The organism is Vibrio sp. Of14-4, assembly GCF_022347625.1.
Lineage (GTDB): Bacteria > Pseudomonadota > Gammaproteobacteria > Enterobacterales > Vibrionaceae > Vibrio > Vibrio pristinus.
The window spans coordinates 1-83,560 of the sequence record NZ_JAKRGI010000019.1; the positions used below are offsets into that span (position 1 = coordinate 1).

Sequence of the window (83,560 nt, forward strand, 5' to 3'; positions counted from 1 at the left end):
TTAAATTAAAGCTTTTAGGAATGGTGGCTACGACGGGATTTGAACCTGTGACCCCATCATTATGAGTGATGTGCTCTAACCAGCTGAGCTACGTAGCCACTCGTGAGCGTGACAATATAAACGTTCACGCTCCTAGTGACAAGCCCTTTTTCTAAAAGGCTCAACACTTTAAATAATTGGCAGGTCTACCTGGATTCGAACCAGGGAATGACGGGATCAAAACCCGTTGCCTTACCACTTGGCGATAGACCTACAAGAGTTAACTGAAATAGCTAACAAATATATGGTGCGGAAGGAGAGACTTGAACTCTCACACCTTGCGGCGCCAGAACCTAAATCTGGTGCGTCTACCAATTCCGCCACTTCCGCATCTATTCCTAAATACTTTAAATTAAAGCTTTTAGGAATGGTGGCTACGACGGGATTTGAACCTGTGACCCCATCATTATGAGTGATGTGCTCTAACCAGCTGAGCTACGTAGCCAGAGCCGCGTTAATGAGTAAAAAGTGATGGCAAAATGAAGAACATTTACCAAGTTTATTTATTTGATTACTCAAGTGAAAAAATAAAGCCAGCCAAGCGGCTGGCTTTTATTGTCAATAACTTGCGCGGAAATTACACATTGAAGCGGAAATGCACTACGTCACCATCTTTGACGATGTAATCTTTGCCTTCCAAACGCCATTTACCCGCATCTTTTGCACCACTTTCACCCTGGTATTGAATATAGTCCTCGTAGCCAACAACCTCAGCGCGAATAAACCCTTTTTCAAAGTCAGTATGAATTTTTCCGGCAGCTTGAGGGGCTGTGGCACCAACTGGAATAGTCCATGCTCTGACTTCTTTTACGCCAGCAGTAAAGTAAGTATGTAGAGTCAAAAGCTCATAACCTGAACGAATTACGCGGTTTAACCCAGGCTCTTCAATACCCATGTCTGCGAGAAACTCTTCTCTGTCTTCGTCTTCAAGCTCTGATAATTCAGACTCTATTGCTGCGCAAACAGGCACCACTACATTGTTTTCTTTTGCGGCAAATTCACGTACAGCATCAAGATATGGGTTATCTTCGAATCCATCTTCATTGACATTGGCAATGTACATGGTTGGTTTGAGAGTCAGAAAATTGAGGTATCCAATCGCTGCAAGTTCCTCTTTTGCAAGCTCAACAGTTCGAGCCATTCCGCCTTCTGTTAGTACGGGTAGAAGCTTTTCTAGAACGACTAATTCGAACTTGGCATCCTTATCACCGCCTTTTGCTTTTTTAGCGTTGCGTTGGATGGCTCGTTCACATGAATCTAAGTCTGCCATAGCTAATTCAAGGTTGATGACTTCAATGTCTTCAATTGGCGAAACTTTTCCTGCTACATGGACGATATTTTCATTTTCAAAACAACGCACTACGTGACCAATCGCATCGGTTTCTCTAATATTAGCAAGAAACTTATTGCCCAAACCTTCACCTCTTGAAGCGCCAGCAACCAGCCCTGCAATATCCACAAACTCCATAGTGGTCGGGATGATTTTTTGTGGGTTAACTATGTTCGCTAGAGCGTCAAGTCGCAAGTCTGGTACAGGAACGACGCCAGTATTTGGCTCGATTGTACAGAATGGAAAGTTAGCTGCTTCGATTCCAGCTTTAGTTAGTGCGTTAAACAGAGTTGATTTACCTACGTTTGGTAAACCAACGATGCCACATTTAAAACCCATGATAATAACCTTATTCTGCTTTGAACGTGTGTAGGCGGTTTTGTGCTTTTGCTAAGCCGTCCTTGAGTAGGATATCCAAGCTACGTACTGCTTCGTCAGTCGCAGCGTCAAGGAGTTCTTGCTCCTTAACTGGTGCCTTACCCAGTACAAAGCCCGCTACTTTGTCTTTGTGCCCTGGATGGCCAATACCTATCCTGAGGCGGTAAAAATCTTTGCAATTACCCAATTTACTTATGGTGTCGCGCAGGCCGTTGTGCCCGCCATGGCCGCCGCCTTTTTTAAACTTAGCGATACCTGGAGGTAAATCCAGCTCATCGTGCGCAACCATGATTTCTTCAGGTTTTATTTGGTAGAACTTGGCCAAAGCGGCAATAGATTTACCTGATAAATTCATAAATGTGGTCGGGATGAGTAAACGGAGATCTTGTCCATGGATGATTAGGCGGCCTGTCATACCAAAAAACTTGGGTTCATTTTTGAGTATGATGTTATGGGCACGCGCCAGCTCTTCAACGACCCAAGCCCCTGCGTTGTGTCGAGTTTTAGAATACTCAGGGCCAGGGTTAGCGAGTCCGACAAGAAGTTTAATTGATTGGCTCACGGTAAAGATCTCTGTTGGCATCTTAAAAGCGCGGTATGATAACACAGAAATATTCGTCTGGGCGAGGTATCCGTTTATCTGGTGTGAATATGAAAAATAAAACACCTCTATGGGAGGTGTTTTAGTACATTCTCTATTGTGTTCAACTTGACCTAATTGAACATTGCTGAGATTGATTCTTCATTGCTGATACGGCGAATCGCTTCTGCAAGCATACGAGATAGACTTAGTGTGGTGACTTTGCCAGTCGCTTGCATTTCTTTTGATAGCGTCACTGAGTCAGTAACTATGACTTGGTCTAGCACTGAATTTTTGATGTTTTGATGGGCATTACCAGAGAAAACAGCGTGAGTGGCGTAGGCGAAAACTCGTTTAGCACCGCGCTCTTTAAGCGCCTCTGCTGCTTTACACAAGGTGCCGCCTGTGTCGATCATATCGTCAACAATCACGCAGTCTCGATTTTCGACGTCACCAATCAAGTTCATAACTTCAGATACGTTTGCACGAGGACGACGCTTATCAACAATCGCGATATCAATATCGCCAAGTGCTTTCGCCGTCGCACGCGCCCTAACCACACCACCAAGGTCTGGTGATACGACAACAGGGTTCTCGAGTCCTCGTGCTTCCATGTCATCAAGAAGAACAGGTGTACCAAAGATGTTATCTACTGGAACATCAAAGAAACCTTGAATCTGCTCAGCGTGTAGGTCGATGGTAAGTACACGGTCAACACCAACGTTCGACAAAAAGTCAGCGACGACTTTGGCAGTAATAGGTACACGTGCAGAGCGAACTCGGCGGTCTTGGCGAGCATAGCCAAAATAAGGGATAACTGCTGTAATACGGCCCGCAGAAGCGCGGCGCATTGCATCAATCATCACGACCAATTCCATTAGGTTATCATTAGTTGGTGCGCAGGTAGATTGGATGATGAAAACATCACTACCACGTACATTTTCGTTGATTTGAACAGCGACTTCGCCATCAGAAAAACGAGAAACAGTTGCATCACCAAGGGAGATGTAGAGACGATCAGCAATACGTTGGGCTAGTTCAGGTGTAGCGTTACCAGCAAATAGCTTCATATCAGGCACGGTAGAAACCTCAGGGTTGCGTCCAGTATTTAGATTATATTATGTGCTAAGCAATAGTTAGCAAGTGTCTCATAAAGAGGTGAAGTGTTTTTCCCTCTAGCTACGAAAGCTGAGACATTGTCAGGCAATAATTCAAGAACCTTGTTGGCCTCATTCTGGCTTGAAAACTCAGCAAAAACGCAGGATCCGGTCCCGGTAAGTCTTGACGGCGCATATTGTAACAGCCATGAAAGTTGCTTATCAACCTCTGGGTACAGCATTCGTACAACTTTTTCGCAATCGTTTTCGTAAGGACTGCTTAGAAGCGTATCTAGATCACGTTTTGGCGAATCTCTGTGCAGCTTCGGATGGGAAAATATCTCGGCGGTGGCGATAGATACTCCTGGTCTCACTACCAGATAGTATTTTTCTTCAGGCTGAGCTTTTGCTAGTTTTTCACCGACACCTTCGGCGAAAGCAGCAAAACCCTGTGTGAAAACTGGCACATCGGCGCCAAGAGCTAAACCTATCTGTGCAAGTTCATCTTGAGATACTTTCGTCTGCCAAAGATGGTTTAGTGCAACAAGCGTGGTGGCGGCATTTGAAGACCCACCACCTATACCTCCACCCATGGGTAATTTTTTATTGAGTTTGATATGGGCGCCATAGGTGCAATTCTTCTTTGTTCTTAAGGCATCCGCTGCTCGATAAATAAGATTGTCTTTGGTCGGCACACCCGGAAGTTCAGGTTCAATGGTAATCTTGCCAGTGTTATTAACCGTTATAGTGAGTTCATCACCATAATCCAAAAATTGAAATAAGGTCTGTAAGTCGTGGTAACCATTATCTCTTTGCCCTGTAATGTACAAGAATAGATTAAGCTTTGCGGGCGATGGCCAAACGGTGGTGTTATGGATCATTGTTCAATATTCCAGTCGGAAATGATGATATTTATTTTGATATTTCCCTGCGTTAACTTGAGTTTGTGTGGCAATGGGAGTGTTTGGTGTTGATATTGTACGTCTTGATAACTTAGATAATCGAGTTGCCAAACTTTACTCTGCACTTGTTTAGTCAGCGAAGCTAAAGTATTAGTGTCGTTAAGCACAAAGTTATCGGCACCTTCAGGACTACCTAAAAACCAGCTATTGAGCTGTTCAACTGGCAAATTCAGCCCAGTGAGGCGATAAATAAGTGATTGAGCATCATGAGAGGTAAAAGTCTCATCTTGGTAAGTCTCGATAGAGGAGCCTTCAGGGGTAATTTTTAGGTTGAGTGCTGTTTGGCCAAGAAAAGTAGTTAGCCGCAGCTGTTTAAAGCTTGAGCTGTGTTTCCACTGGAAGTTGAGTGACTGGCGCTGCTCGGGTGAAATATAGCCGAGTTTTCCATTGGTTTTGTATTTATTTATTGAGGCAAGTTTTTGCTGTTGTGTTTGCCATTCAACATTCGTAGTACTTGGATCAATGGAAGCACAACCTGAGAGAAACAATCCGCTGAGTATAAAAGTGATGAAGAGACGAGAATTGACCGTCATTGTGTAATATTTGTCCATGTTGAATGGTGTCAGTGGGCCAGAGTATACCATTGAAATCACGAAGTGATGAAAACATATCCTTAATGGCCTTTAATTAAATTAGGGCATAAAGTAAAATTCTGTCCTTGTTCGCTTATTCGCTGATTCAGAGAAACTTGATTACATGTCATTGCTTGCTATCGGTATTAACCATAATTCGGCTTCCGTTGAACTACGAGAGAAAGTCGCATTTGGGCCGGAAAAATTACCACAAGCACTTAAGCAATTAGGTGATAATCCATATGTAAATGGTAGTGTTATCATTTCTACCTGTAATCGAACTGAAATCTACTGTGATGTTAAAGCATTAGGAAAAAGCAAAGTTATCGATTGGCTTGCTCAATTCCATCAAATTAGTCCTGAAGCCTTAAAGCCCAGTTTATATGTTCATGAAGAGCAGGCCGCAATTCGTCACTTGATGCGTGTCTCATGTGGGTTGGATTCTCTTGTCCTAGGTGAACCCCAAATTTTGGGACAGGTAAAGCAGGCATATTCTGATTCGCGTCAGCATCAATCGGTTGACACGGCAATGGATAAACTGTTTCAGAAAGTCTTCTCTGTAGCAAAACGCGTTCGTACAGAAACCGATATCGGTGGTAATGCTGTTTCGGTAGCGTATGCGGCTTGTACACTTGCTAAGCATATTTTTGAGTCATTACGGGAATCTACGGTTCTGCTTGTTGGTGCTGGCGAAACCATTGAGTTGGTGGCTAAACATCTCGCGAGCAATGGCTGTAGTGATATGATAGTTGCGAACCGAACTTATGAACGTGCTGAGCCTTTAGCCGAGCAATTCGGCGCACAAATTATTGGTTTGCCAGAAATACCTAATCATCTCGCTCGTGCCGATATTGTGATAAGCTCCACTGCAAGCCCTCTGCCCATTATTGGAAAGGGTATGGTCGAGACCGCACTAAAAGCTCGCCGACATCAGCCTATGTTATTGGTCGATATCGCGGTTCCCAGAGATATCGAGTCTCAGGTTGCTGAACTCGATGATGCTTATCTTTATTCAGTGGATGATTTGCAATCGATTGTTGAAAACAACATGGAGCAACGTAAGGTCGAGGCGATTCAAGCTGAAGCGATTGTGAGTGAAGAAAGTGCGACATTTATGTCATGGTTGCGTTCGTTGCAGGCAGTCGATAGTATTCGGGATTATCGCAATGCGGCCAATGATATTCGTGAAGATCTTCTTAATAAAAGCTTACAGTCTTTAGCGGCAGGCACAGATCCAGAGAAAGTACTGCTTGAGCTTAGTAATAAGTTGACCAACAAATTAATCCATGCCCCAACTCGTGCTATGCAAAGTGCCGCTGAGCAAGGTGAGCCTGCCAAGCTTGCGACAATACGACAAAGTTTGGGTCTTGAAGACTCTTAACACCCTTGGTTGGTTTCTGCCAATCAACTAAATAGAACCCTGAGTTAATAAAACTATGAAAGCCTCGATTCTAACTAAGCTAGAAACACTCGTTGAACGATATGAAGAAGTTCAGCATTTACTTGGTGACCCTGATGTCATTGGTGATCAAGACAAATTTCGTGCCCTGTCTAAAGAATATTCCCAGTTAGAGGAAGTGACTAAGTGCTTTCAAGCTTATCAGCAAGCCCAAGAAGATCTGAAAGCGGCTGAAGAAATGGCAAAAGAAGATGATGCTGAAATGCGCGAAATGGCGCAGGAAGAAATCAAAGAGTCGCGAGAGACCATCGAGCGCCTCAATGACGAGCTGCAAATTTTGCTCCTGCCAAAAGATCCAAATGATGATCGCAATTGCTTCTTAGAAATTCGCGCAGGTGCAGGGGGAGATGAAGCGGGCATTTTTGCCGGAGATTTATTCCGCATGTACAGTAAGTTTGCTGAGAAGAAAGGTTGGCGTATTGAAGTGATATCGTCCAATGAATCTGAGCAGGGCGGTTATAAAGAAATGATTGCCAAAGTCAATGGCGATGGAGCATACGGTATCTTAAAGTTTGAGTCAGGCGGACACCGTGTACAACGTGTCCCTGCAACAGAATCACAAGGTCGAGTACATACTTCTGCCTGCACAGTAGCCATTATGCCAGAAATTCCAGAAGCGGAAATTCCAGAAATCAAAGCAGCAGACTTAAAAATAGACACCTTCAGAGCTTCTGGAGCAGGGGGGCAGCACGTCAACACAACAGATTCTGCAATTCGTATTACTCACTTGCCGACAGGGACAGTGGTTGAGTGTCAAGATGAACGCTCACAGCATAAAAATAAAGCTAAAGCTATGTCAGTGCTGGCCGCGCGTATTATACAAGCAGAAGAAGCCAAGCGTGCCGCCCAAGAATCTGACACTCGCCGAAACCTACTTGGGTCTGGCGACCGAAGCGATAGAATTCGTACCTATAACTACCCACAGGGACGTGTTTCAGATCATCGTATCAACCTAACGCTTTATCGTTTGAGTGAGGTAATGGAAGGTGATCTTGTAAGCTTGATTGATCCTGTTATTCAAGAGCACCAAGCAGATCAGCTTGCTGCCTTGGCAGAGAATAATTAATGAAGCAATCATCTAGCGTTGAGGATACGCTGAAGTCTGCGACTGAAAGGTTAACAGTGAGCGGCAGTGAATCGCCTTCTCTTGATGCATCAGTATTGCTCTGTCATGTACTAGATAAACCAAGATCTTTTCTGCTGACTTGGCCTGACAAGCTATTGTCTATCGAAGACACACTGGCGTTTGAGAAAGTTTTGCAGCGTCGTATCAAAGGTGAACCTGTGGCCTACATTTTAGGTCAACGAGAGTTTTGGTCTTTGCCTTTGCAAGTCGCTCCAAGCACGCTTATTCCTCGCGCAGACACAGAACGCTTGGTGGAAATTGCATTAGAAAAAGCACCTCAAATATCAGGCGATATTCTAGATTTAGGCACAGGCACAGGAGCCATCGCTTTGGCGATAGCTTCTGAGCTACCCCAGCGTCAAGTTTGGGGTATTGATGTTAAAGAGGAAGCAAGACAGCTAGCAGAGTCAAATGCATTAAAGCTTGGCATTGAAAATGCTAACTTTCTCTGTGGTGATTGGTTTACCCCTTTGGAGGCGGGCACACAGTTTGCTTTGATTGTGTCAAACCCTCCTTATATCGAAAAAAACGATCCTCATCTTACGCAAGGTGATGTAAGGTTTGAGCCTTTGAGTGCGTTAGTCGCTCAGGATAACGGCCTTGCAGATATCAAACATATTTCTCAGCAAGCAATGGGCTTTTTGTTGCCTGGCGCGTGGCTGATGTTTGAACACGGGTATGACCAAGGAAAATCGGTGAGAGATATTTTAAGCGCTTTGGGTTATCAGAGCATTACCACTTACAAAGATTATGGGGAAAATGACCGAGTGACTGTGGGTCAATTTTCTCTATGCCAGAAAGAGAAATAATTATGTATGAAGGTTTAAAGCATTTTCATTTATTGACAGTAGTCATTAGCGTCACTTTGCTATCACTGCGTTATGGGCTGATGATGGCAAACTCTGGCCTGCTGGAAAAGAAGTTTCTCAAAGTCTTCCCCCATATCAATGACACATGTCTATTGCTTTCGGGTATTGGGCTTATTTTCATCACCAATTTCATTCCATTTACCCCAGCAGCGCCATGGCTAACTGAGAAAATTACGTGCGTTCTTGCGTATATAGCTCTTGGTGTTTTTGCGCTTAAATTAGGCAAAAACAAAATGCTGCGTACATTTGCTTTCTTTGGTGCTTTGGGCTGGATCGCAATGGCAGGCAAATTAGCCGTTACTAAAATGCCAATGTTGCTTGGTTGAGGAGAGTGTAAGAATATCCATGGTAGAGCTATTTGACGAAGATTTTGACGCGATTGAACTGGCTGAGGGTGCACTGATTTTAAATAAAGCCATCGACCCAAAAACCAATGACATATGGGCAAGAAACGAGCTTCAACGTTTGCTCAAAGAGGCCGAACTTACCCTTAGCCATGAAATCGGTGAACAACAACGATTTGATGCCTTATTGCGTCTTTTTTACCATCAATGGGGATTTTCTGGTGATCAGGAGGCTTATTATGAATCGTCGAATGCGTTCGTCGATAAAGTGTTAGAGAGCAGGAAAGGGATTCCGGTCAGCTTGGGTTCGATACTATTATATTTGGGTCGTAAACTTGGTTTACCTGTATCTGGTGTGACTTTCCCAAGCCAATTCTTAATCAAGTTAGAATGGTTTGGTGAGGCGCCAAAGTTCATCAATCCTTTTAATGGTGAATATGTTTCCAAGCAGGTACTGAGAGCTTGGTTAATTGGCCACAGCGGTCCATTAGCTAAGCTTAAACCTTCGCATCTTAAATCCGTCGACAACCCAACCGTTATTGGTCGCTGGCTAGCATTGCTAAAGAGTACTTTGCTACGTGAGGAGAAATATACACTAGCATTAAAATGTACCGATCTTGCACTGAGTTTTGTACCTGATGACCCCTATGAAATCCGTGATAGAGGATTTATCTATCAGCAATTAGATTGCCATCAAGTCGCGCTGAGTGATTACCAATACTTTATCGATCAGTGTCCTGATGACCCCGCCGCTGAGTTACTCAAAAATCAAGTTAATGCGATGAGCTTGACTCAGGTTACTGTGCATTGAGCATGGTAGTAAACAGACAGAAATAGAGACTACAAAATGGATCAAAAAATCGTTCAAGTTGGTGATATCCCAGTTGCCAATGATAAGCCGTTTACCCTATTCGCAGGTATGAACGTTCTTGAGTCTAGGGATCTGGCGATGCAGATTTGTGAGCATTACGTAAAAGTGACAGAAAAGCTGGGAATCCCTTATGTATTCAAAGCTTCTTTTGATAAAGCAAATCGCAGCTCAGTGCACTCTTATCGTGGCCCTGGACTAGAAGAAGGAATGAAAATCTTTCAAGAGATTAAGGATACTTTTGGCGTTAAAATCATTACCGATGTGCATACAGCAGAGCAAGCTCAGCCAGTAGCCGATGTGGTTGATGTGATTCAACTGCCGGCCTTTTTGGCACGCCAGACCGATTTAGTTGAAGCAATGGCTAAAACGGGGGCTGTGATTAATGTTAAGAAACCGCAGTTTATGAGCCCAAGTCAAGTGGGTAACCTAGTTGAAAAGTTTGCAGAGTGTGGCAATAAGCAGGTGATTCTTTGCGAGCGAGGTTCTTGCCATGGTTACGACAATCTAGTGGTTGACATGCTTGGCTTTGGAGTGATGAAGAAAGCATCAAATGGCAGTCCGATTATTTTTGATGTGACACATGCACTGCAAATGAGAGATCCTTCAGGTTCTGCATCTGGTGGTAGAAGAGAGCAGACGGTTGAATTAGCGAAGGCTGGTTTGGCAACAGGTATTGCAGGTCTATTTATTGAATCGCATCCTAATCCGGACAAAGCGAAATGTGATGGCCCTTCAGCTTTACCGCTCGATAAAGTAGAACCATTTTTAGCTCAAATGAAGGCTTTGGATGACTTGATAAAAGGCTTCGAGCATATTGAGATTAACTAATTAAAAAGTCATATAGGCTAACGCATGCGTTGGCCTTTTTTGTACCTGATGAAAAGTAAATAGTTAGTGTATTAGTGAGATAACATCAACTAGGTCACTTTATTAGGTATTCAATTATCAATTATGGTGATCTAAACAGCATAACTATCAAAACAAGATGCTAGCTTGAACCGCTTAAATTAAACTAGCCCGACCTTTTATTGAGCATGATCTCACAACAAGTTCGTTAATTGCTCAATGAGTCTAAAACCCCATTCATTAAACAATTCTATATGCTCAAAGGTATGATAATGAAGCAACGTTTGATTTTTAAAACCGCATTAAGTGCCGCTATTCTTACCACTCTTGCTAGTTGTGCAACGGCACCTAAGCCAGAGTGGGAAGCGGATAAAACTTACAAGCTGACCGTTCTTCACACCAACGACCACCATGGCCGTTTCTGGCAGAATAAATATGGTGAATACGGCATGGCAGCGCGTAAAACGTTAATTGACGAACTACGTGCAGATATAGAGAGTGAGGGAGGCAGCGTTCTTCTTCTCTCTGGTGGTGATATTAATACAGGTGTTCCTGAATCAGACCTTCAAGATGCTGAACCCGATTTTAAAGGTATGAGTAAAATTGGCTACGATGCTATGGCACTTGGAAATCACGAGTTTGATAACTCACTGGATGTGCTTTTTAAGCAGATAGAATGGGCCAACTTCCCAATGCTATCTGCCAACATTTATGACAAGAAAACGGGCAAACGCATGTTTCAGGCATATCAGATGTTTGAAAAGCAAGGAATAAAAATTGCCATTATTGGCCTAACAACCGAAGATACTGCCAAAATTGGTAATCCTGAGTTTATCAGTGGTATCGATTTTAGAGATCCTAAAGAAGAAGCAAAGAAGCTGATTGCTGAAATCAAAAAAACCGAACACCCTGACCTAATTTTTGCTGTGACCCATATGGGCCACTATGAAAATGGCAATCGTGGCATTAATGCCCCTGGTGATGTGGCATTAGCACGATATCTCGACGAAGGCGATTTGGACATGATTGTTGGCGGGCATTCTCAAGAGCCTGTTTGTATGGAAGGCCCGAATATTGTCAAGAAGCGCTTTAAACCTGGCGATGAGTGTAAACCCGACTTTCAAAACGGTACCTATATTGTGCAAGCGCATGAATGGGGCAAGTATGTTGGTCGTGCCGATTACGAATTTCGTAATGGAGAGCTGGAGATGGTGAGTTACAACTTGATCCCAGTGAACTTGAAGAAAAAAGTAAAAATTGATGGCAAAAAGCAGCGTGTCTTTATTCAAGATGAAATTGCAGAAAATCAAGAGATGCTCGATTTCCTTCGTCCATATCAAGAAAAAGGTAAAGCACAATTAGACGTTAAAATTGCTGAGTCCAACGGCAAATTGGAAGGCGATCGAGATGTGGTTCGTTTTCAGCAGACTAACCTTGGGCGCTTAATTGCAACTGCTCATATGGAACGAGCGCAAGCTGATTTTGGTATTATGAACTCTGGTGGTGTACGTGACTCCATCGAAGGTGGAGACATCACTTATAAAGATGTGCTTAAAGTTCAGCCGTTTGGTAATATATTGACCTACACGGATATGACGGGCAAAGAAGTACTAGATTACTTGAATGCGGTTGCAACCATGCCTGTAGACTCCGGCGCTTATGCCCAATTTTCGGGCATTTCAATGACAGTATCCAATGATAAAGTCTCGAATGTTTTCATTGGTGGCAAGCAGCTCAAACTAGATAAGACATACCGCTTTACAGTGCCAAGCTACAACGCAGCTGGTGGTGATGGTTACCCTAAAATCAGTGACCACCCTGGCTATGTGAACACTGGCTTTGTTGATGCTGAAATATTGAAAGAATACCTGAAAGAGAACAGCCCAATTGATGTTAACAAGTTCGTGTCGAATGAAGTTGTGTATAAATAATTGGACTACCTAAGATAATTGAGACGCTGGGTTTAGGATTCAGCGTCTTTTATTTTTCATAATGGAACCTCTATGACTCCCGCCATTAACCTTGCTAAGAAGAAGAAAATCCCGCATACCATTCATGAATATAAACATGACCCTCGTGCAGAAAGTTATGGATTAGAGGCTGTTAAAGCTTTGGGGCAAGACCCAAGTGATGTGTTTAAAACGTTATTATTTAGTCTTAATGGTGACTCCAAAAACTTGGCTGTCGCGGTGATTCCTGTCGACCATAAACTTAATCTAAAATTGGCTGCCAAGGCGGCGAAAGCGAAAAAAGTAGAGATGGCAAATCCTGAAGTTGCTCAAAAAATCACAGGGTATGTTGTTGGAGGAATAAGCCCTTTAGGACAAAAAAAGGCCCTGCCTACTTATATTCATCAAAGTGCCCAGAGCAAAGCAACTATCTGTGTTAGTGCTGGCAGGCGTGGAGTAGAAATCGAACTTGCACCACAAGATTTAGCCTTATTAACGAGAGGTCAGTTTGCTGAGCTTTGTTTGAATAGAGATGACTAGTACTGCGCTGATCTTATCTACGCAGAGGAAAGATAATGGGTTAGCCTTTGACTGGAGACCATAAGACTAACCCATGCAAAGCTTGGGTTGCTTAGTTTATTTCATCTTCAATTTGCGCGTTATCAACAATCTGATTTTCGCCCAAAGTTTTTGGTAGGATTAAGTTAAGCAATATAGCCACAATCCCGCATAGACTGACGCCTTGTAAGCTAAACTCGCCAATTCCAAAAGCCATGCCACCAATACCAAAAACAAGAGTGACAGCAACAATCACTAAATTACGAGATTGATGTAAGTCGACCTTATTTTTGATTAAAGTATTTAGGCCTACCGTCGCAATTGAGCCAAACAAGAGAATCATAATCCCGCCCATAACTGGCATAGGAATGGTTTGTAATACGGCGCCAAGTTTTCCGACTAGAGCAAGAATAATGGCAGTGACCGCCGCCCAAGTCATGATGACCGGATTAAATGCTTTGGTAAGTAATACGGCGCCTGTGACTTCAGAGTAGGTTGTGTTTGGCGGAGCACCGACCATGGAAGCCGCCATTGTTGCAATACCATCACCAGCTATCGTGCGATGTAGGCCCGGTTTTTTCAGATAATCTTTACCAGTCACATTAGATATCGCAAGCATATCACCAACATGTTCAACGGCTGGAGCAATAGCAACGGGAATCATGAATAAAATGGCATTAATATTAAATTCAGGCGCTGTGAATTTGGGTAGAGATAACCAAGCAGCCTGTGTTACTGGGCTAAAATCAACGATGCCGTACGCAAGACTTGTGAGATAGCCTGCCAGTATGCCACCTAGAATGGGCATTAACTTAACAAAGCCTTTCGCATACACACTGATAGCAATAGTGGTGACAAGTGATACGCAGGAAATAACCAAAGAGGCGTTCGCATCTATCAGTTGTGTTCCATCCCCTCCTTTTCCAAGCGCCATATTTACAGCCACGGGTGCTAAGCCTAAACCAATGACCATAATGACAGGTCCAACAACAACTGGAGGAAGAAGTTTATGGATAAATCCAACACCTCTGACTTTAATAAAAGCACCTAACACGACATAGACTAGGCCCGCCGCCATGAGTCCGCCCATAGTTGCTGGTATACCCCAAGTTTGAACTCCATACAAAATAGGGGCAATGAAAGCAAAGGAAGATGCGAGGAAAATGGGTACGGCTTGGCGAGTAACAAACTGAAAAAGCAGAGTGCCTAGGCCTGCGCCAAAAAGAGCGACACTTGGATCTAGACCAGTTAATAATGGTACTAATACCAGTGCACCGAATGCAACAAAGAGCATTTGTGCTCCTTGGATGGCATTTTTCATCTTACAATTTCCTCTATTAACTCAGACCAATGTGGCGGCGATATGCTAGCCACAAAACGCGCCGGATCTTATCACCTCAGCAAACGATTGCAATCTGTGTAGGATCAAATAAAAGTCAATATGACGGAGTAAACTTGCCAAGTAGACCAAAGTGTATGTGAAGATAAAAATGCGCTTTAGTTGCTCAGCGAGAGATAGTTGCTTATCATCGTAAGCTGGAAATGATTAAATGATGTTAGGATTGCTATGCGCCGTTTAGCTTCTTTGGTTTTGGTATTTGCATGCTTTCCCGTGCTTGCTCTAACCAACGTAGATTTATATCAGACTGAGATTGTACTCGACTCAGGGGTTGATAATGCTGATGCAAAGGCCCGAGTGAGTGGAATGAAAGAGATTATTGTTCGGGCATCGGGTGATTTAGATGCTACGTCTAATCCTGTTATTCAGAAAGCTTTAAAGCAAAACTCTCAGTACTTATCGCAAATTAGTCATGGTCAACTCGAAGGCCAGCAAACGTTAAGAATGGGATTTAGTGGGCCTCATATTCGCTCTCTTCTGAGTCAAGCTCAGGTGCCAGTGTGGCCAGCCGCTCGGGCTAATGTTTTAGTTTGGTTGGTCGAAGAGGCGCAGTACGATAGAAGCATCACTTGGGAACATTCTGAGTCTATGGTGCTGACGCAAATGAGAGTTGAAGCGGTCAAGCGAGGTTTACCGCTCACTGTACCTGTCGGTGATTTTGATGATATTACTGGCGTTGCTGCTTCGGATCTTTGGGGGGGATTTGCCCGCCCACTTAGCCAAGCGAGTCAGCGCTATCCTGTTGATGCAGTGTTACTGGTGAGATCAGATGGCACTTCACTTCGTTGGACCTTGTATGATCAAAAACCAGCAACTATTGGTGTAACACGTCAAGCTCCCCTATCTGGGTCCAACTCTGGAGAAGAGGGCGCTTCAAAAATGATTAACCAAATTAGCGACTACTATGCCAATAAGAGCTCAGTTGTTGTAGCTAGTGAATCATCGGAAACGGTTAAAGTTCGTTTTACTACCCTAAAAAATGCGGTCGATTTCTTCAACTTAGAAAAGAGCCTCAAGAAATTAAGCTCAGTTGCCTCCTTGGATATCCTAAAAATTCAAAGTGATCAGGTTACTTTTAACGTGCATCTATTAGCGTCTCAAGCTCAGTTTGAACAAGAGCTTGGTCGTATGGACAAGGTTATTCCGCTTAATAGTGCATTGGATTCCATTCCCTCTAATCTTCAAGAGAGCGAAAGTGAGTTTTCAGAGACTGTATTGGATCCTGAGCTGAACTCTTGGGATGAGAATAGTGTTGACCTTATTCCTTCTGAGCAAGTTCTTATGTTTGAATGGAAAGGTACACCTATTGTTGCAGCGACTGAAGAGCCACAAGAAGTGGATCCCACGATAGAGTCTGATGAAACTGTGATTGAATACTAAAAAGGTCTGGCTTTTGCCAGACCTTTTCATTTTCAGCCATAAACCACTTTAAGTCGGAGAGGTATTATTCAAACCTTTGTTTTTCTTCTTTTTCGACTTTTGATAGCCGTTTCAATTTTAGCCCTAGCTCTTGCCCACGAAATCGTGCAAATAAAATATTACTGACAAAAGCAAGGCTTGTTAGTGCGAGTTCTATAGTAGCAAGCCAACGCTCTCCGTCGTCAATATACAAGATGGTGAAGGCATGCAGAAAATACAGCATAAGGAAGAAGTTTGCCCATGCATGGGTATAGGGTTTACCCATTAATATTCCCGGTAAGGGTAAAATTAGTGGGACACTCCATGCTATGGCCAGTGCAATATGGTTGATATGAGGGTGAGGAGATAAGTAAAATTGCCATGCAAAAATCCAAGTAAGTAATCCTAAATTTCCACACAAAGCTAGGATGCGGACGAGCTTGGTGCGTGAGTGCATTTCCTGCATTCTAACTTCCTCTCAGTGTTAGTGCTGTTGCAGCAAGGCGTTTACCTAGGTTCTGCGCAAGCTCAATTTCTTCTTTTGTGAGATTATTGCTGCCATGGCTAACAGTCGTCGCTCCATAGGGAGTTCCGCCAGATTGAGTGGTATGTAGTTTTGGCTCTGAATAAGGTATACCCATAATAAGCATGCCATGGTGAAGAAGCGGCAACATCATGGTTTGCAATGTCGTTTCCTGCCCTCCATGCAAACTAGAAGAAGAGCTAAACACACAAGCAGGCTTATCGATTAAATCGCCTGATATCCATAGGCTAGAAGTTTGGTCCCAAAAGTGTTTCAAAGAGGCGGACATATTGCCGAACCAAACCGGGCTGCCCATCGCTAATCCATCACATGACATGAGCTCGTCTAACGTGATTATTGGATCTTGAGCGTCACCTTCTGACTCAATATCATCGACTGTTCGGATCCAAGCTTCACAATTAGGAGTGGATTCGATACCACGGGCAATTTGCCTTGCTAAGTTACGAGTAGAGCCGTGACGGCTATGATAAAGGACCAGAAGCTGACATGTCATATTATAAAATCTCAAGTACCTGTTCAGGTGGACGACCATGTTTCGCTTGACCACCTTTGACGACAATAGGGCGTTCAATCAGTTTGGGATTGTTAGACATAGCTTCAAACAGCTTTTGATCGGATGCACTGGCAAGACTAAGCTCTTTGTATATGTCTTCTTTGGTGCGCATCATATCACGGACTTCTTTCAAGCCTAGCTGAGAGTACAAAGTCTTCAGTTCCGCCACAGTTGGTGGTGTTTCTAAGTACTTAATAATTTCAGGTTGGATGTTTTTTTCTTCCAACAGCGCGAGTGTTTGGCGGCTTTTAGAGCAACGTGGATTGTGATAAATCACGACTGACATAATGTGAATCTCCGAACAGTGCGTGAGTCAACGAGTTTAAAACTGATTGACTCTTTTAAAATATGATAAATCAAAAGTATATCTAAAACAGAACCTTTCGACATGCTTTGTGGTTTAAGAATTGTTTACTGCAGCGCCATAAATCGGTCTCGCGCGGCGATCAATTGATCTATTCTAGCGTCATATCGAGCTTGCTTTAGGCTGCCTAACTCGGCAATTTGTCCCGCTTGAGTATAGTACTGGATGGCTTTGTTCCAGTTAGCTTTGAGCGCGAGTATTTCTGCCCTTGAAGCGAGATCTTCATCTCTACGACCAAGGTGAATGTTTGCTTCAGAAAGAAGGTGCCATCCATTGATATCATCAGGGGTATCGTGAGTGTAGCGCTGGAGAACACGCACAGCATCTTCGTTTTTGTCTTGTTTCATCAATACATTGGCATAATTGATTGTCAGCACAGAATTGTTTGGTTTTGACTTCAAAGCATTGTTTAACATGACTTCAGCTTTAGGTGCTTGCCCCTTGGCTAGATAAAGGTCTGTCATGGCATCTAAATAGAAGTTATTATCTGGTTGTTGCTTGAGTAATGCTTGCAGAAGCTCTGCCGCTTTATCGAGCTGATTGTTATCCAAATAAACGAGCGCACGGCCATACTGAAAAGAAGGCTTGATATCGCTCGGTGCTTTTTTTTCTGTCCTAGCAAACCAATCTAGGGCAGACTCTGAGTTGATATCTGCATATCTTGCAACAATTCTCGCTCGAGCTAGATTGTAATCAATAGAAGGAACGACTTTTCTCTCAGGGTAGCTACGAGCTCTAGCTCGGCTATCGGTAATCCTATCTTCAGGAAGAGGGTGAGTGAGCAGCATTGGCGGTGGAGTACTAGCGTAGCGGTATTCATCAGCAAGTCGAGAAAAGAATCTTGGCATCGCATTCACATCAAAGCCTGCCTTAGCGAGTGTCTCTATACCGAACCGATCGGCTTCTTTTTCATTACTTCTTGTATAGTTTATTTGACCTTGAATATTGCCCGCCGTCGTTGCCGTTATCGCTGCAATACCAGCTTCTGGTGCTGCTATTGCGAGTAATAGTGAACCCGCTAAGGCTGCTAAAGTTGCAGGAGAGCGTCGTGCTTGGTCTTCCATACTTCTGGCTAGGTGGCGCTGAGTGACGTGCGAAATCTCATGGGCCATGACGGATGCTAGCTCACTTTCTGTCTTTGCATGAAGAAATAAGCCGCTATGTAAAGCGACATAGCCGCCGAAAAAGGCAAACGCATTGATGTTGCGATCGCGAATCATAAAAAACGTGAAGGGAGTTTTGACATCATTAGCATTAGCAACCAGTTGATGACCAAGGCTGTCAATATACTCATTGATAACAGGATCGCTGATGATTGGATGGCTACTGCGCAGCATACGCATATAGGCATCACCATATTGAAGTTCCTGATCTATGGTTAGTGTACTGCTAGCAGTAGTGCCTATATCAGGTAAATCGATATTATTTGCGTAGATAGGGAGTTGCATGCCTAGAGAGGCCGCTACACATAAGCAGACGAGTGAGCGTGTACGTTTAAACATATATTAATGAATATACTCCATAATCGTAGGGCATTTTGCTGAGCCTACTATCTATAATAACAGGGTTGAGTATGGGATATCGAGTTCGACTCTCTTTTTGTGATAAGGTTTCACTTGCTTATGCACACTGTCCACCTTCACACAATGAATTTTAGGGTAATTCTTACGTTGACAGTCAGTATAATGTGAAACTTGCATTGTTGAGGGAATTTGCCCTGACGTTGAAAACAAAACACTATACAATATTCGACTCAATGTTACACATTAGGCTAAATAATGGAACAGAATGTGTTGGACTTACGTGATGAACGTTGTCCAATGGCTTTATTGCTAGTGAAACGTCGAGTCAAAGATATGGCCATGGGCCAAGAGGCGATCATATACGTGGCAGACCAGCAGTCTTTCTTTGATATAAAACGCTTTTTGCTCAAGCAATCTTTTCGTGTGTTCTGTGATGAGTCTGATGGTTATTATCGCGTAAAGCTAATTAAAGGAACCCTACCGAATGTTTGAAATGGTGAGTCGCTGGTATAAACGACGCTTTTCCGATCCGCATGCCGTAAGCTTGGTCGCGATCCTATTGGTTGGCTTTGTCACGATTTATTTTTTTGGTGATTTAATTGCGCCGCTTTTGGTTGCGATTGTTTTGGCCTATTTATTAGAGTGGCCAGTGACACAGCTTTCTCGCTTTCACATTCCAAGAAACCTCGCTGTCATATTGGTGATTGTGGGTTTTACCAGCCTAATGCTCCTTGCTGTATTTGGGCTTGTTCCGACGATTTGGAAACAGGTCGGAAATTTGATTAACGATATCCCAACCATGTATCAGGGAGTGCAGAAAGCGATTGCAGAGTTGCCACAGCGATACCCGGAATTAGACAATTTTCAGATTGTCGAATCGGTCGTAACTAACGCGAAAAATCAAATTATTGTAATGGGAGAGACAGTGGTAAAAGGGTCTCTTGCATCCTTGGTAAGTATTGCTACTTTGGCTGTCTATCTGATTTTGGTCCCTTTACTGGTCTTTTTTCTGCTTAAAGACAAGCAGGAGATGATTTCTCTTGCAAGTGGGGTTCTGCCGAGAAATCGTAAGCTCGCGACTAAAGTATGGCATGAAATGAATGAGCAAATCTCAAACTATATTCGTGGAAAAGTCATGGAGATCTTTATTGTCGGTAGCGTGAGTTACGTGACGTTTGCTCTGTTGGATCTGCGCTACTCCGTATTGCTTGCTGTGGCTGTTGGTCTCTCGGTACTGATTCCGTATATAGGAGCGGCTGCTGTGACGGTTCCAGTGGCAATTGTGGGTTTGTTTCAATGGGGCTTTACTCCAGAGTTTTACTGGTTACTTTTGGCATATGGCATCATACAGGCGCTTGATGGTAATGTGTTGGTCCCCATTCTCTTTTCAGAGGCCGTAAATTTACATCCGGTGGCGATCATTGTTGCTGTATTAGTCTTTGGTGGTTTATGGGGGTTCTGGGGGGTGTTTTTTGCCATTCCTTTGGCCACTCTCGTCAAAGCAGTATGGAATGCACTGCCCAGTCACGATGAAGAAGATGCTTATAGCCACCCAGGTTAATGATAGTTTTCATATGTTTACAAGAAAAAGCTCGAATGCATATGCATTTGAGCTTTTTTATTGCGTAGAAGGTATATACTTTCTAAAAGAGTGTTTTACAAAACATTAGTTTTGTAGGAAATTTCTTAAGTCTGCGTTGGTTAGGACGATAATAACAAATGACAAGATAACAACTACAAACGAATTACTCTTTGAGGGACACTATGAGATTCAGTCAAAAGATCGTTGCGGCATCTTCATTGCTGTTGTTGATCACCGTTGTGTTACTGTCTATGCAGCAGCTTAGCACCGTAAAAAAAGAAGTAGAAGACTTGGTGGATACGAGTCTTACGGAGATGGTGAAAGGGGTAAAAAACACTGTCGTATCTGAAATGGCGAGTAAGAAGTCTCTCGCAATGTCGACAACCGAAGTACTTGAACTAGACCCGCAAAACAAAACGCGTGTTAAGGATGTACTTGAAAAGCCCAACCTTAAGGGGACTTTTTTAGCGGTTGGTTATGCCTATGAAGCTGATGGTTTTGTAGTTGAAAATGACGATGGTTGGGAAGCAGGTCCTGACTATGATCCAAGAGTTCGCCCTTGGTATAAGGCGGCGAAAGCACAGGGTAAGTTAGTCGTTACAGCACCTTATGTCGATGTCTCCTCAAAAAAGGTCATTATATCAATCGGTACTCCAGTGAAAGATAGTGGCCAGTTTACCGCTGCTATGTTCTATGACTTGGAATTAACTGGTTTGGCTGACTTGGTCAATAGCGCCAACCTTCTAGATGCGGGTTACCTATTTATTGTGTCATCTGATGGAACCACGATAGCCCACCCTGAAGCGGAGAACAACGGCCAAAAGTTTTCGACTTATCTTCCCGATATTACTCTTAAAGAAGGTGAGCAAAGGTTTGAAAAGGATGGACATTCTTATTTGGTTCACTTTACATCAGTACCGAGTGAAAATTGGTACATAGGTGCGATAGTCGATGAGGATATCGCCTTTGCTGCCGTTGCTGATATGCGTAATAGTTCTGTCATATATACCATTATTAGTGTTGTTCTCAGTGTACTTGTGCTCAGTTTCTTAATTAAAGTACTGATGCGCCCACTTGGTACCCTTAACGAAGCCATTAAAGATGTTGCTTCAGGTCAAGGCGACCTAACAAAGCGTTTAGATACCAATACTGATAAAGAGTTTGCTGAACTTGCTGAAGGCTTTAACACCTTTACAGAGACACTACAAAAACAGATCCAGCAATCTAAGGCAATCGGCGCTGAAATCTTACGTGGCACAGAAATGACAGTTCAGGGCTCAGAAGAGTCTGCTGAAGCAATGCGCAGTCAGCTTCATGAGCTAGAGCAGTTAGCAACAGCGATGAACGAGATGGCCGTTACAGCGACAGAAGTTGCAAACAACGCTCAAGGCGCGGCGGGAGCCGCGAAAGAAGCGGACGAGGCGACGCAAATGGGTTCTTCTGTGGTGAGTGATACCACAGCATCAATAGATGCGCTATCGGCTAGAATCGATCAAGCCGTGGAAGAGGTGCAAGGGCTTGAATCGGCAACGGCAAACATCGAAACCATTTTGAAAGTGATTAACGATATTGCCGATCAAACCAACTTACTTGCATTGAATGCTGCAATTGAAGCTGCAAGGGCTGGTGAATCTGGTCGAGGCTTTGCGGTAGTTGCCGATGAAGTGAGAACCTTGGCTCAGAGAACTCAGGAATCAACAACTGAAATTCGCAGTATGATTGAGCAGCTTCAATCTGGTGCGAGTTCAGTATCCGCTGCGATGCGTGAGAGTAAAACGACGGCAGTCGATGCGGTGGAAAAAGCGCAGGCTGCTGATGAGTCTTTACAGCGCATTCGTGAGTCAATTCAGAGTATCACGGACATGAATATGCAGATTGCTTCAGCGGCAGAGGAGCAAAGCTTAGTGGCAGAGGAAATCAATGCGAACACAGTGAAGATTAAAGACCTGTCCACTCAAGTTGCCGATGCTGCAGAAGACGCAAATGTTGCTATGCAAGTTCAAACCGAAAATGTGCGTGAGCAAGATTCTATCTTAAATAAATTTATTGTTTAGTGGCCTATCAATTAAAGCGCCAGCGTCATCGCTGGCGTTTTTGTTTTCACTACCTTCCGTCACTCACTTTGTTGACAGTCGCGTTTAGCGACTCACGGCTTCTGGTTCTTCAAGCTGATTGCGCTTGAGTTGACTTTGATAGAAGCTTGCATACGGAGGTCGGGTAATGTATTGACCATCGCCTGGTGCTGATTTCAGCTCTCCTTTATCCCAAGCAACCTTACCATTGCAGATGGTTGTGACGGGTTTACCTTGAACCTGCATACCTTCAAAGATATTGAAGTCGATCTTAGACATCTGTTCGCTAACCGTGAAGGTTTTCTCTTGCTTGGTATCCCATATAACGATATCGGCATCTGAACCAACAGCGATCACACCTTTACGAGGGTATAAATTGAAGATTTTTGCAGCATTAGTCGATGTCATTGCAACGAACTCATTAGGTGTGATTTTGCCTTGATTAACGCCTTTATCCCACATCACCATCATGCGCTCTTCCACTCCTGATGTGCCATTTGGGATCATGGTGAAATTGTCTTTGCCCATGGCTTTTTGCGAGGTGCAGAAAGCGCAATGATCAGTGGCTGTGGTCTGAATAGCATCACTTTGTAATCCTTTCCACAAAGCATCTTGATGCTTTTTAGGTCGGAAAGGGGGGCTCATTACGTGCGCGGCAGAATAGTTCCAATCGGAATTCTGATAAACGCTATCATCAATGACTAAGTGGCCAGCAAGGCACTCACCAAATACGATTTGTCCATTGTCTTTGGCGTATTTTATCGCATCGACGGCTTCTTCCGTTGAAACATGCACTAGGTAAATAGGTGCTCCTAAAGTACCTGCGATATTGATGGCACGGTTAGCGGCTTCACCTTCAACTGCTGGTGGGCGAGATAGAGGGTGTCCTTCTGGCCCCGTGATCCCTTTTTCTAACAGCTTTTGTTGCAGATGATGAACCAGCTCACCATTTTCTGCGTGTACAGTCGGTATTGCTCCTAATTCAAGGCAGGTACTAAAGCTTGATACCAAAATATCGTCGGTAGCCATGATGGCATTTTTGTAGGCCATAAAGTGCTTAAAGCTGTTCACACCATGGTCTGCAACCAAGGTTTTCATTTCATTTTTTACCGACTCATCCCACCATGTAATCGCAACGTGAAAGCTGTAGTTACATTGAGATAGCGACGCCCAATCTTGCCATTGGTGATAGGCTTCGATTAATGACTGTTTAGGAGAGGGAATAACAAAGTCAATAATGGTTGTTGTACCACCAGCAAGGGCTGCTGCTGTTCCAGAGGAAAAGTCGTCGGAAGCCACAGTGCCCATAAAAGGCAATTGCATGTGAGTGTGTGGGTCGATTCCGCCAGGCATGACCAGTTTGCCATGGGCATCAACTGTTTCAGTGTCTTTAGGAATATCAAGATTTTGACCGATCTGACTTATTTTACCATCTACGCACAGTATATCGGCTGAGTAGGTTTGTTCATGGGTGACGATATTGCCCCCTCTGATTAAAAGATTCATCATAACTCCTTGTTTAATATGACCACTAGCGCTAGGCACTAGTGGCCGTTCTTGTTCAGGCTTTTTCCGGTTGAGCATTGATTGCTGTATGTGTACTGGCCGAGGCGATTAGGTAGTACAACATTGCCCCAGAAAAGGCGCCAGTAAACCATCCGTAGTTGTAAAACCAAATTAAGACATCAAAAGTGAGAGCAATAATGGTTAGGGTTACTGGGATGAAGAAGGCAATGAAGCCTGCATAGTTAATCGATGGGCTTCGTTCTTGGTCAGAGTAGAGTGCGGGAATATCTAAGTGTTGTTTCTTGATCAGAAAATAGTCGACAATCATGATCCCTGCTATTGGCCCTAGAAGGCTAGAATATCCAAGTAGCCAATTAGAATACATAGCTTCGACGCTGACATCAGATTCTATCCAGTTGAGTTTTTTTAGAAGCTCCCAACTCATCAGTCCCAAACCAACCAGTCCTGTGAGCATGACTCCGCGAGTATGGTTGATTTGTTTGGGAGCGATATTTTGAAAGTCATTGGTCGGCGATACCACATTGGCTGCCGTATTGGTCGATAGCGTCGCAATGATAATCAAAACCATGGAAATAACCACCCAAAATGGGCTTTCAATTTTACTGATCAGAGTGATGGGATCAGATATGGTTTCGCCGAACAGTGTGTATGAGGCAGAGGTAAGCACAACACCTAATGCAGCAAAAAAGAACATGGTCAGAGGCAGGCCAATGATTTGCCCGACAATTTGATCCTTTTGCGATTTTGCGTAGCGACTAAAGTCTGGAATATTGAGCGATAGTGTTGCCCAAAAGCCGACCATAGCTGTGAGTCCTGCAAAGAAGTAACTGGCTAGTCCCGCCTCTTCAGGGCGATTGGCTGGGGCCATAATGATTTCTGTATAAGAGACTTTATCACTTGCCCAAAATATCAGACCAAATCCTACAGCCAGTAGCAGAGGTGCTGAGAGGGTTTCGAGCCATTTTATAGACTCAGAACCTTTGAGCACTATACCGATATTGAGCACCCAAAAGATAAAGAACCCAAGTACTTCTCCGACACCTGCAAGGTTGGCCCAGCTTGTCGAAAGCTCTGACAAAAGTAGGTGAATGGCTAATCCACCGAACATGGTTTGGATACCAAACCAGCCACAAGCGACTAAGCCTCGGATTAGACATGGAACATTAGAGCCGAGAGTACCAAATGACGAACGCAGAAGAATAGGAAAAGGTATGCCGTATTTGGTACCAGCAAAGGCATTGAGAGTGAGGGGAATTAATACAATGATATTAGCAAGTAAAATGGTAAACAAGGCCTCAAGTACTGACAGGCCAAAGTAGGCCGTGAGTATGCTTCCCAGTGTATAAGTTGGCACACAGATGGCCATACCAACCCACAATGCGGCAATGTTTACTTTACTCCAAGTACGCTCCGAGACTTTGGTGGGGGCGAGGTCTTGATTAAAGTATTTACTATCGATTAAATCTTTGGCGACCTCTAGCTCGTAGAAGTCGCCAATTTTTTTCATGCTTGATTGCTTCATTAACTTCTCATCCAGTTGAGAATTGATTTCGAGCAGAGGCTTACTCTGCGGTGTCGTATTCAACTGAGCCAACAGATTCTTTTGCAATCCGTTCGCTCGCTTCGAGCATGGTATGGAGAAGAACGTTAGCTCCTGCCTCACACTCCTGAGGAGACGTATTTTCAATTTCGTTGTGACTAATGCCATTTTCACAAGGGGTAAAGATCATGCCAGTAGGAACTAGGTCAGCCATATAGCAAGCATCGTGTCCTGCGCCTGCGTAGATATCCATATTCGAATAGCCAAGCTTTTCTGCAGCAGATTTAACATCGTCAGAGGCATTAAATTCAACAGGGGCAAAATACCAGAAGGGATCAATATCGATTTGTATCTCGCGCTCTTTTGCTACCGATTCGCAGTACTTGGTAAACACGCTGTCCATCTCAGCCAGTGTATCGGCGTTGGGGTTGCGTAAGTCGACACTAAAGGTAATTTCACCTGGGATCACATTGCGAGAATTTGGGAAAACTTGCATAAAGCCGACTGTACCAAGTCCATTTTCGTAGCGGTGAGCTATTTGCTCTACCTCTGTAATAATTTTGGCACTTGCTACCATGGCGTCGTTACGCAAATACATAGGTGTGGTGCCTGAATGAGACTCACGACCTTTAATTGTCACGTTATACCAGCGAATACCTTGCCCCAGTCGTACAATACCTATGGTTTTTCCTTGATCTTCCAAGATTGGACCTTGCTCTATATGGGTTTCAAAAAAGGCGCCAATATTGCGGCTTCCGGGCTCATCCTTACCTAAATAGCCGATTTTCTCTAGTTCGTCTTTTAATCGAATGCCATCGACATCTGTTTTGTTTAACTCTGTTTCTAAATTGAACCGACCAACATAAACCCCAGAGCCTTGCATGGCTGGCTGAAATCGAGAGCCTTCTTCGTTGGTCCACACCGTAAACTCCATTGGTGTTTCGGTCACAATATTGTTGTCATGCAAGGTGCGCAGTACTTCAACTCCTGCCAACACGCCAAACACGCCGTCAAATTTACCGCCAGTTGGTTGAGTATCTAAGTGACTGCCCGTTGCAACGGCTGGCAGTGAATTGTTTTTGCCTTCACGGCGGGCGAAAATATTACCCATTTTGTCGACACTGACAGTGCAGCCGCAGGCTTTACACCAGTCGACAAACAAATCTCTGGCTTTCCCATCTAATTCGGTTGCGGCTAAGCGAGCACATCCCCCTTTCTCCGTTAATCCAAATTGAGCCATCTCCATAAGGCTTTGCCATAGTCGATCGCCGTTGACGCGTAAGTCTTGCATACAAACTCCTTTTTACTTGTTTTTAGGCCATGCTCAGGCCGTTAACTCTTGGCCGTCATTCATTGGAATAACAGAGCTTGAGTGTTCAAATAGACAATAAATGGATACTTTAAATCTGACATTGGCCTGCGGATTGTTCAGCCGCAGGCCAATGTTAGGCTTGATAATTTGGTATTGTTACAGGTTACAAACTTGGGAAGGAAAACAAGGTTCCATCTTTTGCTTCGCCTGATGGCCACCTTTGACTGATGGCTTTACGTCTAGTGTAAAAGCGAACCGAATCAGGACCATAAGCATGCAAGTCACCAAACAAGGAGCGCTTCCAGCCGCCAAAACTATGGTAAGAAACGGGGACTGGCAGAGGGACATTGATCCCGACCATACCAACCATAACTTGATCTGAGAAATAACGGCTTGCTTCCCCATCTCGGGTAAATATGCAAGTGCCGTTGCCATAATCGTGTTGGTTAATAAGTGAGACTGCTTCTTCTAAAGAGCTGACTCTTACCACCACAAGCACAGGACCAAATACCTCTTGTTGATAGATGTCCATGTCGGGGGTTACTTTGTCAAACAGTGTACCGCCAAAGAAGAAACCTGACTCATAGCCTGGAACAACAAGGTTTCTGCCGTCAACAATAAGCTCGGCTCCCTGCTCAACGGCTTGAGTCACATAGTTGGTGACCTTGTCCTTTTGCGCTGAAGTGATAAGTGGTCCCATCTCGTTGCTGTCATCACTGCCAGGACCAACTTTAAGCGCTTCTACTTGATTCTTGAGTTTGTCTACGAGAGCATCGGCAACCATATCACCAACAGCAACTGCTACTGAGATAGCCATACAGCGCTGACCGCAAGAGCCGTAGGCCGCTCCCATTAAAGCGCTGGTTACATTGTCAAGATCAGCATCTGGCATAATGACCGCATGGTTTTTTGCCCCGCCCAGAGCTTGGCAGCGTTTCCCTTTCTCTGATGCGCGTTGATAAATGGTTTCTGCAATTGGGGTTGAGCCGACAAAGCTAATAGCTTGAATTGTGTCATCATCAATCAGTTGATTGACCGCATCAGCACCGCCGTTAACCACGTTAAGTACCCCTTTGGGTAGACCTGCTTGTTCAGCGAGCTGAGCAATGTATAGCACACAGGAAGGGTCGCGCTCAGATGGCTTGAGCACAAAAGTATTGCCGCACATTACTGCACTTGGCCACATCCAAAGTGGGACCATGGCTGGAAAGTTAAAGGGGGTAATACCGGCCACAACACCTAAAGGTTGTAGCTCGCTCCAGGCATCAATATCGCGTCCAACATTGCGGCTATGCTCCCCTTTGAGTAGCTCTGGGATCCCACAAGCAAACTCGACATTTTCTATACCACGAGCCAACTCGCCTTTTGCGTCGCTAAGTACCTTGCCATGTTCTCGTGAGACTAATTCACAAATGGTATCTTGATTTTCTTCTAGTAGTTGTTTAAAGCGATACATAACTTGCGCTCGAACCGCTGGTGGAGTATTTCGCCAAGCAGGATAAGCTTGCTTAGCCGCGCTAATTGCCATAGCGACGGTTTGTTCTGATGCTATACATACTTGCGCACATGGCTCGCCTGTTGCTGGGTTATATACAGCTTGCGCTTGTGTTTCTTCTGAGTGGATCTCGCCGTTAATCAGATGACCAATATTTTCTAACATGTTTACTTCCTTATTGGGTTTAAGCTGTTTGCTCTATGGCATCGCCCATTGCATTGATTAGGCGGTCTATTTCATGTTCTTGAGTGATAAAGGGCAGGCCGAGTTGAATGGTGTCTCCTCCATAGCGCACATAGAAACCCTGCTGCCATAAAGTGGTGGCGATTTCGACGGGGCGAATGGTTGGGTCTCCATCACGTGGTGCTATGGTAAGGCCTGCTGCAAATCCAAAATTACGAATGTCTAAGATGTGTTTGGTGCCTTTAAGACTGTGGATAGACTTTTCAAACACAGGAGAAAGCTCAGCAACTTGCGGTATAAGCTGTTCTTTTTCCAATATATCTAAGGTAGCCAGTGCACAAGCGCAGGCGACAGGATGCCCAGAGTATGTGTAACCGTGAGGTAATTCGATATTATGCTCAGCTCCTCCAGCATGCATGAAAGTGTCATAAATGCCTTGTTTAGCCAACACGGCTCCGAGAGGAATGGCGCCATTGGTGATTTGTTTAGCAATACAAATCATGTCAGGAGTGACGCCAAAAGTTTGCGCGCCGAAGTAGTCGCCAGTTCGGCCAAAGCCTGTGATCACCTCATCGAAGATAAGCAGAATGTCATGTTGATCACAAATAGCTCGCAAGCGCTGTAAGTATCCTTCGGGGGGCACGATAACGCCAGCCGAGCCAGAAAAAGGTTCGATAATGACCGCAGCAATGTTGGAGGCATCATGCAATGTGATAAGTTCAAGTAACTCGTCAGCCATCTCTGAACCTGTGGGCGCCATACCTCTGGTAAACGCCATGTTAGGCTGTAGCGTGTGAGCGAGGTGGTCTGCTTCCATTGCTTGACCCCACATCTTGCGATTGCCGTTGATGCCACCCCAGCTTATGCCTCCCCAACTCGCACCATGGTAGCCCTTGATACGGCCGATAATGCGAGTTTTAGTGGGCTTTCCTCTCTGGCGCCAGTAAGCGCGAGCAATTTTGGTTGCGGTATCCGAGGCCTCAGAGCCTGAGTTAACAAAAAAGACTTTATTGATATCTTCTGGTGCTAAAGCTGCTAAACGTTCGGCTAGTTCAAAGGCTTTGGGGTGGCCATATTGGAAAGCGGGTGCATAGTCGAGTTCGAGGAGTTGCTTCTCTACTGCATTGGCGATTTCTGTTCGATTGTGACCAGCGCCACATGTCCATAAACCGGAAAGACCATCAAATATCTTTCGCCCTTTATCGTCTATGTAGTAAGCGCCCTGAGCGCCAGTGATGATACGGGGATCGGCTTTGAATTTTCTATTTGCGGTGTACGGCATCCAATAGGCCTGCATTCCGTATTCACTCTGTTGAGTGTCCATATACTGTGACTCTCCCTTATTAATTTTCCATTTTCTTTGTAAAAAACATGGACTTGGCTTTTACTTTATGCACGAGATTTGGTTTGATAAATCACAAATAATCGAACTAAAGATGCGGGTTTATGAAACAATGAAGGCGTTATTGGGACAGTTATCCGATATGGATATTCGCTTGCTGCGAGTGTTTATGGCAGTGGTTGACAGCGGTGGCTTAAGCGCGGCAGAGATGGAGCTTAACATTGGACGCTCTACTATTAGCCGCCATCTTAAAGACTTAGAACAACGTTTGGGGTTAGTACTTTGTCTGCGAGGACGTTCGGGGTTCTCTCTCACCAGTGAAGGGCTTCACATTTATGAATCAGCGCAGCGTTTGGTGCTTTCTATGGATGAGTTTCGCCATGAGGTAAACGGTTTACATCACAGCTTAAAAGGGCACCTTATTATTGCCATGTTTGATACTACGGTGACCAATTCCATGTGTCAGGTGGACAAAGCGATTGCAGACTATGCTTCGAGAGCGCCAGATGTCGCAATCGATATCCATGTCTTGCCTGTTAATGAAATTGAGAAAGGGGTGTTGGAAGGCAAATATCATATTGGAATTATCCCACCTCATCGCCGCTCGGCCAGTCTTGAGTACTTGCCTTTATTTGGTGAGCAGATGTATATGTACTGCGGAAAAGGCCATCCATTGTTTGATGTTCAACGATTAGTCAGTGATGACGAAGTTATGGCGCAGAAATATGCAGGATTAAGTTTTAGTAGCCCAAATATGGAGATTGGGCGAGCTCTTAACTTAGATAAGAGTGCAACGGCAACCAATCAAGAAGGGATCGCGACACTGATTCGATCTGGACAATATATTGGATTTTTACCCGAACATTTTGCCGCCATTATGGTAGTGCAAGATAAAATCATTAGAGTAAATAATCCAAATTTCTCGTATTATTGCCAATTTACTGCGATTCATCGAAAATCACCCAAACCGACTCGAATAGTACAAGAGTTTCTCGATTCGCTAATGCGCTCAAAAACCTTGGTTGATGAGGAGCAGCAACAATACACCTAAGGTGAGTGATTATGGCTATTATCTCTTCTCCGTTGTTGGCACCAAAAAGACAAGACTCCAAATCTTCGTCTACCCGTTTGGCACTGGAAGCCAAGATACAAAAAGCAGCAGAAAGCGTGTTTGCTGAGTTTGGTTACAAGGGTGCAACCATGGAACGAATTGCTCAGCAAAGCGGTATTTCTAAGCAGAATTTGCTGTATTATTTTTCATCCAAAGAGGTTTTGTATAGAAAAGTCTTACAGAATATTGTCGATCTTTGGTTAGAAAGGATGGTATTTGCCGAGCAGAAAAATGCCACACCAGAGCAGCTGATAGAGGCATACATTCGAGGTAAGTTACAACTTTCACACGACAACCCAGATGCCTCCAAAGTCTTTGCTCAGGAAATCATAGCTGGCGCTCCTATGCTGCGTGATTACCTGAGAACCCATCTAAAGCCACTTTTTGATAGTAATATCCATTTGGTACAAAGCTGGATGGATCATGGTCAGATGAAGAATATTGAACCCGAGCACCTGTTCATTTCAATATGGGCGATGACGCAAACTTATGCTGATTTTGCTACCCAAATAGAGTTAGTGCTTGATAAGAAAAAACTCGAACAGCCTGATTTTGATCGGGCAGCTAAATTTCTCACCCATATGGTTTTACATGGTGTTTTAGCGCATAAATAAAGCCCTTTAGTATTAAGGGGCTAATGCCCCTTTCTGAGCAGTCGCTTATCCAAGAAAACCATGCCTTATTAACCTTTTTAACAAAATAGTATAAATTTAAATATCACTAAGCTGTTGTAAATAAAAGACTTTTGTCAACAGTACCTTTATTTAGACTGCGCTTACATAACAAGAATTCTTCCATCTATTTTTTTTGCCATTTGGTAAAAAGAGTGTTAGTTCTACCTGCGAATAAGAAATGTGCAGTTTTTTAGGGTCTTATCCAAGCATCATTCTAGGGCTAGGTGAGAGGACTCATCTATGGAGAAAAATATGCTGAGCAAGGATAAAGCGCTGCAGTTAGGTAATGCCACAAGTGAGCAGCTAGGTAGCCTCTGTCAACAAGCGAGCGATCTGCGTGACAGACACTGGGGGAAAAAGGTGTCCTACTCGCGTAAGGTATTTATTCCATTAACCAATATGTGCCGTGATACTTGCCGCTATTGCACTTTTGTTAAAACACCCGAATCTGGTCAAGCTGAGTTGATGACGCCCGAGCAGGTTCTCACTACGGCGCTTCAAGGCCAGAGAATGGGATGCAAGGAAGCGTTATTTAGTTTAGGTGAGCAGCCTGAAAAGCGGCATAAATTGGCTAGACATCTTCTTGCTGAGCAAGGGCATAAGACGACAGTTGGTTATCTTAAAGCAATGTCTGAACTTGTGTTGCAGAAAAGTTTGCTTGTCCCTCACATCAATGCTGGGGCACTTTCTTATCAGGAGTTAGAAACACTCAAACCTGTCGCTGGCTCCATGGGAATGATGTTAGAGAGTTTAAGCCCAGCCTTAACTAAAAAAGGCGGGGCGCACTATGGCTGTCCAGATAAAACGCCTCAACGTCGTATTGATACCTTAGAGGCGGCTGGCGAACTTGCTATTCCTTTTACCACGGGGTTGCTGATTGGGATTGGTGAATCATGGCAAGACAGAATCGAAAGCTTGTGTGAGATTGAGCGTTTGCATGCCAAGTATGGTCATATCCAAGAGGTTATTATTCAGAATTTTCGTGCCAAAGCCGGAACGGCAATGGCGGATGCGCCAGAACCTTCGAAAGTTGATATGCTGCGCACTTTGGCTGCGGCTCGTTTGATCCTATCTCCCTCAATCAGTTTGCAGGCACCGCCTAACCTAGAGCAGGACTACCAAGACTATTTGCGCGCAGGTATTAATGACTGGGGCGGAATTTCGCCACTGACCAAAGACTTTATCAATCCCGAGCGCGCTTGGCCGCAGATAGAGCGTTTGGCACAGCACTGCCAATCGGCAGGTTATGAATTAATAGAGCGTTTAACCGTTTACCCAGAACATCAGCCACCTATCGAAACAATGACTGATAGTTTGGTCCACTCAAGAATCCGTTCACAGGCGTCAGTTGATGGCTTTGCCATGATACAAAGCCATACCCATTAAGTTGTATAGTCAAGGAGAAGATGATGTTGTCACGGAGCGACCAGCCTACAGCTACTCATATACCATTTAGCCAGCTGAATCCCGAGATTAGAGATACTCTTAGACGAGCATTGGATGGCAAGGAAATATCACCAAAACAAGCAATAAGCCTCTTCAATGCAGAGGGGCGTGATCAACAGGCATTGCTTGATGTGGCCGATCAGGTTCGTCAAAATTTGTGTGGTGATAGAGGCAGTTTTATCATCACCCGAAACATCAATTTTACCAATGTGTGTTACATGGGATGCAAGTTTTGCAACTTTGCCAAGCCAATAAAACACAAAGAAGCGGAGCTTCTTTCTTTAGATGAGATAGCAGAGCGCGCGCAGCAGGCTTGGGATCGCGGTGCGACTGAGGTGTGTATTCAAGGCGGGTTGCATCCACAGATAGGTGCTGATTTTTATCGCAATATTGTTTTGGCTATCAAATCACGCCTACCCAAGATGCATATCCATGCCTTTTCCCCGTTTGAGATTTGGTATGGCGCGCGTCGTGCCAAAATGGGCTACAAAGAGTTTTTGCACGATCTCAAATTATGCGGTCTGGATACCATGCCAGGTACAGCGGCTGAGATTTTGGATGTCGAGATTCGCCAGCAATTAACTAAAGACAAGCTCAGTACTCAAGACTGGGTCGCCATTATTAAAGCGGCGCATGAAGTAGGTATTAAGACCACATCAACCATAATGTATGGTCATATCGACCAGCCTTACCATTGGGCAAATCACCTTGAATTACTGCGTAATACCCAAAAAGAAACGGGTGGTTTTACCGAGTTTGTCCCCCTTGGATTTGTGCACTATAAAACCAAGCTCTACAACGAGAACCCAGGAAAAGTAAGGCCCGGCCCGACACGCAGTGAGCACTTTAAAATGCATGCTGTAGCGCGACTTATGCTGCAAGGTCATATCAATAATATTCAGGCTTCTTGGGTCAAGATGGGTTCTGATGTCGCAATACAAATGTTGCGCTCTGGAGCCAATGATCTTGGCGGTACCCTGATGAATGAGAGCATATCTCGAGCAGCAGGCGGTGAACATGGCCAAGAAATTCAACCACAAGATATGGTGAGCTTTATCCATCAAGCGGGGTTAGATGCTTTTCAGCGCTCTACCTCCTATCAGGTGTTAGAGGAATACCCGTTGCAAGCGCAGTGCAAGAAAAAAAGTCAGTTGGTTTTGCCCTCTCAAGAGATTGCCCGTTTTGAGGCCGTATTATGACAAGTCTTAATATCACGCTACTTGCGGGCGGTGTTGGCGGGGCGAAAGCGGCGGAAGGTTTGGCTAAAAGTACTTATGCCGATGGCCTAAAGATTATTGGTAATATCGGCGATGACCAAGCTTTTCATGGTTTGTGGGTCTCACCGGATATCGACACCCTTATCTACACTTTGGCCGAGCGGATAGAACGCAATCAAGGTTGGGGACTCGCGGGCGATCAGCAAAATGTTTTAAATGGTCTCAAACAACTCGGTGTCGATACATGGATGCAATTAGGAGACATGGATTTTGCGACACATATCTTTCGTACAGAGCAGCGCCACCAAGGTATTCGCGCACAAAAAATCACCGAGCAAATTGCCGCTGCAAATGGCGTAAATGTGCCGATATTACTGCCTACTGATGATGTAGTACAAACCAAGCTGAAATCAAATGGGCAATGGCTGAGCTTTCAAGACTATTTTGTTCGTCTTCGATGCCAAGCTGCCGTGGAAGAGATTTGTTATTTCGATTGCGAGAAGGCGTCAGCAACACCCGAATCTCTTGAGGCGCTACGCGGTGCCGATTTGGTATTGATTGCCCCGAGTAATCCGCTTCTTAGTATTGGGGCTATCTTGTCGGTTGGCGATATTGGTCGTCAATTACAAGCACTTTCAAAGCCTATTGTTGCCATCTCTCCGCTCATTGGCAACCAAGCGATTAAAGGACCAGCAGTCGAGCTAATGCAATCACTCGGTTACCGCCCAAATGTTGTCGGAGTAGCGACTTATTATCGTGAGCTGGTCGATGTATTAGTTATTGACTCAACCGACGCACATCACGCGCCGGAAATTGAAGCAATGGGGATTCAGGTCATCATCCAGAACATCTGGATGCGTGATGAAGCCGAGAAGGTTGATGTTATGACCAGTATTGTTGATGAAGTACTGAAGTGGCAGTTGGAAAGGGCAAGTTGATGTTAGATAAGCTCAATATTGTGATTCCAATGAAGGCGCCGAGCCGAGCTAAGCAGCGACTTATGGGCGTACTTAATATCTCCCAGCGCGAGGCTCTTGCTCTAAGCCTTTATCGTCAAACACTGCGGTTTTTTGCCCAGCGCTACCCACAGGTCAACTGCCTTGTGGTGACAAACTCCCTTAAGATTGCCGATATTGCATCAAGTTTTGGTGCCTCTCCCCTAATCGAAAGACAAGCAAAAGGCTTAAATGCAGCTATTGAATTAGCAACTCATTGGAGCCTTAAATTGGGGTATCAATTTCAAATGGTTGTGCCTGCTGATATCGCCAAGCTTAATTGCTGTGAGATAGATGCTTTGTTTCAAGCTGTGCAAGCGGGCAATCAGGTAGTGATAGCAAGAGCTAAGGACTTAGGGACCAATGCGCTTATCACCACACCACCCAATGCAATTGAGTTTCAATATGGTAGTCAGTCTGCGCTTGCTCATGTTCAACAAGCGCACATCAATGGGCTCAAGGTTGAGGTATTAGACCTTCGGGATTTGAGCCAAGATATCGATTTACCAAAGGATTTGATCAAAGCCTTTCCCGATTATCCAAATAAGGAATATTGCTATGAATAACTGCGCAATGACAAAACCTAGGGTTGTGCCAGAGGTCAATTCTATGCAGATGTTTCGTGTGTCGGGTCTACCAGATTTTAAGCCTGATATGGATTTAGCTCAGCATGTGATTCAGGCATTAACTGCAGAAGGCCAATCACTGCAACATGGCGATATCTTAGTCGTGGCGCATAAAGTGGTGTCGAAAACAGAAGGTGCTGTGGTGGATATTGAGACGGTATCTGCGAGCGCTCAAGCGATTGAACTTGCTCGGCAAGTCAACAAAGACCCGCGTAAAGTTCAAGTCATACTCGACCAATCAACTCGTATTGTGCGCAGTATTAAACGTGCAGAGCAAAATGAGGGCCTTTTAATCGCCGAGCACAAACTGGGCTTTATTTGTGCCAATGCAGCCGTTGATGAGTCAAATGCGGATTTCGAAGGTCAGTTGATCACGCTACCAGAAAATCCTGATCGCAGTGCCATGCAATTGTGCGAGCGTTTGGAAGCGCATTTTGATTGTCAATTAGGTGTGGTTGTGAGCGATACCTTTGGCAGACCTTGGCGACTTGGTCAAACCAATGTAGCGATTGGATTAGCGCGTGTGCCTGCCATCCAAGAAATGTATGGTGATGATGATGCATGGGGACGTGAGCTTAAAGTGACTGCCCCCGCTTTTGCTGATGAACTAGCAGGCGCATCTGGGCTTTTAATGGGCAAAAGTGATAAATGCCCAGTGATTATTTTTCGTGGATTGAACTGGCAAGCATGCAACAGCTCAGCCAAGCAAATCCTAAGACCGATCAAGGAGGATTTATTCCGATGAATGAAAATAACAAGATAGCAATTTTGGGCGGCACAGGCCCGCAAGGAAAGGGATTGGCTAAGCGCTTTGCTATGGCCGGAGTGTCTGTTGTTATTGGTTCGCGTGACAGCGTTCGCGCCGCTGAGGTTGCTGCTGAATTGAACGCAACATTACCGCAAGGAAGTGCAAATATAGAGGGAATGGAAAATTTAGAAGCGACAAAAATGGCTAACGAGATGGTTATTTTGTCTGTGCCTTATTCAGCACATGATGCGACCCTGGCTGATATCAAACCGTTACTGAGCGGCAAAATATTAGTCGATATTGTTGTGCCACTTGCGCCTAAAAATCCAAAAGCTGTGGTAATGCCACCAGAAGGCTCAGCAACAGAAGCGGCTCAGGCACTATTGGGCGATGAGATTTCAGTAGTCGGTGCTTTGCACAATGTATCCGCGGTGACGCTAAATAATACCGATAAGCCTATAAACTGTGACGTTCTCGTCTGTGGCAATCAGCTTGAAGCCAAAAAATCAGTTATGGCGCTTATCGAAAAGTTAGGGGTTAAAGCCTACAACGCAGGCCTTGCGGAAAGTGCTCGCTGTATCGAGGCACTGACTCCGATCTTAATCAGGCTAAATATCTCAAAAGACGTGCCTTTTACCCATGCTGGCGTCACCATTGCGCCGCCTGTTCACTAACCTTATTGCGAAAGGAAATAAGAGATGGAATTTGGAATTACCTTCAAAGGCTTTGTAAGCCCAAATCGTGCAAGAAACTTAGTACGTCAAGCGGAAGAAGCGGGTTTTAGCTACTGCTGGTTCTATGATTCACACATATTATGGCGTGAGTCTTTTGTGGCGATGGCGATGTGTATGGAGCACACTAAAACCATGCGCTTTGGTCCATGCGTGACGAACCCTAATATCCGAGACTGGTCACTTGCAGCAAGTTTATACGGAAGCTTGGCATTGCAAAGTGAAGGGCGTTTTGATCTCGGTGTTGGACGGGGCGACTCATCGATGCGCGTTATGGGCAAAAAACCGGCCCCTCTGGCTCGTTTGGCTGAGTTTACTCATAAAGTCAAAGCCATGGTGAAAGGTGAAGAGCCAGTGAATTACGATGACTGCGCGTCAGAGGTGAAATTCCCATGGGCCGTGGGTTATGATCTTCCTGTGTGGATAGCGGCATACGGACCCAAAGCACTTGCGACAGCGGGCGAACATGGCGATGGTTTGATTCTTCAGCTTGCTGAGCCAAGTTTGGTGAAATGGTTTACTGACCAAACATTAGAAGCAGGAAAAAATGCTGGCAAGGACATGAGTAATTTTAAAGTGCAGGCAGCGGCTCCAGCTTACTTTGGTGACAAGCAAGAGTGTTTGGATAAAACCCGCTGGTTCCCTGCCATGGTAGGCAATCATGTCGCTGATATTGTTGAAAAATATGGCAGTGACTCAGGCTTAGTTCCCAAGAGCCTGACAGATTATATCGAAAAGCGCAAAGGTTATGATTACTCTAAGCACGGCCAAAGCGATAACCCTTATCTAGAGTTTATCTCTGATGATATCATCGAAAGCTTCTCTGTTCTGGGCAGTCCAGATGACCATATCGCTAAAATCAAGCAGCTTGAAGAAGTCGGTGTCACTCAGTTTAATATCTACTTAGATAACGGTGACGAAGAGAACATCATTGCCCAATATGGCCAACATATTATTCCAGAATTTAGTCAGTGATTACTGGACTTTTAGGCCTTTATTTATGATACAAAACAGCCAGTGATAGTGACTGGCTGTTTTAGCAAGGTGGGTATTATTTGCTGTTTAGGTAATCCAACACTACCTCATGGTGATCTTTGGTTTTAAACTTGTTAAATACATGCTCAATCACACCTTCTTCGTTAATGAGAAAGCTGATGCGGTGCAGACCATCAAATGTTTTACCCATGAATTTCTTCTCACCCCACACACCGAACTGTTCAGCGACAGCGTGATCTTCATCAGAAAGCAAAGTGAAGTTGAGATTATCACGTTCAATAAATTTACCCAGACGTTTAACGGGATCGATACTCACACCCAATACAACGATATTGTGTTTGTCTAATTCTGCTTTTACATCGCGCAGGCCTTGCGCTTGAACTGTACATCCCGGCGTCATGGCTTTGGGGTAGAAATAAAACAGTACTTTTTTACCCGTGAAATCACCGAGTGAAACCGTATTATCATTCTGATCTTGAAGCGAAAAAGCTGGGGCCTTAGCGCCCGCGGTTAGCGTGTTCATTGGTTGTCCTTTTTATTGACTGTTTTTGATAAAATGGAGTGAGCCTTGTACTTTAAGGTTGGTACATAAAGCGTCAAATTCTTCGTTAAGTTGCATCAGATTAAAGTGGGCATCAACCTTAGCGGTAATAGCAATATGAAATTGCTTTTTTTTAGATAGAGTTTTGTCTTTGTGGATTGTTTGTGCACTCAGCGACGAAAGACCTATACTCTTATCTGCAAAAAATTGAGTAAACTTCTCGGTGATACCTGCTTGATCTTCTGACTCTATGAATACCTCAACGTGATAGGAATCATCAGTTTGCTCATGCTCAGACGTACGTTTCATCATGGTAATTAGATCAAGTTCTTGAGCTAGCAACGGCAGTCTTGTTTCGACACGAGTAATATTGGCATTTGTACCTGAAAGTAACATGATTAGGGTGAACTCATTGCCAAAAAGAGCAATTCGGCTATCAAGAATGTTACAGCCAGATTTTGTCACCAGTTGTACAATATGGTTACAGACTCCTGGTCGGTCTGCTCCTACCGTTGTTATCACCAAATGTTGAGTCATAGTATCACTATCGAATCATAGTTATGGGTGTTAACCAAACAGCTTAGCATAGTTAGTCTGGGGTCAATAGACCTAGGTAAAAAGTACGATTTATGACCTTGTCATGACACCTATTGCTGGCTTAATTTGGCAAAGTTCTAACATCTGGTAAATATTCATTCAAATAGGTGATTTAAGCGGCTTTAATCGCTTGTGTTTGTTAATCGCCTTACAGTAACATGCAATCAGTATCTATATTAGGGAGAAAGACATGTTTTCGGGAAGCATTGTAGCGCTAATTACCCCCTTTACCCATGATGGCGAAGTTGACTACGTTAGCCTGAAGAAATTGGTCGATTTTCACGTTCAAGCAGGCTCAACTGGCATAGTTGCTGTCGGTACAACGGGAGAGTCGGCAACGTTAACCGTTGAAGAGCATGTCAAAGTTGTGACTAAGACAGTAGAGTTCGCTGATGGGCGCATTCCAGTTATTGCCGGAACAGGTGCGAATGCGACGCATGAGTCAGTTACTTTCAGCAGACTACTCAACAATTCTGGTATTTCAGGCTGCCTAAGCGTCACACCATATTATAACAAGCCAACTCAAGAAGGTTTGTATCAGCACTATAAGGCCATCGCTGAAGAAAGTGATGTTCCGCAAATTCTCTATAACGTACCTGGCCGAACTGCGGTTGACTTGCTGCCTGAAACGGTTGCCCGTCTTTCAGAGATTGACAATATTGTCGCACTTAAAGATGCAACGGGTGATTTAAGTCGAATTGAAATTCATCGTGAACTTTGTGGCAAAGATTTTATCTTACTAAGTGGTGATGATTCGACAGGCCTAGAGTTTGTTAAACAAGGTGGGCAGGGTGTTATCTCTGTAACTAATAATATTGCTGCAGCTGATATGGCAACCATGATGAAACTTGCCCTTGCAGGCAATTTCGATGAAGCTGAAGCGATCAATCAGCGCCTAATGACACTGCATAAAAATTTGTTTATTGAGTCGAGCCCGATCCCTGTCAAATGGGCAGCGCATAAAATGGGTTTGATAGAGTGCGGTGACTTGCGATTACCGTTAACCGAGTTATCGGAGTCTGCTCGTCCAATTGTGATACAAGCAATGGCAGACGCCCGTATCGACTAAATTTAATATAAATTGCCGAAGATAACTTCGGCATTTACTTATCAGGAGTTTCAATGAAATTGTCTCATCAGCTAGTCGTGAGTTCGCTAGCTGTTTTTGTTTTGAGCGCATGCTCTGGTGGGCCTACTCAGCGTCGCCAAGCCAAAGATGACTTTGAGTATCTCGATGCTAAGCCACTAACAGAGTGGAAAGATGTTGCAGGAGCTGAAACTCAAGTTTATCCCAACTACCAAATCCCATCTGGAAACTTTTCTGGAGGAGTTGGGAAAGATGTCGATATTCGTCCTCCTCAGCAAGTGCTTGAGCTTATCCCAGGTGCTCGTGCTGAACGTCATGGTGGAGAGGTAGTACTATGGCTGCTGAAGAAAGATGAACTAGATAAGGTTTGGCAAACCGTACAAACCATGCTTGCAGAACGCAAGGTTTCTATTCGTGAGGAAACTGATGATCGTATCGAAACTGACTGGGTAACTTGGGTTTCAGAAGACGAAGATGGGGAGATCGGTTCCCGTTACGAAATCACCAAAATGGAAGCAAACAGTCGTTACGGTTTTAAAATTTCCTTAATTGACTGGCGTGAAGCTGGGAAAACCAAGTCCGTCTCTTCGACAAACAAAGAACGCTACAACGTACTAATGACTAACTTAGTGACGGCTCGTTATGATCTAGAAGCTCGTCAAGAAGCTGCTCGTCGAGCAGAACAACTGGTTAAGAATATCCCAATTACTATGGGTACGGATCGCAGTGGCTTCCCTGTGATTATTGCACGTTCTCCATATAATACACTTTGGTCTCGTTTACCTAAACTGTTGCCAGAAATGGGCTTTACCATTGAAGATCGTAACCAGTCTCAAGGAACCGTTAAGGCAAAATACGCAGAGCCTAACGATGAATTCTGGACTAAGGTTGGCGTCAAGCCGTTCAATTTGCCATCGGGTAAATATACTTTCCTATTTGGTGACTTAGGTAACCGTACTTCAATTAATGTGACTGACTCGTCCGGAAAACCAGTCGAAGAGAAGTTATTAAAAGATATGGTGCCTGTATTATCAGCAGTTGCTGATAAGCACACTGACTAGCGAGTTTGGATACTTGAAAAGAAAAAAGCTGACTATTTATAGTCAGCTTTTTTAATGCGAGATAACTGGATTACAGAACCATGGCGGCTACCCAGCCAAATAGAATTAAAGGGATGTTGTAGTGGATAAAGGTTGGTACCACAGTTTCCCATATGTGTTCATGTTGACCATCAGCGTTGAGACCTGAAGTTGGGCCCAAAGTCGAATCAGAGGCGGGTGAACCTGCATCTCCTAATGCGGCTGCAGTACCCACTAGTGCTATAGTTGCCATTGGTGAAAACCCAAACGCCGCGGCTAGAGGAACATAAATGGTTGCAATGATAGGAATCGTTGAAAAAGATGAACCTATACCCATTGTCACAAGTAAGCCAACAATCAGCATCAGAAGTGCAGCCAGAGGCTTGTTATTACCTATGCTTGTTGAAAGCGCTTCGACTAGAGACTCAACGCCACCTGTTTGCTTCATTACCGCAGCAAAACCTGCTGCTGCAATCATGATAAAGCCTATCATAGCCATCATATGTACCCCTTTGGTGAACACATCATGGGTTTCTTTCCAAGCGATGACACCACCAAAGGTAAAGACCATAAACCCAGCTAAAGCGCCAATGATCATTGACCCAGTAGTTAGCTGAACTGATAGGGCTGCTAAAATACCCGCTGCTGCAATCATAATATTTTTCTTGTTGATTGACGCGGTATTTTCTTCTACGTGAGTGAGTTCAGTTTCTTGGTATTGGCGAGGGCGACGGTAACTAAAGAAAATCGCAACTAAAAGACCAAAGATCATACCAGCCGCAGGCAGCAACATAGCGACAGGAACCTGACTTGCAGTCACGGATTCTAGACCGTTATCATGAAGGCTTTTGAGCAAAATGTTGTTTAGAAAGATGCCACCAAATCCTACCGGAAGTACCATATAAGGTGTGACCAAACCAAATGTTAGAACACAGGCGATCATTCGACGGTCAAGGTTGAGCTTGGCAAATACCCCAAGTAATGGTGGGATCAGGATTGGGATAAATGCAATATGTACGGGAATGACATTTTGTGAGGACATGGTGACTAGCACTAATGCAATGATGACTGCATATTTTAGCCCTGTGGATGCGGCGCCGTTCTCTTTGCCATGGATACGTTTGATGACGCTATTGGCTAACAAATCGGTGATACCGGATTTGGAAATAGCTACGGCAAAGGTACCTAACATAGCGTAGCTCAGAGCTATAGTTGCCCCTCCACCTAGCCCGCTTTCAAAGGCTGCGACTGTGTCATTTAATCCCATGCCTGCGACTAGTCCACCTATGATGGCACTGAATGTCAGGGCGACCACGACATTCACGCGCATCAGTGCTAGCAGCAGCATGATACATACAGAAATTACTACAGGATTCATAGTTTACTCATCAGTTGTGTTTACTTTTATTTATTATTCTCGGCATCTAGGTCAACAATAGGCCAGCCGCCTAGCGCTTTCCATTTGTTAACGATGCCGCAAAATAGATCTGCTGTTTTTTGTGTATCGTATAGTGCAGAGTGGGCTTCTCGGTTGTCAAAATCCATCCCGGCGACTTTACATGCTCTCGCCAATACGGTCTGACCATAGGCAAGTCCGCTCAGCGTTGCTGTATCGAAAGTGGCAAAGGGATGAAAAGGGACGCGTTTAAGCTTGCTACGCTCACTGGCCGCCATCACAAAGTTATGATCAAAAGTGGCGTTATGGGCGACAATGATAGCACGGCTGCAATCAGCCGCTTTTTGTTCCTTGCGTACAAGCTTATAAATTTCTTTGAGTGCTTCAGACTCTGTCACCGCACCTCGCAGAGGGCTATATGGGTCGTGAATGCCATTAAAGTCGAGCGCTTCTTTTTCTATATTTGCCCCTTCAAATGGCTCAACGTGGAAATGCATGGTTGAAGCCGGTTTTAGATCGCCATTAGAATCCATGGCTAGAGTGACAGCGCAGATCTCCAAAAGAGCATCAGTCTTGGCATTAAATCCTGCTGTTTCGACATCTATTACCACGGGGAAATATCCGCGAAAGCGTTTTTTAAGCGTTAAAGCTTCGTTCTCTGCACTCATGTTGGCCTAATATTATGTGACAAAGCCTGCATTATTGCAGATTCTTGGGATAAGAAAAACCTCCTAATCACTTATGAGCAAGTTCGATTCTATTAAATATGGCAGCGTGTGTTCTGGCGAGGATTTTGCATTGTTTCTGCTGTAGTAGTACTGACGGCAACAATAAGCCGCATTTGTAAGAGAGTCTCCAAACGATGAAGAAACGGTTAGCCACCCATTTAGCGACCATGGTTATTAGCTCTATTGCCACTCCTATTATGGCAATGGATGTGCATTATGGTGCTAAGCCAGAGCAGTCAAAGTGGCAAATGATTACCAATACTCCTCTGGAGTGTCGTATGGTTCATCCAATACCTAATTACGGAGATGCAGTTTTTTCTTCTCATGCGAGTAAGAAAATTAACCTCGATTTCGAGCTTAAAATGAAACGCCCGATGGGCAAAACAAGAGACGTTTATTTGGTGTCTCAACCCCCAGCTTGGCGGCCGGGTGACAGGGGTGAACGTATTACTAATATTCAGTTTTTCCAACAGTTTGATGGATATGTTGGTGGGCAAACTGCTTGGAGTTTGCTGACGGAATTGGAAAAAGGGCGTTATCCCACCTTTAGCTATCAAGAATGGCAGAGCCGAGATCAGCGTATTGAGGTCGCCTTGTCTTCGGTGTTATTTCAAAACTCATACAACGTGTTTAGCGATTGCATTGCTAACCTATTGCCTTACAGCTTCGAAGATATAGCCTTTACTATTTTGCATTATGACCGTTCAAGTGTAGAGCTCAGCAAAGCTTCACAAAAACGCTTGGCCCAGATAGCTGAATACATAAAACACAATCAGGATATAGATTTGGTCTTGGTATCTACCTATACAGGTAATGAAGATCCTAAGAGTATGAGCCAAAATTTATCTGAGCAGCGAGCAGAGGTACTGCAAACGTATTTTCAGTCTTTAGGTCTGCCTGAGGATAGGATTCAAGTGCAGGGGTACGGTCGACGTCGGCCGGTAGCCGATAATAACTCACCGCTAGGAAAAGATAAAAACCGCAGAGTGGTGATATCTTTGGGTAGGACTCAGGTCTAGTCGTGAATCTTTAGAGGAAGCAAAGGCAGCGATGGCTGCCTTTTTCAATAGTGCTAGTTATCCAGCCAAGCCAGCAGAGGCTTGTTTGTTTTGGATAAGTTCCAACATGTATCCGTCAGGATCTTTGACAAAGGCAATATGTGTTGAGCCACCTTTGACTGGCCCTGGTTCACGAGTGACATTGCCTCCAGCAGCTTTGATAGCATCGCAAGTGGTATAGATATCATCAACACCAATAGCAATGTGACCAAACGCTGTACCAAGGTCATACTCAGTTTTTCCCCAGTTGTATGTCAGTTCAATCACGGCACCTTCTGACTCATCACCAAAACCTAGGAATGCTAGCGTGTATTCGTATTGCTTGTTTTCGTTGGTGCGTAGGAGTTTCATTCCCATGACTTTCGTATAAAACTCGATTGATTTATCTAAGTCACCAACGCGCAGCATGGTGTGTAAAATACGTCCATTTGACATTGCTATTTTCTCCTAATTCTCAGGGTAAACCTTATCTTTAAACTCACATAAGTCTTCTATAATGCAGCTCCCACAGCGGGGTTTTCTTGCCACGCATGTGTATCTGCCATGAAGAATTAACCAGTGGTGTACGTCGAGTTTGAATTCTTTAGGTACAACTTTAAGTAGCTTTTCTTCTACTTGGTCAACGTTTTTCCCCATGGCAAACTTGGTACGGTTTGAGACGCGAAAAATATGAGTATCGACAGCGATGGTTGGCCAACCAAAGGCTGTGTTCAATACAACATTAGCGGTCTTACGTCCGACACCGGGCAGAGCTTCAAGAGCCGCGCGGTCTTCAGGGACTTGTCCATCGTGCTTATCGAGCAGGATGCGACATGTTTTGATTACGTTTTCAGCTTTTGAATTAAACAAACCTATGGTTTTGATGTATTCCTTTACGCCGTCAACGCCCAAGTCAAAAAGACCTTGCGGAGTATTGGCGACTGGGTACAGTTTATCGGTTGCCTTATTAACACTCACATCCGTCGCTTGGGCTGAGAGAAGTACCGCGATGAGAAGCTCAAATGGTGTGCTCCAATTTAATTCAGTCTGCGGGTTAGGGTTGTTTTCCCGCAAGCGTTCCAGTATTTGGACTCGTTTTTCTTTGTTCATTTTTGTGCTGTTTTCCAGTGTCTCAACCAGATCTTACTGGTTGGTAACGCGAGCTCGTTCGATTGTTGGCTTTTGTACTTTTGGCTGACGAGCTTTTTGTTGTGCATCGATGACGTTTTTTAACGCGATAAGTAATCCCACCCCAATAAAGGCGCCGGGTGGCAGTAGGGCAAGTAAGAAACTGCTTTCAAAATGAAATATCTCAATTTTTAGTGCGGTCGCCCAGCTGCCAAGTAGCAAGTCTGCGCCATCGAATAATGTTCCGTTGCCGATTATCTCGCGCATGGCGCCTAATACAACCAGCACGCTAGTCATGCCTAGCCCCATCCAAAAACCATCTTGGGCCGCAGGAAGGACATCATTTTTCGATGCGAAAGCTTCAGCTCGGCCAATAATAATGCAGTTGGTCACAATCAAAGGAATGAAAATACCAAGAGAGAGGTAGAGTCCATAAGCGTAGGCATTCATCAGTAACTGCACGCAAGTCACTAGCGCGGCAATAATCATAACAAAGATAGGAATACGGACTTCGTTTGGCACGTGAGAGCGTACCAAAGAGACGATCACATTTGAGCCGACTAACACTAGCAAGGTGGCAATCCCAAGGCCAAGTGCATTAGTCACGGTCGAGGATACAGCAAGTAGAGGACATAGACCAAGCAACTGAACCAATGCTGGGTTGTTATCCCACATACCATTTTTGATTAATGTTTTATGATCGCTCATTCTAGTCTCCACAATTTCGTGGCTGGTTTTGAATCTCATCACTATGGGCGTTAACAAACTGAACGGCTTTTTTCACCGCTTTGACTACAGCTCTTGGCGTTATAGTTGCGCCTGTGAATTGATCAAATTGTCCGCCATCTTTGCGCACTTTCCATTGGCCTTGATTGTCTTCGGTAACACTTTTACCGCTAAAGCTTAGGATCCAGTCTGTAATGCGTAAATCAATCTTGTCTCCAAGCCCCGGCGTTTCCTGATGGTTTAACACCCGAGTACCTAAAATAGTACCGTTTTGGTCAATACCAACGATAATTTTGATCGCGCCGCTGTAGCCGTCGGGAGCAATAGCTTCAATGGCAACCGCGGTTGTTTGCCCATCCTTAGTTGCTACATAAACAGGCATATCCGTGTCTGTGCCAAGGTCTGGATGATTAACTAAGGTACAGGATTGATACAGGCTGTTATCATGCATGTCCTCAGGGATGACTTGGTTGAGCACAGACAGTAGCTGAGCCTGTTCTTGCTTGCTTATCTGATCTTTAGTCAAATAGTGGGTGAGGGCGACAACCCCAGTTGAAGCACAAGCAAAAAGAGCGAGTACGACTCCATTTTTACGAATAGCGTTTAACATCTTGCTCCTCAGTGTCCGTATGTTCTTGGCTTGGTGTAGTAGTCGATAAGCGGGACACACATATTGCCAAGCAATACCGCGAAGGCTACGCCGTCAGGAAAACCACCCCAAGTCCGTATGATAAAGACCATGGCACCGATAAAGGCGCCGAAAATAAGACGACCTTTGACCGTGGTTGAAGCAGAGACAGGGTCGGTAGCGATAAAAAATGCACCTAACATGGTCGCGCCAGACAATATATGAATGCTTGGCGATGCGGTTTCGCCCGGAGTAAATAAGCTAAACAAGGTACTAATAATCAATAAGCTGGTTATAAAGCTTACTGGTATGTGCCAATTAATGACTCTCAGCTTTATCAGCAATAAACCGCCTGCTAGATAAGCGAAGTTAACCCACTCCCAGCCCAAACCGGCTAAGCCACTAAACTGTGGCTGAGATAGAGCTTCTGCGGCAGTATTGCCTGAATGCAATGCGGTTTTAAACGCATCTAGCGGGGTAGCCATGGTTAGGCCATCTATACCTGTACGTACTTGTTGAAGCGAGAGTCCATCCAGATTGAAACCGGTAAAAATAAGCGATACAGCATCACTAAATGGGATGGTTGAGGGTTGCAACTCGGTTGGCGCAATCCAACTGGTCATTTGTACTGGAAAGGAGATCAGCAAAACTACATAGGCAACCATTGCTGGGTTGAATAAGTTCTGTCCAATCCCCCCATAAAGGTGTTTAGCTACCACGATCGCGAAGACAAGACCTATGGCGACAATCCACCAAGGTGAGAGTGGTGGAATTGCAATAGCAAGTAACCACGCTGTCACAATTGCGCTGTTATCACGCAGCGCTGACATAGGTGGACGCTTGCGCATCTTCATCACACCAGCTTCAAGTGCCAAGCCTAACAAGATAGCAAAAACGAGTTGTATTAGGGTGCCCCAACCAAAGAAGTAGGTTTGAGCAAACAAGCCGGGCAAGGCGCACAGGGCAACCCATTTCATAAGATCGGGTGTGCTCCTACGGCTATGAGCATGGGGTGAGCTGGCAATAAAAAAGGCCACTACTCGTCCTCCTCAAGTCTGTTGTTCTGTTGGTTTTGTGCCTTGCGCGCTTTGGCTCTGGCAATGGCTGCCGCTACAGCTGCTTTTTTCGGATCGTCTTCAGAAGATGCAGGTTCTGAGTCAGATGGCTCTGCGTCTTTTGCTTGCTCGGCTTTGCGCGCTTTGGCTCTGGCAATGGCGGCAGCGACGGCGGCTTTTTTCGGATCGTCTTCAGAAGGTGCAGGCTGTGAGTCAGATGGCTCTGCGTCTTGTGCTTGCTCCGCTTTGCGTGCTTTGGCTCTGGCAATGGCGGCAGCGACGGCGGCCTTTTTCGGATCGTCTTCAGAAGATGCAGGCTCTGATTCAGATGGCTCTGCGTCTTTTGCTTGCTCGGCTTTGCGCGCTTTGGCTCTGGCAATGGCGGCAGCGACGGCCGCTTTTTTCGGATCGTCTTCAGAAGATGCAGGCTCTGATTCAGATGGCTGAGCGTCTTGTGCTTGCTCGGCTTTGCGCGCTTTAGCTCTGGCAATGGCGGCAGCGACGGCGGCTTTTTTCGGATCGTCTTCAGAAGATGCAGGCTCTGAGTCAGATGGCTCAGCGTCTTTTGTTTGCTCGGCTTTGCGCGCTTTAGCTCTGGCAATGGCGGCAGCGACGGCGGCTTTTTTCGGATCGTCTTCAGAAGATGCAGGCTCTGATTCAGATGGCTCTGCATCTTTTACTTGCTCCGCCTTGCGCGCTTTGGCTCTGCCAATGGCGGCAGCGACGGCCGCTTTTTTCGGATCACTCTCATCAGATTCGGAATTGACTTCTGTTTCTGCTGACTTACTGGCTTTCTTTTCACGGGCCAAACGCTTACGCTCTTCACGAAGTTTACTCATTTCAGAGTTGTCAGGCTCAGCAAGTCCAGCTTCCTTTGCGGCTGCCTGTTTTGCTTTCGCTTTGGCAATCGCCGCTGCTACAGCCGGTTTTACTTTTGGTTCATCAGATGATGAATCTGACTTTTGCGCTTTGACGCGAGCAATGGCGGCAGCGATCGCATCTTCACCATCAGGGGTTTTAACCTCTTTACGCCTGTTCTCTGCCGCTTTCTTAAAGCGGTTCTCTCGTTCAATCTTATCGCGCTCTAAACGGCTCTTTCTTTCTTCAAAGCGAACTTTCGCCCGTTCGGCGGCTTGGGCCTCTTCTTTACGAGTGCGGATTTCGGCTTTGGATTGTCGATAATATTGCACCAGTGGAATTTCACTTGGGCAGACAAAAGCACAAGCACCACATTCAATACAATCTTTAAGGTTTAGCTCTTCACACTTTTCGTACTCTTCGGCTTTAGAGTGCCAGTAAAGCTGTTGAGGTAATAAGGATGCGGGGCAAGCATCAGCACATTGACCACATCGAATGCATGACATTTCATGTTGGTTTGGAGAAATCTCTTTCACCGTAGGGGCCAGAATGCAGTTCGCCGTTTTGGTTATCGGTACATTCGCATGGGGAAGAGTAAAGCCCATCATAGGCCCCCCCATGATAAGGCGAGGTAGTTTTTTGTCTGCTTTATACCCAAACTCATCCAGTAGAGCTTGGACAGGAGTACCAATAAGCGCCTTAACATTTTTTGGCTGCTTGAAAGTATTGCCCGTCAGGGTGACAATACGCTCAACCAAGGGTTCACCGTCACAGACTGCTCGTTTAATGGCTTGAAGCGACCCAACATTTTGTACTAACAAGCCAATGTCGGCAGGAATACCATTAGCGGGTACTTCTTTATTGGTTAGCAGTTTGATCAGCTGTTTTTCACCACCCGAAGGGTATTTGGTCGGCACAACGCGTATAACGATGTCTTTATGCTGGGCGGCTTTTTCAAGAGCTCTAATCGCGGCTGGCTTGTTATCCTCAATTCCTATGATAGTGAGCTTAGGCTTGAGAATATGTTCAACGATATCTATGCCCTTGATGACTTCATCAGCGTGAGTTTGCATTAGCATGTCATCGGCTGTGATATAAGGCTCACATTCGGCGGCATTGACGATAAGTATCTCTGTTCTGGCAAGCCCAGACTGAATTTTTTTCGCGGTTGGGAAACCCGCTCCGCCCATGCCTGAAATACCCGCTTGGCGGATTACTTCAATCAATTCATCGGGCGTGCAATCAGTAAAATCGTTGGTTTTCTTTCGTTCGATCCAGCGGTCTTCACCATCAGGTTTAATCACGATGCATATTTCTGATAACCCTGAGGGATGAGCTATAGTACGTGGTTCGATTGCTGAGATAATACCTGATGTTGGCGCGTGGACTGGCAACATAAAGCTGGTGTCATATTTGGTGAGAGCTTGCCCTTTAAGGACTTTGTCCCCTTGACTGACGATCAGGTGGCCTGGCTTACCAATATGTTGCTTAATCGGTAAAATGATTTCCCTTGGAATACTTGCTGGCGCAATAGGCTCTTTCATCGATTGGGTTTTGTTTTCTGGCGGGTGTATCCCCCCCGGAAAGTCCCATAGTGCGCCCGATTTAATTTGTTCGATTAGTGACAACATACCAGCCCTTAATTCACACTATTCTGCGTGCCAGCAGAATCAGTAATATCGACAACAGGAATGGCGTTGAGTTGCCACTTCCAATTCGCTGTAGTGGTTTCTACAGGAATCATTTCAATACAATCTGTAGGGCAGGGCGCCACACAAAGATCACACCCAGTACACTCGTCTTTTATGACGGTATGCAGGGCTTTCGTTCCTCCAACGATGGCATCAACAGGGCAAGCTTGAATGCACTTAGTGCAGCCAATACACATGTCTTCGTGGATAAAGGCGACCGTCTTAACATTGTTTTCTAAATCATGGGCAGAATCTGTTGCTTCGACTCCCATCAAATCCGCCAACTTTTCAATCGTAGCCTGTCCTCCCGGTGGACATTTGTTAATCGCATCGCCGCCTGCAATGGCTTCAGCGTATGGACGACAACCCGGGTAGCCGCACTGACCACATTGAGTTTGAGGCAGTATCTCATCGATTTGATCAACAATAGGGTCAGCATCCACTTTAAAGCGGATGGAAGCAAAGCCCAATATAGCGCCAAAAACTGCGGCGAGTGCTGCAAGTACTAACACAGCAATCATAATAGCACTCATTATAGTTTCACCAATCCAGTGAAGCCCATAAAGGCAAGGGACATAAGGCCTGCGGTGATCATGGCAATAGACGCACCTTTAAACGGCACTGGAACGTCAGCCGCCGTAATACGTTCACGCATAGAGGCAAACAGTATCAGGACCAATGAAAAGCCAACTGCAGCACCAAATCCATAGATAATGGACTCGATGAAATTATGATTTTCGTTGATGTTGAGAAGGGCAACACCCAGTACAGCACAGTTGGTGGTAATGAGTGGCAGGAAAATGCCAAGCAAGCGATAGAGTGTCGGACTGGTTTTGTGCACTACCATTTCGGTAAATTGCACCACAACCGCGATGACTAAAATAAAGCTCATAGTACGAAGGTACTCAATACCTAACGGCATAAGAATATAGCTTTCAACGAGATACGAACACACCGAGGCCAAGGTTAAGACAAAGGTTGTCGCTAACCCCATTCCTATTGCAGTTTCCAGTTTCTTTGAGACGCCCATAAAAGGACATAGCCCCAAAAACTTTACCAGTACAAAATTGTTAACCAGCACAGTGCCGACCAACAACAAAACATATTCGGTCATAATTATATTTTAAGAGATTCCGATCCCGATATTATCCTGCTTTGCTGAGTTAATAACAACCAAGTAAAGCTAGGGTTTTGTATTGTTGAATAAAAATTATACGGGATCTTACTGGTTTTGGTGGCAAATTCTAGGTCAATGGCTTCTACTTGGAGCGAATCTCTTTTTTGAAAGAACCAAAGGATCTCAAAACTCTATATTTATAGCTGTAAAGAATATAAAAAAGCCACTGTGATGAGGCTAGTAAAGCCTAGAGTTTCACCAGTGGTGGAAGAGGGGTAAGGTCAATCAAAGGTAAAGTGCTTTGGTGGCCAAACAAATAAAAGCGCTTAGAGTTTTGCAATAACTTTTCCGTAGATATGAGCTTTTGCAGTGCATAAAATCGATGGACATAGCGACGGGTTTCCTCGGGTAACCTAAGTTTGGAGAATTCTCTACTCTTAGCCTTGCTAATCGCCCTTGCGACACGTCCTTCTCCTGAATTATAGGCTGCCAGTGTAAGGGCTAAATCATTAAATTTAAGATAAAGAAATTGCAGGTAAGAAATCGCAGCGTTTGTACTCGCCTCGACATCAAATCTCTGATCGTTTGAATCGCTGACGTGAAGTCCAAAGCGCTCTGCCGTTTGAGGCATCAGTTGCCAAAGTCCCGCTGCCTTAGCATGAGACACTGCCGATGGATCGTAGGAAGACTCAAGCATTGGAATGAGTATAAACTCTGTGGGGAGTGACCTTTTTACCAACTTTTTAGCAATGCGATGTATTAGATCTTGATTGCTTTTGAGACGCACCTCTATTTGAGTTTTATAGGGCAATAATACCTGCGACTGAGCCGCAATGTCTGATGTCAATGATGAGGCCTTGGTGTGAGTCGGAGTAAAGCAACTTATCACCAGCAATATAGCAAGCAATGCATTACTGACTCTGCTCATGTATGAGCTACCTTATTGGTTGTTCGGTATAAGTGTGCTGCTGGGGCCTTGTCAAAGATGCTATCAGCTCGTGGAAACTGGCACTGGTTTGACCATTTTCTTGGTTGAGTACTTGGCAATGTTTGATTAATGTTTCGAGCTGATGCCAAAGAGATTCGATTTTTTCTGCCGGAGTAGGAGGAAGCGCAGAGAAAAATCGTTCTACTCCTTGTTTGTCCATTTTAAGCTGGAAAGTGGCCATGATTTGGCTGCGCTGATGGGCATTCTGGCGCAGCAGGACGAGTAAAGGCTGTTGCTGAGCAATATTAGATTCAAGCTGGTCTGCATCAAAGTGAAGGTATAAAGCCTTTTGTTGTCTGAGCAGTATTTCGAGTTTTTGGTACGACTTAATATCTTGGACTAATGTATTGAAAAAGCTTTGGATTAAGTGCGAAGTTTTTGATGACATTGTCCTTTCCTCAATCGTTGTTAATCGTGGCCCGTATGGAACTGAAGTACGGCTTTAGAAAGAGCCTGAGTGTCTAGGATTAACTCTCCCTTTGCCAGTGCATCACGCACTTTTTCGACTTTGACCATATCTACGTCGGCCAGTGACTGCATTTCTGCCTGCGCTTGTTCAATGGCTGTTGCGTTGATGTCTAATTGAGGTTGAGCATTTGTCTTGGCTTTGTTTGACTCAAGCGCTTTTTTTGGCGCTTGATCTAAGCGGCTTTGGGTGACGTGTCCCCCGGAAACTTTGTCAATTTTCATCAATTGAATCCTTATTTGTCGTGGTTACAGGTACACTGCGACCATAGTGCGCTGACAATTAAGCCTGATTGGTACTTTTTATAACTACCTAAATCAAGACATTTGGCGATAAGAAAACTTAAAAAATGATAAGCCCAGTCCAAAATTAAAACTGAGTTTCTACTTGGTTAAGCCCAACGACTACCGCTTTAATCACCTTTCCTGAAGAGATATTTTTGACTTCAATTTGCTGTCCTAGGGCACCTTCCTCCTTTGCCAGTCCTTTTGTTGTTGCCATAAAGCCGTCTTTGGCAGCACTAATGATCACCTGATTGCCTTTTTCGACCAATGGCGGGGATTTTAATTGCCGAGAATCTAACACTTGTCCAGAGCGGATGCGCCGGAGCGTCATCTTACCTGACGCTTGTGCTATCTGAGTTAAAAAGTCTTGTTCTTTGGTCAGTGTTCGCCATTCAAGCTTTACATCGTTCGCCGCGAGGGTTTGCTTGCGACCAATTCCTGTCTTGGTCACTACCACATAGAGGCCGAGTTCTGATTTGATGGTGACATTGATTCGCCAGTCAGCCGAATTTGATTGACAACTCACCGAACGTTTTAGAGTGCCTACAGGGAGCGTTTTGCTGTCTGAACCTTCAATAATGAGTGGCTCAGGGCATAGCGGTAAGTGATCCGCTGAGGCCGGTATGCGAATTTGATAGTTAACAGTGTGTTTACCCCACTGGCGAGTGCGGGCTTGATTATTCACTTGGGTTTTGAAGTTCGCTTCAATTGCTTGATAAATGGCTTGGTAATTTAAGCTGTTTTCAGTCGCAGAAGCGGTATTAGAAAACAGTGATAAACCTAGCCAAACAATTAATGACAGAGGGGAAACAATCCTATTTCCTCTGCTTTTTAACCCTTCCGTAATCCGGAAGTAGCACTTCCCTTCTTTGTTGTAAGTCATTGTTATTACTTGCTTATTTTTATGGCATACATCTTGTTTTAGTTAAGTCTATCTGAGCCGACAGCATAAGGAAACAGACATGGCTATTTCATTTGATAACGCGTTAGGTGTTCATCCTGACGCTCTGAACTTTCGAGTTCAGCGTACCAAAGTACTGGCCAGCAACCTAGCAAATGTTGATACGCCGGGATATCTCTCTCGGGACCTTAGTTTTACGACAGTGATGGACAGCATGTCATCAACAAGTGCAAAGAATCCCAAGTTATTGGTCTCTTCCATGTACTCAATCCCTTACCAAAACAGCAAAAATGGTAACACGGTAGAGCTTGGGGTAGAGCAAGGCAAATTTGCTCAAAACAACATGGATTTTCAGACCAGCCTGACGTTTCTCAATATGAAATTCTCTGGGCTCGCAAAAGCGATAGAAGGACGCTAATTATGTCATTTACCGATATTTATTCGATTGCTGGATCGGCAATGAATGCTCAAACAGTGAGGTTGAATACGGTTGCCAGTAATCTCGCCAATGCCGATGCAGCCTCAGCGAACGCTGCGGATGCTTATAAAGCACTCAAACCTGTCTTCGCAACTGTCTATAACAAGACTCAGCTTAGTGCCAGTAAGGATGTATACCCTAATGCAGAAGTACGCATTGTCGATGTTGTTCAGAGCTCAGGGCAAGCCGAGCAGCGTTTTGAACCAACTAACCCATTAGCCAATGAGCAAGGGTATGTGTATTACCCAGATATTGATGTTGTCGCTGAAATGGCTGACATGATGTCAGCAACGCGCAGTTTCGAAACCAATGTTGAGGTTCTGACTAACGTGAAAAGTATGCAGCAAGGTCTGCTCAAACTAGGGCAGGGCAGCTGATGACAATTGCACCGAATAACGCACTCGCTTTTGATACGCCAATTGGTACATCGTCAGGCACCAATGGTATATCAGGAAATCCCAAGGACGCCAACAGTGCGGCATCACTGGAGAATGAATTTATTAGTTTGATGGTGGCGCAAATTCAAAATCAGGATCCTCTCAACCCGCTTGATGGAACGGAATATGTCGGTCAATTAGCGCAATTTTCTCAAGTTCAAAGTACTGAGAATATGGCGTCAATGATGAAAAACAACATGGTACTGCTTGATAACATGCAAGTTTTGTCTACCGCAGGCTTGGTTGGGCAAACCGTCTATGTTTCCTCCAATGAGTTTGAACTGTCTGATGGCCAGCAGAGAGGAAAAATTGAGCTGCAACACCCATCAAGTCAGGTCAATTTGGTCATTACTGATGAATTTGGCCAAGTCACTCCTCTCCCATTAGGAGCGCGCCCCGCAGGGGATGTCGATTTCTCGATAGATCCAGACAAGCTGGGGCTTAAGCCCGGCAAATACACTGTCTCAGTCCAAGTTCAAGAAGGTCAATCTCAACCTAATTTGTTGTTAGCTGGTGAGGTTGAGCAAGTGAGGATCCCCAGCTCTGGCGGTTCTGCTCAGGTCAATGTTCACGGTGTTGGCAGTGTACCTTTCTATCAAATCACTCAATTTGGTGCTTAACCAAAAAGGAAATACAGAGGTTAATTATGAGTTTTAATATTGCCCTAAGTGGCCTTGATGCGACAAATACCGAGCTGAACACCATCAGCCATAATATCGCTAACGCATCGACTTATGGATTTAAAGGAGCACGCACCGAGTTTGCCGCTGTCTACAATGGCATGCAACCCGGCGGGGTTGAAGTCGCAGCTATTTCGCAGAATTTTGATACAAATGGTTCGGTGACGAGTACTGGTCGAGCGATGGATTTAGCCATAAATGGTGGCGGCTTTTTTGTCACCAAAGATAGTGCTGGCCAGACGCTGTATACACGTTCAGGGGTATTCAATACTGACAAAGACAACTATGTGATGAGCAATACTGGCGCTAAGCTGCAAGGCTACAGTGTCGATGGCAACAACAACTTGCTCACAGGTGTAACAGGGGATATCAGGATCTCTACGTCATCACTGGCGGCGCAGGCGACAAACAAAATGGAGTTTGTTGCCAATTTTGATGCGACCAATGAGGCCATTGATACGAGTGCTATTGCTTTTGACTCCGAAAACACCAACTCTTTTCATTCTTCCTATACCACTAAGGTATTTGATTCTCAGGGCAAGCCACATACGGTAACTCAGTATTTTACCAAAACCAGTGATAACTCATGGGAAGTCAATACCTTGGCAGATGGCAACAAGACTCCGATATCATCGATTACCATGACATTCAACCCCGATGGTTCCTTAGTCTCACCAGTCAACGCCTACAATGTCTCTTTCCCTGCTGCGGGCGCGAACCCTATCAATATCGATATCGACTTGTCGGGTAGCACACAGTTTGGAACGGAATTTAGCGTTAGTACCAATAATCCCAATGGTTATACCTCAGGAGAGCTTGCCGGTGTGCGCGTTGAAGACAATGGCATGGTTTACGCGACCTACACCAATGGTCAATCACAGCTCCAAGGGCAATTAGTGCTGGCCGATTTTGCTAACCCGCAAGGGCTATCAAAACTCAGTGGTACGGCTTGGACTCAAAGCTTTAGCTCTGGCGCCCCTGTGATTGGTGCCCCCGGTGCTGGTACGCTGGGTGGTCTAACTTCGGGCTCGCTTGAGCAATCTAACGTTGATCTAACCAGTGAACTGGTGAATTTGATGACGGCGCAACGCAACTATCAAGCCAATGCAAAGACAATTTCGACCAATGACAAGCTAACCCAAGCGTTATTTAACGCAGTCTAACGGAGTTTAATATGGACAGTTTGTTATTTACTGCCACCTCAGGTGCGAGCCGGGTACTTAAAGCGCAACATGTTCGTTCAAACAACTTATCCAACGCGGATACGGCTGGCTTTCGCGCAGATATGGAACGTGTAGCCAGTGTTGCCCTGCAAGGCTCAGGTTTTGATGGTCGTACTTTAGCCGTAACCAACTCTGCATCGACTCGATTTGATTCAGGTGATGTGATTAAAACCGGTCGAGCATTGGATGTCGCTGTGATGGGAGAGGGTTATTTGACTGTCCAAACAACACAAGGGCAAGAAGCGTATACTCGGGCTGGCAATATTAGGGTGGATCAAGAGGGTGCATTAACCATTAACGGTTTTGCTGTGGTTGGTGATGGTGGGCCTTTACTGCTCCCCGACTATCAAAAAGTTGAGATTAGTGAGCGTGGGCGTATTTCAGTCATCCCTCCCGGAGGCGGTGCTGAGCTTGAAGTTGGGACCTTGAAACTGGTTAATCCAGATACTGCTCTACTTGAAAAGCGCAGTGATAGCCTACTTCACAGCGTCGACGGCAATCCTTTTGCTCAAGACGAGACAGTACAAATTGCCTCTGAGCATATTGAAGGGAGTAATGTATCTGCGATTGATGAGTTGCTTAATGTTATGTCATTGACACGTAACTTTGAAATGCAGGTACGTATGATGAAAACCGCTGAGACACTTGCTCAGGCTGGAAACAAATTAATATCACCGCGTTAGCGGCAAGACAAGGAGTAGACAATGCATTCAGCGTTATGGGTTAGTAAAACGGGCATGGCAGCGCAAGACACCAAAATGACCGCCATTTCAAATAACCTAGCCAATGTAAATACGGTCGGCTTTAAGCGCGATCGCGTGGTATTTGAAGACTTATTTTATAGCATTCAACGTCAACCAGGATCTCTTGTTGATCAGGTCAATCAATTGCCAACTGGGGTTCAACTTGGCAGCGGTGTCCGTGTGGTGGGAACACAAAAAGTCTTTACTCAAGGAAATACACAAAATACGAATCAAGAACTGGATCTTGCTGTGATGGGCCAAGGTTTCTTTCAGATTGAAAATACAGACGGCCAAATCATGTACTCACGTAATGGCCAGTTTCATGTCAATTCTGAAGGTTTGATGGTCAATAGCCAAGGTTTACCTCTAGAGCCTCAGATTCAGATCCCTGAAAATGCCCTATCTATTTCCGTTGGTGTCGACGGCACGGTATCGGCGACCACGACAGACAGCAATGATCCTGAAGAGCTGGGTCAAATTACCTTGGCAAAATTTATCAACCCAGCAGGCCTTGAAGCCATTGGCGGAAACTTATTCCGAGAAACCGCTGCGAGTGGTCAAGCCGATGAGTTAACTGCTGGTGAAGACGGGGTTGGCCATATTAAGCAAGGGGCATTAGAAGGCGCTAATGTGCAGGTCGTCGAAGAGATGGTGGATATGATCACCACGCAGCGCGCCTATGAAATGAACGCCAAAGTCGTTTCTGCTGCTGACGATATGCTCAAGTTTGTTGCTCAGTCTTTGTAATGGCTCATTGAAGAAAAAAAGGAACAAGGAATGCAGGTATTTTTGAGACTCTTGCCGCTTGTCATCCTACTTGCCGGATGTGCTGGTCGTCAGGAATTCACTCCTCCTAAACCCGATGAAGAGAAATATGCCCCTCCAGAGCTGGATTATTCCTTGCCTGCTGCAAGTAAGGGAAGTCTCTATCGTCATCAGTACACCATGACCTTGTTTCAAGACAGAAGGGCATATCGTGTTGGCGACATGCTCACTGTCTTACTGTTTGAAGAAACAGAATCAAGCAAGAAAGCTGATACAAAATATGGCAAGAGCTCCAGTGTTGGTTTTGCAGCCCCTACGTTTGGTACTAAGACAATTGATGAGTTAGCGGCTAGTTTAGACGCCGACCGAGGCTTTGATGGCAGCGCTTCAAGTTCTCAAGGCAATAAGCTTGAAGGTGCGATAACCGTAACCGTTCATGAAGTGTTGCCAAATGGTGTGCTGCGTATCAGTGGCGAAAAATGGATTCGTCTTAACCAAGGCGATGAGTTTATTCGCCTGACAGGGATGGTGCGTGTTGACGATATTAGCCGAAACAATCAGGTGTCTTCTGCTCGGATTGGTGATGCTCGCATTACCTATTCAGGGCGGGGAGCTTTATCAGACAGCAATGCCCCTGGATGGCTTAGCCAGTTCTTTAACAGTCCATGGATGCCGTTTTAATGAAACAAATTATGATTCGATGTATTAATCGCTTGGGTTTACTCAGCATGAGCATGACATTCTCAAGCACTCTAGTGATTGCACTTTTGGGGGTGATGATCCCTGCACATGCTGAAGTGAAGATCCCAGTGATGGATTTGGTCGATATTCAGGGCGTTCGTCAAAATCAGCTCGTTGGCTACGGTCTGGTGGTGGGGCTGGATGGTCAAGGCGATCGCAACCAAGTTAAATTCACCGCTCAATCAATCACCAATATGTTACGTCAATTTGGGGTCCAGATTGATGATAATACCAACCCAAAGCTGCGTAATGTCGCCTCTGTCAGTGTGACTGCCACTGTTGAGCCAATGGCTGGGGTTGGACAAGCGCTCAATGTCGTGGTGTCGTCGATTGGTGATGCAAAAAGCTTACGCGGCGGAACTTTGCTACTAACCCCGCTGCGCGGCATCGATGGTGAGGTTTATGCAGTGGCACAAGGCAACCTAGTAGTCGGAGGCGTGTCTGCAGAGGGAAACAGTGGCTCTAAAGTGGTAGTGAATACACCTACATCAGGACGGATACCGGGCGGTGCAATCCTTGAGCGTGAAGTGCCAAGCGACTTTTCCGATAGCGATAATGTGGTTCTCAACCTAAGAAAACCAAGCTTTACCACAGCCAAGAACATTAGCCGAGAAATTAATAATATCTTTGGCCCTAAAGTGGCGGTGGCTGAAAATAATGTTCGAGTCTCGGTCAAAGCGCCGAAAGATAGTCAACAGCGCGTGGTTATGATGTCGATGCTGGAAGAAATCAGTGTCGCGCAGGGTCGTAAGCCTGCTCGGGTGGTGTTTAATTCTCGCACTGGCACGGTCGTAATTGGCAAAAATGTCAAAGTCGGTGAAGCTGCGGTTAGTCATGGCAACTTGACCGTGACAGTTGCTGAGTCTCAGCAGGTAAGCCAGCCCAATGCCTTTGCTCAAGGAGAGACACAAGTTGTTGATAATTCGCAGCTAGACATCAAAGAAGAACGCGCGCAAATGGTCATTTGGCCCCCTGGTACAGAGCTAAATACCATAGTCAATGCCGTGAACAGCTTGGGTGCTACGCCGACCGATCTTATGTCTATCTTACAGGCATTACATGAAGCGGGTGCGTTGAACGCTGAATTAGTCGTGATTTAAGGGGGAGTGATGAAACTAGACGAATTAAACCAAAAATCATCAGTGAGCTCTGTGCTTTATCACGACAACAGTGCCCTTGATCAGATAAAGCAAAACCCCTACTCCCAGCAAGCGTTAGAAAAAGTGGCTGGCCAATTTGAAGCCATGTTTTTGCAAATGGTGCTTCGTCAGATGCGTTCGAGTAGTGATGTACTGGCTGATGAAGACAGTCCTTTTTCTAGCCAACAGCAAGGTGTGTTTCGTGATATGTATGATGGCCAATTGGCGATAGAAATGGCAAACAAACAAGGTTCTGGGATCGCAGATATGTTGGTAAAACAACTGAGTCCTTCTATGTCGGAAGTCGAATTTAAACTCTCGGCAGTTCAAGCACCAGCAAATGACAAAGCGCTAGGTTTGGAAGAGACGTCACAGCATAGACATCAATCAGACCCCCAGCCATCACAATCATTTCAGTCTATTGGAGAGTCGGTCGCCTCAGTAAGACAAGTCTTAAGTGAAGCTAGTGTGACGACAGCATTTGCTCAGCCACTCAATCGTAAGGGAGAACTGTAAATGAACTTGGTCAATATTGCCATGTCTGGTCTGAATTCCAATCGGGTAGCATTGGATGTTACAGCACAAAACGTCTCCAATATAAATACGCCCGGATACAGTCGCCAGCAAGCGCTGATGGCATCGGTCGCGGGTTCAAAGCATGACAATTTCAGTGCAGGTCAGGGAGTTGAAGTCACCAGTATTCGCCGTGTAACGGATGAGTTTCTTATCAAACAGACTTGGGCGACCCAAAGTCAGTCAGCCTATGCTTCCCGTTATAGCACTAATATGAGTCAGTTAGAAAACACTCTGGGCGCTGATGGTTTTAGTCTTTCGGCGGGATTAGATACCTTATTTTCTGCACTCAACGATGCCACGGTCAAACCTGAATCTGTTCCTTATCGCCAGCAAATCATTAATGAAGCCGAAGCGTTAGCAAGACGTTTTAACACGCTAACAGAATCGTTGTCTCATCAGCATAAAGACATGAATGATCAGCGCAATGCGGCTATTGCTCATGCTAACAGCTTGATGAGTAATATTGCTGATATCAACAAACAAATTGTTGAAACCAAGGGCACGGGAGGAAACCCAGCGCAACTTCTAGATACTCGCGATAATCTCATTGGTGAGTTGTCTCAGGTGGTCACGATAAAAACCACCAATCAGGCCGATGGTAGCCTTCAAGTGACTTTGTCATCTGGTCAGCCTTTGGTTATGGGCGTAGATGCCGGGCAGCTTAAAGCCATCCCTAACCCTAGTGACTCTTACTTAGCTACAGTCCAAGTCGAGTTTGGCGAGCAAAGCTTTGCCACGACAGGAGCGTTAGGTGGTCAAATCGGTGCGCTGTCTGATTATCAAACTCAAGTTCTTAAACCCTATCTTGGCGCGATTGACGATATGGCTAGGTCTTTGGCTGACGAATTTAACGATTTGCTTGTCACGGGCCAAGATCTTAATCGAGATAATGGACAGCCTTTATTTACTTATGATCCCGCAAATCCAGCGGCAAGCTTAAACATCACTGATCTCAAACCAGAGCAGCTTGCACTGTCTGCTGACGGGAACCCAGGTAATGCAGATGTGCTCGACAAGCTTATTGCTGTGAATAATAAAAGCGTAGCGATTAGTGGCTTTGGCTCTGTCAGCCTTAATGATGCATTTTCTGCCATAGTCGGCGAAACCGCTATTCAAGCTCGTCAGGCGAATGCAGACGAGCAAGCTAAATTGGCGATGAAACAACAAGCTGTCGCCGCGCGTGATAACGTCAGCGCGGTCAACAGCGATGAAGAAGCGGCGAATTTGATGACATTTTCTCATGTTCACCAAGCCAATATGAAAGTGATCAGTACAGCGAATCAGTTGTTTGACTCAATCCTCAACATATTTTAATTGCAGGGAATTAAGATGCGAATCAGTGATACTCAATTTAGCCAGATGATGCTGCAAAGTCTGCAACTGAATAATGCCGGTTTGGGCAAAGTAATGCAGCAAATGTCAACCAGCGAGCGCTTAACTAAGTTGTCTGATGATCCTATGGCATCGGTTAAATTGCTTAACCTCGATCGTGAAGGATCTGCGATTAGTCAGTACAAAAGCAATATTGTCAATGTGAAAACGGCGCTGACCAGTCAGGAAGTTCATTTAGAGTCGGTGAATGAGAGCCTAAAGAGAATGAACGAGCTTGTCCTATGGGGAGCAAATGGTACGCTGTCGGACACTGAGCGCAGCGGGATGATCACTGAATTAGAAAGCTTGCGTGCGTCGGTTGTCTCTTCTTTTAATGCCCAAGATGAAGAAGGGCGCTACCTTTTCTCTGGTACCAAGACGGATATCCCTGCGTTAACCGACATTGGTGGAAGCTATGCCATACAGGGCAACAGTGATAAGCGAGTGGTGACAGTTGCCAAAGGGGTGACGATGGAAGCGAATATGACAGCCGCAGAAATTCTCGACCTTGGTGGCAATCACGTGCTTAATCAACTGGATTCTGTGATTGCAGAATTTAAGTCACCAAGTACCGCATTTCGAGGAGCGGTTGAGGACGCATTAACCACAATTGAAAACACGTCAAGTCAGGTTTTAGCGGCAATCACGGAAATAGGTGGCCGTCATAATAATCTTGATTTGATGAATAGTGCGCATGGTGAAAATCAGTTGTTTGTCGATAAGGTGAAGGGGGATTTGTCTATGCTTGATTATGGTGAAGCGTCGGTGCGTTTGAGCCGTTATATGACGGCGTTGCAAGCCACTCAAGCCAGCTATGTAAAAATCGACGGTTTGAATCTATTTGATCGTATCTAACGAGAGCACCAAGATGGTAATGAGTACAGTAGAGGTGCGTCCTCACAATGTGGCCTTGGCCACACATGATAGAACCTCGATTTCACCTCCGCGCTCGTCACAGCCCAATAGTGACCTAAGTCGTCCTCAGGCGTTAGCTCGTCAATATACGCCAGCATCGTATTCCGTCTCAGGCATGATGCTGACTCAAGGGCAGCAAAACGCAACCTCGGTGCAAATCGCTACGCGTTCGTATCAGGTGATAGGTGTTGAACTTAGCAAAATAAAGCAAGGTCTGACACGTGCAATGCAAATGGGTCATGCGCAATCATCATCTTTGCAGCAAGGCCTATCAGGTGCGAAGAAAATCATTGAGCAAACCCTAGATGCTTCACGGTTTGATGGTCAAAAAGTGATTGATAATCAATTAGAGTTAAAATTGAATCGGGCGGATATACGTCGGTTTTCCATTCCGGGGCTCGATGTCAATCGTTTGAGTGGCAAAGCTGAGCAGATTCGATTGGATTTTCCTCATGGGCAGTCTGTAATGGTTGATTTTGATGGCCAAGCCAATGGTGAACAAGTGGTGAAAATGCTCGACCGCAGTTTGATTCCACTTGGATTACGCGCGTCTCTTTCTGAGCAAGGAAGCATTATCTTTGAAGCCCCGGAAAAAGTATATGGTCAGATGCAAAAGCAGGTAAGAGTCACGGGTCAAGGCCATCGTTTCCCCGCAGGGCAATCGAATGTGATGACTTTACAAGCTGAGCCAGAGGGTATTGCCGAGCTGAATTTTGACCTTGGATCTCGTGAAGGCCTTAAACGTAGTATTGCAAAGGTGAATAAGCTTTTATGGCAAACGCGTACAGGGCTGGAACAAGCAAACTCAATCAAAGCCGAACTCAACGGCCAAATACAGACTTTACACCAGCAAGCCTCGGTGATTTCGCCAGATCAAGTCGAAGATAAATTCAAGGCGCTTGATTTACAAAGTGGTAGTTTTTCTTCAGCTTTGATGGCGCTCAGCGCACAAGCCAATGTTAAACGCCACTCTGTGGTGGCACTGCTGCGAAACTAGCTGCCCAATAACATCTTGAGAAAGGCTTTTCTGGTGCCAGGATCGCTGTCCCTGTGAGTGTTGAACTTAACATGTTCGTCAACACTGGCTGAGGGCGATAATTTTATACTCCACAGCGCTTTTAGCTGGTTGGGCAGCATAGAATAACGTACGTCGATAATCCTCAGCGGGTTGTTGGGATCTTGCGCTATAAACCCTTGTGAAAACCAACGGAAGCGCTCAATATCTTTAGCCTGTTGGGATTGGAGGCTAAGCCAAGGAAAGTCTCTTTCTATGTTGAGCTTAAGCGTTGACTCGCCGGGGTACACTTGCGCTGATGTGCCAACTCGAACCGCATCGACAAAATACTCTTCATTGGTTTCATAAACGATCTTCCACACGAGGATATTGGCAAAACTAGGTTTTGCTTCCAATCTTAATGGCTCATGCCCTCTCTGCTTTGCAACTTGCCAGCCTACGTCTTCAGCCCTTTCTTTTTGCACTAAGCCAAATACTGGATAAAGCAGAGCCCAAAAAACAGCGAGTCGAGCAAACCATGAGTTTGTCTTAACTAAGGTGAGTGTAAGCAAGGCAAGGATAGGCAATGTGAACGCAGGATCGATAATAGAGATGGTATTCCAAGCATAACGCTCGTTAGATAATGGCCAGAAAAGTTGAGTGCCGTAAGACGTGCAAAAATCAAGTAAGCCATGTGTGCCGTAGCCTAATGCGCAATACAGCCAAGTTTGTTGAAATGATAGTCCGCGCTTTCTAGCAATAATCGGATGTAAAACTAATGCACAAATAAGGCTCCCTATGGGAATAAACAGCAGTGAATGGGTAAACTGACGGTGAAATTCTAAATACAATAAGGCGTCTTGTGATGACCGAATAAGCGTATCTAGGTCGGGAGCCATACCAGAGAGTAAGCCCAATAGTCCCGCGACAACTATGTGCTGTTTTTTCCCGACTGCTTGTGGCAACGAGGCGCCAAGTAAACCTTGTGTTAATGGATCCATCACTTCTCCAATCGCTAACTATCGATACTGCCATCATATCTTGCAGATTATGACCAAAGTGAGTGGTGCGCCACGGTATTGGCGTTTTCAAGTGATTTTTCCCAAAAGGTCTTTCTGATTTCACTTAGGTTAACTCAGTGATTAGGGCGTGAGTTTATGTAACACAACTTCAAATGATTCATGATGTTAAAACCTAAGCTTTAGCTGGTGTGATGCTCTGAATCTGATTTTTAGACTAGACTTTACTCAAAGCATTTATTGAAGACAAAGGGGAAGGCAATGATGCCAAAGGTCTTGAGCTTGATTCTATTTCTTTTCGTGGCAACAGGACCCGTAAAGGGCAACCAAGTGATCTTAAGTGCTGATTTGTGGTGCCCATATACTTGCGAACCATCCGCAGACGATAAAGGTATTTTGGTCGATGCGATTGACAGTATTTTACAACAATCTGGTCATCAACTTGACTATCAACTAGTGAATTGGGCTAGAGCAATTAAGATGACACGCAGTGGAAAGTATGACGGCATAGTTGGTGCCTACATAAGTGATGCGCCAGATTTTGTTTTCCACACCGAGCCGATTCAAATTTCTAAAATGTGCTTTTTTGTCAGAAAAGACGATCCATGGAAATATTTTGGTAAGGATACATTAAGAGATCGAAAGATATCTGTGGTTAATGCGTATTCATATGGTGAGTACTTTGATGACTATATAGTGAAAAACCACAATCAAGGTGACAAGTCGATTGTGCAAATTTCAGGGATGGATATTACCAAGACACGAGTCGAGCAGCTGAAGAGTGACCAAATTGATACCGTGTTGGAGGATTGGCGAGTATTCCCCTATAACGTAGCGACGTATAAAAAAAATTCGGACTCCCAATGGAAGGCTGAGTTTAAAAGTGCGGGATGCCTTCCTGGTGAAGGGCTGTTTATTGCTTTATCACCAAATAGAGACACATCTAAGGATTATGCTGAAATTATCAATCGAGGCCTAAAACAGTTAGCAGATTCAGGCAAGCTGAATGAAATTGTCAGTCGTTATGAATGATATTGTCGATTATTGATGCTCTATATATTATCTAAACCGAATAAAATTCCGATACCAAAGGTTTGATATCGGATTTTTTATCGCTGACTAATACTGTTCATCTGGTTGATGACCAACTTAGCTTAGCTACGACACTCATTCTAAATAATTAGAAACGGTAGCCAAGAGAGACAGAATAAGTCAGTGCTCTAGAATCAACGAGGTGCTCACTGAACTCAACGCCCGTGTTGATGGCAAAGCTTCTCGAAAGGTTGAATTCAAAACCACCCCCAGCGGCAAAGCTTTCATCTTCAAGTTTTGATGTTGTGCGGCCTAATTGCTTGTTTTCTACTTCAAAGCGAGCATAACCAACCGTTGCATAAGCGCTGACTACTTCATTAATACGGTATGTTGGGCCGATATGGAAGCTTCCATAAGAGCGTGTTGTTTCCGAAACCGTAGTCACAGTTGGTCCCGGATCGACTCGAAGTTGATTGTCAGTATTAGCCGTTCCGGTAAGGCTTGCAATAAAGCCTACTGGGCCATTGCCTTCATAACGGTATTTCAGCGTTAGGCCATGTAGTTCTTCATTGACATGTTCGATGTCAGTTTGAGCATAACCTAGGCTTATAGTGTGATCTGCTGCTTGGGCATTGATAGCTGCAGCGCTAAGCAGTGCAGCAATAGTGATGGTCTTTTTCATATATTTCTCTTAAGTAATAGGCATCCGAACATTCGGACGAATAGTTAAATAACTAATGACAATGATGTTAATAGTGTGGATTTGTAATACCAATACCTAAGAAAGGGGAACATTGTAATATTTCTTTAATATATGTTTCAGGGCAATTCATTTATAAAATAGATTGAAATGAATGTTTTAATTTTGTTAATTTTGAAGCGAGGTTGGTGTTTTTGTTGATTTTTAGATCGTTAAAAATAGTTTGCATAGACTTACCGAGTATTTTTCTTGAAGTTATACAAACATAAAGAGCTGGTTAGAATAGTTATTCGTTAGCCAGCTCTTTTAAATAATATACCAAAAGTTATTTAAATATAATTATCTATCTGTTTGAAAACTAAATATCTTTATTTTCAATAAAGCTTATTCGTGTTAAAAACTCTTCTGATAGATTTTGGATCTCTTCCATAACTAGATCTGCTGAAGTATTAATCATTTCTGGCGTTACATCTTCTATATCACCATGAAATTCTTGATCTGGCCATATTCTTATTGGGAGACGGTGTTTAGGCCTACGATAGTTACCAATATATTCACCGTTTTTTACGCTGTACATTCTTAATCTAATTCTATTGAGAGCATACGCGTAGCAGTCAATGATAGTGCATTGCGTCGCTAAACCAAAGCCTTGTATTTTTTGGTCATTGTTATAACCAAAATAGTCAACGTCAAAGTTGTCGATGATAAGAACGTAATTGAGGCCATGCTGACTGGCTAGACGCTGTATCTCAGGCATAAAAGCGTCTTCACTAAAGTCAAACAAACGCTTAGGTTTGTTGATTATGGACAATAACTGTTGGCTGGGTTCTAAGTCGGATATTTGGTAACGCCCGGAGATTTCACTTGTTACAGCCAACTTCATGGCTTTTTCGTAGTTTTTATCCGTTGCCGCTGGCTTTGAAAAGCTGGTCCCAAGAAAAATAGGTGTATATGCATTAATGTGTCTTGGCTGCTTTTCTACCAAGAAGAGTAAACCAATTTTTGAGTTTTCAGGTGGTGTCGGGTATATAGTCGGTTTCAGTAGCGTACAACCAGATGTACCAAGCAATAAAAATAGAATAACGAAACGAGTAAGCATAATTTGCATCAATGATTAAAAGGCTGGATATTAGCAGGTTTATTGACTCATTTGCTACTCGTGGTGATTAATATAGTGATTAATTTATCAAAGAGATTGACACTTGGTTGGATTTAGGGAGGGATACCCCTCCCTTCTATTACTGCTCAGAAAGTCTTCTTCCAAGCCCAACAGCATAAACTGCAGAGCGCGCAGCCAGCATAGGGTCTTCTGATGGAGCAAAGCCTTGACTTATTGCCATGGGATCAAAGTTCATATTGGCGCAAGTTCCCTCACTTTCAGCAACCGCTTTATTTACCGTCAGTTTTGCAACTGTGATCTTCTCATTGTCATCACTCCACTTGATATGCGGATTTAAGATATCGTCATCTTGATTGGCGAGAGTTAACACCATATCCCAAGATACGCCACCATTTTTGATATTGGCTTGCATATTCTCCAAGAAAAAATCAGTCTGTGGTGTTTTGACAATGCCATGCTCTCCAGAAGGGACAAATGACCAACGCACTGGGGTTTTCTTTCCTTGATCGTTCACTAAGTAAAAGGTGTTAATACTGTTGTAGGTTGCCCCTTCATAGGGATGCAGTTCACTACTCAGCGCTGAGTGATATTTTTTATATTCTTGAATTTCTGGATGAGCTTTTACGAAAGCATTGGTTGCTTCTGGGCCCTCTGCTTGGGCAGCGAGAAATGCCATAAAGTCAGCCACGGTTGAGGTTGGAAAGAAATGTTCCGTATTCATACTCATCATATGAATCTGGTTATCAGCGGTGGTGATTTGAAATGCTAGACCGTAGTGACCAGGCTGATTATCAGCAGGGTTCGCTTTACCGCCTTTGTGAGAGACACGGCCATACACTTTGGAGGTGCCAGAAAAAATTGGGCTGTTGGATAACTGACTAACAGCGCTATCGGTTGGTGTGAACTCACCTTCAAAGCAAAAACCTTTGGTGTGATTTCTGCGTTTTCCTTCGGTAACGCCAAACAGTTTTTCAAATGTATCCAGATTTTGCGCTGGGCTTCTTTGTTCTTGAGCTAAGTTTGGTGTGCTAACTATCGCAAGGCTTGTGGCTAAGGCAATTTTATTCAACATAATTTCATTCCTATTTTGGGCAATTTAATTGTGCACAATATATTTTGTATCAGAAAAGAATCGTTATGTATAGAAAATAATGATAATTAAGTAACTAAATTTTACAGAGTGCGGGAAATCCTAAGCAGAAGGAAGCCCCAAGAATGGTTTTAAATATCAGACAAGAAAGAAAAAATACAGGAAACAGACAAAGGCTAATAAGGTAGCCGACAAGGTAGGATAAATAATATAGGCGTCACGCTGATCGGTGCGCTGAAAGCACAGAAAGCTTAGCAGCACATTATAGATGACCAGTAAGGTACTGATGGCCGTGCCACCGTTAAGTGTCAGTTCGTACAACTGGAAGAGAAATAAAGACAACAATCCATAGTCAATAACGATAAGCCATAAGAAGGCTTTACGCAGTGGATCTTTTTTCACGGGCTGATGAACAAATTGAGGCATGTGGATAATTACGCTTGAGTTATCAGGCGCCAGTAGAGCGCCTGTTGAAGTTAAAGTTGTTGAAGAGGCGGCAGTGTAGCTTTCGAAGGTGCTTGGCGTGCATCAATCACCTTTTGACGAACCACAGGTTGGTTCTCTTTAGCTTGTTGCTTTGCCTGTTCGATGGGATTATTCGGTCTATTAGAAAAAAGCGTTTCTAAGACTTTGGCGGCGGGTGTGGTGAGCACAAAGAGTTCAATGCGGCGATTTTCGCTCGATTCAGGGTCGGCTTCATTGAGCAAAGCTTTGTCTGACATTCCCGTCACTTGCAATACGCGCTCGTCTGGCATGCCGCCGGCGACCAGAGTATGCCTAGCAACATTGGCCCGCGAGGCCGATAAATCCCAGTTTGAACGGCGATCTAAGTGCCCAATGTAACGTGTTGAATCTGTGTGGCCACTGATGATAATAGGGTTTTCAACTCTTTTAAACACAGGCGCTAAAGCTAACAACAGGTCTTGAAAAAATGGCGTCAGTTTTGATGCGCCGCGGCTAAACATGAATTGTCGCTCGTCATCTTGCAAAACGATTCTCAGGCCCTGAGGTGTCACCGATATATGAACATTACCTTGGGCATTAATTTGTTTGACTAGGTCTTCAATTACCTTGGCTAGTGCGGCCAATCGCTCTTGGGTGTCAAACTTGCCTGGAATCAGAGAATCGGTTTCTGGGCCATCGCCATCACCTTGAAAAAAGGAGCTGACAACATGATTGGAGTCATGTCGACTTGGCACCGAAGAATCGGTTGCTAAATCAATCGGCGAAATACTTTTAAGAGTATCAAATGGATTGCCATTACTTTTGTCAAACACGCTTGCGCTTTGAAGGTGAGCCATAATTGCTCTGCGATCTTCTTTATCGACAATTTGCATCACCCATAGGACCAAAAATAAGGCCATTAGGGCGATCATAAAGTCTGCAAATGCGACCTTCCACGCTCCGCCGCGATAGTCATCGTGCTCGAGCACCTTGCTTCGCTTGAACACAACCTGTTGTTGTCTTTGCATGTTTACTCCTGCTCAGCGAGCCATTTCTCCATTTGGTTAAATGTTGGTTTGATGTCTAGCTGAATGTGTTTACGACCCGCATCAATAGCCAATAACGTAGGCTTTTTCGCCGCATAAGCGACTAATGTTGCTCTGACACACTCAAACGCTGTCATGTTACGTCTTACTCGTTGAGCCATCGCATTGCTTAATGGGTCAAGGCAGCAGTAACAACCAAAGATACCGATAAAGGTCCCGACCAACGCCGCGGCGACATGGTAGCCGACCAGTGCGATCGAACCATCGATGGCTTGCATTGTGATAATAATACCTCCAACGGCGGCAAGAATTCCAAAGCCGGGTAGGGCTTCTGCGGTTCGATGCATAGAGCGCGAAGGCAGTAGCATTTCGGTTTGGATGGCTTCTATTTCTTGCTCTAGAAGGCCTTCTAATTCATGAGGCGACATTTGTCCCATCGCCATTAAGCGCAAATTGTCGGTAATAAAAGAAATCAGCCGATAATCTTCTCCCACTTTGGGGTAGGCGAGAAAAATCGAGCTGTGGTGAGGTGCTTCGATGTGCGAATCGAGGAATTTAAAGCCTCGACTACGTCCGATTTCAAGTAAATGGTTAAGCAGCGCCATAAGCTCCATATAATACTGGTATTCCTCTTTTGGCGCTGACATGGTCGCTTTGACTTGGCGACGCATTTCTTTTAATACCTGAGGTGGGTTTCCTATGATCAGCGAGCCTGCTGCGGCGCCGATAATAATTAAAAATTCTGCAGGCTGCCAAATGGCGCCAAGCTGGCCGCCTGCCCACATATATCCGCCAAAGACACAGAGTAAGACGGTGATGGCTCCAAAAAACTTTTGCATGTGTGACTCCTAGGAGGATAAGTAGTAATTGAGTTGTTTGAGTGCTTTTTTATGTAGCTGACAAATTCTTGGTGGGGTTAAATCCAGCACCAAAGCGATTTCATTAAGATTGAGTTCGTGCTGATAAAACAAGGTCATCAAAAGCTGGTCGCGCTGGGGCAATTTAGCTAATGCAGCTTCAAGACTGCGGCGCGTATGCTCATGAGCCATGCCGTCATAAATGGCATTGGACTGAGTATCGACGCCGTTTTCAATCAGCTGATCTAAACTTTGCATTTCACCCGCCAGTGCAGCGTTTTGCCTTGTCAGTAAATCCTTTTTGTCTGTGCCGAGCGCTTGAATTATTTCCGCATCCGAGGGTTGGCGTCCAAGCTGGCGCATTAAATCTCTTGTCACATCATTGAGTTCATGGGCTTGCTGACGGGTTTGGCGAGAGCGCCAATCAAGGCGGCGCAACTCATCTAAAATAGAGCCTCGAATCCGGCAAACGGCAAAGGCTGGGAAGTGGTCATCATCAACATCGCCATAGCGTCTTCCAGCTTCAAGCAGACCAATTAATCCGATTTGCTGCATGTCCTCCACACTGCAATGCGGACTGACATGAACCCTAAGCTGATTGACGATTCGGTTAACCAGCACAGTATGCTTTTTCAGCAGCGCCGCTTCATCGATTGAGCTGTGCTCAGCAAGCGATTGGCTTTGCATGACATAGTCTTGTTCAACGTTCATATCCAACATGACGTCACTCCTTACTGCACGACATATTTGGTCAGCAGTACATCATCGATATCGCGCACTATGTCGGTTTTTTGAAAGGCGAGTAACACGGTTTGTTTGATTTCATTTTGCAGCTGTTCAATGGCGCCATCTTGGCGTAAATCCTCATACGTTTTATCGCTAAAGAGTTTGAGCAGCGCATTGCGCACTACTGGCATGTAGTCATTAATGTTGGTGATGCGCTGCGGCCGACGCGTTTCCACGGCCAAGCCCAACATCACAAAGTGCGACTGTCGCTTGCCTTTGATACTCAGCACCACCTTTTCTAAGGGATGGAAGCTGGGCTGAAACGCTTGGTCAGGATCGTCAGTTAAAAAGGCGAGTGGTGAATCCTCCACCCAAGAGTCGGCGTTGGCTTGCTCATGAGATTGCTTTACCAACCAAATACCACCAAAGACGGTAGCAGCAGAAACCAGAGCACTGGTGAGGATCATGGCGGAAAATACCGCGATCAGTTGTTTTTTTGTCATAGTCATTGCGCTATTCCTAATTAAGCGTGAGTACTGAGCCAATGCTCTGATGGGCTAAGAGAAAGTTGGTGGTCTGAATGCTCATTGCTGTCAATAATCATTGCCTGTTGCTCATTGGAATGGTTGGATGAATCCCGCGGAGTATCCCCAGAGCCAACATTGACATCGACATGCAAGAAGTTGTGATTTTGTAGCTCGGCTCTAAGCCTGTCTGAGACTTGCATCAGAGCTTCTCGCGTTGCTGTGGTACTGGCATTAATTTGCACGCTTAGCTTGTCGCCCTCCACACGCACCAATAAGTCCATCTTGCCAAGGTCTGGCGGGTCGAGGCGTATTTGTGCTTGCTGCAAATTTTGCTGAGCTTGAACCGAGACTCTGTCATGCAGCACTTGCATCATTTGCTCGCCCCATTTTGCTGAATTTGTATCTACCTTGATTGCAGCCCATTGTGCGGTGGGTGCTGCACTTTCAACGCCTGTATTAGCTTGCGCCGCAGCGGCTTGAGCGTTTGGCGCAGCGTTTAACCCAGTGGTTAGGTTTGTCATAGTTAAAGATGAAGGGCTATCCATGGGTACACTAGTGACAGACGCGACTTTGCTTGAAGCGGTGAGATAGTGGTTCGCTTGAGCCGAGTTAGTCTGTACAGCCTGCCCAATCCCTTCTTGCAGGGAAGTGACGGTTGGCCCTGTCGCTGCCATCGGTTTGTTAAAGCCTAACCTTTTGAGAGTAATCGGCTCATTTTGCCCTTTTCCATTTTCGGCATGAGCTAACGCGAGCGTTGAATGAATGTCTGGTGCACTGGGCATGTCTACTAGAGGCTGCGCAGCGTCCGCTTGGTTTGTCGCTTCTTTGGTACTCTCTTGGGTAGCCTGAGTGGATTTGACAGAATGTCGGGACTTACTCGAATTGGCCGCTTTGAGCGAAAACGAGTCACTGGGCGTTTTGTCAGCGCTGGCTGGGTTGGCCTTTTTAACCAAGCCTTGCACATTGGGTGCTTTTGCCGCCTGCGGGGCGTCAAGTGATAGCGTTTGCATGGCTAATACTCCAGATTCATGGCCAAATGATAGGCTTGCGCTCTTTCGTGTTGAGCGTTCACCACATTCATGTCGGTTTGCAGCTCACCCATGGCTTTTTCAAGTGCCTCAATCGCGGCTTTATGCTCGGCTTTGACATCGGCAATGACTCCTACAAAGTTGGGTTCTTTAAGATAGGGTTTATGAACCTTGAGCAGCTCCCTTAACTGCAGGTCATAACGTTTTAGCGAGTGCCAGTCTTGAGTTTTGGTTGCAATGTGAATCAACTGAGCAAGATGGCGAAATCGCTCGGGGGAGACTTTATGCTTGCTGACCAAAACTCATCCATCCTTCACGTATGTTGTTCATCACATGCTCAACGCTAGTCAGCTTATCGATATTGTTATCGACGCTGGCGTGGTAAAGCTCGATTTGGCAAAAGTCATAAAGCTGGTGGAGGCTTTGCGCTATTTCACCACCGTTATCACTATCGAGTGCGCTATCAAGGCCAACCAAAATATTCATGCACTTATTAATGCCTGCACCTTTTTCAGCCAATCGGCCTGAGGTAATGTGTCCGCGCACGCGTTCAATTTCGTTGAGTAAACCATCGATCAGCATCACCACCAATTGGTGCGGGTTAGCCGCCGCAGCTTGTGCGTCGAGATCAACCTGTTGATAAGAGCTGTAACCTGAATCCATTAACATAAAAATCTCCTAGAGTGGTTGCCCAAACAATGATTTGGTTTGATTCATTTGGGTCATGATGGCGTTCATTTGGGTAAACTGTTTGAGGTAGCGCTCGTAAGACATGTCGTACTTGCGATCGAGCGAGACCTTTTTGTCTTCAATCCGGTCAATATTTTGCTTGAGTGCGTCTTTGCGGGATTTAAACAGGCCGTCGGAAAATTGCAGGTAAGGCTTAACTAAGGTATCAAGCGAGTCGAGCAAGTTGTCATCGCCGTTGAACATATCTTCAAGTGCCGCGCTGTTGTTAGTTTGCGCTTTTTCAAAGGTGTCGGTGTCGAGTTTCATTTTGCCATCTCGACCAATTTCTATGCCGACTTGGCTAAGCCTCATGCCTGCAAACTCGCCGCGAACAGCGGATTTCACTTGGCTTTCAATTGAACGTAGAGTAGGGTCGCTTGCCAATGGGGCGCGAGTATTGGTTTCAACGTCGACTTTGCTGTATTTATCGAGCGTTGACATCAAAGCGTTGTAGGCATCAATAAACTGAGTGACTTGCTCCTTGGTGCCTTCTTTATCACCTTTAACATTCATGGTGAGTGGCGCGTCGCCTGCATCTTGCGCTTTGGTGACAGTGAGTTCAACGCCATCGATGGCATCATTAAAAGTATTGCTGCTGTTTTCAAGCTTGAGCCCACCGCCCTGTTCCCCAAGCCAAATGATGGCATTCTTAGCTGGGCTGAGCTCCTTGAGACTGGTAAACGCGTCTTCAAACCAGCTTTCACCTGTGCCAGAGGCAGAAACCTCGACGACGTTCTTTGCGCCCGTTTCTTCACTAGAAAGCATAAAGTGGGTTTTACCGCCAGATCGCACTAAGGTTGCGTTGACGCCGGGGTTATCTTCATGGTGGTTAATCGCAGAAGCGAGGTCAGCAATGCTGGCTTGGCCATCGCCATCACTGTCTAAGCTGGCTAAATCAAGCAGCAGTTCTTTTCCATTGACTTTTAATGTCAGTGTGCCCGTTAGCGGTACTTGGGTGCTTGGTTCTAAGGTCTCAGGCATTCCAACTGAAACTTGATGAGAGGTTGCCACCTTCTCGACAAAAATCTGGTAGCTTCCTGTCAGTGCATTCGATTCAGCGCTGGCGGTTAACACGCCTTCGCTTGACACTTTAGCGCTGTTTTTGATGATCCCAGAGCTGCTATTGTTCATCTCATTGACGGCGGTGCGAAACTCACGTAGCGCTGATTCGACTTTACCCAGTGCATCAAGCTTTGATTGGTACTGAGAGGCTTGCTTGGTATAACGCTGCTTAAATGGCTGCACATCAAAGGTCGCCAGTTGTTGCGCCATAGTGGCTGGATCGATTGAACTCATTTGAATACTCCTTTGTTGTTTGCGCTATGCCTTAGGGACACCCCAGACTTGATCCATTGGCTTACACAATTCGAAATCAGGTGTTTTGCAAGACAAGTGCCAGCTATTAAATCTATAAAAATCAGTATCTTGAATGTATTTTTAGGCGCTTGCGGAAGTGGTTTTTCCCATTTGGGTATTCCGCTATTTCCTGCTTTAGTTGGTCAACTTCCTAGTAGGATTGCCCCAATCGATCGAGGCGACCTGTGGCTGTGTTTGATTAAATTGAAAAACAGGCTTTGGCATTGTGATTGGTGAGTGAAACGTGCGGCTGATGGCCGTGGAAGGCGATCTGATGATGGGGGATGAACAGAAGAAATCTGTTGGCTGTCAGATCAAGTTGAAAAAATGTGTGAATTAGTACGGTATTTTAAATTAATTTCATAACCCAAAAATGCTTTTTGTCTGGCTGGTTTGTGGTCTATCAACGAGTGGTGGCGTAAATCTTGGTTTTAAAATGCAGGTTTTACTAGTGAAAAGCACGTTTTTGACTGTCATTTGGACACTTTTCATTTGGCACACGTGGTGGTAGATTCGCCCTCACATTTGATTATTTTGTGAGTATGATGGCCATGACTACGACTACGTTTGGTTCTAACCCCGCCTTTCGCTCTGCACGTTTCGGATTAATAAAACAGATCCACCCTGACAACCAACAAGTCAGCGTTGACTTTGAAGACAACCCAGCAGGTGAACCTATTTGGGCCTCGATTGGCCGACCATTTAGCCGCGCGCAGATTAATTTAGCGATCGATAATCAGCTCGAATGCAAGATCACATTTATGAACAGCGATCCTTCATTACCTATTTTGCGAGACATTTATTTCTCTTATCTCGATAAAAGAGAGCTAGTGATCAAAGCAGAAAAAGTGGTGTTGGAAGGCTCCAAGTCCGTCACCTTGCAAAGTAATAAAGCCTCAACTCATTATGATGGTCACAGCGGCCGAGTGACGACTAAAGCTCAGTACATCACCTCACAGGCGGAAAAGACGCAAAAAATTAAAGCCAGAAAAATCGACCTTAACTAGCTTTTTACGCCTTTAAAACACGAACCAATCAATCGCTCCCACGACGAGAATAGAGTATGCCAGTTACTATCAATGCCAATGGATTAAGTATCGTTCACAAAGGGTCAGGCGGTGAAGCTAATGCGACCTCTCCTGATGTATGTTTAACGACAGTCGGCCCTGCGGTTGTGCCGATTCCTTATGGTAACAACGCCAAGTCCGCCGATCTTGTTGATGGTACTACGACAGTCAGCGCCGATGGTGGCAATAGCATTGCCATTAAAGGCAGTAAATTTGCCAAAAGTACTGGCGACGCTGATGGTGACCAAAAAGGCATTTCGTCTGGGACGATTGAAGATGAAGCCGAATTTATTTCTGCCTCAGCCAATGTGTTCATCGAGGGTAAAGGCGTGGCGCGCCTGAGCGATCAAATGACCATGAATAAGGGCAACACAACTTGCATGGGCGGGGTACAAAACCCCTGTGTGACGGTTGCCCCTGAGCTTGATATTCCCTCAACGTGCGAGATATGTGTGCGTTATCCCAACGGCAAGCGTCTGACCAATGCCCCTTACGCATTAACCGATGAAGGGATTACGCCACTTGGCGCTGGCGCGCTAGATGGCTCAGGTAAGTCTTTTGTTTCTAGTTTAATGCCGGGCAAAGTTAAACTAGTGATGCAAGAGAGCCAAGATGCTTTTTGTCTCTCTCCAGTTCGGCGCACCAATCCACATTGCATTGAAGAAATCAGCGACGACGACTTTTTCGATAAGGCGCGCAAACGTAATCAAGGCTTTTGGCAACCGACACGGGTAGAAACTGGGCTGGCGCCATGGGGCGCAATTGGCCATGAGCTTACCACCGACCGCTATTTTCAAGATATTGTTGGCCTAGAAACACGCCTGCATTTTACCCACTTGCACCCTGCGACCGAGTTCAGCTTAGAAAAATCCTGTGAAACTTTAGTTGGCAATCTAAATATGCCACTGCCACACACCACAGAGGCTCTGCTTGCCTATAGCATGCCGATGATACTGGAAGAGGGTGAAATACTCTCGGCCATACTTCGCCTTGCGCCTTATGAAACCACAGATCGTTTGCTAGCTTTCATTCGCGCCCGTGGTGAGGGGAACCCGCAATCTTACCTAAACGATTATGATTGGGCGGCCGCGAAAAAAGCCGTCAATGAAAGCTTCGACAGCTTGCTGAAAAAGCTTCAATCTAGGTTGGAGTTTTTGCGCGACCAAGCCAGTAAACTTAAATACGCCTATTTATCTGATGAGCTATTTAACAAGCACATCAACACCATTAAGACCTACGGCAAGGGGTTAACTGAGCTTATCGCGGGCGTGTTTGCCAAAATGCAGCTTAGAGTGTCTACGTTAATGAGCAATACCGCCAACGTTAAGGTAATTAAAGCCGCTGACAACGTTTATTCTACTGAAGCTGGGGTAATTGAAACCGTAGTCAACACCACGCAAACCATCGACTTAGTCGAACCCTTTATGAACGAAGTGCCCGGTAAAATAGCCGATGTGTTGCCAATTTACCCAGTGCGCTATGGCTATGCCAACTTCTTTGACACCATTATGCCCGCCCAAGCGCCGCCCACCTTGCCTGAAATGGCCAGCGCTTCCGGCCTTAATGAAACCGGCGGTTATATTTTGCGCCTGTTGCGTGAAGGCTGGATTTACATCAAAGAGGAAGAGGGCAAAGCCGATAATCAGCAGATCCATATTTTCCGCTACGCGCAAACTGAAACCGCCACCGGTGTGATTGAAAAGTTTGAGAAATACTATTTCACCAACGAAGAAAACGCCCAAGACGGTTTAACGCTCGATATCTCATCCGGCGCGACTTTCTACCCGTTTGCGTTTGTCACCAATGGCACCCAAAAAATCTCGATTGCTTACTCAGAGCACGAATGGGCCGCCGACATCATAGATAAGATGAACAGCGACCAAGAATGGCGCACCCAAGCCATGCAGCAAGTTGACATGAGCGCCAGCGACGACTTTAGCGACACTGCTACTCAAGATACGTTAAGTAGTTTGGTGGAAGATTACCGCAGCCATGATGCGAAATGGCTAGCGGATAAAGAAGCGCAAAAGCCGACCGATATTGGCATGGATATTCTTACCACTCAACGAAGCTACCATCTTGTGGCTGATGAGTTAGTCGAAACCATGCAAAAAAGCCACAGCGAGAAAAAAGACGGCACCTTAGTGGTGTTATTTGACCCTGTTGGTCGCCAATTAGACATTACCAATAAGCTTCGTGCGGTGGTCGCTGAAGGGCAAGCTTATCAAGAAAACAATCTTTATCCATTGACAATTGGCACTTATGCCAAGGCTTGTATGGACAGTGAAGTGCCTGAAGTCAGTAAAGCTGCGCAAGAAAACCTTGATACTCAAGCGCTCACCGAGTTTATAAATAAGACTAAGACACAAAAAGAGGATACGGCAAAAGAGATCCAGCAGTGGCTCGATATAATGCATTATTATGTCGCCGGAGAAGGAGCGAAAAATGAGCTAGGCTCGTTACCTTTTTATCTGCACAATTATTTTGATCTTCGCCAAGAGGGTATTGTTAAGCCGATAGAGGAACTTGCTAAGCTGTTCTTTTTGCTCGGTACGCTTTTTGATGGTGTGACCGCCAGTGAAGAAGGCATGGAGACCATGGATGATTGGGTAGGCCAAGCGTTTGCAACTGCTGAGCTTACGCCGACAGACAATGTTCTTGGGATTATGTTTAAAGGTGCCAAGATGATTTTCACTCAGTGCCAAGGCGGTGACTGGCGTGAGCTTTCAGCCGATGTCTCCAAATATGTTCTTATTTCCCTTGGTAACTTTTTAGCGCGTATTCCTGTAGCCTTTTCCTATGTGGGTCAGCATGCTGGAAAATGGGCCAAGATAGCGGCCAATGCAGGGCTTGAGAATTTTTATAGGACAACATTACCTGATATCTTGGATGCGCTGTTAGGGGTTAAGATCAATGGTAAGAGAATTCCGGTATCACTCGATGATATTGAAGCGTTACTGGAAAAACAGGCTAACACGGGCAAGGCTGCCGCATTGTGGCAAAAGACGAAAACCAATTGGCATGAGCGTCTGCTTGATTGGTCGGAAGTCAAAGCGGATGCTAAAGAGCAACGTATTTTTCAATTGCTAGAGTTAGAAATAACGCCATCTAGCCCCAAAGAAGTAAAAGGTTTTTTTGAAAAAAGTAAAGTGAAAACATCCTTGCACATCACAGGAGGTGTGGTTGATGTTGGGTTCGCAGCTTGGTCTTTTTACTATAACGTTTTAGCAATGTACGACTTAGCATCGCAACAAGAGTATGCAGAGCTTGACCCAGTTAATGATAAAGATACCTTGTATGGCCTTGGTAAAATGGGTTCAACATTAATGGCGTTGGCGGCCGATAGTGCTGCTCTAACTCAATATGGAGCCAAATCCGCCAAGGCTACCGCTTCGATGTTTAATCGAGGACTTGGTGCCCAAGCGGTGCAGAAGTATCTTCCCAACTTAAGTAGTAAACTTGCCAGCAAGCTAAGGTTGGCAAATATTATGGCGTACAGTCAGCATATGGACACCCAACTGGCCAAGGTGCCTATTAGGGGGTTAGTCGCGGTAGCGAATATAGGGGTTGCGGCGGTATACTTTGCTGACGCCTTTACCGCCAATCGAAGCGGTAATAATGGGTTGCGAGATGGCCACTTAATTGGCGCGGCAGCAAGCCTATTAATGTTAGGCACACTAGCCTCAGGTCCAATTGGGTGGGCCTGTTTTGCTGTGGCTATGGCAGGTTTATTTTGGAGTGGGTATACCATCACCCGTTTTCAGAAAACAGACTTTGAGAACCTGCTATTTAGCTGCTTTTGGGGTAAAAGTAAGTACTATTCGTTTTGGGCAGACTTTATTAACGAAAAAGATATAGAAGTTGTATCACTTCGATTAGATATGATGGGATCCGATTCTTACTTGCGACATCAAAATTACATTGAAGCAGCATTTCAGATTGAGTCACAAGAATTTATTAATTATTTTTATTGGCCACAACTGAAGGTTGATAGAGATATATCTTCACAAGGGATATTGAGTGCAGAGCAGCTTTGTACTTTCCGTTTTATCTTACCTGAGTTTAAAATGGGAATTTCTCAATTGCATGGCACCATGTGTAATACCTTTATCTCGCGTTCAGGGACGTCAACTGTGGTAGCTAATGAAGCCATGACAACAACCTTTAAGCAGGCGTTGCTTGCGGCGTTGAATAACCCCGAGCAACACCAATTAAAAGAAGATGGGCTGCATTTAACTGTTGTGGCTAAGTTTCCAGTAGGATTGGGTATAAGCCCAAGTTTGCCGACACTAAAATGGTGCTACGAGCCTGAACCAGCGCTGGTAGTACCTAAACGTATGTTAACTTCATCCGGCAGTATTGATGGCCATATGATAGGCATGCTCGATGAGCGTCCAAACGATAAGTATTAAGGATTAATTATGCAGCGCCGTTTTATCGGACTATTCACCACCAAAGCCCAGCCTTTTTCCAAATGGTGGCAGGAGTTTCGCTCTGAGGTAGCCGTTATTCCCATGGAGGACCCGTTTGACCCTGTGGTGTCAGTGGATGATAAGGTGCTTACCGTAAGAACGGGCTACCATAACAGGCGCAACTATTATATTGTGCCATGGATGTTGATGCTTTCTATTCTGGCAACCTACTTTTCTTATGAGTCTTGGCCAGATTTCAACTATTTAGCTGAAAGGGCACACGAAAGCATCTCACGCATTCAAGAATTTCGTAGAACTGGGTATTCTCCCAGCTATGATATTAATGAGATGGAGGCATATCGGCGCGCAATGCTTGACGAAGAAGGTAAGGTAACTTTCTTTACTTATATGAGAGCATTGGAAGTTCAAGGCCGCTTAGGAGGTTTTGTAGAAGGTGCGGTGCTATTGGCCTTAACGTGGGTGATAACTGTGGCTATGTGGCTACTTTTCCTTCTCAAACCAAGAGATGCTGACATCTATTTTGACCGCCAACGGCAAATTGTTTATAGCTGGCGCCATGGCAGAGTGGGCGCGGCCTACTTCGATAAAATGGGTTTAATTGAAAACCACCTTGGCATTAACCTTGTGTTGCAGTTTGAAAACAAAAAACAACAGGGTTACAGCCCAATGGCGATTGTTGGTATTGATACCGGTAAGCTGACCTTTCACTCTGAAGCCGATACCACGTATCCACTCGCGCAAATCCTCGCCTTTATGGACCATGGTAAAAGCGCAGTGATCACTGGCCCTTCTTTTAAGCGCAAACCCGCCAAGTTTTTCTGGCGCATCGATCCTAAACCAGACAACTTTGAGCAACGCGTTAATGCCGCCCTAGACGCCGAAGGGGATTTTGTTCATCAATACCAAACCCGCTGGGTAAAAGGGCACGCGATATAGTCATAAGTGATAATAACGGTGAAAAGAAAAAACAGCCATGGTTTTTTATTTAGGTATCAATACCCACAAAAGCTAGTGAAATGGCGACAAGAATTTGCCAAGATCACTTCAATCAAACCTGAAGATGATCCACTTGAACCTTTTATGGAGGTCACAGATGATGTGCTTGCCGTGCGCAGCGCAAGAGATAACTTGCGGCTGCCGTTTCTTGCTCCATTAGTTATAGCCCTATGGTTTTTAGTATACACCTTTTCAAGTGATTTAGGTCCCAGCTCGCTGGCTCATGCTAGGGAAGTTCTGACTAGCTATCAAGTCAAAGAATCAATGGGGTATGAATTTAATGAATTTCACAGTAACCGTTATTCCTATTACAAAACCATGCTTGATGAGGATGGTAATTATACTCTTTGGAGTTACAGCCAAGCTGTATTTTCTTACGGAACAGAAACCCAGAAAAAATTTCTGATAAAAGACTTTGTTGTTTCTGGTGTTTCCCTAGGCTTGGCAATTTTCTTTAGCATTTTCTTTATTAATACTCCAAGACCTGCTGATATCTATTTCGATCGTAAAAAAGGGATTGTTTACACTTGGTTTTTTGGCCGTGTCGCTGCTTGTCGGTTTGAAAATTTAGGTTTTTTAGAACATAGAACAGGTCTGCAACTGTACCTTTATTGCGAAAATAAAAAAGGGAAAATTGGCTACTGTACTCAGCCTATCCTTATC

General features: G+C 44.9%; 85 protein-coding genes and 4 tRNA genes. 41 read left to right on the forward strand and 48 right to left on the reverse strand.

Features of this window, described 5'->3' with window-relative positions; all coding sequences use genetic code 11:
- Positions 1-21 precede the first annotated feature (21 nt).
- The 9 genes from MHN79_RS16445 to lolB form a co-directional block, all read right to left on the reverse strand.
- Positions 22-98, reverse strand: a tRNA-Met gene (locus MHN79_RS16445).
- Positions 99-177: 79 nt separating this feature from the next.
- Positions 178-252: transfer RNA gene (locus tag MHN79_RS16450), tRNA-Gln, on the reverse strand.
- Positions 253-284: 32 nt separating this feature from the next.
- Positions 285-369, reverse strand: a tRNA-Leu gene (locus tag MHN79_RS16455).
- 38 nt (positions 370-407) lie between these two features.
- Positions 408-484, reverse strand: a tRNA-Met gene (locus MHN79_RS16460).
- Between the two features lie 132 nt (positions 485-616).
- A complete protein-coding gene (ychF, locus tag MHN79_RS16465) occupies positions 617-1,708 on the reverse strand; it encodes a redox-regulated ATPase YchF (RefSeq protein ID WP_114786798.1) in 1,092 nt (363 codons plus the stop codon).
- Positions 1,709-1,718: 10 nt separating this feature from the next.
- Positions 1,719-2,309 (reverse strand): aminoacyl-tRNA hydrolase, encoded by a 591-nt coding sequence (gene pth, locus MHN79_RS16470; RefSeq protein ID WP_114786916.1) that lies wholly within the window; start codon positions 2,307-2,309, stop codon positions 1,719-1,721.
- Positions 2,310-2,461: 152 nt separating this feature from the next.
- Positions 2,462-3,406 (reverse strand): ribose-phosphate pyrophosphokinase, encoded by a 945-nt coding sequence (locus MHN79_RS16475; protein WP_114786799.1) that lies wholly within the window; start codon positions 3,404-3,406, stop codon positions 2,462-2,464.
- A gap of 29 nt (positions 3,407-3,435) precedes the next feature.
- Positions 3,436-4,305 (reverse strand): 4-(cytidine 5'-diphospho)-2-C-methyl-D-erythritol kinase, encoded by an 870-nt coding sequence (ispE, locus tag MHN79_RS16480; RefSeq protein ID WP_239173787.1) that lies wholly within the window; start codon positions 4,303-4,305, stop codon positions 3,436-3,438.
- The gene (gene lolB / locus MHN79_RS16485; RefSeq protein WP_239173788.1) at positions 4,302-4,919 is read right to left on the reverse strand and encodes a lipoprotein insertase outer membrane protein LolB; all 618 of its coding nucleotides are present in this window, start codon (positions 4,917-4,919) and stop codon (positions 4,302-4,304) included. Before lolB ends, ispE begins: the two co-directional genes overlap by 4 nt.
- A gap of 163 nt (positions 4,920-5,082) precedes the next feature.
- Between lolB and hemA the strand changes: the two genes are divergently transcribed.
- The 8 genes from hemA (at position 5,083) to ybaK (ending at position 12,962) form a co-directional block, all read left to right on the forward strand.
- The gene (gene hemA, locus MHN79_RS16490) at positions 5,083-6,339 is read left to right on the forward strand and encodes a glutamyl-tRNA reductase (RefSeq protein ID WP_160926246.1); all 1,257 of its coding nucleotides are present in this window, start codon (positions 5,083-5,085) and stop codon (positions 6,337-6,339) included.
- Between the two features lie 55 nt (positions 6,340-6,394).
- Entirely contained in the window at positions 6,395-7,483 is a 1,089-nt protein-coding gene (prfA, locus tag MHN79_RS16495; RefSeq protein WP_160926248.1) for a peptide chain release factor 1, read from the forward strand.
- Positions 7,483-8,352, forward strand: a complete 870-nt coding sequence (prmC, locus tag MHN79_RS16500; RefSeq protein ID WP_239173789.1) for a peptide chain release factor N(5)-glutamine methyltransferase — start codon at positions 7,483-7,485, stop codon at positions 8,350-8,352. The genes prfA and prmC overlap by 1 nt, the downstream gene beginning before the upstream one ends.
- Before the next feature lie 2 nt (positions 8,353-8,354).
- Positions 8,355-8,738 (forward strand): SirB2 family protein, encoded by a 384-nt coding sequence (locus MHN79_RS16505; protein WP_114786804.1) that lies wholly within the window; start codon positions 8,355-8,357, stop codon positions 8,736-8,738.
- 19 nt (positions 8,739-8,757) lie between these two features.
- Positions 8,758-9,567: a SirB1 family protein gene (locus MHN79_RS16510; RefSeq protein WP_239173790.1), complete on the forward strand. Its 810-nt coding sequence runs from the start codon at positions 8,758-8,760 to the stop codon at positions 9,565-9,567.
- A gap of 36 nt (positions 9,568-9,603) precedes the next feature.
- Complete coding sequence (kdsA, locus tag MHN79_RS16515) at positions 9,604-10,455, forward strand: 3-deoxy-8-phosphooctulonate synthase (RefSeq protein ID WP_239173791.1); 852 nt, start codon at positions 9,604-9,606, stop codon at positions 10,453-10,455.
- A gap of 290 nt (positions 10,456-10,745) precedes the next feature.
- Positions 10,746-12,404 (forward strand): bifunctional UDP-sugar hydrolase/5'-nucleotidase UshA, encoded by a 1,659-nt coding sequence (gene ushA / locus MHN79_RS16520; protein WP_239173792.1) that lies wholly within the window; start codon positions 10,746-10,748, stop codon positions 12,402-12,404.
- 72 nt (positions 12,405-12,476) lie between these two features.
- Entirely contained in the window at positions 12,477-12,962 is a 486-nt protein-coding gene (ybaK, locus tag MHN79_RS16525) for a Cys-tRNA(Pro) deacylase (protein ID WP_239173793.1), read from the forward strand.
- A 91-nt stretch (positions 12,963-13,053) separates the two neighbouring features.
- Here ybaK and MHN79_RS16530 read toward each other — a convergent pair whose 3' ends face one another.
- On the reverse strand, positions 13,054-14,301 hold the full coding sequence (locus MHN79_RS16530; RefSeq protein WP_239173794.1) for a uracil-xanthine permease family protein: 1,248 nt from the start codon (positions 14,299-14,301) through the stop codon (positions 13,054-13,056).
- Between the two features lie 246 nt (positions 14,302-14,547).
- Here MHN79_RS16530 and MHN79_RS16535 point away from each other — a divergent pair, with 246 nt between their 5' ends.
- A complete protein-coding gene (locus MHN79_RS16535; RefSeq protein WP_239173795.1) occupies positions 14,548-15,759 on the forward strand; it encodes a DUF2066 domain-containing protein in 1,212 nt (403 codons plus the stop codon).
- A gap of 64 nt (positions 15,760-15,823) precedes the next feature.
- Here the strand turns inward: MHN79_RS16535 and MHN79_RS16540 are convergent, their stop codons facing one another.
- The 4 genes from MHN79_RS16540 to MHN79_RS16555 form a co-directional block, all read right to left on the reverse strand.
- A complete protein-coding gene (locus tag MHN79_RS16540; protein WP_160926266.1) occupies positions 15,824-16,243 on the reverse strand; it encodes a DUF2069 domain-containing protein in 420 nt (139 codons plus the stop codon).
- Position 16,244: 1 nt separating this feature from the next.
- Positions 16,245-16,814, reverse strand: coding sequence for an NAD(P)H:quinone oxidoreductase (gene wrbA / locus MHN79_RS16545; RefSeq protein ID WP_239173796.1), 570 nt, complete (start codon positions 16,812-16,814; stop codon positions 16,245-16,247).
- 1 nt (position 16,815) lies between these two features.
- Positions 16,816-17,160, reverse strand: a complete 345-nt coding sequence (arsC, locus tag MHN79_RS16550) for an arsenate reductase (glutaredoxin) (RefSeq protein ID WP_160926270.1) — start codon at positions 17,158-17,160, stop codon at positions 16,816-16,818.
- 125 nt (positions 17,161-17,285) lie between these two features.
- Complete coding sequence (locus MHN79_RS16555) at positions 17,286-18,740, reverse strand: M48 family metallopeptidase (RefSeq protein WP_239173797.1); 1,455 nt, start codon at positions 18,738-18,740, stop codon at positions 17,286-17,288.
- 276 nt (positions 18,741-19,016) lie between these two features.
- On the opposite strand from MHN79_RS16555, the gene MHN79_RS16560 reads away from it, so the two are divergent.
- The 3 genes from MHN79_RS16560 to MHN79_RS16570 all read left to right on the forward strand — a co-directional run bounded on the left by MHN79_RS16560 (position 19,017) and on the right by MHN79_RS16570 (position 22,397).
- Complete coding sequence (locus MHN79_RS16560) at positions 19,017-19,253, forward strand: sulfurtransferase TusA family protein (protein WP_239173798.1); 237 nt, start codon at positions 19,017-19,019, stop codon at positions 19,251-19,253.
- On the forward strand, positions 19,246-20,322 hold the full coding sequence (locus MHN79_RS16565) for an AI-2E family transporter (protein ID WP_239173799.1): 1,077 nt from the start codon (positions 19,246-19,248) through the stop codon (positions 20,320-20,322). The genes MHN79_RS16560 and MHN79_RS16565 overlap by 8 nt, the downstream gene beginning before the upstream one ends.
- A 203-nt stretch (positions 20,323-20,525) precedes the next feature.
- Positions 20,526-22,397 (forward strand): methyl-accepting chemotaxis protein, encoded by a 1,872-nt coding sequence (locus MHN79_RS16570; RefSeq protein ID WP_239173800.1) that lies wholly within the window; start codon positions 20,526-20,528, stop codon positions 22,395-22,397.
- A gap of 84 nt (positions 22,398-22,481) precedes the next feature.
- Here MHN79_RS16570 and hydA read toward each other — a convergent pair whose 3' ends face one another.
- The 5 genes from hydA to MHN79_RS16595 form a co-directional block, all read right to left on the reverse strand.
- Entirely contained in the window at positions 22,482-23,924 is a 1,443-nt protein-coding gene (hydA, locus tag MHN79_RS16575) for a dihydropyrimidinase (protein WP_239173801.1), read from the reverse strand.
- Between the two features lie 52 nt (positions 23,925-23,976).
- Complete coding sequence (locus MHN79_RS16580; protein WP_239173802.1) at positions 23,977-25,551, reverse strand: NCS1 family nucleobase:cation symporter-1; 1,575 nt, start codon at positions 25,549-25,551, stop codon at positions 23,977-23,979.
- The gene (locus tag MHN79_RS16585) at positions 25,505-26,773 is read right to left on the reverse strand and encodes a Zn-dependent hydrolase (protein ID WP_239173803.1); all 1,269 of its coding nucleotides are present in this window, start codon (positions 26,771-26,773) and stop codon (positions 25,505-25,507) included. Before MHN79_RS16585 ends, MHN79_RS16580 begins: the two co-directional genes overlap by 47 nt.
- Before the next feature lie 184 nt (positions 26,774-26,957).
- On the reverse strand, positions 26,958-28,454 hold the full coding sequence (locus tag MHN79_RS16590; RefSeq protein ID WP_239173804.1) for a CoA-acylating methylmalonate-semialdehyde dehydrogenase: 1,497 nt from the start codon (positions 28,452-28,454) through the stop codon (positions 26,958-26,960).
- Between the two features lie 19 nt (positions 28,455-28,473).
- Complete coding sequence (locus MHN79_RS16595; RefSeq protein ID WP_239173805.1) at positions 28,474-29,796, reverse strand: aspartate aminotransferase family protein; 1,323 nt, start codon at positions 29,794-29,796, stop codon at positions 28,474-28,476.
- A 130-nt stretch (positions 29,797-29,926) separates the two neighbouring features.
- Here MHN79_RS16595 and MHN79_RS16600 point away from each other — a divergent pair, with 130 nt between their 5' ends.
- The 9 genes from MHN79_RS16600 to MHN79_RS16640 all read left to right on the forward strand — a co-directional run bounded on the left by MHN79_RS16600 (position 29,927) and on the right by MHN79_RS16640 (position 38,337).
- Complete coding sequence (locus tag MHN79_RS16600) at positions 29,927-30,865, forward strand: LysR family transcriptional regulator (protein WP_152431648.1); 939 nt, start codon at positions 29,927-29,929, stop codon at positions 30,863-30,865.
- An 11-nt stretch (positions 30,866-30,876) separates the two neighbouring features.
- Positions 30,877-31,539, forward strand: a complete 663-nt coding sequence (locus MHN79_RS16605; protein ID WP_239173806.1) for a TetR family transcriptional regulator C-terminal domain-containing protein — start codon at positions 30,877-30,879, stop codon at positions 31,537-31,539.
- Between the two features lie 300 nt (positions 31,540-31,839).
- Entirely contained in the window at positions 31,840-32,985 is a 1,146-nt protein-coding gene (gene cofG, locus MHN79_RS16610) for a 7,8-didemethyl-8-hydroxy-5-deazariboflavin synthase CofG (RefSeq protein ID WP_239173807.1), read from the forward strand.
- Positions 32,986-33,005: 20 nt separating this feature from the next.
- Positions 33,006-34,244, forward strand: a complete 1,239-nt coding sequence (gene cofH / locus MHN79_RS16615; protein ID WP_239173808.1) for a 5-amino-6-(D-ribitylamino)uracil--L-tyrosine 4-hydroxyphenyl transferase CofH — start codon at positions 33,006-33,008, stop codon at positions 34,242-34,244.
- The gene (gene cofD / locus MHN79_RS16620) at positions 34,241-35,200 is read left to right on the forward strand and encodes a 2-phospho-L-lactate transferase (protein WP_239173809.1); all 960 of its coding nucleotides are present in this window, start codon (positions 34,241-34,243) and stop codon (positions 35,198-35,200) included. Before cofH ends, cofD begins: the two co-directional genes overlap by 4 nt.
- The gene (gene cofC / locus MHN79_RS16625) at positions 35,200-35,823 is read left to right on the forward strand and encodes a 2-phospho-L-lactate guanylyltransferase (protein WP_239173810.1); all 624 of its coding nucleotides are present in this window, start codon (positions 35,200-35,202) and stop codon (positions 35,821-35,823) included. Before cofD ends, cofC begins: the two co-directional genes overlap by 1 nt.
- Positions 35,816-36,628, forward strand: a complete 813-nt coding sequence (gene cofE, locus MHN79_RS16630; protein WP_239173811.1) for a coenzyme F420-0:L-glutamate ligase — start codon at positions 35,816-35,818, stop codon at positions 36,626-36,628. The genes cofC and cofE overlap by 8 nt, the downstream gene beginning before the upstream one ends.
- Entirely contained in the window at positions 36,625-37,305 is a 681-nt protein-coding gene (gene npdG / locus MHN79_RS16635; protein WP_239173812.1) for an NADPH-dependent F420 reductase, read from the forward strand. The genes cofE and npdG overlap by 4 nt, the downstream gene beginning before the upstream one ends.
- Before the next feature lie 24 nt (positions 37,306-37,329).
- Entirely contained in the window at positions 37,330-38,337 is a 1,008-nt protein-coding gene (locus MHN79_RS16640; protein WP_114786828.1) for a TIGR03842 family LLM class F420-dependent oxidoreductase, read from the forward strand.
- Between the two features lie 76 nt (positions 38,338-38,413).
- On the opposite strand, the gene bcp is transcribed toward MHN79_RS16640, so the two are convergent.
- Both bcp and MHN79_RS16650 read right to left on the reverse strand, forming a co-directional pair.
- Positions 38,414-38,881: a thioredoxin-dependent thiol peroxidase gene (bcp, locus tag MHN79_RS16645; protein WP_152429866.1), complete on the reverse strand. Its 468-nt coding sequence runs from the start codon at positions 38,879-38,881 to the stop codon at positions 38,414-38,416.
- Positions 38,882-38,893: 12 nt separating this feature from the next.
- Entirely contained in the window at positions 38,894-39,436 is a 543-nt protein-coding gene (locus MHN79_RS16650; protein ID WP_239173813.1) for a glycine cleavage system protein R, read from the reverse strand.
- Positions 39,437-39,686: 250 nt separating this feature from the next.
- On the opposite strand from MHN79_RS16650, the gene dapA reads away from it, so the two are divergent.
- Both dapA and bamC read left to right on the forward strand, forming a co-directional pair.
- Positions 39,687-40,565, forward strand: coding sequence for a 4-hydroxy-tetrahydrodipicolinate synthase (gene dapA, locus MHN79_RS16655; protein WP_239173814.1), 879 nt, complete (start codon positions 39,687-39,689; stop codon positions 40,563-40,565).
- Between the two features lie 53 nt (positions 40,566-40,618).
- Positions 40,619-41,644: an outer membrane protein assembly factor BamC gene (gene bamC / locus MHN79_RS16660; protein ID WP_239173815.1), complete on the forward strand. Its 1,026-nt coding sequence runs from the start codon at positions 40,619-40,621 to the stop codon at positions 41,642-41,644.
- A 70-nt stretch (positions 41,645-41,714) separates the two neighbouring features.
- Here the strand turns inward: bamC and MHN79_RS16665 are convergent, their stop codons facing one another.
- The gene (locus MHN79_RS16665) at positions 41,715-43,040 is read right to left on the reverse strand and encodes a Na+/H+ antiporter family protein (RefSeq protein WP_239173816.1); all 1,326 of its coding nucleotides are present in this window, start codon (positions 43,038-43,040) and stop codon (positions 41,715-41,717) included.
- 26 nt (positions 43,041-43,066) lie between these two features.
- Positions 43,067-43,726, reverse strand: a complete 660-nt coding sequence (gene rnt / locus MHN79_RS16670) for a ribonuclease T (protein WP_239173817.1) — start codon at positions 43,724-43,726, stop codon at positions 43,067-43,069.
- A 194-nt stretch (positions 43,727-43,920) separates the two neighbouring features.
- Here rnt and MHN79_RS16675 point away from each other — a divergent pair, with 194 nt between their 5' ends.
- Positions 43,921-44,805, forward strand: coding sequence for an OmpA family protein (locus MHN79_RS16675; protein WP_160926341.1), 885 nt, complete (start codon positions 43,921-43,923; stop codon positions 44,803-44,805).
- A 57-nt stretch (positions 44,806-44,862) separates the two neighbouring features.
- Here the strand turns inward: MHN79_RS16675 and gloA are convergent, their stop codons facing one another.
- From gloA to flgA, 12 genes are all read right to left on the reverse strand, one after another.
- On the reverse strand, positions 44,863-45,279 hold the full coding sequence (gene gloA / locus MHN79_RS16680; RefSeq protein ID WP_114786836.1) for a lactoylglutathione lyase: 417 nt from the start codon (positions 45,277-45,279) through the stop codon (positions 44,863-44,865).
- 12 nt (positions 45,280-45,291) lie between these two features.
- Positions 45,292-45,933, reverse strand: coding sequence for an endonuclease III (nth, locus tag MHN79_RS16685; protein ID WP_160926345.1), 642 nt, complete (start codon positions 45,931-45,933; stop codon positions 45,292-45,294).
- Positions 45,934-45,966: 33 nt separating this feature from the next.
- The gene (locus MHN79_RS16690) at positions 45,967-46,659 is read right to left on the reverse strand and encodes an electron transport complex subunit E (protein ID WP_152429874.1); all 693 of its coding nucleotides are present in this window, start codon (positions 46,657-46,659) and stop codon (positions 45,967-45,969) included.
- Position 46,660: 1 nt separating this feature from the next.
- Complete coding sequence (gene rsxG, locus MHN79_RS16695; protein ID WP_239173818.1) at positions 46,661-47,287, reverse strand: electron transport complex subunit RsxG; 627 nt, start codon at positions 47,285-47,287, stop codon at positions 46,661-46,663.
- Positions 47,288-47,295: 8 nt separating this feature from the next.
- Positions 47,296-48,342, reverse strand: a complete 1,047-nt coding sequence (gene rsxD / locus MHN79_RS16700) for an electron transport complex subunit RsxD (protein WP_239173819.1) — start codon at positions 48,340-48,342, stop codon at positions 47,296-47,298.
- Positions 48,342-50,849 (reverse strand): electron transport complex subunit RsxC, encoded by a 2,508-nt coding sequence (gene rsxC / locus MHN79_RS16705; RefSeq protein ID WP_239173820.1) that lies wholly within the window; start codon positions 50,847-50,849, stop codon positions 48,342-48,344. Before rsxC ends, rsxD begins: the two co-directional genes overlap by 1 nt.
- An 8-nt stretch (positions 50,850-50,857) precedes the next feature.
- Complete coding sequence (gene rsxB, locus MHN79_RS16710) at positions 50,858-51,442, reverse strand: electron transport complex subunit RsxB (RefSeq protein ID WP_239173821.1); 585 nt, start codon at positions 51,440-51,442, stop codon at positions 50,858-50,860.
- A complete protein-coding gene (gene rsxA, locus MHN79_RS16715; protein WP_114786865.1) occupies positions 51,442-52,023 on the reverse strand; it encodes an electron transport complex subunit RsxA in 582 nt (193 codons plus the stop codon). The genes rsxB and rsxA overlap by 1 nt, the downstream gene beginning before the upstream one ends.
- Before the next feature lie 250 nt (positions 52,024-52,273).
- Positions 52,274-52,954, reverse strand: coding sequence for a lytic transglycosylase domain-containing protein (locus MHN79_RS16720; protein WP_239173822.1), 681 nt, complete (start codon positions 52,952-52,954; stop codon positions 52,274-52,276).
- 7 nt (positions 52,955-52,961) lie between these two features.
- Positions 52,962-53,402 (reverse strand): flagellar export chaperone FlgN, encoded by a 441-nt coding sequence (gene flgN, locus MHN79_RS16725; protein WP_239173823.1) that lies wholly within the window; start codon positions 53,400-53,402, stop codon positions 52,962-52,964.
- 20 nt (positions 53,403-53,422) lie between these two features.
- The gene (flgM, locus tag MHN79_RS16730) at positions 53,423-53,704 is read right to left on the reverse strand and encodes a flagellar biosynthesis anti-sigma factor FlgM (protein WP_114786867.1); all 282 of its coding nucleotides are present in this window, start codon (positions 53,702-53,704) and stop codon (positions 53,423-53,425) included.
- 145 nt (positions 53,705-53,849) lie between these two features.
- Entirely contained in the window at positions 53,850-54,647 is a 798-nt protein-coding gene (gene flgA, locus MHN79_RS16735) for a flagellar basal body P-ring formation chaperone FlgA (RefSeq protein ID WP_239173824.1), read from the reverse strand.
- 79 nt (positions 54,648-54,726) lie between these two features.
- Between flgA and flgB the strand changes: the two genes are divergently transcribed.
- The 12 genes from flgB to MHN79_RS16795 all read left to right on the forward strand — a co-directional run bounded on the left by flgB (position 54,727) and on the right by MHN79_RS16795 (position 64,730).
- Complete coding sequence (gene flgB / locus MHN79_RS16740) at positions 54,727-55,083, forward strand: flagellar basal body rod protein FlgB (protein ID WP_152429886.1); 357 nt, start codon at positions 54,727-54,729, stop codon at positions 55,081-55,083.
- A gap of 2 nt (positions 55,084-55,085) precedes the next feature.
- Positions 55,086-55,520: a flagellar basal body rod protein FlgC gene (gene flgC / locus MHN79_RS16745; protein ID WP_239173825.1), complete on the forward strand. Its 435-nt coding sequence runs from the start codon at positions 55,086-55,088 to the stop codon at positions 55,518-55,520.
- On the forward strand, positions 55,520-56,200 hold the full coding sequence (gene flgD, locus MHN79_RS16750; protein WP_239173826.1) for a flagellar hook assembly protein FlgD: 681 nt from the start codon (positions 55,520-55,522) through the stop codon (positions 56,198-56,200). Before flgC ends, flgD begins: the two co-directional genes overlap by 1 nt.
- Before the next feature lie 26 nt (positions 56,201-56,226).
- Positions 56,227-57,423 carry a flagellar hook protein FlgE gene (gene flgE / locus MHN79_RS16755; protein ID WP_239173827.1) on the forward strand — a complete coding sequence of 399 codons (1,197 nt, stop codon included), beginning with the start codon at positions 56,227-56,229 and terminating at the stop codon, positions 57,421-57,423.
- A gap of 11 nt (positions 57,424-57,434) precedes the next feature.
- Positions 57,435-58,166, forward strand: coding sequence for a flagellar basal body rod protein FlgF (locus MHN79_RS16760; protein WP_239173828.1), 732 nt, complete (start codon positions 57,435-57,437; stop codon positions 58,164-58,166).
- Between the two features lie 21 nt (positions 58,167-58,187).
- Positions 58,188-58,973 carry a flagellar basal-body rod protein FlgG gene (flgG, locus tag MHN79_RS16765; RefSeq protein WP_239173829.1) on the forward strand — a complete coding sequence of 262 codons (786 nt, stop codon included), beginning with the start codon at positions 58,188-58,190 and terminating at the stop codon, positions 58,971-58,973.
- Positions 58,974-59,003: 30 nt separating this feature from the next.
- Positions 59,004-59,672: a flagellar basal body L-ring protein FlgH gene (gene flgH, locus MHN79_RS16770; RefSeq protein ID WP_152429892.1), complete on the forward strand. Its 669-nt coding sequence runs from the start codon at positions 59,004-59,006 to the stop codon at positions 59,670-59,672.
- 95 nt (positions 59,673-59,767) lie between these two features.
- Positions 59,768-60,832, forward strand: coding sequence for a flagellar basal body P-ring protein FlgI (locus MHN79_RS16775; protein WP_275436526.1), 1,065 nt, complete (start codon positions 59,768-59,770; stop codon positions 60,830-60,832).
- A 9-nt stretch (positions 60,833-60,841) separates the two neighbouring features.
- Positions 60,842-61,387: a rod-binding protein gene (locus tag MHN79_RS16780; protein ID WP_239173830.1), complete on the forward strand. Its 546-nt coding sequence runs from the start codon at positions 60,842-60,844 to the stop codon at positions 61,385-61,387.
- The gene (gene flgK / locus MHN79_RS16785; RefSeq protein WP_239173831.1) at positions 61,388-62,761 is read left to right on the forward strand and encodes a flagellar hook-associated protein FlgK; all 1,374 of its coding nucleotides are present in this window, start codon (positions 61,388-61,390) and stop codon (positions 62,759-62,761) included.
- A 15-nt stretch (positions 62,762-62,776) separates the two neighbouring features.
- Positions 62,777-63,673, forward strand: a complete 897-nt coding sequence (gene flgL, locus MHN79_RS16790; protein WP_239173832.1) for a flagellar hook-associated protein FlgL — start codon at positions 62,777-62,779, stop codon at positions 63,671-63,673.
- 13 nt (positions 63,674-63,686) lie between these two features.
- A complete protein-coding gene (locus tag MHN79_RS16795) occupies positions 63,687-64,730 on the forward strand; it encodes a flagellin (protein ID WP_239173833.1) in 1,044 nt (347 codons plus the stop codon).
- Here the strand turns inward: MHN79_RS16795 and MHN79_RS16800 are convergent.
- On the reverse strand, positions 64,727-65,728 hold the full coding sequence (locus tag MHN79_RS16800; protein ID WP_239173834.1) for a metal-dependent hydrolase: 1,002 nt from the start codon (positions 65,726-65,728) through the stop codon (positions 64,727-64,729). The genes MHN79_RS16795 and MHN79_RS16800 overlap by 4 nt on opposite strands.
- Positions 65,729-66,007: 279 nt before the next feature.
- Between MHN79_RS16800 and MHN79_RS16805 the strand changes: the two genes are divergently transcribed.
- On the forward strand, positions 66,008-66,778 hold the full coding sequence (locus MHN79_RS16805) for a transporter substrate-binding domain-containing protein (RefSeq protein WP_239173835.1): 771 nt from the start codon (positions 66,008-66,010) through the stop codon (positions 66,776-66,778).
- A gap of 148 nt (positions 66,779-66,926) precedes the next feature.
- Here the strand turns inward: MHN79_RS16805 and MHN79_RS16810 are convergent, their stop codons facing one another.
- The 12 genes from MHN79_RS16810 to fliD all read right to left on the reverse strand — a co-directional run bounded on the left by MHN79_RS16810 (position 66,927) and on the right by fliD (position 76,341).
- A complete protein-coding gene (locus MHN79_RS16810) occupies positions 66,927-67,460 on the reverse strand; it encodes an Ail/Lom family outer membrane beta-barrel protein (RefSeq protein WP_239173836.1) in 534 nt (177 codons plus the stop codon).
- Positions 67,461-67,836: 376 nt separating this feature from the next.
- Positions 67,837-68,577: a hypothetical protein gene (locus MHN79_RS16815; RefSeq protein ID WP_239173837.1), complete on the reverse strand. Its 741-nt coding sequence runs from the start codon at positions 68,575-68,577 to the stop codon at positions 67,837-67,839.
- A gap of 139 nt (positions 68,578-68,716) precedes the next feature.
- Positions 68,717-69,670: a catalase gene (locus tag MHN79_RS16820; RefSeq protein WP_239173838.1), complete on the reverse strand. Its 954-nt coding sequence runs from the start codon at positions 69,668-69,670 to the stop codon at positions 68,717-68,719.
- A gap of 156 nt (positions 69,671-69,826) precedes the next feature.
- Positions 69,827-70,114, reverse strand: coding sequence for a hypothetical protein (locus tag MHN79_RS16825; protein ID WP_114786884.1), 288 nt, complete (start codon positions 70,112-70,114; stop codon positions 69,827-69,829).
- A 50-nt stretch (positions 70,115-70,164) separates the two neighbouring features.
- Positions 70,165-71,160: a flagellar motor protein MotB gene (locus MHN79_RS16830; protein ID WP_239173839.1), complete on the reverse strand. Its 996-nt coding sequence runs from the start codon at positions 71,158-71,160 to the stop codon at positions 70,165-70,167.
- 2 nt (positions 71,161-71,162) lie between these two features.
- Positions 71,163-72,017: a flagellar motor stator protein MotA gene (gene motA / locus MHN79_RS16835; RefSeq protein WP_152429902.1), complete on the reverse strand. Its 855-nt coding sequence runs from the start codon at positions 72,015-72,017 to the stop codon at positions 71,163-71,165.
- A gap of 9 nt (positions 72,018-72,026) precedes the next feature.
- Entirely contained in the window at positions 72,027-72,755 is a 729-nt protein-coding gene (locus MHN79_RS16840) for a FliA/WhiG family RNA polymerase sigma factor (protein ID WP_275436524.1), read from the reverse strand.
- An 11-nt stretch (positions 72,756-72,766) separates the two neighbouring features.
- On the reverse strand, positions 72,767-73,264 hold the full coding sequence (locus tag MHN79_RS16845; protein WP_239173847.1) for a flagellar basal body-associated FliL family protein: 498 nt from the start codon (positions 73,262-73,264) through the stop codon (positions 72,767-72,769).
- A gap of 20 nt (positions 73,265-73,284) precedes the next feature.
- Positions 73,285-74,298, reverse strand: coding sequence for a flagellar hook-length control protein FliK (locus MHN79_RS16850; protein ID WP_239173840.1), 1,014 nt, complete (start codon positions 74,296-74,298; stop codon positions 73,285-73,287).
- A 2-nt stretch (positions 74,299-74,300) separates the two neighbouring features.
- Complete coding sequence (locus MHN79_RS16855) at positions 74,301-74,615, reverse strand: LafD (RefSeq protein WP_114786889.1); 315 nt, start codon at positions 74,613-74,615, stop codon at positions 74,301-74,303.
- Complete coding sequence (fliS, locus tag MHN79_RS16860; RefSeq protein ID WP_239173841.1) at positions 74,599-74,985, reverse strand: flagellar export chaperone FliS; 387 nt, start codon at positions 74,983-74,985, stop codon at positions 74,599-74,601. Before fliS ends, MHN79_RS16855 begins: the two co-directional genes overlap by 17 nt.
- A gap of 9 nt (positions 74,986-74,994) precedes the next feature.
- Complete coding sequence (fliD, locus tag MHN79_RS16865) at positions 74,995-76,341, reverse strand: flagellar filament capping protein FliD (protein WP_239173842.1); 1,347 nt, start codon at positions 76,339-76,341, stop codon at positions 74,995-74,997.
- Between the two features lie 611 nt (positions 76,342-76,952).
- Here fliD and MHN79_RS16870 point away from each other — a divergent pair.
- From MHN79_RS16870 to MHN79_RS16885, 4 genes are all read left to right on the forward strand, one after another.
- Positions 76,953-77,408 (forward strand): hypothetical protein, encoded by a 456-nt coding sequence (locus MHN79_RS16870; protein WP_152429906.1) that lies wholly within the window; start codon positions 76,953-76,955, stop codon positions 77,406-77,408.
- Between the two features lie 56 nt (positions 77,409-77,464).
- Positions 77,465-81,880 (forward strand): PAAR-like domain-containing protein, encoded by a 4,416-nt coding sequence (locus MHN79_RS16875; protein ID WP_239173843.1) that lies wholly within the window; start codon positions 77,465-77,467, stop codon positions 81,878-81,880.
- Between the two features lie 9 nt (positions 81,881-81,889).
- Positions 81,890-82,837, forward strand: coding sequence for a hypothetical protein (locus MHN79_RS16880; protein ID WP_239173844.1), 948 nt, complete (start codon positions 81,890-81,892; stop codon positions 82,835-82,837).
- Between the two features lie 18 nt (positions 82,838-82,855).
- A partial coding sequence (locus MHN79_RS16885; protein WP_239173845.1) for a hypothetical protein occupies positions 82,856-83,560 on the forward strand: 705 nt, incomplete at its 3' end.

Excerpts from the sequence above, each read along its gene's own strand:
- MHN79_RS16810 (WP_239173836.1), bottom strand. The coding sequence starts at position 67,460 with ATGAAAAAGACCATCACTATTGCTGCACTGCTTAGCGCTGCAGCTATC.
- MHN79_RS16675 (WP_160926341.1), top strand. The coding sequence starts at position 43,921 with ATGAAGAAACGGTTAGCCACCCATTTAGCGACCATGGTTATTAGCTCT.
- MHN79_RS16875 (WP_239173843.1), top strand. The coding sequence starts at position 77,465 with ATGCCAGTTACTATCAATGCCAATGGATTAAGTATCGTTCACAAAGGG.
- MHN79_RS16845 (WP_239173847.1), bottom strand. The coding sequence starts at position 73,264 with ATGACAAAAAAACAACTGATCGCGGTATTTTCCGCCATGATCCTCACC.
- cofH (WP_239173808.1), top strand. The coding sequence starts at position 33,006 with ATGATGTTGTCACGGAGCGACCAGCCTACAGCTACTCATATACCATTT.
- flgM (WP_114786867.1), bottom strand. The coding sequence starts at position 53,704 with ATGAAAATTGACAAAGTTTCCGGGGGACACGTCACCCAAAGCCGCTTA.
- MHN79_RS16815 (WP_239173837.1), bottom strand. The coding sequence starts at position 68,577 with ATGCTTACTCGTTTCGTTATTCTATTTTTATTGCTTGGTACATCTGGT.
- MHN79_RS16795 (WP_239173833.1), top strand. The coding sequence starts at position 63,687 with ATGGTAATGAGTACAGTAGAGGTGCGTCCTCACAATGTGGCCTTGGCC.
- cofG (WP_239173807.1), top strand. The coding sequence starts at position 31,840 with ATGGAGAAAAATATGCTGAGCAAGGATAAAGCGCTGCAGTTAGGTAAT.
- rnt (WP_239173817.1), bottom strand. The coding sequence starts at position 43,726 with ATGAGTGCAGAGAACGAAGCTTTAACGCTTAAAAAACGCTTTCGCGGA.
- nth (WP_160926345.1), bottom strand. The coding sequence starts at position 45,933 with ATGAACAAAGAAAAACGAGTCCAAATACTGGAACGCTTGCGGGAAAAC.
- MHN79_RS16650 (WP_239173813.1), bottom strand. The coding sequence starts at position 39,436 with ATGACTCAACATTTGGTGATAACAACGGTAGGAGCAGACCGACCAGGA.
- MHN79_RS16825 (WP_114786884.1), bottom strand. The coding sequence starts at position 70,114 with ATGCCTCAATTTGTTCATCAGCCCGTGAAAAAAGATCCACTGCGTAAA.
- flgK (WP_239173831.1), top strand. The coding sequence starts at position 61,388 with ATGAACTTGGTCAATATTGCCATGTCTGGTCTGAATTCCAATCGGGTA.
- MHN79_RS16840 (WP_275436524.1), bottom strand. The coding sequence starts at position 72,755 with ATGTTGGATATGAACGTTGAACAAGACTATGTCATGCAAAGCCAATCG.
- ushA (WP_239173792.1), top strand. The coding sequence starts at position 10,746 with ATGAAGCAACGTTTGATTTTTAAAACCGCATTAAGTGCCGCTATTCTT.
- MHN79_RS16775 (WP_275436526.1), top strand. The coding sequence starts at position 59,768 with ATGATCCCTGCACATGCTGAAGTGAAGATCCCAGTGATGGATTTGGTC.
- MHN79_RS16510 (WP_239173790.1), top strand. The coding sequence starts at position 8,758 with ATGGTAGAGCTATTTGACGAAGATTTTGACGCGATTGAACTGGCTGAG.
- MHN79_RS16820 (WP_239173838.1), bottom strand. The coding sequence starts at position 69,670 with ATGTTGAATAAAATTGCCTTAGCCACAAGCCTTGCGATAGTTAGCACA.
- motA (WP_152429902.1), bottom strand. The coding sequence starts at position 72,017 with ATGCAAAAGTTTTTTGGAGCCATCACCGTCTTACTCTGTGTCTTTGGC.
- MHN79_RS16760 (WP_239173828.1), top strand. The coding sequence starts at position 57,435 with ATGGACAGTTTGTTATTTACTGCCACCTCAGGTGCGAGCCGGGTACTT.
- MHN79_RS16600 (WP_152431648.1), top strand. The coding sequence starts at position 29,927 with ATGAAGGCGTTATTGGGACAGTTATCCGATATGGATATTCGCTTGCTG.
- flgG (WP_239173829.1), top strand. The coding sequence starts at position 58,188 with ATGCATTCAGCGTTATGGGTTAGTAAAACGGGCATGGCAGCGCAAGAC.
- gloA (WP_114786836.1), bottom strand. The coding sequence starts at position 45,279 with ATGTCAAATGGACGTATTTTACACACCATGCTGCGCGTTGGTGACTTA.
- MHN79_RS16565 (WP_239173799.1), top strand. The coding sequence starts at position 19,246 with ATGTTTGAAATGGTGAGTCGCTGGTATAAACGACGCTTTTCCGATCCG.
- MHN79_RS16830 (WP_239173839.1), bottom strand. The coding sequence starts at position 71,160 with ATGCAAAGACAACAACAGGTTGTGTTCAAGCGAAGCAAGGTGCTCGAG.
- cofC (WP_239173810.1), top strand. The coding sequence starts at position 35,200 with ATGTTAGATAAGCTCAATATTGTGATTCCAATGAAGGCGCCGAGCCGA.
- flgE (WP_239173827.1), top strand. The coding sequence starts at position 56,227 with ATGAGTTTTAATATTGCCCTAAGTGGCCTTGATGCGACAAATACCGAG.
- dapA (WP_239173814.1), top strand. The coding sequence starts at position 39,687 with ATGTTTTCGGGAAGCATTGTAGCGCTAATTACCCCCTTTACCCATGAT.
- prfA (WP_160926248.1), top strand. The coding sequence starts at position 6,395 with ATGAAAGCCTCGATTCTAACTAAGCTAGAAACACTCGTTGAACGATAT.
- ychF (WP_114786798.1), bottom strand. The coding sequence starts at position 1,708 with ATGGGTTTTAAATGTGGCATCGTTGGTTTACCAAACGTAGGTAAATCA.
- wrbA (WP_239173796.1), bottom strand. The coding sequence starts at position 16,814 with ATGACATGTCAGCTTCTGGTCCTTTATCATAGCCGTCACGGCTCTACT.
- rsxC (WP_239173820.1), bottom strand. The coding sequence starts at position 50,849 with ATGTTGTCACTAATCGAACAAATTAAATCGGGCGCACTATGGGACTTT.
- bcp (WP_152429866.1), bottom strand. The coding sequence starts at position 38,881 with ATGAACACGCTAACCGCGGGCGCTAAGGCCCCAGCTTTTTCGCTTCAA.
- flgD (WP_239173826.1), top strand. The coding sequence starts at position 55,520 with ATGACAATTGCACCGAATAACGCACTCGCTTTTGATACGCCAATTGGT.
- MHN79_RS16800 (WP_239173834.1), bottom strand. The coding sequence starts at position 65,728 with ATGGATCCATTAACACAAGGTTTACTTGGCGCCTCGTTGCCACAAGCA.
- MHN79_RS16640 (WP_114786828.1), top strand. The coding sequence starts at position 37,330 with ATGGAATTTGGAATTACCTTCAAAGGCTTTGTAAGCCCAAATCGTGCA.
- MHN79_RS16720 (WP_239173822.1), bottom strand. The coding sequence starts at position 52,954 with ATGAGCAGAGTCAGTAATGCATTGCTTGCTATATTGCTGGTGATAAGT.
- fliS (WP_239173841.1), bottom strand. The coding sequence starts at position 74,985 with ATGTTAATGGATTCAGGTTACAGCTCTTATCAACAGGTTGATCTCGAC.
- ispE (WP_239173787.1), bottom strand. The coding sequence starts at position 4,305 with ATGATCCATAACACCACCGTTTGGCCATCGCCCGCAAAGCTTAATCTA.
- flgB (WP_152429886.1), top strand. The coding sequence starts at position 54,727 with ATGGCTATTTCATTTGATAACGCGTTAGGTGTTCATCCTGACGCTCTG.
- flgH (WP_152429892.1), top strand. The coding sequence starts at position 59,004 with ATGCAGGTATTTTTGAGACTCTTGCCGCTTGTCATCCTACTTGCCGGA.
- rsxG (WP_239173818.1), bottom strand. The coding sequence starts at position 47,287 with ATGTTAAACGCTATTCGTAAAAATGGAGTCGTACTCGCTCTTTTTGCT.
- rsxA (WP_114786865.1), bottom strand. The coding sequence starts at position 52,023 with ATGACCGAATATGTTTTGTTGTTGGTCGGCACTGTGCTGGTTAACAAT.
- MHN79_RS16505 (WP_114786804.1), top strand. The coding sequence starts at position 8,355 with ATGTATGAAGGTTTAAAGCATTTTCATTTATTGACAGTAGTCATTAGC.
- MHN79_RS16780 (WP_239173830.1), top strand. The coding sequence starts at position 60,842 with ATGAAACTAGACGAATTAAACCAAAAATCATCAGTGAGCTCTGTGCTT.
- kdsA (WP_239173791.1), top strand. The coding sequence starts at position 9,604 with ATGGATCAAAAAATCGTTCAAGTTGGTGATATCCCAGTTGCCAATGAT.
- rsxB (WP_239173821.1), bottom strand. The coding sequence starts at position 51,442 with ATGAGTGCTATTATGATTGCTGTGTTAGTACTTGCAGCACTCGCCGCA.
- MHN79_RS16870 (WP_152429906.1), top strand. The coding sequence starts at position 76,953 with ATGACTACGACTACGTTTGGTTCTAACCCCGCCTTTCGCTCTGCACGT.
- MHN79_RS16560 (WP_239173798.1), top strand. The coding sequence starts at position 19,017 with ATGGAACAGAATGTGTTGGACTTACGTGATGAACGTTGTCCAATGGCT.
- flgA (WP_239173824.1), bottom strand. The coding sequence starts at position 54,647 with ATGACTTACAACAAAGAAGGGAAGTGCTACTTCCGGATTACGGAAGGG.
- MHN79_RS16805 (WP_239173835.1), top strand. The coding sequence starts at position 66,008 with ATGATGCCAAAGGTCTTGAGCTTGATTCTATTTCTTTTCGTGGCAACA.
- arsC (WP_160926270.1), bottom strand. The coding sequence starts at position 17,160 with ATGTCAGTCGTGATTTATCACAATCCACGTTGCTCTAAAAGCCGCCAA.
- MHN79_RS16880 (WP_239173844.1), top strand. The coding sequence starts at position 81,890 with ATGCAGCGCCGTTTTATCGGACTATTCACCACCAAAGCCCAGCCTTTT.
- flgC (WP_239173825.1), top strand. The coding sequence starts at position 55,086 with ATGTCATTTACCGATATTTATTCGATTGCTGGATCGGCAATGAATGCT.
- cofD (WP_239173809.1), top strand. The coding sequence starts at position 34,241 with ATGACAAGTCTTAATATCACGCTACTTGCGGGCGGTGTTGGCGGGGCG.
- bamC (WP_239173815.1), top strand. The coding sequence starts at position 40,619 with ATGAAATTGTCTCATCAGCTAGTCGTGAGTTCGCTAGCTGTTTTTGTT.
- npdG (WP_239173812.1), top strand. The coding sequence starts at position 36,625 with ATGAATGAAAATAACAAGATAGCAATTTTGGGCGGCACAGGCCCGCAA.
- cofE (WP_239173811.1), top strand. The coding sequence starts at position 35,816 with ATGAATAACTGCGCAATGACAAAACCTAGGGTTGTGCCAGAGGTCAAT.
- MHN79_RS16555 (WP_239173797.1), bottom strand. The coding sequence starts at position 18,740 with ATGTTTAAACGTACACGCTCACTCGTCTGCTTATGTGTAGCGGCCTCT.
- MHN79_RS16590 (WP_239173804.1), bottom strand. The coding sequence starts at position 28,454 with ATGTTAGAAAATATTGGTCATCTGATTAACGGCGAGATCCACTCAGAA.
- fliD (WP_239173842.1), bottom strand. The coding sequence starts at position 76,341 with ATGAGTTCAATCGATCCAGCCACTATGGCGCAACAACTGGCGACCTTT.
- flgN (WP_239173823.1), bottom strand. The coding sequence starts at position 53,402 with ATGTCATCAAAAACTTCGCACTTAATCCAAAGCTTTTTCAATACATTA.
- prmC (WP_239173789.1), top strand. The coding sequence starts at position 7,483 with ATGAAGCAATCATCTAGCGTTGAGGATACGCTGAAGTCTGCGACTGAA.
- MHN79_RS16850 (WP_239173840.1), bottom strand. The coding sequence starts at position 74,298 with ATGCAAACGCTATCACTTGACGCCCCGCAGGCGGCAAAAGCACCCAAT.
- MHN79_RS16570 (WP_239173800.1), top strand. The coding sequence starts at position 20,526 with ATGAGATTCAGTCAAAAGATCGTTGCGGCATCTTCATTGCTGTTGTTG.
- MHN79_RS16690 (WP_152429874.1), bottom strand. The coding sequence starts at position 46,659 with ATGAGCGATCATAAAACATTAATCAAAAATGGTATGTGGGATAACAAC.
- MHN79_RS16585 (WP_239173803.1), bottom strand. The coding sequence starts at position 26,773 with ATGCAAGACTTACGCGTCAACGGCGATCGACTATGGCAAAGCCTTATG.
- ybaK (WP_239173793.1), top strand. The coding sequence starts at position 12,477 with ATGACTCCCGCCATTAACCTTGCTAAGAAGAAGAAAATCCCGCATACC.
- MHN79_RS16605 (WP_239173806.1), top strand. The coding sequence starts at position 30,877 with ATGGCTATTATCTCTTCTCCGTTGTTGGCACCAAAAAGACAAGACTCC.
- MHN79_RS16530 (WP_239173794.1), bottom strand. The coding sequence starts at position 14,301 with ATGAAAAATGCCATCCAAGGAGCACAAATGCTCTTTGTTGCATTCGGT.
- MHN79_RS16540 (WP_160926266.1), bottom strand. The coding sequence starts at position 16,243 with ATGCAGGAAATGCACTCACGCACCAAGCTCGTCCGCATCCTAGCTTTG.
- MHN79_RS16595 (WP_239173805.1), bottom strand. The coding sequence starts at position 29,796 with ATGGACACTCAACAGAGTGAATACGGAATGCAGGCCTATTGGATGCCG.
- flgL (WP_239173832.1), top strand. The coding sequence starts at position 62,777 with ATGCGAATCAGTGATACTCAATTTAGCCAGATGATGCTGCAAAGTCTG.
- lolB (WP_239173788.1), bottom strand. The coding sequence starts at position 4,919 with ATGACGGTCAATTCTCGTCTCTTCATCACTTTTATACTCAGCGGATTG.
- MHN79_RS16535 (WP_239173795.1), top strand. The coding sequence starts at position 14,548 with ATGCGCCGTTTAGCTTCTTTGGTTTTGGTATTTGCATGCTTTCCCGTG.
- MHN79_RS16665 (WP_239173816.1), bottom strand. The coding sequence starts at position 43,040 with ATGAATCCTGTAGTAATTTCTGTATGTATCATGCTGCTGCTAGCACTG.
- hemA (WP_160926246.1), top strand. The coding sequence starts at position 5,083 with ATGTCATTGCTTGCTATCGGTATTAACCATAATTCGGCTTCCGTTGAA.
- hydA (WP_239173801.1), bottom strand. The coding sequence starts at position 23,924 with ATGATGAATCTTTTAATCAGAGGGGGCAATATCGTCACCCATGAACAA.